This window comes from Streptomyces sp. Z423-1, from assembly GCF_013009255.1.
In the GTDB taxonomy this organism is placed as follows: domain Bacteria; phylum Actinomycetota; class Actinomycetes; order Streptomycetales; family Streptomycetaceae; genus Streptomyces; species Streptomyces gossypiisoli.
This window is the reverse complement of record NZ_CP053109.1, coordinates 8,870,297-8,983,357: the sequence shown is the minus strand read 5'-3', so window position 1 is coordinate 8,983,357 and position 113,061 is coordinate 8,870,297. Positions and strand designations below refer to the sequence as shown.

General features: G+C 71.2%; 104 protein-coding genes and 7 pseudogenes (2 of these 111 only partly in view). 59 read left to right on the top strand and 52 right to left on the bottom strand.

The genetic code is table 11. The features are described from left to right. Positions 1–289, bottom strand: the start of a protein-coding gene (locus HJD23_RS40935; RefSeq protein ID WP_171113602.1) for an aldo/keto reductase. Its footprint begins 578 nt before the window's first position; the window shows 289 of its 867 coding nt (coding positions 1–289); the start codon lies at positions 287–289; the stop codon falls past the left edge of the window. A 108-nt stretch (positions 290–397) separates the two neighbouring features. On the opposite strand from HJD23_RS40935, the gene HJD23_RS44835 reads away from it, so the two are divergent. The 3 genes from HJD23_RS44835 to HJD23_RS40925 all read left to right on the top strand — a co-directional run bounded on the left by HJD23_RS44835 (position 398) and on the right by HJD23_RS40925 (position 3,230). Beyond that, complete coding sequence (locus HJD23_RS44835) at positions 398–523, top strand: hypothetical protein (protein ID WP_260463243.1); 126 nt, start codon at positions 398–400, stop codon at positions 521–523. Between the two features lie 241 nt (positions 524–764). Then, the gene (locus HJD23_RS40930) at positions 765–2,003 is read left to right on the top strand and encodes a chloride channel protein (protein WP_240980937.1); all 1,239 of its coding nucleotides are present in this window, start codon (positions 765–767) and stop codon (positions 2,001–2,003) included. A gap of 12 nt (positions 2,004–2,015) precedes the next feature. Beyond that, positions 2,016–3,230, top strand: a complete 1,215-nt coding sequence (locus HJD23_RS40925; protein ID WP_171113604.1) for a cation:proton antiporter — start codon at positions 2,016–2,018, stop codon at positions 3,228–3,230. A 58-nt stretch (positions 3,231–3,288) separates the two neighbouring features. On the opposite strand, the gene HJD23_RS40920 is transcribed toward HJD23_RS40925, so the two are convergent. The 4 genes from HJD23_RS40920 to HJD23_RS40905 all read right to left on the bottom strand — a co-directional run bounded on the left by HJD23_RS40920 (position 3,289) and on the right by HJD23_RS40905 (position 8,445). Continuing rightward, positions 3,289–5,934: an immunoglobulin domain-containing protein gene (locus HJD23_RS40920; RefSeq protein ID WP_171113605.1), complete on the bottom strand. Its 2,646-nt coding sequence runs from the start codon at positions 5,932–5,934 to the stop codon at positions 3,289–3,291. An 85-nt stretch (positions 5,935–6,019) separates the two neighbouring features. Continuing rightward, entirely contained in the window at positions 6,020–6,559 is a 540-nt protein-coding gene (locus HJD23_RS40915; protein ID WP_171113606.1) for a hypothetical protein, read from the bottom strand. A gap of 190 nt (positions 6,560–6,749) precedes the next feature. Continuing rightward, positions 6,750–7,682 (bottom strand): HtaA domain-containing protein, encoded by a 933-nt coding sequence (locus HJD23_RS40910; RefSeq protein WP_171113607.1) that lies wholly within the window; start codon positions 7,680–7,682, stop codon positions 6,750–6,752. Beyond that, the gene (locus HJD23_RS40905; RefSeq protein ID WP_240980936.1) at positions 7,603–8,445 is read right to left on the bottom strand and encodes a hypothetical protein; all 843 of its coding nucleotides are present in this window, start codon (positions 8,443–8,445) and stop codon (positions 7,603–7,605) included. Before HJD23_RS40905 ends, HJD23_RS40910 begins: the two co-directional genes overlap by 80 nt. 84 nt (positions 8,446–8,529) lie before the next feature. On the opposite strand from HJD23_RS40905, the gene HJD23_RS40900 reads away from it, so the two are divergent. Continuing rightward, the gene (locus HJD23_RS40900) at positions 8,530–9,582 is read left to right on the top strand and encodes an ABC transporter substrate-binding protein (RefSeq protein WP_171113937.1); all 1,053 of its coding nucleotides are present in this window, start codon (positions 8,530–8,532) and stop codon (positions 9,580–9,582) included. Between the two features lie 331 nt (positions 9,583–9,913). Here the strand turns inward: HJD23_RS40900 and HJD23_RS40895 are convergent, their stop codons facing one another. Next, complete coding sequence (locus tag HJD23_RS40895) at positions 9,914–10,477, bottom strand: PadR family transcriptional regulator (RefSeq protein WP_171113936.1); 564 nt, start codon at positions 10,475–10,477, stop codon at positions 9,914–9,916. 131 nt (positions 10,478–10,608) lie between these two features. On the opposite strand from HJD23_RS40895, the gene HJD23_RS40890 reads away from it, so the two are divergent. Further along, positions 10,609–11,001: a nuclear transport factor 2 family protein gene (locus tag HJD23_RS40890; RefSeq protein ID WP_171113935.1), complete on the top strand. Its 393-nt coding sequence runs from the start codon at positions 10,609–10,611 to the stop codon at positions 10,999–11,001. A 41-nt stretch (positions 11,002–11,042) separates the two neighbouring features. On the opposite strand, the gene HJD23_RS40885 is transcribed toward HJD23_RS40890, so the two are convergent. After that, positions 11,043–11,333: a zinc-ribbon domain-containing protein gene (locus HJD23_RS40885; RefSeq protein WP_171113934.1), complete on the bottom strand. Its 291-nt coding sequence runs from the start codon at positions 11,331–11,333 to the stop codon at positions 11,043–11,045. A gap of 278 nt (positions 11,334–11,611) precedes the next feature. Here HJD23_RS40885 and HJD23_RS40880 point away from each other — a divergent pair, with 278 nt between their 5' ends. Both HJD23_RS40880 and HJD23_RS40875 read left to right on the top strand, forming a co-directional pair. Next, on the top strand, positions 11,612–12,076 hold the full coding sequence (locus tag HJD23_RS40880) for an SRPBCC family protein (protein ID WP_171113933.1): 465 nt from the start codon (positions 11,612–11,614) through the stop codon (positions 12,074–12,076). 162 nt (positions 12,077–12,238) lie between these two features. Then, positions 12,239–12,859, top strand: coding sequence for a hypothetical protein (locus tag HJD23_RS40875; protein ID WP_171113932.1), 621 nt, complete (start codon positions 12,239–12,241; stop codon positions 12,857–12,859). 27 nt (positions 12,860–12,886) lie between these two features. Here the strand turns inward: HJD23_RS40875 and HJD23_RS40870 are convergent. Further along, positions 12,887–13,036, bottom strand: a pseudogene (locus HJD23_RS40870) (polyketide cyclase); the annotation flags it as partial. Between the two features lie 260 nt (positions 13,037–13,296). Between HJD23_RS40870 and HJD23_RS40865 the strand changes: the two are divergent. From HJD23_RS40865 to HJD23_RS40845, 5 genes are all read left to right on the top strand, one after another. Continuing rightward, positions 13,297–13,791, top strand: a complete 495-nt coding sequence (locus tag HJD23_RS40865; protein ID WP_171113931.1) for a DUF2617 family protein — start codon at positions 13,297–13,299, stop codon at positions 13,789–13,791. Beyond that, positions 13,788–14,186: a DUF4247 domain-containing protein gene (locus HJD23_RS40860; protein ID WP_171113930.1), complete on the top strand. Its 399-nt coding sequence runs from the start codon at positions 13,788–13,790 to the stop codon at positions 14,184–14,186. Before HJD23_RS40865 ends, HJD23_RS40860 begins: the two co-directional genes overlap by 4 nt. A gap of 61 nt (positions 14,187–14,247) precedes the next feature. Then, a complete protein-coding gene (locus tag HJD23_RS40855; RefSeq protein WP_171113929.1) occupies positions 14,248–14,685 on the top strand; it encodes a DUF350 domain-containing protein in 438 nt (145 codons plus the stop codon). Positions 14,686–14,695: 10 nt separating this feature from the next. Then, a complete protein-coding gene (locus tag HJD23_RS40850) occupies positions 14,696–16,294 on the top strand; it encodes a polyamine aminopropyltransferase (RefSeq protein ID WP_171113928.1) in 1,599 nt (532 codons plus the stop codon). Between the two features lie 99 nt (positions 16,295–16,393). Then, positions 16,394–16,558, top strand: coding sequence for a hypothetical protein (locus tag HJD23_RS40845; RefSeq protein ID WP_180687422.1), 165 nt, complete (start codon positions 16,394–16,396; stop codon positions 16,556–16,558). Between the two features lie 13 nt (positions 16,559–16,571). On the opposite strand, the gene HJD23_RS40840 is transcribed toward HJD23_RS40845, so the two are convergent. The 5 genes from HJD23_RS40840 to HJD23_RS40820 all read right to left on the bottom strand — a co-directional run bounded on the left by HJD23_RS40840 (position 16,572) and on the right by HJD23_RS40820 (position 22,818). Further along, positions 16,572–18,326, bottom strand: a complete 1,755-nt coding sequence (locus HJD23_RS40840) for a trehalase family glycosidase (RefSeq protein WP_171113927.1) — start codon at positions 18,324–18,326, stop codon at positions 16,572–16,574. A gap of 63 nt (positions 18,327–18,389) precedes the next feature. Next, on the bottom strand, positions 18,390–19,220 hold the full coding sequence (locus HJD23_RS40835) for a carbohydrate ABC transporter permease (RefSeq protein ID WP_171113926.1): 831 nt from the start codon (positions 19,218–19,220) through the stop codon (positions 18,390–18,392). Further along, entirely contained in the window at positions 19,217–20,200 is a 984-nt protein-coding gene (locus tag HJD23_RS40830) for a sugar ABC transporter permease (RefSeq protein ID WP_171113925.1), read from the bottom strand. Before HJD23_RS40830 ends, HJD23_RS40835 begins: the two co-directional genes overlap by 4 nt. Positions 20,201–20,220: 20 nt before the next feature. Next, complete coding sequence (locus HJD23_RS40825) at positions 20,221–21,468, bottom strand: sugar ABC transporter substrate-binding protein (protein WP_171113924.1); 1,248 nt, start codon at positions 21,466–21,468, stop codon at positions 20,221–20,223. Between the two features lie 309 nt (positions 21,469–21,777). After that, complete coding sequence (locus tag HJD23_RS40820; RefSeq protein WP_171113923.1) at positions 21,778–22,818, bottom strand: LacI family DNA-binding transcriptional regulator; 1,041 nt, start codon at positions 22,816–22,818, stop codon at positions 21,778–21,780. Positions 22,819–23,292: 474 nt separating this feature from the next. On the opposite strand from HJD23_RS40820, the gene HJD23_RS40815 reads away from it, so the two are divergent. Beyond that, on the top strand, positions 23,293–25,974 hold the full coding sequence (locus HJD23_RS40815) for a cellulosome protein (RefSeq protein ID WP_240980935.1): 2,682 nt from the start codon (positions 23,293–23,295) through the stop codon (positions 25,972–25,974). Here the strand turns inward: HJD23_RS40815 and HJD23_RS40810 are convergent. From HJD23_RS40810 to HJD23_RS40795, 4 genes are all read right to left on the bottom strand, one after another. Further along, positions 25,952–26,281, bottom strand: coding sequence for an alpha-L-rhamnosidase C-terminal domain-containing protein (locus HJD23_RS40810; protein WP_171113922.1), 330 nt, complete (start codon positions 26,279–26,281; stop codon positions 25,952–25,954). The genes HJD23_RS40815 and HJD23_RS40810 overlap by 23 nt on opposite strands. 67 nt (positions 26,282–26,348) lie before the next feature. Then, positions 26,349–27,380 (bottom strand): NAD(P)/FAD-dependent oxidoreductase, encoded by a 1,032-nt coding sequence (locus HJD23_RS40805; protein WP_171113921.1) that lies wholly within the window; start codon positions 27,378–27,380, stop codon positions 26,349–26,351. Beyond that, positions 27,377–27,892: an isoprenylcysteine carboxylmethyltransferase family protein gene (locus HJD23_RS40800; protein WP_171113920.1), complete on the bottom strand. Its 516-nt coding sequence runs from the start codon at positions 27,890–27,892 to the stop codon at positions 27,377–27,379. Before HJD23_RS40800 ends, HJD23_RS40805 begins: the two co-directional genes overlap by 4 nt. Before the next feature lie 9 nt (positions 27,893–27,901). Beyond that, entirely contained in the window at positions 27,902–29,053 is a 1,152-nt protein-coding gene (locus tag HJD23_RS40795) for a 3-oxoacyl-[acyl-carrier-protein] synthase III C-terminal domain-containing protein (RefSeq protein WP_171113919.1), read from the bottom strand. 46 nt (positions 29,054–29,099) lie between these two features. On the opposite strand from HJD23_RS40795, the gene HJD23_RS40790 reads away from it, so the two are divergent. Beyond that, positions 29,100–29,963, top strand: a complete 864-nt coding sequence (locus HJD23_RS40790; protein ID WP_240980934.1) for a UbiA family prenyltransferase — start codon at positions 29,100–29,102, stop codon at positions 29,961–29,963. A 162-nt stretch (positions 29,964–30,125) separates the two neighbouring features. Here HJD23_RS40790 and HJD23_RS40785 read toward each other — a convergent pair whose 3' ends face one another. Further along, on the bottom strand, positions 30,126–30,617 hold the full coding sequence (locus tag HJD23_RS40785; RefSeq protein ID WP_171113918.1) for a hypothetical protein: 492 nt from the start codon (positions 30,615–30,617) through the stop codon (positions 30,126–30,128). 208 nt (positions 30,618–30,825) lie between these two features. Between HJD23_RS40785 and HJD23_RS40780 the strand changes: the two genes are divergently transcribed. The 9 genes from HJD23_RS40780 (at position 30,826) to hypA (ending at position 38,022) form a co-directional block, all read left to right on the top strand. Further along, the gene (locus HJD23_RS40780; RefSeq protein WP_232108238.1) at positions 30,826–32,547 is read left to right on the top strand and encodes a hypothetical protein; all 1,722 of its coding nucleotides are present in this window, start codon (positions 30,826–30,828) and stop codon (positions 32,545–32,547) included. Beyond that, positions 32,534–33,079, top strand: a complete 546-nt coding sequence (locus HJD23_RS40775) for a hemerythrin domain-containing protein (RefSeq protein ID WP_171113917.1) — start codon at positions 32,534–32,536, stop codon at positions 33,077–33,079. The genes HJD23_RS40780 and HJD23_RS40775 overlap by 14 nt, the downstream gene beginning before the upstream one ends. After that, positions 33,076–34,164: a hydrogenase expression protein HypE gene (locus HJD23_RS40770; RefSeq protein ID WP_171113916.1), complete on the top strand. Its 1,089-nt coding sequence runs from the start codon at positions 33,076–33,078 to the stop codon at positions 34,162–34,164. The genes HJD23_RS40775 and HJD23_RS40770 overlap by 4 nt, the downstream gene beginning before the upstream one ends. 73 nt (positions 34,165–34,237) lie before the next feature. Beyond that, positions 34,238–36,037, top strand: a complete 1,800-nt coding sequence (locus HJD23_RS40765; protein ID WP_171113915.1) for a nickel-dependent hydrogenase large subunit — start codon at positions 34,238–34,240, stop codon at positions 36,035–36,037. Further along, a complete protein-coding gene (locus HJD23_RS40760; RefSeq protein ID WP_232108237.1) occupies positions 36,030–36,638 on the top strand; it encodes a NifU family protein in 609 nt (202 codons plus the stop codon). Before HJD23_RS40765 ends, HJD23_RS40760 begins: the two co-directional genes overlap by 8 nt. Next, a complete protein-coding gene (locus HJD23_RS40755; protein ID WP_171113913.1) occupies positions 36,635–37,231 on the top strand; it encodes a DUF5947 family protein in 597 nt (198 codons plus the stop codon). Before HJD23_RS40760 ends, HJD23_RS40755 begins: the two co-directional genes overlap by 4 nt. A gap of 22 nt (positions 37,232–37,253) precedes the next feature. Then, positions 37,254–37,460, top strand: a complete 207-nt coding sequence (locus HJD23_RS40750) for a hypothetical protein (RefSeq protein ID WP_171113912.1) — start codon at positions 37,254–37,256, stop codon at positions 37,458–37,460. A 57-nt stretch (positions 37,461–37,517) separates the two neighbouring features. Further along, positions 37,518–37,667, top strand: a complete 150-nt coding sequence (locus tag HJD23_RS40745) for a hypothetical protein (RefSeq protein ID WP_171111899.1) — start codon at positions 37,518–37,520, stop codon at positions 37,665–37,667. A gap of 7 nt (positions 37,668–37,674) precedes the next feature. Beyond that, positions 37,675–38,022, top strand: coding sequence for a hydrogenase maturation nickel metallochaperone HypA (gene hypA, locus HJD23_RS40740; RefSeq protein WP_171113911.1), 348 nt, complete (start codon positions 37,675–37,677; stop codon positions 38,020–38,022). Positions 38,023–38,112: 90 nt separating this feature from the next. Here the strand turns inward: hypA and HJD23_RS40735 are convergent, their stop codons facing one another. Next, positions 38,113–38,541 carry a phage holin family protein gene (locus HJD23_RS40735; protein ID WP_171113910.1) on the bottom strand — a complete coding sequence of 143 codons (429 nt, stop codon included), beginning with the start codon at positions 38,539–38,541 and terminating at the stop codon, positions 38,113–38,115. A 107-nt stretch (positions 38,542–38,648) separates the two neighbouring features. Next, positions 38,649–40,421 carry a thiamine pyrophosphate-binding protein gene (locus HJD23_RS40730; protein WP_171113909.1) on the bottom strand — a complete coding sequence of 591 codons (1,773 nt, stop codon included), beginning with the start codon at positions 40,419–40,421 and terminating at the stop codon, positions 38,649–38,651. Positions 40,422–40,809: 388 nt separating this feature from the next. Here HJD23_RS40730 and HJD23_RS40725 point away from each other — a divergent pair, with 388 nt between their 5' ends. From HJD23_RS40725 to fdh, 4 genes are all read left to right on the top strand, one after another. After that, positions 40,810–42,372, top strand: coding sequence for a cytochrome b (locus HJD23_RS40725; protein WP_171118732.1), 1,563 nt, complete (start codon positions 40,810–40,812; stop codon positions 42,370–42,372). 16 nt (positions 42,373–42,388) lie between these two features. Then, a complete protein-coding gene (locus tag HJD23_RS40720) occupies positions 42,389–43,441 on the top strand; it encodes a 4Fe-4S dicluster domain-containing protein (RefSeq protein ID WP_240980933.1) in 1,053 nt (350 codons plus the stop codon). Continuing rightward, complete coding sequence (nrfD, locus tag HJD23_RS40715) at positions 43,438–44,490, top strand: NrfD/PsrC family molybdoenzyme membrane anchor subunit (RefSeq protein ID WP_171113908.1); 1,053 nt, start codon at positions 43,438–43,440, stop codon at positions 44,488–44,490. Before HJD23_RS40720 ends, nrfD begins: the two co-directional genes overlap by 4 nt. Positions 44,491–44,651: 161 nt before the next feature. Continuing rightward, positions 44,652–47,912, top strand: coding sequence for a formate dehydrogenase (gene fdh, locus HJD23_RS40710; protein ID WP_171113907.1), 3,261 nt, complete (start codon positions 44,652–44,654; stop codon positions 47,910–47,912). A gap of 13 nt (positions 47,913–47,925) precedes the next feature. Here fdh and selD read toward each other — a convergent pair. The 3 genes and pseudogenes from selD to HJD23_RS40695 all read right to left on the bottom strand — a co-directional run. Further along, a pseudogene (selD, locus tag HJD23_RS40705) lies at positions 47,926–48,585 on the bottom strand (selenide, water dikinase SelD); the annotation flags it as partial. 1 nt (position 48,586) lies between these two features. After that, positions 48,587–48,886, bottom strand: a pseudogene (locus HJD23_RS40700) (L-seryl-tRNA(Sec) selenium transferase); the annotation flags it as partial. A 221-nt stretch (positions 48,887–49,107) separates the two neighbouring features. Then, on the bottom strand, positions 49,108–50,127 hold the full coding sequence (locus HJD23_RS40695; protein ID WP_171113906.1) for a TerC/Alx family metal homeostasis membrane protein: 1,020 nt from the start codon (positions 50,125–50,127) through the stop codon (positions 49,108–49,110). 244 nt (positions 50,128–50,371) lie between these two features. Between HJD23_RS40695 and HJD23_RS40690 the strand changes: the two genes are divergently transcribed. Both HJD23_RS40690 and HJD23_RS40685 read left to right on the top strand, forming a co-directional pair. Next, positions 50,372–51,253 (top strand): universal stress protein, encoded by an 882-nt coding sequence (locus HJD23_RS40690; RefSeq protein ID WP_171118730.1) that lies wholly within the window; start codon positions 50,372–50,374, stop codon positions 51,251–51,253. A gap of 147 nt (positions 51,254–51,400) precedes the next feature. Beyond that, positions 51,401–51,580: a hypothetical protein gene (locus tag HJD23_RS40685; RefSeq protein WP_171113905.1), complete on the top strand. Its 180-nt coding sequence runs from the start codon at positions 51,401–51,403 to the stop codon at positions 51,578–51,580. A gap of 98 nt (positions 51,581–51,678) precedes the next feature. Here the strand turns inward: HJD23_RS40685 and HJD23_RS40680 are convergent, their stop codons facing one another. Both HJD23_RS40680 and HJD23_RS40675 read right to left on the bottom strand, forming a co-directional pair. After that, the gene (locus tag HJD23_RS40680; protein ID WP_171113904.1) at positions 51,679–54,768 is read right to left on the bottom strand and encodes an FAD-binding and (Fe-S)-binding domain-containing protein; all 3,090 of its coding nucleotides are present in this window, start codon (positions 54,766–54,768) and stop codon (positions 51,679–51,681) included. 195 nt (positions 54,769–54,963) lie between these two features. Then, complete coding sequence (locus HJD23_RS40675; RefSeq protein WP_171134126.1) at positions 54,964–56,079, bottom strand: helix-turn-helix domain-containing protein; 1,116 nt, start codon at positions 56,077–56,079, stop codon at positions 54,964–54,966. A 182-nt stretch (positions 56,080–56,261) separates the two neighbouring features. Between HJD23_RS40675 and HJD23_RS40670 the strand changes: the two genes are divergently transcribed. The 7 genes from HJD23_RS40670 (at position 56,262) to HJD23_RS40640 (ending at position 61,678) form a co-directional block, all read left to right on the top strand. Further along, positions 56,262–56,432 (top strand): hypothetical protein, encoded by a 171-nt coding sequence (locus HJD23_RS40670; RefSeq protein ID WP_171117222.1) that lies wholly within the window; start codon positions 56,262–56,264, stop codon positions 56,430–56,432. 57 nt (positions 56,433–56,489) lie between these two features. Next, positions 56,490–56,942, top strand: coding sequence for a DUF3040 domain-containing protein (locus HJD23_RS40665; protein WP_171117220.1), 453 nt, complete (start codon positions 56,490–56,492; stop codon positions 56,940–56,942). A 61-nt stretch (positions 56,943–57,003) separates the two neighbouring features. Next, the gene (gene nhaA / locus HJD23_RS40660) at positions 57,004–58,389 is read left to right on the top strand and encodes a Na+/H+ antiporter NhaA (protein ID WP_171117218.1); all 1,386 of its coding nucleotides are present in this window, start codon (positions 57,004–57,006) and stop codon (positions 58,387–58,389) included. A 19-nt stretch (positions 58,390–58,408) separates the two neighbouring features. After that, on the top strand, positions 58,409–59,539 hold the full coding sequence (locus HJD23_RS40655) for a site-2 protease family protein (RefSeq protein ID WP_171117216.1): 1,131 nt from the start codon (positions 58,409–58,411) through the stop codon (positions 59,537–59,539). An 83-nt stretch (positions 59,540–59,622) separates the two neighbouring features. Continuing rightward, a complete protein-coding gene (dhaK, locus tag HJD23_RS40650; RefSeq protein ID WP_171117214.1) occupies positions 59,623–60,615 on the top strand; it encodes a dihydroxyacetone kinase subunit DhaK in 993 nt (330 codons plus the stop codon). A 45-nt stretch (positions 60,616–60,660) separates the two neighbouring features. Beyond that, positions 60,661–61,260, top strand: coding sequence for a dihydroxyacetone kinase subunit DhaL (gene dhaL / locus HJD23_RS40645; protein WP_171117213.1), 600 nt, complete (start codon positions 60,661–60,663; stop codon positions 61,258–61,260). Between the two features lie 7 nt (positions 61,261–61,267). Beyond that, complete coding sequence (locus HJD23_RS40640) at positions 61,268–61,678, top strand: PTS fructose transporter subunit IIA (protein ID WP_171119094.1); 411 nt, start codon at positions 61,268–61,270, stop codon at positions 61,676–61,678. An 88-nt stretch (positions 61,679–61,766) separates the two neighbouring features. Here HJD23_RS40640 and HJD23_RS40635 read toward each other — a convergent pair. Further along, positions 61,767–61,985 (bottom strand): annotated as a pseudogene (locus HJD23_RS40635) (TetR family transcriptional regulator); the annotation flags it as partial. Between the two features lie 6 nt (positions 61,986–61,991). On the opposite strand from HJD23_RS40635, the pseudogene HJD23_RS40630 reads away from it, so the two are divergent. After that, positions 61,992–62,379, top strand: a pseudogene (locus HJD23_RS40630) (SDR family NAD(P)-dependent oxidoreductase); the annotation flags it as partial. 37 nt (positions 62,380–62,416) lie between these two features. Here HJD23_RS40630 and HJD23_RS40625 read toward each other — a convergent pair. Then, complete coding sequence (locus HJD23_RS40625; protein WP_171117211.1) at positions 62,417–63,118, bottom strand: glycoside hydrolase family 75 protein; 702 nt, start codon at positions 63,116–63,118, stop codon at positions 62,417–62,419. 362 nt (positions 63,119–63,480) lie between these two features. Here HJD23_RS40625 and HJD23_RS40620 point away from each other — a divergent pair, with 362 nt between their 5' ends. Then, positions 63,481–64,461, top strand: coding sequence for a fibronectin type III domain-containing protein (locus HJD23_RS40620; RefSeq protein WP_171117209.1), 981 nt, complete (start codon positions 63,481–63,483; stop codon positions 64,459–64,461). 165 nt (positions 64,462–64,626) lie between these two features. Next, positions 64,627–65,160 carry a hypothetical protein gene (locus HJD23_RS40615; protein ID WP_171117207.1) on the top strand — a complete coding sequence of 178 codons (534 nt, stop codon included), beginning with the start codon at positions 64,627–64,629 and terminating at the stop codon, positions 65,158–65,160. A gap of 24 nt (positions 65,161–65,184) precedes the next feature. Here the strand turns inward: HJD23_RS40615 and HJD23_RS40610 are convergent, their stop codons facing one another. The 4 genes from HJD23_RS40610 to HJD23_RS40595 all read right to left on the bottom strand — a co-directional run bounded on the left by HJD23_RS40610 (position 65,185) and on the right by HJD23_RS40595 (position 69,247). Then, entirely contained in the window at positions 65,185–65,736 is a 552-nt protein-coding gene (locus HJD23_RS40610) for a PadR family transcriptional regulator (RefSeq protein WP_171117205.1), read from the bottom strand. Between the two features lie 29 nt (positions 65,737–65,765). Further along, positions 65,766–67,781 carry an NADPH-dependent 2,4-dienoyl-CoA reductase gene (locus HJD23_RS40605; RefSeq protein ID WP_171117203.1) on the bottom strand — a complete coding sequence of 672 codons (2,016 nt, stop codon included), beginning with the start codon at positions 67,779–67,781 and terminating at the stop codon, positions 65,766–65,768. A gap of 79 nt (positions 67,782–67,860) precedes the next feature. Then, positions 67,861–68,235, bottom strand: coding sequence for a hypothetical protein (locus tag HJD23_RS40600; RefSeq protein WP_171117201.1), 375 nt, complete (start codon positions 68,233–68,235; stop codon positions 67,861–67,863). 139 nt (positions 68,236–68,374) lie between these two features. Continuing rightward, entirely contained in the window at positions 68,375–69,247 is an 873-nt protein-coding gene (locus HJD23_RS40595; protein ID WP_171117199.1) for a hypothetical protein, read from the bottom strand. A 349-nt stretch (positions 69,248–69,596) separates the two neighbouring features. On the opposite strand from HJD23_RS40595, the gene HJD23_RS40590 reads away from it, so the two are divergent. Next, positions 69,597–71,675 carry a SpoIIE family protein phosphatase gene (locus HJD23_RS40590; protein WP_171117197.1) on the top strand — a complete coding sequence of 693 codons (2,079 nt, stop codon included), beginning with the start codon at positions 69,597–69,599 and terminating at the stop codon, positions 71,673–71,675. Between the two features lie 7 nt (positions 71,676–71,682). Here the strand turns inward: HJD23_RS40590 and HJD23_RS40585 are convergent, their stop codons facing one another. Beyond that, positions 71,683–72,465, bottom strand: a complete 783-nt coding sequence (locus tag HJD23_RS40585; RefSeq protein WP_171117195.1) for a putative protein N(5)-glutamine methyltransferase — start codon at positions 72,463–72,465, stop codon at positions 71,683–71,685. 238 nt (positions 72,466–72,703) lie between these two features. Here HJD23_RS40585 and HJD23_RS44525 point away from each other — a divergent pair. The 6 genes and pseudogenes from HJD23_RS44525 to HJD23_RS40560 all read left to right on the top strand — a co-directional run. Beyond that, positions 72,704–72,830, top strand: a pseudogene (locus tag HJD23_RS44525) (oxidoreductase); the annotation flags it as partial. A gap of 152 nt (positions 72,831–72,982) precedes the next feature. Further along, positions 72,983–73,567 carry a hypothetical protein gene (locus HJD23_RS40580; RefSeq protein WP_171117194.1) on the top strand — a complete coding sequence of 195 codons (585 nt, stop codon included), beginning with the start codon at positions 72,983–72,985 and terminating at the stop codon, positions 73,565–73,567. Between the two features lie 139 nt (positions 73,568–73,706). Then, entirely contained in the window at positions 73,707–74,675 is a 969-nt protein-coding gene (locus HJD23_RS40575; protein ID WP_171117192.1) for an acetylxylan esterase, read from the top strand. Positions 74,676–74,697: 22 nt separating this feature from the next. After that, the gene (locus HJD23_RS40570) at positions 74,698–75,114 is read left to right on the top strand and encodes a nuclear transport factor 2 family protein (RefSeq protein WP_171117190.1); all 417 of its coding nucleotides are present in this window, start codon (positions 74,698–74,700) and stop codon (positions 75,112–75,114) included. Between the two features lie 100 nt (positions 75,115–75,214). After that, on the top strand, positions 75,215–76,381 hold the full coding sequence (locus tag HJD23_RS40565) for a serine hydrolase domain-containing protein (protein ID WP_171117188.1): 1,167 nt from the start codon (positions 75,215–75,217) through the stop codon (positions 76,379–76,381). Positions 76,382–76,533: 152 nt separating this feature from the next. Beyond that, positions 76,534–77,280, top strand: a complete 747-nt coding sequence (locus tag HJD23_RS40560; protein ID WP_171117186.1) for a GntR family transcriptional regulator — start codon at positions 76,534–76,536, stop codon at positions 77,278–77,280. Positions 77,281–77,405: 125 nt separating this feature from the next. Here the strand turns inward: HJD23_RS40560 and HJD23_RS40555 are convergent, their stop codons facing one another. Further along, complete coding sequence (locus HJD23_RS40555) at positions 77,406–78,131, bottom strand: class I SAM-dependent methyltransferase (RefSeq protein WP_171117184.1); 726 nt, start codon at positions 78,129–78,131, stop codon at positions 77,406–77,408. Between the two features lie 10 nt (positions 78,132–78,141). Beyond that, positions 78,142–79,350: an MFS transporter gene (locus HJD23_RS40550; RefSeq protein WP_171117182.1), complete on the bottom strand. Its 1,209-nt coding sequence runs from the start codon at positions 79,348–79,350 to the stop codon at positions 78,142–78,144. A gap of 382 nt (positions 79,351–79,732) precedes the next feature. Here HJD23_RS40550 and rho point away from each other — a divergent pair, with 382 nt between their 5' ends. Both rho and HJD23_RS40540 read left to right on the top strand, forming a co-directional pair. Next, the gene (rho, locus tag HJD23_RS40545; RefSeq protein WP_171117180.1) at positions 79,733–80,878 is read left to right on the top strand and encodes a transcription termination factor Rho; all 1,146 of its coding nucleotides are present in this window, start codon (positions 79,733–79,735) and stop codon (positions 80,876–80,878) included. 126 nt (positions 80,879–81,004) lie between these two features. Next, a pseudogene (locus HJD23_RS40540) lies at positions 81,005–81,838 on the top strand (serine hydrolase); the annotation flags it as partial. Positions 81,839–81,921: 83 nt separating this feature from the next. Here the strand turns inward: HJD23_RS40540 and HJD23_RS44520 are convergent. The 7 genes from HJD23_RS44520 to HJD23_RS40510 form a co-directional block, all read right to left on the bottom strand. Continuing rightward, positions 81,922–83,277 carry a glycosyltransferase 87 family protein gene (locus HJD23_RS44520; RefSeq protein WP_232108310.1) on the bottom strand — a complete coding sequence of 452 codons (1,356 nt, stop codon included), beginning with the start codon at positions 83,275–83,277 and terminating at the stop codon, positions 81,922–81,924. Continuing rightward, positions 83,274–84,668 carry a polyprenol phosphomannose-dependent alpha 1,6 mannosyltransferase MptB gene (gene mptB, locus HJD23_RS40535; RefSeq protein ID WP_171117176.1) on the bottom strand — a complete coding sequence of 465 codons (1,395 nt, stop codon included), beginning with the start codon at positions 84,666–84,668 and terminating at the stop codon, positions 83,274–83,276. The genes HJD23_RS44520 and mptB overlap by 4 nt, the downstream gene beginning before the upstream one ends. Positions 84,669–84,758: 90 nt before the next feature. Next, positions 84,759–85,682, bottom strand: a complete 924-nt coding sequence (locus HJD23_RS40530; RefSeq protein WP_171117173.1) for a glutaminase — start codon at positions 85,680–85,682, stop codon at positions 84,759–84,761. A gap of 45 nt (positions 85,683–85,727) precedes the next feature. After that, positions 85,728–87,137, bottom strand: coding sequence for an aspartate ammonia-lyase (aspA, locus tag HJD23_RS40525; protein WP_171117171.1), 1,410 nt, complete (start codon positions 87,135–87,137; stop codon positions 85,728–85,730). A 157-nt stretch (positions 87,138–87,294) separates the two neighbouring features. After that, positions 87,295–88,311, bottom strand: coding sequence for an asparaginase (locus HJD23_RS40520; RefSeq protein ID WP_171117169.1), 1,017 nt, complete (start codon positions 88,309–88,311; stop codon positions 87,295–87,297). Positions 88,312–88,355: 44 nt separating this feature from the next. Next, a complete protein-coding gene (locus HJD23_RS40515; RefSeq protein WP_171117167.1) occupies positions 88,356–89,816 on the bottom strand; it encodes an amino acid permease in 1,461 nt (486 codons plus the stop codon). Next, positions 89,813–90,490: a FadR/GntR family transcriptional regulator gene (locus tag HJD23_RS40510; RefSeq protein WP_171117165.1), complete on the bottom strand. Its 678-nt coding sequence runs from the start codon at positions 90,488–90,490 to the stop codon at positions 89,813–89,815. The genes HJD23_RS40515 and HJD23_RS40510 overlap by 4 nt, the downstream gene beginning before the upstream one ends. Positions 90,491–90,720: 230 nt before the next feature. Between HJD23_RS40510 and HJD23_RS40505 the strand changes: the two genes are divergently transcribed. Continuing rightward, positions 90,721–91,770, top strand: coding sequence for an acyl-CoA desaturase (locus HJD23_RS40505; protein WP_240980932.1), 1,050 nt, complete (start codon positions 90,721–90,723; stop codon positions 91,768–91,770). A gap of 105 nt (positions 91,771–91,875) precedes the next feature. On the opposite strand, the gene HJD23_RS40500 is transcribed toward HJD23_RS40505, so the two are convergent. The 3 genes from HJD23_RS40500 to HJD23_RS40490 form a co-directional block, all read right to left on the bottom strand. After that, entirely contained in the window at positions 91,876–92,163 is a 288-nt protein-coding gene (locus HJD23_RS40500; RefSeq protein WP_171117161.1) for an ArsR family transcriptional regulator, read from the bottom strand. 265 nt (positions 92,164–92,428) lie between these two features. Then, positions 92,429–93,991 (bottom strand): arabinogalactan endo-1,4-beta-galactosidase, encoded by a 1,563-nt coding sequence (locus HJD23_RS40495; protein WP_171117159.1) that lies wholly within the window; start codon positions 93,989–93,991, stop codon positions 92,429–92,431. Positions 93,992–94,102: 111 nt separating this feature from the next. Further along, the gene (locus tag HJD23_RS40490) at positions 94,103–96,124 is read right to left on the bottom strand and encodes a beta-galactosidase (protein ID WP_171117157.1); all 2,022 of its coding nucleotides are present in this window, start codon (positions 96,122–96,124) and stop codon (positions 94,103–94,105) included. A 181-nt stretch (positions 96,125–96,305) separates the two neighbouring features. On the opposite strand from HJD23_RS40490, the gene HJD23_RS40485 reads away from it, so the two are divergent. The 7 genes from HJD23_RS40485 to HJD23_RS40455 all read left to right on the top strand — a co-directional run bounded on the left by HJD23_RS40485 (position 96,306) and on the right by HJD23_RS40455 (position 101,821). Further along, on the top strand, positions 96,306–97,622 hold the full coding sequence (locus tag HJD23_RS40485) for an extracellular solute-binding protein (RefSeq protein WP_171117155.1): 1,317 nt from the start codon (positions 96,306–96,308) through the stop codon (positions 97,620–97,622). Beyond that, on the top strand, positions 97,619–98,557 hold the full coding sequence (locus tag HJD23_RS40480; protein ID WP_171117153.1) for a sugar ABC transporter permease: 939 nt from the start codon (positions 97,619–97,621) through the stop codon (positions 98,555–98,557). Before HJD23_RS40485 ends, HJD23_RS40480 begins: the two co-directional genes overlap by 4 nt. After that, on the top strand, positions 98,554–99,459 hold the full coding sequence (locus HJD23_RS40475) for a carbohydrate ABC transporter permease (RefSeq protein ID WP_171117151.1): 906 nt from the start codon (positions 98,554–98,556) through the stop codon (positions 99,457–99,459). The genes HJD23_RS40480 and HJD23_RS40475 overlap by 4 nt, the downstream gene beginning before the upstream one ends. Further along, entirely contained in the window at positions 99,456–100,487 is a 1,032-nt protein-coding gene (locus HJD23_RS40470; RefSeq protein ID WP_171117149.1) for a LacI family DNA-binding transcriptional regulator, read from the top strand. The genes HJD23_RS40475 and HJD23_RS40470 overlap by 4 nt, the downstream gene beginning before the upstream one ends. Before the next feature lie 129 nt (positions 100,488–100,616). Next, positions 100,617–100,973, top strand: coding sequence for a VOC family protein (locus HJD23_RS40465; protein WP_171117148.1), 357 nt, complete (start codon positions 100,617–100,619; stop codon positions 100,971–100,973). A 78-nt stretch (positions 100,974–101,051) separates the two neighbouring features. Further along, positions 101,052–101,441, top strand: a complete 390-nt coding sequence (locus HJD23_RS40460; RefSeq protein WP_171117146.1) for a MarR family transcriptional regulator — start codon at positions 101,052–101,054, stop codon at positions 101,439–101,441. A 110-nt stretch (positions 101,442–101,551) separates the two neighbouring features. Further along, entirely contained in the window at positions 101,552–101,821 is a 270-nt protein-coding gene (locus tag HJD23_RS40455; protein ID WP_171117144.1) for a hypothetical protein, read from the top strand. A gap of 12 nt (positions 101,822–101,833) precedes the next feature. Here the strand turns inward: HJD23_RS40455 and HJD23_RS40450 are convergent, their stop codons facing one another. The 8 genes from HJD23_RS40450 to HJD23_RS40415 all read right to left on the bottom strand — a co-directional run bounded on the left by HJD23_RS40450 (position 101,834) and on the right by HJD23_RS40415 (position 109,459). Further along, complete coding sequence (locus HJD23_RS40450; protein WP_171117142.1) at positions 101,834–102,640, bottom strand: MBL fold metallo-hydrolase; 807 nt, start codon at positions 102,638–102,640, stop codon at positions 101,834–101,836. A 164-nt stretch (positions 102,641–102,804) separates the two neighbouring features. Further along, positions 102,805–103,212, bottom strand: a complete 408-nt coding sequence (locus HJD23_RS40445) for an SseB family protein (protein WP_171117140.1) — start codon at positions 103,210–103,212, stop codon at positions 102,805–102,807. A gap of 170 nt (positions 103,213–103,382) precedes the next feature. Further along, positions 103,383–103,586 (bottom strand): hypothetical protein, encoded by a 204-nt coding sequence (locus HJD23_RS40440; protein ID WP_171111911.1) that lies wholly within the window; start codon positions 103,584–103,586, stop codon positions 103,383–103,385. Between the two features lie 4 nt (positions 103,587–103,590). Then, entirely contained in the window at positions 103,591–103,743 is a 153-nt protein-coding gene (locus HJD23_RS40435) for a hypothetical protein (protein ID WP_171117138.1), read from the bottom strand. A gap of 487 nt (positions 103,744–104,230) precedes the next feature. Beyond that, complete coding sequence (locus tag HJD23_RS40430; RefSeq protein WP_171117136.1) at positions 104,231–106,291, bottom strand: discoidin domain-containing protein; 2,061 nt, start codon at positions 106,289–106,291, stop codon at positions 104,231–104,233. Positions 106,292–106,514: 223 nt separating this feature from the next. After that, positions 106,515–107,165, bottom strand: coding sequence for a DUF4360 domain-containing protein (locus HJD23_RS40425; RefSeq protein WP_171117134.1), 651 nt, complete (start codon positions 107,163–107,165; stop codon positions 106,515–106,517). A gap of 253 nt (positions 107,166–107,418) precedes the next feature. Further along, a complete protein-coding gene (locus tag HJD23_RS40420) occupies positions 107,419–108,345 on the bottom strand; it encodes an SMP-30/gluconolactonase/LRE family protein (RefSeq protein WP_171117132.1) in 927 nt (308 codons plus the stop codon). Positions 108,346–108,385: 40 nt separating this feature from the next. After that, positions 108,386–109,459 carry a methyltransferase domain-containing protein gene (locus HJD23_RS40415; RefSeq protein WP_171117130.1) on the bottom strand — a complete coding sequence of 358 codons (1,074 nt, stop codon included), beginning with the start codon at positions 109,457–109,459 and terminating at the stop codon, positions 108,386–108,388. Positions 109,460–109,934: 475 nt separating this feature from the next. Between HJD23_RS40415 and HJD23_RS40410 the strand changes: the two genes are divergently transcribed. The 3 genes in view from HJD23_RS40410 to HJD23_RS40400 are tightly spaced (at most 20 nt apart) and all read left to right on the top strand, a layout consistent with a single transcriptional unit that may run on beyond the window. After that, complete coding sequence (locus HJD23_RS40410) at positions 109,935–111,524, top strand: ABC transporter substrate-binding protein (protein ID WP_171117128.1); 1,590 nt, start codon at positions 109,935–109,937, stop codon at positions 111,522–111,524. A 20-nt stretch (positions 111,525–111,544) separates the two neighbouring features. Then, the gene (locus tag HJD23_RS40405) at positions 111,545–112,513 is read left to right on the top strand and encodes an ABC transporter permease (protein ID WP_171117126.1); all 969 of its coding nucleotides are present in this window, start codon (positions 111,545–111,547) and stop codon (positions 112,511–112,513) included. A 14-nt stretch (positions 112,514–112,527) separates the two neighbouring features. Beyond that, positions 112,528–113,061, top strand: the 5' portion of a protein-coding gene (locus HJD23_RS40400) for an ABC transporter permease (protein ID WP_171117124.1). The gene runs 363 nt beyond the window's last position; the window shows 534 of its 897 coding nt (coding positions 1–534); it begins with the start codon at positions 112,528–112,530; its stop codon lies beyond the right edge, outside the window.

The window sequence follows — 113,061 nt, the reverse complement described above, 5'->3', positions numbered from 1 at the left end:
CGTCGAGGCGCCAGTCGCCGTCGGGGCCGGTGCGGGCGACGCCGACCTTGGTGGTGATCAGCAGGTCGGCCGGGTAGGGGTGGAGCGCTTCGGCGAGGAGTTCCTCGTTGGCGCCGCCGCCGTAGAGGTGGGCGGTGTCGATCAGGGTGATGCCCAGTTCGACCGCCCGGCGGGCGACGGCGAGGCCGGTCTGCCGCTCGGGGGCCGGGTCGGTCGGCAGCCGCATCGCTCCGAAGCCCAGCCGTCCCACGGCCAGGTCCCCGCCGATGTGAAACACGTCCGCTGTCATGCGCCGCCCACTCCCCCTCGTCCAAGCGCGCACGGTACCAACCCGGTTGTGGCCGCAGTGCCCCGAACGGGCCAGTGCGCGCGGCGGCGCAGCCGTCGAGGGGTACGGATGGCGCAGCAGCCCAGCACCGAGGAGGCGAACGTGCAGCCCCCGAACCAGCCATCCGGCCCCGAGCAGACGCCGTACGGGACCGCAGCCGATCCGGCCCCGGTCGCCGCACGTCGTGGCGTCTGACGGCATGGCCCCCGAACCGGCACCCGAACCTGACGCGGCTTCGGCGGCTTCGGATTCTTCTGGGGCTTCTGGGGCTTCGGCATCTTCGCGGGCTTCGGCATCTTCGGCGGCTTCGGCGTCTTCGCGGGCTTCGGGGTCTTCGCGGGCTTCGGAGGCTTCGGCATCGTCCCCTTCGTCCGAGCCGGACCTTCGGCGCATCCTGCTGAGCCGCGGCTATCTACGTCTGCTGCTGATCAGCGCGGTGCTCGGCGTTCCGGTCTGCGTCGCCTGCTTCTTCTTCGTCGCCGCACAGCACGAACTCCAGCACTGGGTGTGGAACGCGCTGCCCGAGGCGGCCGGGTACGACCGTCCGCCGTGGTGGTGGCCGTTGCCCGCGCTGCTGCTCGCGGGGCTGATCCTTGGGCCGATCGTGACCCGGATGCCGGGCGGGGGCGGGCACATCCCGGTGCACGGATTCGGCGGCGGTCCGCCGATCGGTCCGCGCGCGGTGCCCGGCGTGGTGCTGGCGGCGCTCACGACGCTTCCGCTCGGTGTGGTCCTCGGCCCGGAGGCACCGCTGATGGCCGTCGGCAGCGGACTCGCCCTGCTCACCCTGCGCTGGGCGGGGCCGGTCACGGATCCCAGGATGACGGCGGTGTGCGCCACCGCGGGTTCCACGGCGGGGATCTCCACGATCCTGGGCGGGCCGGTGGTGGCCGCCGTACTGGTGATCGAGGCGGCCGGGTTCGGCGGCGCCCGGCTGGTGGCCGTACTGCTGCCCTGCCTGGTCGCGAGTGCGGCGGGTGCGCTGGTCTTCACCGGTTTCGGCCGCTGGACCGGCCTGGAGATCGGTGCGCTCTCCCTGCCCACCGTGCCGGCGGACGTCAACCCGGACGCGGGCGACTTCCTGTGGGGCCTCCCGGCGGCGGCGCTGGTCGCCCTGGTCGTCGCGGTGGCGCGCGGACTCGGTTACCGGACCCTGCGCTGGACCGGGCGGCACACCGCCGGGCGCACCGTCGTCTGCGCCACCGCGGTCGGCGTGTTTCTGGCCGCGTATGCCCTGATCACCGGCCGCTCGCCCGAGGAGGCGGCCCTGTCCGGCCAGGCCGCGCTCGGTCAGCTGGCCGCGCATCCGCAGGACTGGTCCGTGGCCGCCCTCGTCGTGCTCGTGCTGTGCAAGGGGCTGGCCTGGGGCATCGCGTTGGGCAGCCTGCGCGGCGGTCCGGTCTTCCCGGCGGTGCTGCTGGGCGCCGCCACGGCCCTGGCCTGCGCCGGGCTGCCGGGGCTGGGTGCGACCCCGGCCCTGGCGCTCGGCATGGCGGCCGCGGCGGCCGCCATCACGGGCCTGCCACTGTCCAGCGCGGTCCTCACCGTCCTGCTGATGGGCGACGACGCGTACAACCAGATGCCGCTGATCATCGCCGCGGCGGTCGTGTCCTTCGTCGTCACCCACCTCGTGCGCGGACGCGAGTCGCCACGGAAGGACAACGGCACGTCATAAAGAATGCCCGTTATGTCACACCCGGGGACTCTGGTCCTGATCATGGCCGTCGCCGTGCTCGCTCCGCTGCTCGCCTACGGTCTGGGCCGCTGGATCCGCGTTCCCCTGGTCATCTTCGAGATCGTGCTCGGCGTCCTCATCGGGCCCGACGTGCTCGGCTGGGTCCATGAGGAGCGGGTGATCGACACGCTCGCGGACCTCGGTCTGTGCATGCTGATCTTTCTGGCGGGCTATGAGGTCCAGTTCGCGACGGTACGCGGTGACACGCTGCGGCGCTCGGTGTGGGCCTGGGTGGTCTCGCTGGCGCTGGGGCTCGGCCTGGCGTTCGCCGTCAGCGGCGCCGACGTCGACAAGAGCTTCGTCATCGGTACCGCACTGACCAGCACCGCGCTCGGCACGATCCTGCCGATCCTGCGCGACAGCGGCGATCTGCGCGGCCGGTTCGGCACGGTGGTGATGGCGTTCGGGGCGGTCGGCGAGTTCGGCCCCGTCATCGCCATGGCGCTGCTGCTCAGCGGACGTGGGCCCGGTGAGTCCGCGGTGCTGCTCGTGGCGTTCGCCGCCGTCACGGCCGCCGCGGTGTTCTGGGCGCTGCGGCCACGGCCGCCGTGGTTTTCGCGCGTCATCTCGGCGACCCTGCACAGCAGCGGGCAGTTCGCGGTCCGCTTCGTGATGCTGCTGCTGACCGCGATGCTCGCTCTGGCGTACGTGTTCGGGCTGGACAGCCTGCTCGGGGCCTTCGCGGCGGGGATGCTCACCCGGCTGGTCCTGCAAGGCGCGGCGCCCGGCAACGGCGAGGAGATCCTCGGGAGGATCGAGGCGATGGGGTTCGGCTTCCTGGTACCGCTCTTCTTCGTCGTCACCGGTGTCGAGTTCGACCTCGCCTCGCTGCTGGACGGCGGGCGGGCGCTGGCACTGCTGCCGGTCTTCCTGCTGCTCTTCCTCGTCGTGCGCGGGCTGCCGGTGTATCTGCTCGCGCCGCGCGACCAGGGGCGGAGTGAGCGGGCCGCGCTGTCGTTGTACGCGTCGACGTGCCTGCCCCTCGTTGTCGCCATCACCACCATCGGGCTGGAGGAGCGGGTCGTGGGGGCGGGCGAGGCGGCGGCGCTCGTCGGGGCGGCGATGATCTCCGTCCTGGTCTTTCCGCTGCTGGCGCTCCGGTTGCGCACGGCGCGTGGCGAGGCGCGGATGCCGGAAGGAGCTTCGCCGGGTTTCGAGAGCTGGTGACGGCGGTGGCGCCCCGCGGGGAGCGGAGTGCGGGGCGCCATCTCGTTGTGCCGTGTGGTCAGTCGGCCTGCGGCTCGGTGGTGGTGACCGCTTCCCTCCCGCGGGCGCGCCGGTGGACGTACCAGCCGGTTGCCGTGAGCAGCGCGGCGAGGGCGGTCGCGGTGCCGACCGTCGCGCCGGTGGAGGCGAGGCTGCCGCCGCCGGAGGTGGTGGTCGTGCCGGTGCCGCCGGTGCTGCTGCCGGTGCCCGTCCCGCCGGTCGTACCGCCACCGGACGTCCCACCGCTGGACGCTCCGCCGCCGGAGCCGTTGCCGCCCGTGCCGCCGGTGTCGTCGTCGGTGTCCACCGGGTCCTGGCCGACGAAGCCGACCGGGACCTTGACGTCCTGGGAGCGGTCGCCGGACAGGGTGTGGTCGGCGCGGGTGGCGAGCACGCACTTGGCCTTGAAGCAGTCGGTGAACTCGTCCTTCGCGTCGACGGTCAGCTCCACCTCGAAGGTGCCACCCGCGCCGTACGGGATCGCCAGGTCGGCGCCGTAGTCCGGCGGGTTGGAGGAGATCCACGCCGAGGAGTGGGAGGTGCCGGTCATGTCGACACCGCCGATGCACGGCGTGGGCAGTTCGCCTGCGCCGTTGTCGACGCACAGGGCGACGTAGATGCCCTTGTCGACGTTGTATCCGGAGCCGGTGACTGTGAGGGTCTGGTCCTCGGTGGCCAGGTTGTTCACCGGGGTGACGGTGAGCTTCTGGCCCTCGGGGCCGGTGACGGTCTTGGAGCCGGACGGCTCGGTGTTCTCGTCGTCGCCGCCGTCACCCCCGTCGTCGCCGCCGTCGTCGGGCTCCGTGACCGTCAGGGTGATGGGTGTCGTACGCGTCGTGCCGACCGGGTTGGTGAACTCCGCGCGGTACTCGTAGCCGTCGTGCGAGGCCTTCGCCGTGAAGGAGTACGCGTTCTGTGTCGCCCCCTCGATCGTGGACCAGGTCTGGCCACCGTCGGCGCTGACCTGCCAGCGCACGGTCGGCTCCGGAGTGCCCTCGGCCGCCGCCACGAACGTGACCTCGTCGCCGGGGCTGACGGACTGGTCGGTGGGGGTCTGGGTGACCTTGGGGGACATGCGGAGGTCGACCTTGACGACCTTGCTCTCCGCCTGGTGGGTGAGGTAGACGGAGGTGGCGCCGGGGGCGACGGCGACCCCCGCGTAGGCGCCCGCGCGGCTGCCGGGCAGCTCGACCGGAGCGGCCGCCTGCTCGAAGGTCGCGCTGTCGAACACCTGCAGGGAGCCGTTGTTGTCGGCGCCGTTGTCGGCGTTGCCGTAGTCCTCGCGAAGGACGAAGGCCCGCCCCGAGGTCTTGTCGAAGGCCATCGCCGTGGGACGGTCCCGGCCCGTCAGGGTGGTCAGGAGCTCGGCGTCCTTGTCGAAGACGAGCACGGAGTCCCCGACGCTCACCCAGACGTTGCCGGTCGCCGGGTCCGGCTCGACGAAGAAGACGGATCCGTCGGGGAGCTGGGCGGTGGCGGTGACCGTGAAGGAAGCCGTGTCGACCCGGCGCAGCACCGGCTGCCCCTCGGCGGTGCCGACGGACCAGGCGGCGCCGTGGGCGGTGTCCACGCCGAGTTCGTTGCCGCCCTCCAGGTTCACAGTGCGCTTGGTGGTGCCGGTGGCGGTCTCGATTTCCGAGAGGCTCGCGCCCTGGGCGACGAAGACGGTGGAGGCCTCGGTGCCCGGACCGACGCCGGTGACCGTGGAGCCGGTGAGCCAGACGCCCCGCGCGGCCGTGTCGCCGTCCTTGGCGGTGCCTATGCCGCGCAGCGGGTAGTGGAAGGCGACGCCGTCGCCGGGCAGCGGTGCGGCGATCCAGCGGACCACGCGGGCGGCCGGTGCGCCGGTGGATCCCGGGGCCTGCGCGACATGGCTGAGGAGCTTGCCGTCGGAGGCGTCGAGGACGTACAGGCCCTGCTCGGCGACGTCCGCGGTGTCGGGGATGTTCTCCGAACCGACGTACAGCTTTCCCGAGTCGGGGTGCAGCAGGAGGTCCAGGGGGCGGCCGGCGGTGGTGAACTCGGCCGCCTTCACATAGCTGACGGTGCCCGCGGGGACGTCCACGCCGTCACCGTCGCCGTCACCGGGATGCTGGCCCTCGAAGGCGACGGGGATGCGGACGTCCTGGGAGCGGTCACCGGCGGCGCGGTGATCCACGCGGGTGACGACGGAGCAGGCGACCTGGGTGCAGTCGAGGCCGCCGTCCTCGGCCTCGACCTCGATCTCGACGTCGAAGGTGCCGCCCTCGCCGTAGGTCTCGGTGAGTTCGCCCTCGTTGGGGTCGCCCTCGGGCACGATCCACTTCGAGGCGCCGCTGCCTCCGGTCTGGTCGGCGCCGCCGAGGCAGGGGGTGGGGATGCGGTTGTCGCCGTTGTCCTTGCACAGGGCGACGTAGATGCCCTTGGTCTCGTCGTAGCCCTCGCCGGTGATGCGCAGCGTCTCGCCGTCCGGGTCGAGGTTCGCGGAGGCGGAGACCGTGAGCTTCTGGCCGTCCTTGCCGAGGGCGGTCTTCGGCGTGTCGGCGGCCTGCGCCGGGGAGCCGGCCGTCATGGCCGTCGCACCGGCGGCCACCAGGGCGGCGGCGCCGAGCAGCGCGGCGGGGCGTCTGAGCCGGGGTCTGGCCGGTCCGTCCGGCCGGTCGCGGTCCGTCGTGTCGTCAGTCATGGGAATTCCTCGCGTGTGGGGCGTGATCGGCACCCCCGGGGACGCCGAGCGCCGGGCCCTTGGAGGTGGGCCCGGCCGGTGGCGGTTACTGGAAGGTGATGGGGACGTGGACGTCGTACTCGCGGTCGCCGCTGTCGAAGTGGTCGGCGCGGGTGACCACGGCGCAGGTGACGTCCTCGCCGCAGACGCTGCCGTCGTCGAGGGTGGCCTGGACGTAGATCTGGACGCTGAAGGTGCCGCCGGTGCCGAAATTGGAGCTGTTGGCGAACATGCCGCCGAAGATGTTGTGCACCCAGTGCGAGGCACCGGTCGAGCCGTTCTCGTCCTGGCCGCCCAGGCACGGCGTCGGCTTGTTCACGCCGGGGGCGCCGTCGACCACGCACAGGCCGACGTAGACGCCCTGGCCGGTGTTGTAGCCGGAGCCGGAGACGGTGATGACCTGACCGGCGGCCGCGGCCGTGTCGGGGCTGGTCAACGACAGGTTGTAGGTGGTGCCGCCGTCGACGACGGTCCGGGTGGCGGTGGCGGCGGAGGCCGAGGTGGCCAGGCCCAGGGTGAGGGCGGCGGAGGCGGCGACGGCGAGACCGGCACGGGCGGTGTTACGGGCGGAGGGAACAGATCTCATGGGGTGCGAGCACCTTTCTCGATGCGGCAGCTAACTTAGGTAAGGCAAACCTAAGTAGACGCTCCAGTCTTCTGTCAATGGGGAAGCAAAGGTTCCCCAACTCCACGCCTTTCCAAGGGATTTGGGCATGCCGATGAGCGGGCCGCAGGTCGGCCCGCTCCTGTCCGGGACAAGTCCGGTAACACGCCGGTCAGTCCGCGCTCCGCACCCCGAACCGGACGACGGCGCTGCCGTGTTCGCCGGTCACGGTGTACAGCTCGGCGATGTGCTCGCCCTCGGCGGCGCCCGCGTACACGGGGAAGGTCCGGGCGACCCGGCCCTGCTCGTCGGCGACCACCTGGTACCGGGTGTCGCCGTCGATCGCGACGAGGACCACCGCGCCGGGCGCGAAGCCCTCACCGGTGACCTCCTGTTCACCACCGGCGGTCAGGACCGGGTGCGCCACAGCCGCAGTGGGCCCTTCGTCCGGGGCGGCGGGCGCAGCGGTGGCCGCCGGGGAAAGCTGCGGCGCGGGGGTCTGCGCCGGGCTCTCCGGCCGCTCGGGCGACGGCGAGGCCCCGCCGCCCGTACCCACCGTCAGGTCCAGCAGGCCCAAGGCGTCCCCCGCCGCGAACTCCCGCCCGCTCCAGGCGGCCAGCAGCCGGGCGCCCTCGTCCGTGAGGGCGGCCCGCAGGCCGGTCCACGTCACCCCGCCGTCGCGTACGGCCGGTGCTGTGCCGCCCGACTCCACGTCCGCCAGGGCGACTTCACGTTTCTCGCCGTCGAGCTCCGTACGGGCGTACAGCGCGCCGCCCCCGTCGGCCAGCCGCAGCCGCAGGGCGCCGAGGAGCAACTGGTCGGCGGGCTCCGCCGATCGCGCGAGCCTGGCAGTGCCGCCGAACTCGACGTCCGCGTCGCCGGATTCGGGATTAGTGCCACCGCCGGTGGCCGGGAACCAGGTCCGGTTCGCGGACCCCTGGGTTCCCTCGCCTGCGGTCAGGGACACACCATGATCCGTGAGCGCGGTGGCGGTCGTCGCCCAGCTCGCGTAGCCGCCGGACACCTCACGCGGGAACGCCTCCCCGTCCTGTGCGGCCGCCACGCCCGGACCCAGCAGCCCGAGCAGGGCGGCGCCCGCCCGCATGTCCCGTGCGCCGCCGGCGCGCCCAGAACCACGTGCCGGTCCCGGCGGCGACCAGCCCGGCGGCGGTGAGCCCGAGCGGCACCGCGAGGTCCGAGCCAGTGCCGGCCAACGGGCCGCCCGAAGACTTGCTGTCGGCGCCGGTGTCCTGCACGCCACCGCCGGTCGTGGCTGACGCGCTCGGTGTGGCCGACGGCGAGTCATCGGCCGTCGCGCCCCCGCCGCTTCCGCCGAACGTGACCGGAATCCGTACCGTCTGGCTCTGGTCACCGCCCCGCGTGTGGTCGTTGCGTGTGATGACCGCACAAGTGATGCCGGACTTGGTGCAGTCGGTGTTCGCGTCCTTCGCCCGCACCTTGATCTCCACGGAGAACGAGCCCTTGTGCCCGCTGCCGTCGTACGGCTTGGCGAGTCCCTCCCCGTACGACGGCGGATTGGAGGCGACCCACACGGATGCCCCGGACTCGCCGGACATGTCCACTCCGCCCACGCAGGGCGTGGGGGTCTTGCCGGGGCCGTTGTCCACGCAGAAGGCGACGTAGATGCCCTTCTCGGTGTTGTAGCCGGAGCCGGACACGGTCACCGTCTCGCCCGCCGGATCGAGGCCGGACGCCTTGGAGACGGTGAGTTTCTGCCCCTCGGGACCGGTGGCCGGCGTCCCCGCGGCGACCGCCGGAGACGTCGTCGTCAGCGCCAGCGCGAGCGATGCGGCGGCCACACCGAACCGCCCGACTCGCTTGACGCGCAGGTCACTTACCCATGTCATGCACACCCCCACCACGCGATAACTTAGGGGAGGCTAACCTAAACTATCGCTCATGAGAGCCCGCCTACAGGAAAGGCCGATTCCATGCCCACTTCCGCGAGACTCCGTCAGCGCCGGTGGCACGGGCGGGGCGTCGCCGTCGTCGCCCTGGCCCTTGCGCTGCTGACCTCGGCCTGTGGAGGCGGCTCCGGTTCCACGGCGGCGGACGCGTCACCGGCCTCGGCGAGTGAGCGTGCCGTGGCGGCGCAGAAGCAGCTCGCGAAGAACTCCCTCGTGCCGCTCCAAGGTGAGCCGCCGGAACCGGAGTTGCCCGTCACGGTCGACTCGTCCGACGGACGCGAGGTCACCGTCGAGGACGCCTCCCGGATTCTGCCGCTCAACGGCGGTGTGGCGGAGATCGTCTTCACCCTCGGGCTGGGCGACCGGGTCGTGGGCCGCGACATCACGGCGACGTTCGAGGAGGCGAAGGATCTCCCCCTGGTCACCAAGGCGCACGACGTGAGCGCGGAGAGCGTGCTGTCCCTGCGCCCCACCGTCGTCCTCGCCGACACGGACACCGGGCCCAGCGAGGCGATCGGCCAGATCCGCGACGCCGGTGTCCCGGTCGTCGTACTCGATCCGGCCACCGAACTGGCCGACGTCTCGACCCGCACCACCCGTGTCGCCGAGGCTCTCGGCGTCCCCGATGCGGGCAAGGCCCTCAACTCCCGTATCGACAAGGACCTCGCCGCGGCCCGCGCGGCGGTCCCCGAGGGCAGCCGTCCGAAGGTGGCCTTCCTCTACATGCGCGGCAGTGCGGCGGTGTACCTCATGGGTGGCAAGGGCTCCGGGGCCGACTCGCTGATCGACGCCGCGGGCGCGGTGGACGCGGGCGTCGAGTCCGGCCTGGACAAGCCGTTCACCCCGCTGACCAGCGAGGCCCTCATCAAGGCCCAGCCGGATGTGATCCTGATGATGAGCAAGGGCCTGGAGTCGGTCGGCGGCATCGACGGCCTGCTCGACGTACCGGGCATCCGTGAGACACCGGCCGGCCAGAACCGCCGCGTCGTCACCCTCGAAGACGGCGTCCTGCTCAGCTTCGGCCCGCGCACTCCCCTGGTCATCGACATCCTGGTGGACCGGGTGCACCAGGCGTGAGTGCAGCAGCAGGCCCTCGTCCGGCTCGGCGTCCTCGGCGTGCCGCGGATGTGTGGTGGTCCGCCGTACGCAGCAGGGTGCGCACCGGCTCCACCTCGCCTCCGGCGCGACGCCCCGGGCCAGCCGGCGCGTCCACGCGTACCGGCCAGTCGCCGCCCGCCCGTACGGGGTACGGCTGCCCCAGGGCTCGGCGATCCGGTCCACGCGCCGTCCCATCGCTTTCCCTCACCGTCCCGGCCGAACCCCCCGAAGGGGCGCGAGGAACTGCGCGACCGGCCACGATGGTGCCGCAGGCGATCGACGGCACATCACGGCACTGCCGGCGGAGCGCTCAGCGCGCCGCCGCCCGCTCCTCCAGCCGCCGCAGCGCCAGTTCGCACCAGCGCAGGTTCTCCTGCTCGAAGGACATCCCGCGCAGCAGCGTGAGACAGGGCCCGATCCGCTCGGCCTGCGCGAAGTACTCGTCCTCCGTGCGCCCGCCCAGCATCCGCTCCCGCAACCGCTCATAGCGGGCCAGCTTTGCGGTGGCCCACTCCTTGCGCTCGCCGATCGCCGCCCGCACGGCCTCCATGTCGCCGACGTCGGCGCACTGGACCTTGACCATCAGCTCGTCCCGGATCGCGGTCGGCCGGGCGGGCGGTTCGGCGACGTAGGCCCGTACGGCCGCGAGGCCGGCCTCGGTGAGGGAGAACAGCCGCTTGTTGGGCCGCCGCTCCTGCTCGACGACGCGGGCGGCGACGAGACCCTCGCGCTCCATGCGCTCCAGCTCCCGGTAGAGCTGCTGAGGAGTGGCCATCCAGAAGTTGGCGACGGAGGCGTCGAACCCCTTCGCGAGGTCGTACCCGGACGCCTCGCCCTCCAGCAGTGCGGCCATCACCGCGTTACGCAATGCCATCACGCCACGTTAGCACCGCGTTGACTAGTCAACGAGTTGACCACCAAACCCTGGACAAGCCGGACGCCCACCCCTAGCCTCACTGTCACCTACTCAATTCGTTGACTATCCGAGTGCCCGAGGTGAGCCAGATGCACCCCTTCCGCCAGGCGGTCGAACACAAGAACATCGACGCCGTGGAGGCCCTGCTGGCCGACGACGTCGTCTTCACCAGCCCCGTCGTCTTCAAGCCGTACACCGGCAAGGCCATCACGACCGCGATCCTGCGCGCCGTCAGCGAGGTCTTCCAGGACTTCTCCTACGAGCGGGAGATCGGCGCCCCCGACGCCCGCGACCACGCCCTCATCTTCACCGCGACGGTCGCCGGAAAGCAGCTCCAGGGCTGCGACTTCCTGCGCATGAACGAGGACGGGAAGATCGCGGAACTGATGGTCATGGTCCGCCCGCTGTCGGCCGCCAAGGCCCTGGCGGAGGAGATGGGAGCCCGCTTCGACGCCATCGCACGGGAGGCGGCCGGGACCTGACCCACCGTCCGGACGCCGCTGTTCGTGATCAGCTTCCGGCTTCAGGACTGGTACGGCTGCTGCTGCGGTTGCCCGTACGGCTGACCGCCCGGCCCGCCCGCAGCCTGGGCCTGCAGTTGCTCCGCCTGCTCCTTGGTCACCCTCTGTTCCGCACCGCAGAACGTGCACTGGGTCGTGTACTTCGTCGAGAACGGGAACAGCGGCACGAAGAACAGCGTGAACTTCGTGACGCGCTTCTTGAGCGTGTGGGCGGCGGGATTGCCGCAGTGGCCGCACACCAGCGTCAGTATCGCGAGCTGGTACAGGTATCCCTTGGTGCCGAAGATGATCATACGGACGTTCCTTCCGGGGTGGCGTCCGCCGGCGGAGGGCCGGCGAGCGGCGCAGGGCGCTCACGGGACACAGCCTCGTACACACCGACGCACTGGGCCAAATGGCATCGCACCCATGGCAGGACGGGGCGCAACCGCCAGTGCAGCGTTCACCACGCACAGCGACTCGCCCAGGTCCCCTGCTGTGAACCCGCTCTGCCCGGGTACTCGCTGCACTGTTCCGAGATCCGCACGGCGGGCCAACGGCCTGCCGCACACGATCGCCAAGGAGGTCGGACATGAGCACGGTCAAGGAAGCAGTGGAGGTCGAGGTCCCCCTGCACACCGCCTACAACCAGTGGACCCAGTTCGAGGAGTTCCCCAACTTCATGGAGGGCGTCGAGGAGGTCAGGCAGCTCGACGACCGCCACAACCACTGGACCACCAAGATCGGCGGAGTACGCCGGGAGTTCGACACCGAGATCGTCGACCAGCTCCCCGACGAGCGGATCACCTGGCGCACCACCTCGGGTGAGACCCAGCAGAAGGGCACTGTCCGCTTCCAGCGCCTGGACGACACGCACACCCGCGTGGAACTGGTCATGGACGTCGAACCCACGGGCGTCGCGGAGAAGGCCGCGGACATGACGCGGACCATCGACCGGCGCGTCAAGGGAGACATGCACCGCTTCAAGGACTACATCGAGCGGCGCGGAGGCGAAACCGGAGGCTGGCGAGGGCGCATCAAGCCCGGGCCGTCCTGACGCCGACCGGCGCAGCCCCCGAGAGCCGTGCCCCTCGGCACGAGCATCCTCGGGGGTTGCGCCTGCCCCGAGCCATGACAGTGCGTGATCCCCGGGTGCAACCTTTCGGCCATCCCGGTTGTCCTGGTAGGTATCACCGACATGCACACCTTGGGGGATGCAATGGCGCGAAAAAGGACAGTGAAGGGGCCGGTGTGGGTAGCGCTCACGCTCATCGGCGCCACGTCGGCAGTGGCGGCCGCTCCGGCCCAAGCCACCTCCACCCAGGCCGCCTCGGCCCGCACCTCGGTCGCCACCGCGCCGGCCACGGCGTGTCCGACCGGCTGGGGCAGCACGGCCAAGACCCGTACCGCCACCACGACAGCGCCGGTCACGAACATCAGGACCGGCCGCCAGGCCTGCTACGACCGGATGGTCGTCGACGTCCCCGGCGCGGGCACCAGTGGGCTCGGCTACTCGGTCAGGTACGTCGACCAGCTCCACCAGGACGGATCAGGCCGCCCCATTCCGGTCGGCGGCGGAGCCGTCCTTGAGGTACGGGTGACCGCACCCGCCTACGACCCCGAAACCGGCGCGCCGACATACCCCGCGCGGGCGGGCAGCCCGCTGCCGGGCGTCGACCTCACGGGATACCGCACCTTCCGGGACGCACGCTTCGCAGGCAGCTTCGAGGGCGAGACGCAGATCGGACTCGGAGTGCGGGCCCGGCTGCCCTTCCGGGTACTGGTGCTGACGGACCGCGTCGTGGTGGACGTGGCGCACAACTGGAACGGGACCCGCTGAGGACCGACGGATCGCCGGACCCGTCCCTCAACACGAACGAAGCTCGCCCGACTCCACCAGCCGGGCGAGCTTCGCCGGCGCCATGCGCGTCCCCGTCTCGTTGTCCGCGGCGGGCACGGCGTCGGGGATCCCCTCGTGCACCACGAGGACGTCCGTGCCGCCGTCCGCGTCGGTCAGCCCCCTCCCCCACGTGACGCGTGCGGCGACCTGCACCCCGCGGACAAGCACCGCCTGACGGCCTCCGTGCCGCATCGGCTGCCTGCCCGTACCGCCTTGCTCTCAACGCGATAACGTCGATCCGCCCCCGCCCCGCAGCGCATCGCGCGTGTGCCATACTCTGCGGCGTTCTGCATGGTCCAACTCGGGGGATCTTCGTTGAAGCTGCGGTGTGCGCGGTCCGTCATGGGCACGCGGGTGACGTGCTGGGGCCGTACCGGATGAGCGGTATAGCGCTCGCCGCGCCGTATCTCGACACCGACGCCGACCAGCTGTCGTTCGCCCTCGGTCATCCCCCGCACACCGCGCTGGCCGTGCGGGACCTGACTGTCGGGGGACTCGACGTGCAGCTCAGGCTCCTGGGCGCCTCCCATCAGGTCTTCGCGGGGCCGGTCCGGGAGACCGTGGCCTGTCTGCCCGGCGTCGAGGGAGGCCTGCCGGACTCGGCGGAGCGCGAGGTCGACGGCTGGCACTACCGCTTCGGCGCCGGCGTCCGGCGTTTCCCCGCAGGCGAGTTCAGCACGCGGGTGGCGGTGATCCGCGATCGAGCGGAGGCACATCCCCGGGCGCTGTACGGCATCTTCCCCGGCTCCCCGGAAGCAGTCACCGCACTGACCGTCGAGTGGCGCGACACAGGACCGAGCTGGCGCACCTGGCACACGTATCCGCAGAGCCGCACGATCGTGGCGACGCACACCCGGCTGGAGGTCCGTTGAAGACCGCCCGACGCATCAGCGTCCTGTTCCTCGCCACGGCAGCGCTCGCCGCCTGCTCCGGTGGCTCCGGCGACAACGCCGTACCGTCGAGCTGGATCCGCAAGGAATACCGTGCCGGCGGCGGGGGCTACGTCGACAGGACCGACCCGGTGTCCACGGTCGCGGACGAGATCGACAAGCACACCTCGGCTCAGGACCGCACCAGCAGCAGCTCCATGGTCTTCCTCCGCTACCGGGACGACATCGTCGCGATCAGCCCCTACCAGGGCGGCAGCCGGATCGAGATCGACGACTACCGCAACGGCTACCGCCGTTGGAAGCCGCACCTGAGCTCGGTGTGGCCGGATCCCGACAGCGACTCGTTCCGTGGCGGCGGCCCCGGCTCCGGCAAGTGACCCACCGCAACACACCACAGCCACCGCAGTACACCTATCCGAAGTCCTCGAAAGGCACCCCGTGGCAGAGATCTTCGAGTCCGCAGGCACTGCCCTGCTCTACGGCCTGGTCGGCTTCGTGGTGATGGCGGTCGGGTTCATCGCCCTCGACCTCGTCACCCCCGGCAAGCTGGTCCATGTGGTGTGGACGGAGCGCAACCGGGGCGCGGCCGTCCTCCTCGCCGGCCAGACGGTCGCGATCGGCCTCGTCATCGACCAGTCCATCCGGGCCAGCGAGTCCGAACAGGGCCTGGGGTACGGCCTGTTCAGCACCCTGCTGTACGGCCTGGCCGGGGTCGTCGTGATGACCCTGATCGCCTGCGTCATCGGGCTGCTGACCCCCGGCCGCCTCGGCCACGCCGTCCTCGACGACCAGGACGGCCGTCCCCACCCCGCCGCCTGGGTCCAGGCGGCCATCTACATCGGTACGGCCTTCATGGTCGGCGCTGCGGTTTCCTGAGCCTCCCGCCGTGAGTACCACCGCCCTGGATCGCACCGATCCGGCCGTCGCACCGCCGCCCGCGAGGTACTCGCGGGCGGCGCGTTTCCTGCTCCTGCTCGCGGTGTTCGTCTGTGCGGCCTGCGGTCTGGTCTACGAGCTGGCGTTGACCGCGCTGGGCAGTTACCTCATCGGCAACTCCGTGACGCAGACCTCCGTGGTCATCTCCGTCATGGTCTTCGCCATGGGCATCGGTTCCCTGGCCGCGAAGCCGCTGCAGCGGCGCGCGGTCGGGGCCTTCGCCCTGCTGGAGGGGGCGCTGGCACTCGTCGGCGGTCTGTCGGTGCTCGTCCTGTACATCACGTTCGCCTGGCTGCGGATCTATATGCCGGCCATGGTGGCGATGTCGTTCGTCGTCGGCCTCCTCATCGGGGCGGAAATTCCACTGCTGATGACGCTGCTGCAGCGGATCAGGCGGCAGGAGGCGGGCAGCGCGGTCGCCGACATGTTCGCCGCGGACTACGTCGGGGCGCTGGTCGGCGGGCTGTGCTTTCCGCTGCTGCTCCTGCCTACCTTCGGGCAGCTCAAGGGCGCGCTGGTGGTGGGCGCGGTCAATGCCGTGGCCGGTGTCTTCGTCGTTCTGTGGATCTTCCGCCGGGAGACGCGGCGTGCCGTGCGCGTGGCGCTCCTGGCCGGTTCCGCCGTCGTACTCGCCGTTCTCGGCACGGTCTATGTCCTGGCCGACGACATCGAGGTGACGGCACGTCAGAAGCTGTACCGGGACCCGATCATCCACGCCGAGACGACGCCGTACCAGGACATCGTCGTCACCCGGTCCACCGCGTTCACGGGCACTGCCGACACGCGGCTGTTCCTCAACGGGGACCTGCAGTTCTCGTCCGTCGACGAGTACCGCTACCACGAGGCCCTGGTGCATCCGGCGCTGTCGGGGAAGCGTTCCTCCGTCCTGATCCTGGGCGGCGGGGACGGGCTGGCCCTGCGGGAGGTGCTGCGCTACGACGACGTCGACAAGGTCACGCTGGTGGATCTCGACCCGGCGATGACACGGCTCGCCCGGACCTTCGGGCCGTTGGCCGACCTCAACGACGACGCGTTCGACGACCCCCGGGTCAACGTCGTCCACGCCGACGCCTTCAACTGGCTGCGGGACGCGGGCCGGCGCCATGACGCGGTCGTCATCGACTTTCCGGACCCGGACACCGCCGCGCTGGCCAAGCTCTACAGCGTCGAGTTCTACCATCTGCTCCGGCACGTCCTGAACCCGGAGAGCCGGGTCGTGGTGCAGGGCGGGTCTCCGTTCTTCGCCCCCAAGTCGTACTGGTCCATCGCCACCACGATCGAGCAGGCCGGTTACCGCACCACCGAGTACCAGGTGGATGTCCCCAGCTTCGGCAACTGGGGGTACGTCCTCGCCGCCCCCGGCGCCGACGGCCCGCCGCCGGCACTGCGCCTGGGCGAGGATGCCCCACCGCTGCGCTTCCTGGACGACGCCGTACTCGAGGCCGCGTCCGTCTTCCCGGTCGACCGCCGCCCCCAGAACGTCCGGGCGAGCACCCTGATGGATCCGGCGGTACTCGAATACACGCGGCACGAGTGGCAGAACTACTGATCCGCAGGGCGATCGCCCAGGCCAGAACCTGTCCGGGCCCGGCCCGGGCATGCCGAACCAGGCCTGACCGGCGCCGAGTTGGCCCGCCGCCTCAATGACGTGCGGGAGCTGCACCTCACCGACGCCGGGTGGGAGGCGTTGCGTGCGGCCGACGCCGTGATCGTCGACATCGAGCGGCAGATCACGGATGAGCTCGGTCCGAAGGAGACCGCACTGCTACGGGCCCTGCTCGACCGGGTGGCCGACACGGTGCGCGACACTTGAGCAACGGACGTCATCACCTCGTGTGTACGGCTGACTTCGCACGCCCGAGTTCATGGGCTTCGGCGAGGAGCAGGTAGGCCGCGGCGGTCCAGGTGTAGGCGCGGTCGCGCAGGCCCGCGCCGGTGAGGGCGTCGAAGTTCTCGGCGAAGCCATGGGTTTCGCACAGGGCGCGGAACCGGGCGCCGATGTCGTCGGCGAGGCGGTGGTGTCCGCTGCGGCGCAGGCCGTCCTCGATGAGGATCGTGGCGGGCGCCCAGATGGGTCCGCGCCAGTACCCGTCGGGCCGGTAGTGCGAGGAGGTCGGCAGTTCGGTGGCCAGGCCGTGCACGGTGAGATGCGCCTCGATCCGGATGGCGAGGGTCTTTGCGACCTCGTCGGGCAGGTGCTCGCCGAGGACGATGGGCATGAGGTCGAGGAGGCTTGCGCTGGTCCAGGTGTCCCCGGTGTCGGCCCCCCGGGCGACAAACGCCTCCCCCGTCCACAGCTGGTCGAGCATCGCCGCCTGAGTTGTCTCAGCGGTACGCCGCCAGGACCGAGCCTCGTCATCGAGGCCCAACTCCGCTGCGAGACAGGAGAGTTCGTGCAGTTGGAGAACGAGGAACGCGGCCAGGTCGGCGGTGACCACCACCCGTTCGGGGTCGAACGTGGTGGCGTTGTCCCAGCCGCTGTCGTTGCCGTGCTGGTAGTGCGGCAGGGCGCTTCCGGGAGCGCGCCGGGCAGTGAGCCAGAAGTCCGTCCAGGTGCTCAGCCTCCGGTATGTCTCGGTGAGTTCCGCCCGTCCGAGCGGGACGGCGAGCCGTCGGCGCAGGTGACCCAGGGTCCAGCCGTGGATGGGTGGCTTGACGAAGTTGTAGAGGACCTCGGAGTGGGTGACCGAGTCGGGAAGGGCGCCCGTCTCGTCCTGGTGGTCGAAGGGGAGCGCGAACTGGTCCCAGGCCAGGTCCGGAACTCCCGGTGCCAGGGCCAGGGCGTTGAAGCAGTGGTCCCAGCTCCAGACCTTGTCCATCCAGTGCTTGGACATGAGCACCGCGGGGCGGGTGACGAGTCCGGTGGCGTCGACCGTGGCCGACCACACCACGTACGCGGCGATCTCGGCGGCCGGTGTGGCGGGTGAACGCCAGGGCGCCACGGCGTCGCAGAAGTCGCTGAAGGCACGCCCGGCCGCCGCGACGACCTCGTGGAACGCTGCTGAGGGCGTGTAGGGGCGGCGGGCACTGTCGAGTTCCTCGACGGCGATCTCCCAGACTCCGCCGGGTTCCGCGGTGACGGCGACACCGCGGTCGGCGGTGCCCAGAGCCTGGCTGCCGGACTCCTCGCCGACCGCGCCCGCCAGCAGGGTGGTGCGGTAGCGGCGTCCCGTCTCGTACGAGGTGAAGACGTGCGCGCCGTCCACGGGGTCGCGGAAGAAGTAGGTGCCCGTGAAGGGCGTGAGACGCTGCGCGGCGGAGGCGACCCGCAGCCCGATCCCTTCGCCGCGCAAGCGGATGGTGTGCGGCGTTTCGTAGGCGAGGTCGATGCGTCCGCGCTCGCCGATCCAGCTGAGCATGCCGGGGGTCGTCTCGACGCAGGTGTCGGCGCGGCCGCCCGTGGTGCTGTCGAGGGGGACGAAGCGCAGAACGGGGTGCATGCCGTTCTGATGGGAGACCAGGTGCAGGTCTTCTGCATACGACTGCTGGGCCAGCACCGGAGAGATGTCGAACCAGGATCCCCGCGTGCTGAAGGGGACATCGTGGATGGAGAAGGCCGGGCCGGTTCGGGCGGCGGTCATGAACGGATACTCGTTTCTTTCGTGGCGGTGACCGACGGTACGTGGGGGCGCTGGGGACAACGCTCAGTCCTTCACGGCTCCGGCGGTCACGCCGGCGGCGACGTAGCGCTGGGCGAGGACGAGGATGACGGCGGCGGGCACCGAGGCCACGACGGCGGTGGCCATGATGGCGTTCCACTGCTGGTTGTTGTTGCCGATGTAGTGGTAGATGCCGAGGGTGATGGGCTCGTGGGCGCCGCCGTTCGCGAGGGTGCTGGCGAAGATGAAGTCGGACCACGACCACAGGAAGGCGAACAGCGACACCGTGACGACGGCGTTGCGGCTCATGGGCAGGACGATGGACCAGAAGGTGCGCAGGGTCCCGGCGCCGTCCGTCTTGGCGGCTTGCAGCAGTTCGCTCGGGATGCCGGACATGAACGCGGTGAAGATCAGCACGGCGAAGGGGACGGCCAGCGTGGAGTCGGCGACGATGAGGCCGGGCACGGACTGCAGCAGCCCGAGGCTGAGGTAGATGGCGTAGAAGCCCATCGCCATGATGATGCCGGGGATCATCTGGGCCACCAGGAAGAGGAAGCTGAGCACACCGCCGCCGCGCGGACGCAGCTTCGCCAGTGCGTAGCCGGCCGGTGCGGCCAGCGCCACGGTCAGCGCGACCGTGCCCAGTCCGATGACCAGGCTGGTGGCGAGGTAGGGAAGCTGCTCGCCGAGGACGGCACGGTAGCCCTCCAGAGTGCCGTGCACGGGGAAGAGGTCCGGCGGGCTCTTGCGCATGTCCTGGTCGCGGGTGAAGGACACGTTCAGCATCCAGTAGACCGGGAAGAGCATGATCGCCGTCAGCGCCACTCCGAGGGCGGTCTTCCACCCCGTACGGCCGCGCGGGTTGAGGGAGCTCATGACAGTGCCTGCTTTCGCTGGACCCTCAGGTACACCAGCCCGAAGACCAGGGCGGCGACGACGAGCAGGTTGCCGACGGCCGCACCGGGTCCGAAGGCGGGCAGCAGGCTGCCGAAGCCGAGCTGGTAGGACCAGGTGGCGAAGGTGGTGGAGGAATCCGCCGGACCGCCCTTGGTCATGATCCAGATGATGTCGAAGACCTTGAGCGTGTAGACCAGGCCCAGCAGCAGCGTGATCGCGGACACCGGGCGCAACAGCGGGAACGTGATGCGCCAGAACCGCTGCCAGGCGCTCGCGCCGTCGAGAGCGGCCGCCTCGTAGAGGGTCGGAGGGATGGACTGCAGGCCGCTGTAGAGCACGACCAGGTTGAAGGGCACGCCGATCCAGATGTTCGCGACGATCACCGAGGTCAGCGACCACGACGGCGAGGTCAGCCAGTTCACCGGCCCGATACCGACGGCGTGCAACGCGGCATTGACGACACCGGAGTCGCTGTTGAGCATCCACGACCAGGTGGAGGCCGACACGATCAGCGGCAGCAGCCAGGGCACCAGGAACAGGGCCCGCAGGGTCGCCGACAGCCGGAAGTGCTGGTTGAAGAAGACCGCGAGGGCCAGGCCGATGGCGTACTGGAAGACCAGGCACACGGCGGTGAAGACCACGGTGTGGGTGAGCGCCGGGCCGAAGGCCGGGTCACGGAAGACGGTCAGGTAGTTCTGCAGGCCGGTGAACGGGGCGTCGCCCTGGACGAAGGAGCGGACGGTGTAGTTGCGCAGGCTCAGGTCGACGTTGCGGTAGAGCGGATAGGCGTAGAAGAGGACGAGGTAGAGGGTGACGGGCGTGAGGAAGGCCCAGGCGGCCCACTGCGGGGAGGTGGGACGGAGCCGTGGCCCGCTGCGGGCCGGAGGTGGCGCGGCGGTGGCCGCCCCGGTCCGGTCGCGCACGGGCCGACGGTCCGTCAGGTACGTCGTGCGGTTCATCAACGGCCCCGGTCTCTGCGCTACTCGACGGCGTCCTGAGCAGCGCCGAGCGCGTCCTTGGGCGACTGCGATCCGCTGAGGGCGCTCTGGACGGCCTTCCACATCTGCTCGGAGATCTTGGGGTACTTGGTGCCGAGGTCGTCGCTGGTGCGTCCCTTGGCCGCCTTGACGGCCTGGACCCAGGGCTCCAACTTGGCGTCGGCCGCCACCTGCTTGTCCTGCACCTCGCTGGTGGGCGCGACGTAGGACAGGGTGGTGTCGGTGTCGTACAGGTTCTCGGTGCTGGTCAGGCAGGAGACCAGCTGCTGCGAGGTGGCGTAGCGGCCGGTGTCGCCCTGGACGGGGATGGAGACGAACTCGCCGCCGGTCGGGGCCGCGGCGTTGCCCCCGTCGGCGCCGGGGATGGGCAGGACGCCGTAGTCGAAGCCGGCCTTCTTCGCGTTGGCCAGCTGCCAGGTGCCGTTCTCGGCGAAGGCGTAGTCGCCGCTCGCGAACTCCTGCCAGCTGGTGGTCTGGGTGTTGTTGATGACCGAGTTGGGGGCGTAGCCCTTCTTCAGCCAGTCGGTCCACAGGGACAGCGCCGACACGCCCTCGGCGGAGTCGAGTTCACTGAGCTTCGCGCCCGCCCCCCAGAACCAGGGCAGGAACTGGAAGCTGCCCTCCTCCGTACCGATCGCCGAGAACGTGATGCCCTTCTTGCCGGCCGCCTTCACCTTGGCCAGCGCCGCCGTCAGCGACGTCCAGTCCTTGACCGAGGCGATGTCCACCCCCGCGTCCTTGAGGACGTCCTTGTTGTAGTAGAGGGCGAGGGTGTTCGCGCCGATCGGCGTTCCGTACGTCTTCCCGCCCGACTCTCCGGCGGCCAGCAGGTTGGGGTCGACCTTCGAGGTGTCCAGCTTGTTGTCCTCGGTGGAGGTGAGGACGCCGGCCTCCGCCAGGGTCGACACCACAGGGTTGTCGACGATGAGCACGTCTGCGGAGTTGCCCTGCTGCGCGGCCAGCAGCGCCTTGTTCGTCAGGTCGCTGGTGTCGAACGCGGTCCGCTTGATCTGCACGCCCGCCCTGCTGCCGCAGTCGTCCAGCAGCTTCGCCCACGCCGAGTCCTTGGCGAACTGCGGGTACGGGTCCCAGACGGTGTAGGTACCAGGGTCCCCGCCCTGCGCGGACGTTGTGGTCCCCCCGCCGGAGGAGCAGGCGGTGGCGCCGGTGGCGACAGCGACGACGGTTACGGCTGCGGCGGTGATGCGCCGCCTGGTGGATCTCTTCATGGCGTGTTCCTTGGTGGTGTCGTGCGCGGGCATACCGACGGAGCCGCCCGCGGGGGGATCGGAGGAGCGCGGCCGGTGGAGGGGGAGCTGAGACGAGGACGGGGTTGGATCAGGCGGTGGATTCGGGTCCGGCGATCGTTTTCGGGCCCGGTGATGGTTTCGGGTCCGGTGATGGTTTTGGGTCCGGCAGTGGCTTCGGCGTCCGGCGACGGTTTCGGATCCGGCGGTGGCTTCGCATCAGCGGTGGCTTCAGATCGGGCGACGGTTTCGGGTCCAGCGATGGCTTCGGCGTCCGGCGACGGTTTCGGATCAGGCGGTGGCTTCGGGTCCGCCTTGTGGAGAGGGCGCGGCGGGGCCGGTACTGGCGCGGAGCGAGATCGGCGGCGCGAGCAGGTGGTGGCGAGGCGGCGCCTCGGGGTGGTCGAGGCGCTCGACGAGGAGTTCGACGGCGAGGCGTCCCATCCGCTCCGCCGGCACATCGGCCGCGGTCAGCTGAGGGGTCACCGTCTCCGCCCACCGTCCGGCCACGACACCGGTGACGGAGAAGTCGCGCGGCACATGGCGGCCCGATGCGGCCAGACCCCGGTAAATCCCGCCCAGCGCCGCTTCGTTCAGGGTGACCAGTGCGGTGGTGGCCGGGTCGTCGTGCAGGATCTGTTCCAGACACGCCTGGCCCGACGGGGCGTCGTCCCCGCAGCAGTACGTGCGGACGATCAGCCCACGCTCCGCCGCTGCCTTCGTGAAGCCGTCCAGCCCCCGGTGGGCGGACTCGTATCCCGCGCGCACCATGCGCTCGGGTCTGTTCACGAAGGCGATCCGGCGGTGGCCCAGGTCGGCGAGGTGGTGGACGCACGCCGCCGCCAGCGCGGTGTGATCCAGGCCGACCCACCACTCGTCCTCGGCGTGCGCGGTACGGCCGATGCACACGGCGGGGAAGCCCGCTTGCCGAAGGTGGTCGACGCGGTCGTCCGCAAGCCTGATCTCCATCAGGATCGCGCCGTCGACCCGTCGCTCGCCCAGCAGCCGCTGGAAGGAGCGGTCACTGTCCACGCCGCTCGGGGAGAGCAGTACGTCATAGTCGAAAGCCGCGGCGGCCTCCACCACGCTGCCGATGAAGTCCAGCTGCATGCCGGTGTAGTGGTTTCCGGCGGGCGGGAAGACCAGGCCGATGGTGTTGGTGCGGCCGTTGGCCAGGGCGCGGGCGCTGGCGTTGGGGCGGTAGCCCAGCTCGTCGATGACCCGCTGGATCTTCTGCCGGGTGTCGTCCGAGACCGGGCGCTTGCCGCTCAGCGCGTACGACACGGTGCTCCGCGAGACACCGGCCCGCCGGGCAATCTCACCGATGTTCACGGGACTCCTTCGTCGAACTCGTCGAACCGGTTCCGCCGTTTCCCCGCCCTGGCTGTCGCCGGTCAGGGAGGTCACGGGTGGGCAGGGAGAGGCGTACCGGCTGTCGAACCGGTTCGCGTAGAGGGAAGGTAGGAGCGCGCCGGAGCGCCTGTCAATGCTCCGGACACGCTTCGCGAAACCCGAACGAAACGCGATCCGCACCGCACAGGCACGAAGAGTCGCGGAAGCCACCTGTGTCACGGGTATTGCTGGCCCGTTTCCGGCGGTGCTAGCTTCCGCATCCGGCGAACCGGTTCGACTTCTCTGCTGCACTCCCCTCGCCTCGCCGTCAAGGCCCACTTCATCCTCGCCATCTCGATGCAACGCCAGGCGAATCGGTTCGAAGAGAGCGACGGGGCACCGAGCGACCGCCGCACGAATCACCCGTCCTTCCGCCCCACCGGACACCGAACACCGGACACCACGGAGGCTCCCTTGCGACGCAGAAGAAAGATCAGCGCCGGCGGCACGGCCGCGGCGGCCCTCGCGGCCCTGCTCGCCGTGCCGGCCACCGGCACGGCCCGCGCGGCAGAGCCGGAGCGCCTCACGATCGACCTCGCCACGAACACCGGCGCCTTCCACGGCGGCGCCTCCGGCACCCTCTACGGCGTCTACGGCGACGGTGTGCCGAGCCGCAACATCCTGGAGGGCATGCACGTCCGCACCGTGTCGACCAAGGCGCAGGACGGTCCCCAGCATCCGGGAGCGGACGCCCTGGAGATACTGCCGCCGTTCGTGGACTCCGGCGGCCAGGACGTCTACATCTACATGACCGACATCTACCGCGGCTTCCCCTACCAGTGGCCGGGCGCGGACGGCCCGGCACGGCTCGCCGACTTCAAGGAGAAGATCAGGAAGCAGGTCCAGCAGGTCCTGACCATGGGCGACTACAAGGACCACGTCGTCTACGTGCCCTTCAACGAACCCGAAGGGAACATGTTCGGCACCGGCGCGTGGAGCTACAACAAGGTCTCCTGGCTCAACGACCCGCAGTACTACTTCGCAGCCTGGAAAGAGGTCTACCGGCTCATCAAGAGCATGGATCCCGAGGCGCGGATCGCGGGCCCCAACACCAGCGTGCTCTACGACCAGGTCAAAGGCTTCCTGGAGTATGCCAAGGCCAACGACGTGGTGCCGGACGTGATGACCTGGCACGAACTGTCCAGCCCCGCCGCGGTCCGCACGAGCGTGGCCCGCTACCGGCAGATGGAGAGGGAGGTCGGGGTCGGGCCGCTGCCGATCAATGTCAACGAGTACGGCCACAACTACCACCTGTCCGTGCCCGGTCAGGTCGTCCAGTGGGTCTCCGCCATCGAGGAGTCCAAGATCGACGCCGACCTGGCGTACTGGAACATCGACGGCAACCTCAACGACTCGGCCGTCGAGGCCAACAAGGGCAACGGCCAGTGGTGGCTGTTCAACGCCTACGGCCAGATGTCCGGCCACACGGTGAAGGTCACCGCCCCGCACCCCAACGTCCAGTACACCCTCCAGGGCGTCGCCACCCTCGACGAGGACAAGAAGCAGTCCAGGGCGATCTTCGGGGGCAAGAGCGGCGATGCCGACATCGTCTTCCAGCACATCGACCCGGAGGTGTTCGGCACGACGGTGCACGCCACGGTGCAGGAGATCCCGTGGACCGGGCAGGTCGGTGACTCGGCCCAGCCGCTGCGCCTCGCGGACCAGGAAGTCGCGGTCGGCGCGGACGGCGCCGTCACCCTGCCCCTGAGGGACATGAACGAGATGTCCGCCTACCAGGTCATCCTCTCCCCCGGCGGCAACGGCGGAGTCCCGGCCGACCCCTCGGTCAGCTGGCGCAAGACGTACGAGGCGGAGAACGCGACCTACACCGGCAGCGGCTACTCCAGGAACGGCCCCGAGGGCACGCCCGCCAACGTCGGCAAGTTCGCCACGTCGGGCGCCTACAACGTGGGCGGCCTGCGCACCGGCTCCGACGGGGTGTTGGCCTTCGACGTGGAGGTCCCGCAGGACGGCACGTACGACCTGAGCGTCTTCGCCAACTCCTACAACCTGTACGACCTGGTGAAGGAACAGGGCCCCACCAACGTCTTCCTGCGAGTCGACGGCAAGGACCCGCAGGAACTGCGGCTGCCGCTGGGCTACAAGTGGGTGGTCTGGGGCCATACCGACACCACCGTGAAGCTGACCGCGGGCAAGCACAGGATCACGCTGGCCGCGACGGACCCGGACCTGGGCGTCACCAAGGGCGACGCCATCATCGACAAGATCGACCTGGCGCTGCGGGACCAGCACGTGACCGCACCCGCGATCTACGAGGCCGAGTACGCCACCCTCGCCGGAGCCCGGCCCGGCTACACCTACCCCGGTGCCTCAGGCCCCGGCGCCGTCCCCCTGCCCACGGGCGGCTCCGCGACATTCTGGGTCCACGCGCCCGCCGACGGAGAGGCGACCGTGTCCGTGGACCATCTCGGCGGAGGCAAGGCCGCGCTCTCCCTCAACGGCGAGAGACTCGACGTGCCCGAGGTCGGCGGCGGCAAGAGGGGAACGGACCGGGTCCGCATGTTCCTGTCCGGCGGCGTCAACAAGATCACCGTCACCGGCATCTCGCGTGAACTGCGCCTCGACCGGCTTCGGGTCGCCCCGTCCAGCGGCACACTCGTACCGGCGGTGTACCAGGCGGAGCACGCCACACCGACAGGGGCCGCCAAGGTCACCGACGCCTACACCTTCGCCGACGGCGGCAAGGCCGTCACCGACATCGGCGCCGGCACAGCCAACGCGCTCACCTTCGACGTCGTCGCCGAGCGCCCCGGTCGGCACGCGCTGACGATCCGCTACTCGAACGCCGAGCAGGCCCCCGCCACGCACTACAACCCCGACCCGATCGCACGCCATGCCGACCTGTCGGTCAACGGCGGCCCGGCGCGCAGGATTCTGTTCCCCACCACCTTCCACTTCAACAACTTCCGGGAGTTGACCGTCCCGGTCACCCTGAAGAAGGGCACGAACCGGCTCGCCTTCACCGCCGACGAACTGCCCGACTTCAGCGGCGACACCTACAACCAGTACGACCAGCGGTCCCCGTACGCACCGGTCATCGACCGGATCGCCGTCACACGGCTGGCCGAGAAGTAGCCTCCCGCCGGGCTCCCTGCTTCCCGAGGCTCAGGTGAGCAGGGAGCCCGGCATGGCCGACGGCGGCCGGTCGCCTGCCCTCGGTCACCGCCCAGCGGGTCGTCGCCGGCACGTGAACCTCGGCCACGGTGTTGACCGGCACCGTCACCTTCAGGTCGAAAGCGCCGGCGCCTTCCGTCGGGTTTCCGCCGGGCACCGGCGCGATCCGGGAGCGCTTGTAGCCGGGCTCGATCGCGGAGAGGCCGCCGATGTTCTGGAACATCCAGTCACCCACGGCGCCGTAGGCGTAGTGGTTGAAGGAGTTCATCTGACCCGCCGGGTCGACGCCAACTGCCAGCCGAAGGCGGGGGCTTCACCGCCGATGCCCAGCGGGATCATGCCAGTGCGTTCACGGCTGCCGCGAAGAGGCGGGGCAAGCGTGCGGCCGTGGGCACGATGTGCGGGGAGAGGGTTGGCTGCTGACGGGCCCTCACCAGGAGTTCCGTCAGAAGCCGGTGGTGGCGGGTCGCTCGGCTCCAGTCGGTCTCGTAGCGGCTCGGTGTGCCGCGGCGCACGTTGGAGATCAGGGCTTGGGCGCCGGTGAGGGCGAGGGAGATGCCCTCGCCGGTCAGGGCGTCGATGTATCCGGCTGCGTCGCCGACGAGCAGGACACGCCCGTGAGCGCGGGTACGGGCTCCCTGGCGCAGCGGCCCGGCGCCTCGCACCGGGGTGACGGCCGCTTCCTGGGGCAGGCGGGCGGCCAGCTGGGGGAAACTCTGGAGTTGGGTGGCGTAGGGGGCTCGCCGGGTCGTCAGCAGGGCGACGCCGACGAGCGCGGGGCCGAGCGGGGTGACGTACGCCTCCGCGTGGGCTCCCCAGTGCACCTCGACGTAGGGCGACCAGGGGGGCACCGCGTAGTGCCGGCGCAGCCCGTATCGAGGCGTCCCCCGGGTCGTCGTCCCCAGGCCGAGGGAGCGGCGTACGGGTGAATGCAGGCCGTCCGCGGCGACCAGCCACCGGGCGCGCAGCCCGGTGCCGGGGACGGTCACGCCGGTGGTGTCCTGCCGTACGTCCTCCACTCGCAGGGGCAGTACGGGCACCCCGGCGTCCAGGACGGCCTGGTGCAGGGCGTTGTGCAGGCCGGTGCGGCGTACGCCGAGGCCGGGACCGTGCCGGAACGCGGCTTGGACCTGACGGGATCCCTGGACGTAGCGGATGCCGGTGATGGGGTGGCCGGGGACCTCCAGGCCGAGGGCGGTGAGGGCGCGGACGGCGCCGGGCATCAGGCCCTCACCGCATGCCTTGTCGACCGGCGCCGGGCGGGGTTCGGCGATGACGGCGTCGAGGCCGGCGCGGGCGGCGTGCAGGGCGGTCGCGAGGCCGGCGGGTCCGCCTCCGGCGATGAGCAGGTCGTGGCCGCCGTTCACGCGGGCACCGCGTGGGTGAGGGCCGCGTTCTCGCAGCGGACGCGGACCGTGAGCAGGATCGCGTTGGCGACGGTGAACGCTGTCGCGGTCAGCCAGGCGGAGTGCACGAGGGGCAGGGCGGCGATCTCGACGACGACCGCGAGGTAGTTGGGGTGGCGCAGGAAGCGGTAGGGGCCGGCGCCGACCAGACGGGCTCCGGGGACGACGATGACCCGGGTGTTCCAGTACGGCCCGAGGGTGGTGATGCACCACCAGCGAAGGGCCTGGGCCAGTACGGCGAGCGCCAGCATGGGCCAGCCCAGCGCGGGCAGGAAGGGCCGGTCGGCGAGCGCGGGTTCGAGCAGACAGCACGCGAGCAGGCCGGTGTGCAGGGCGACCATGACCGGGTAGTGGCCACGGCCGTGCTCCACACCGGCGCGGGCAAGAGTCCAGGCGGCGTTGCGGCGAGCTACGACGAGTTCGGCCACGCGTTCGGCGGCGACGGCGAGAACGAGGAGGACGTACCACGGCATGAGGACCACTCACCAGCGCAGCAGGACGAGTTCGGAACAGAATCCCGGGCCCATCGCCATCAGCAGCCCCCAGGTGCCGGGTTCGGGCCGACGGCATTCCCAGGTGTTCTGCAGGATGTGCAGGACGGAGACGGAGGACATGTTCCCCACCGTCGCCAGTGCCCGCCGCGTGGAGTCCAGCGCGTCGCCGGGCAGGCCTAGGGAGTCGGTCACGGCGGAGAGGATCCTGGGGCCTCCCGGGTGGCACACCCAGGTCCCGATGTCGTCGGTGGTGAGGCCGTGCGCGGCCAGGAAGGCGCGCACGTGTCGGCCGAAGTGGTCCCGCACGACGCCGGGAACACCGGCATCGATCACGACCCGGAATCCGCCGGCGCCGATGTCCCACCCGAGGAGCCTTTCGGTGTCCGGGTACAGGTGACTGCGGGTGGCGACCACCGAGGGCCCGGCCGCGTCCGGTCCCGCGCTGCCGCTGCCGCCGCCGCTGCCACCGCCGTGTGCGACGAGCGCTGCCGCACCGTCACTGAACAGGGCACCGGCGACGAGGTTGGCACGGGAGTCGTCGCGCTGCTGGAGCGTCAGCGAGCACAGTTCGACGGTGAGCAGCACCGCGGTATCGTCGGGGTGCCCCCGTAGGTAGTCGTGCACGCGGGCCAGTCCGGCGGCGCCCGCCACGCAGCCCAGGCCGAACACCGGAAGTCTCTTGACGTCGGGCCGCAGTCCCATGCGTCCGGCCAGCCGGGCGTCGAGCGACGGGGTGGCGACGCCGGTGATGGATGCGCACACGAGCAGGTCGACGTCGGACGGTCCCAGCCCCGCCTTCTTCAGCGCGCCGGTGAGGGCTTCCTCGCCCAGTTCGAGGCCCGCCGCCAGCCACGCGTCGTTGCTCTGCCCGAAGTCGCCGAGAGCGGCGTACCGCTCGATGGGCAGGGCGAGATGGCGCGTGCGCACACCGGCGGACCTGTGCAGGCGGCGCAGCACGGCCCGGTCGGCGCCCGGGGGCAGACACAGGTCGCCGATCGGCTCGGTGAGGTCGTCCTGGGCGTAGCGGTGCGGCGGCAGCGCGGTGTGGACGGCGGCGATCGTCGTCGCCGCGGAGGGCACGGTCGTCCGGGACGCGGTGGGCGGGTGGGGGACCTGATTGACGATCACAGGGACACGCATGTCCGTAATGCCTTCCTTGCCCTGGCTGCTGGACTACCTTGCCCAGGTGTCTCTCCACCCGTCTGGGGTCCTCTCGCGGACGACGCACTGGGTCCCCGTGTTGTTGCGGTCCTGCCATCTGGAGCCGGCGCTCGCCGTGACGGTGTTCGTGACCGCCCTGGCCGTGGCGGCGGGTTGCGGGCCGGCGGGGTCGGCGGCGGTGGCCGCGGCCGTGCTGGCCGGTCAGCTCTCGATCGGCTGGTGCAACGACGCGGCCGACGCGCAGCGCGACGCGACCTGTGGGCGCGCCGACAAGCCGGTGGCCACCGGTGAACTCCCGCCCCGCGCTGCGGCCGTCGCGGCCGGGACGGCGCTGGGACTGTGCGTGCCGCTGTCACTGCTGAGCGGCGCCGCCGCGGGAGCGGCGCACCTGGGAGGCATGGTGGCCGCGGGCTGGACCTACAACCTGCGGTTGAAGCACACGGTGCTCTCACCGCTGCCCTACGCCGTGGGCTTCGGCTCGCTGCCGGCCTTCGTCACCCTCGGTCTGCCGTCACCGTCCTGGCCGGCCTGGTGGGCGGTGACGGCGGGGGCGCTGCTGGGCGTCGGAGCACACCTGGTGAACGTCCTTCCGGACATCGAGAACGATCTCGCGACCGGTGTGCGCGGGCTGCCGCAGCGGCTGGGCGGTCCGGCCTGCCGGTGGCTGGCCCCGATGGTGATGCTGACGGCCGTGGGCGTGCTCGTCGCAGGGCCGCCCGGCGCGGCGAAGACCTCGGACTGGGTGCTGGCGGCCGCGGCAGGGATCGTCGCGGCCGCGGGCACGGCCGTCCCGTCGAAGGGCCGCGGCCGGTGGCCGTTCCGGGCGGCGATCGTGGTCGCCGGTATGGCTGTGGCACAACTCCTGGTGCGGGGATCGGACATGGCCTGACCAGGGGACGAGACCGGCCCGTCCCCGGCCCGCACGGCTCCGTGCTGCGCACCGTCCAGGTGTATTGGTCCGCAGGACGTCGAAGGTCCCTTTCCGGACCGCTGCCGGCAGTGGCGTCACGGCTGATTCCGGAACAGCGCCGCGAGCCGCCCTGTCCTTCGGTCAGCCGTCGTCCTCGCCGTCCGAGCGGTCTACGTCGATCGCCGGTTCCGGGGCCAGTCGGCCGGCCACTACCACCCCGTACAACACATGGTCGAGTGCGATCTCGACACGCCACAGCACCTTCCGGCGCTTCGCCTGTTCGATGCCGAGAAGGGGAGCGATTCCCATCTCGAAGCCCAGCCAGACGGCCAAACCGTAGACCGCGCCCGTCCCGGGGGTTCGACGGATCCGTGCGGGCAGCAGGCCGAAAACCACGCCTCCGCCGGCGCCGTACGCCCAGTGGAGCAGTTCGGTCACGGCCTCGCGGCGGTGCTCGTCCAGGCGCGAGAACAGCGCCGGCGCATACCTCTCCACGATCGCCGCCGGTGGCGTCCTCTCCTCGGGAGCGACACCGGCCGCCACCGTGCGGCTGCCCGTCATCGCCATGGCCGCCACCAGGCCCCGTGCCCCGGCGCGGCTGATCGACGACCACGTCCTGTCCGATCTGGCCACGGCTTTCACCTTCTTTTCCGGCGATATGCCGGAAGTACCCCATATCGAGGAGCCGAACCCGCTCTTCATCCGCCGGGAGCCGCTCCCCCGCACCGCATCACCCGCTCCCCCGGACGGCGCAAGGGGGGTGGACCGCAGGGGGCGGGGATGCGTGATCGCTGCGACGGTGGTGGAAGGGATGACCCGCGTACGGATCCGAGGAGGCGGTATGACGGAGGCTCTCGCGGGGAGCGGCATGCCACGCGCTGCTGCCGAGATCGGCGTGAGAGAGCCGTCCGACGACTCCGCAAACGCCCTGGCGCAACTCCGTGCCGTCGCCGACGCCGTCCTGTACGAGGGCTATCTGCTCTACCCCTACCGACGCTCCTCTCCCAAGAACCGCGTCCGGTGGCAGTTCGGCGTGCTGTTCCCGAGAAACTGGGTGGAGCAGGACGGCCCCGTCCCTCCCGGCATCTCCGGTTCCGCCGACTCCTGGTACCAGCGGACCGAGTGCCTGCTGCTCAGCCGGCGGCCCGACGCGCTCGTGCGGGTGGGCGTGCGGTACCTGCAGATGCAGCACAAGCAGGTGCAGGAGGCCGATCGGCACGGTCGGTACCGGCCCGTCGAGTCGCTGCGTACGGACGACGGAACCATCCACCTGACGTTCGCCGAGGCCGTACCGCACGAACAGGACGTCGTCGTTCCGCTGGAGGAACTGGTACGGGAGGAGCACACCGTCCCCGTGGGCTCGTCCGACGGAGAGGACATCGAGCCCCTCCCCGGGGGCACCGGGCGGTTGGTACGGCGGCGGGCGGCCGTCGGCGCGACCAGCACCGTCCGGGCCGAGCGGGTCGAGAAGGACGTCTACCAGCTCCGGATCCGCACCGAGAACACGGGGTCCGCACCGGATCCGCGCGCCGCTCGCGACGAGGCGCTGCGCCACGCGCTGATCGCCACACACACGCTCATCGGCGGGGAAGGCGTGGAGTTCGTCTCCCTCATCGATCCGCCTCCGGGCCTTGAGGGACATGCCCGCGACTGCCGCAACGCCTTCACGTTCCCCGTCCTCGGCGGCGTATCGGCCTCAGCCGGGCTCCGCCCCCGCGACGCCGAGACCCAGCCGACCACGCGCGAAGCCACGACCACACGTGAAGGGACCCAGCACACCGGGAGGACCGTGCTCTCCGCACCGATCATCCTTCCCGACCACCCGCAGGTGGCACCGGAGAGCCCGGGGGACCTCCACGACGCTGCGGAGATCGACGAGATCCTGACCCTGCGCACCCTGCTCCTCACCGATGAGGAGAAGCGCGAGGCGCGCGCCACCGACCGCCGCGCCGCCGAGATCCTCGACCGGGTCGAGACCATGCCCCCGGAGGTCCTCTCCCGGCTGCACGGCGTCATCCGCTCCCTTGTGCCCGCCCCGCCCGCCGTCCCCACTGCGGCTGCACATCCGGCCGTATCCCCTTGTCCCGAAGGCACGGATCCATCCACCGCACCGAGAGACCCGGCGGCGGGTGCCACCGCCCACGCCGACCGGCCGACGTGGTGGCAGGAGGGCGCCGACGACGGTCCGTCTCCGGTCACCGACACGGTCCTTGTCGACGGCGTGCCGGTGGGGAGCGGTCACCGGGTGCGGCTCCGGCCACGCATCCGGGGGGCCGACGCCCAGGACATGTTCCTGGCCGGGCGGACCGCCCGGGTCGCGGCGGTGTTCCACGACGTGGACGGCGGCGTGTACCTCGCCGTCACGATCGACGACGATCCCGCGGCGGAGCTGCACGACTGGTACGGCCGCTACCACTACTTCCGGCCCGATGAACTCGAGCCGCTCGACCCCCTCGACGTCACGGGTCGGCCCACGACGCCCGACCCGCCCCGGCGGCCGCACGAGCGGCCCCGACACCTGGCCGACGGGCCGGAGAAGGGACGGTCCGATGGACGGTCTTGAGGTGCTGGTGCACGACCATCGCATGGTGGAGCAGCTCTTCCGCGACTACTACTCGGCCGCCTCCCCCACGCAGCGGCGCGCCGTGGTGGAGCTGCTGATCCGTGAGCTGTCCAAGCACGCGGCGCTGGAGGAGCTCATGGTCTACCCCCTCGCCAGGAAGTCCCTGCCGGACGGCGAGCGGCTGGTCGACGAACATCTCGGCGAGCACATGGCCGTCAAGGAGACCCTCGCGGATCTGGACCGGCTCGGCGAGGACGACGAGCGCACCGACGAGCTGATCGCGCGGCTTCGGCGCGACGTCGAGGAGCACGTGCGTGAGGAGGAGGGCGAGTTCATGCCGAGACTGCGCGAGGCCGTCGACCAGCAGCGGCTCGACGAGCTGGGGCGGATGCTCAGGAGGGCCAAGCAGACGGCGCCGACCCGCCCGCACCCGCACGCCCCGGACCGGCCGCCCATGCTCGCCTTCGCCGGGCCGGTGGCCGCGGCGTACGACCGATTCAGGGACCGACTGCAGCGGAGGCCCAGGACATGACGACCGCGAGCGGCACCCATGAGGTCGCCACCGAACCGAGCCGGGCCGAAGCGCGCAACGGCTTCGACGAGATCACCATCCTGTGGATCTCCGAGGGCATGAGCTGCGACGGCGACTCCGTGTCCCTCACCGCGGCCGGCCAGCCGGCGATCGAGGACCTCGTCCAGGGCCTCGTCCCCGGGCTGCCGAAGGTGAACCTGCACAACAAGGTGCTCTCCCCCAGCCTCGGCGGCGAGGACTTCCTGGCCCCGTACCGCGCGGCGATCCGCGGCGAGCTCTCGCCGTTCATCCTCGTCATCGAGGGCTCGATCCCGAACCAGAACATCATCCAGGGAGAGGGCTACTGGACGTCGTTCGGCAACGACCCGGACACCGGCCAACCGCTCACCCTCAACTGGTGGATCGACCGGCTGGCCCCGAAGGCGTGGGCGGTGGTCGCCGCCGGCACCTGTGCCACGTACGGCGGCATCCACGCGATGGCGGGCAACCCGACGGGCTGCATGGGGCTGGCCGACTACCTCGGCTGGGACTTCAAGTCGGAGGGTGCCCTGCCCATCGTCAACGTCCCCGGCTGCCCCATCCAGCCGGAGAACTTCATGGAGACCCTGATCTGGGTCCTGTACCACGCGGCCGGGGCCGCCCCGGCACCGCCGCTCGACCACACGCTGCGCCCGCAGTGGCTGTTCGGCAAGACCGTGCACGAGGGCTGCGACCGGGCCGCGTACTACGAGCAGGCCGACTTCTCCAAGGACTACAACTCCCCCAAGTGCCAGGTGAAGGTGGGCTGCTGGGGTCCCGTGGTGAACTGCAACGTGCCCAAGCGCGGCTGGATGGCCGGCATCGGCGGCTGTCCCAACGTCGGCGGCATCTGCATCGGCTGCACGATGCCCGGTTTTCCCGACGCGTTCATGCCGTTCATGGACGAGCCGGCCGGCGGGAGCCTGTCGTCGATCCTCATCAAGCCCTACGGGGCGGTCATCCGCCGCCTGCGCGGCATCACCAACATCGCGGTCAACCGCGAGCCCAAGTGGCACCACAACAAGCCGGTCCTCACCTCCGGCTACGACCCGCACTGGCGTCCGTGACCGTGGCCCCGTGCCCCACGGACCCCGCACCACCGACCGTCGAACACAGCGAGCAGCGAGGGCAGGAACGCACATGACCACAACCGAGGACCGGGCCCGGGCGGGCGAGCGGAGACCTCCGCAGCTCGTCGACATGTCCTGGGACCCCATCACCCGGATCATCGGGAACCTCGGCATCTACACGAAGATCGACTTCGCCAACCGGGAAGTCGTGGAGTGCCACAGCACCTCGTCCCTGTTCCGCGGCTACTCCGTCTTCATGAAGGGCAAGGACCCACGCGACGCGGGCTTCATCACCTCGCGCATCTGCGGCATCTGCGGCGACAACCACACCACCTGCTCCAACTACGCGCAGCAGATGGCCTACGGCATCAAGCCGCCGCCGCTGGCGGAGCACATCACCAACCTGGGCGAGGCCGCCGAGTACATGTTCGACCACACGATCTTCCAGGACAACCTGGTGTTCGTGGACTTCTGCGAGGCGATGGTCAAGGCCACCAACCCGAGTGTGCTGGCGCGGGCCGAGCAGTCCGAGGCGCCCCGCGGGAACATCCACGGCTACCGGACCATCGCCGACATCATGCGGGCCTTCAACCCCTTCGAGGGCGAGGTGTACAAGGAGGCCCTCAAGGTCAGCCGGGTCACACGCGAGATGTTCTGCCTCATGGAGGGGCGCCACGTCCACCCGTCGACGATGTACCCGGGCGGCGTCGGCACGATGCCGCAGCCGACGACGTTCACCGACTACCTGTCCCGGCTGATGAAGGTCCTCGACTTCATCAAGCAGGCCGTGGCGATGAACGACGACGTGTTCGACTTCTTCTACGAGGCCCTGCCCGGCTACGAGGAGGTCGGCCGCCGCCGGATCATGCTCGGCTGCTGGGGCTCCTTCCAGAACCCGGACGTGGTCGACTACCGCTACGAGACCATGAACGACTGGGGCAAGGCGATGTACGTCACTCCCGGCATCGTCCTCGACGGCGAACTGGTCACCAACAACCTGGTCGACATCAACCTGGGGATGCGCATCCTGCTGGGCAGCTCCTACTACGAGGACTGGGTCAACGAGGAGCCGTTCGTCACTCACGACCCGCTCGGCAACCCGGTCGACATGCGGCACCCCTGGAACCAGACGACAGTACCGGTGCCGCAGAAGCGGGAGTTCGACGCCAAGTACAGCTGGGTCATGAGTCCGCGCTGGTACCACAAGGAGAGCGGTGAGCACCTCGCCCTGGACACCGGCGGCGGTCCGCTCGCCCGCATGTGGTCCACGGCGCTGAACGGCCTGGTCGACACCCCGTACATCAAGGCCACCGGGCACAGCGTGCGCATCTCGCTGCCCAAGAGCGAGAAGCTGCCGGAGACCGTTCTGGAGTGGCACATCCCCAAGTGGAGCAACACCATCGAGCGGAACCGCGCCCGGCCCTATTTCGTCGCCTACGCGGCCGCGATGGCCTTCCAGTTCCTGGAGGAGGCCATGCAGCTGGTGCGGGCCGGGAAGACCAAGGTCTACGAGGACTTCGAGGTGCCCGAGGAGGCCATCGGCTGCGGCTTCCACGAGGCGGTGCGCGGGGTCCTCTCCCACCATCTGGTGATCAAGAACAAGAAGATCGCCAACTATCACCCGTACCCGCCGACCCCGTGGAACGCCAGCCCCCGCGACAGCTACGGCACCCCCGGTCCGTACGAGGACGCCGTCCAGGGCCAGCCCATCTTCGAGGAGAACGGGCCGGAGGACTTCAAGGGCGTCGACATCATGCGCACCGTCCGCAGCTTCGACCCGTGCCTGCCCTGCGGAGTCCACATGTACCTGGGCAAGGGCAAGACGCTCACCACGCTGCACTCCCCCACCTATGGGGCGTCCCATGGCTGAGCCGGTTCACCCGGCCGGCGGGGAACCGGCCGAGGGGACCGGTCTGCCCTCGCGGCTGGACGACGGCGCGGTGATGGCGCGTCTCGCCCGCATCGACGAGGTGCTGGAGAAGGTCGAAACCGCCCCCGGTCCCATGGCTCAGGCGGCCCTCGACGCGATCCGCGCGCTGACCGAGGTCTACGGCGAGGCGCTGGCCCGGGTGATGGACCATGCGGACCCCGCGCTGAGCGCACGCCTGGCCGACGACGAGTTGCTGGATCACCTGCTGGTGCTGCACGACATCCACCCCGAGCCGCCCGAACTCCGGGCCTCCCGGGCCGTCGAGCGGCTCCGGCCCGCCCTCCAGGAGCGCGGCGGTGATGCGGAACTGGCAGGCGTGGAGGGCCCGGTCGCCCGGGTCCGCCTTCGCACCCCCGGGTGCGGGTCCGGGTGCGGGTCGGCGTCCGCCGGGTTCGAGGAGGCCGTTCGGGAGGCGGTCCTCGCCGCGGCGCCCGAGCTGACCGCCGTCGAGCCGGTGCCGGAGCCGGAGTCCGCGAAGGCCGCGTTCGTCCCCCTGGACACGGTGCTGCGCCGACCTGCCCAGCCGCAGGGGGCACCGTGACCGTCGGCGGCGCTCTGAGCCGGATGATCCGCGCGTCCGCCGACCGGCGCACCGGCGACGCCGAGGAACGCTGCGACCTGTGCGGCGCGCCGATCGCCGCCGGCCACCGGCATCTGTACGACACGAACCGCGCGGAGGCGCTCTGCGCCTGCCGTGCGTGCTCGGTGCTCTTCGTGGAGGACAGGGCGGGCGACGGCCACTACCGGCTGATTCCGCAGCGGCGTGTGAGGCTGCCGGAGATCGAGACGGGACCGCTCGGGGTCCCCGTCGGTCTCGCGTTCTTCGTGCCCCGGACGGATGGCACCGTGACGGCGCACTACCCGAGCCCGGCCGGTGCCACCCGCTGGGAGGTGGACGCGGACGCCTGGCAGCAGACGGTGACGAAGTGTCGAGAGCTGGCCGGCGTGGAACCCGAGGTGGAAGCACTGCTGGTGAACACCGCGTGGTCCCAGCGCCAGCACTGGATCGTGCCGCTCGACGACTGCTTCCGGCTGGTCGCCCTCGTACGCCGGGAGTGGCGGGGGCTGTCCGGCGGGGGCCGGGTCTGGCCCGCCGTCGAGCAGTTCTTCGCCGAACTGACCGAGCGGCCGTAGCGCCGCGGGAGAGGAGAACGGCATGGGCAGCATCAAGGTCGGCAAACCCCAGGTGAAACCGGACACGCCCACCCACGTCCACGGCATCCACCAGGGCAACAAGGGCCCGTACCACCACCAGCCCGGACACCACAAGGACGGCACCGCCGACGCGCGCCGGTCCACCGGGATCCACTGGAAGCGACACAACGCGATCATGAAGATCATGCCGAGCATCTCCCCCGGATGAGGAACCGGTCGAGCGTCGGCAGAAATGGCACAGGTTACGAGCGAGCAGGGAGCGGCGATGACGGCCAGACGGATCCTGATGGCGGAGGCGGTGCTGGTGGGCGGAGCGCTCCTGGCACTGCTGGTCAAGGAGTTCCCGGGAGCGGTACGCGAGGTGCGGATCTGGCGGATGGCCGGTTTCCACGCCGGTTCCCGGCACCCGCGCTGAGCCGACGGTGCACGAGCTGTCGATCGCGACCGCGATCGTTGACCGGGCCGCCGAGCTGGCGCGTGCGGACGGGACGGACGCCGTCGCGGCGGTGACCGTCCGAGTGGGCGAACTGTCGGGTGTGGTCCCCGATGCCCTCGACTTCGCCTTCGAGGTGGCCCGCGACGGCACCGCCCTGTCCGACGCGCGGCTGGTCGTCGAGGCGGTGCCCGCGCGCGCCTGGTGCGAGCCGTGCGCGGCGGAGTTCCCGGTGGGCATGCCCCCGTTCTTCTGGTGCCCGGCCTGCGACCGCCCCTCGACGACGCTGCGAAGTGGGCGGGAACTGGAGATCTGCCGCATCGAACCGAGTGCCTGAGGGCCCGAGGGGAGCGGTTGCGCCGACGTGGGGCGACCGCGTCGCCGTCAGCAGTGGTCGGTTCCTCCCCTCAGGAAGCCTCAGGAAGCCTCAGGAACCGGCGTCCTCCCCGCCTCGCATCGGCGCGTGCTCCTGCTCCAGCTGCCCTGCCTCTTTCTCCATGGCCCCGGCGGTGGCCTGCGCCCCGGCGCGGATCCGGTTGCGGGCCGCCATGCCGAGGGCCGCGGCGCCACCGGCGTACGCGCACGTCAGCGCCACCGCCGCCTTCTCCCTCGGCAGTACGGACTCGACAGCCCGCAGCAGCGTCTCGTGCGCCGCCCACAGGGCGAGCACACCGCAGGTGCCCGCGCCCGCGAGCAACAGTCCGCCCGCGCCGAACCGCCTGAGCGCGGTCACGGCCTCGTCCTGGATCGCCCTGACCTCCCGCCGGGCCAGTTCAGCGGTGTCCTCCGCCAGCCGGGCCGCGGCATCGCCCATGCGGCCCCCTGCCGACTCGGACTCGTCACCTCGGGTGTGCATCGCCGTCTCCTGCCTGCCGTTGTCAAAACCCACCGCCGGCCTCGCGATGACCGACTCCGGACCACACGCAGTACCCAGGCAGCGGGCTCCTTATCACCCGGTGGAGATCACCGGCTCAGGCCGAACACGCCACCGATCGCCGCGCTGATCCTCCGCCGCAAGGAACCACCGGCACGAAGCCTGAGCGACGGCCCCCGGGCGCCCACCGAGCCGTCGGGCTCCGCCCAGTCCGGTGGCGTGTCCCCGTCCACCATGAACTCCAGCAGCATCGGCCCGCGCCCGGCCAGCGCGTCCTCCCAGGCGGCAGCCACCTGCGCCGGCCGGTCGCAGCGGACACCGGGCAGGCCGAGCAGCCGGGCGTACTCCGTGTACGACACGGCGGGGACCTCGCCGGTCTCCGGGATGCGCGGGTCCCCGGCCGCTTTCCGGCGCTCCCAGGTGAGCCGGCTGAGGTCCTCGTTGTTGAAGACGCAGAAGATCGTCGGTGGCAGGGCGGCGAACCGTTCGAGGTGCCGCCGCACGGTGATCAGCTCGTTCATGCCGCCCGCTTGCAGGGCTCCGTCGCCGACCAGGGCGATCACCGGCCGTTCGGGGAAGGCCAGACGGGCGGCCACGGCGTAGGGAACGGCCGCTCCGGGTGTGGCCAGGTGTCCCGACAGGATCGAGCGCATTGCGTTGCGCAGTTCCAGGTGACGGCTCCACCAGTCGAGGGCGGAGCCGGAATCGGTGACGACGACGGAGCGGTCCGGCAGCCTGGCGGACAGCTCGGCGACCACGGAGCGGGGGTTGATCGCCATACCGAAGAACCGGTGGGCCTTCGCGTGGCCCTCGGCATGCCATGCCCGGATGGCGCGCTCGACGTTCGTGCGCCAGCCACGGCCGGACTTGCGGTGCAGCAGAGGGATGAGCATCTCCAGCGTCGTGGCGACGTCGCCGGTCAGCCGCACGTCGGGGGCCGCGTCACCGCCCTCCGGGGAGGACTCGGCGTCGGCGTCCACGGTGACGATCCGACGCGCACCGGACTCGGGCACCGGGCCGATGTCGAAGTCCTCGGCGCCGATCAGCAGCAAGGTGTCGCAGTCGCGAACCAGGGCGGCGGCGACCGCACTGCCGAAGGGGCCCGCCACGCCCGCGACGTAGGGCAGGTCGTCGGGGAGGACGTCCCGGGCCGGCGACGTCTTGGCGACGCCGGCGGCGAGAAGCTCGGCAACGCCCACGACGTGGCCGGATGCCCGCGCGGCGCCCGGGCCCACGACGACCGCGACCCTGCTGCCCGCGTTCAGGACGTCGGCCGCACGGCGTAGGTCCCGCTGCTCCGGCGATCGCGGCGGCGGGGAAGGGCGCACGGGAGCGACTTCGTCCGCGCCCAGGCCCCGAGGCGCACGAGCCTCAAGAACAGAGCTGGGAACGATCAGCGTGGCCACGCCCCGCTCGGACAGCGCGGCTTCAAAGGCACGGTCCAGCGCGCCCCCCACCACGGTCGGGTCGGAGACCGGCTCGCAGTACACGGACACCTCGGCGAAGTGGTGGTGCGTCCGGATGGCCGACCGCCGACCGCCCGCCGGGGGCGGCGATTCCTGGCCGACCACGGCCACCACCGGCCAGCGGTCCAGTGCCGCGTCGTACAGACCGCTGAGGAGATGCAGTGCGCCGGAGCCGGACGAAGCGAGGCAGCAGCCCACCCGTCCGGTCAGCTTGGCGTGGGCGCAGGCCATCAGGGCGGCCGACTCCTCGTGCCGCACGTGCACGAACTCCGGTGTCTCACTTCCCTCGGTCAGAGCGGTGACGAGGGCGTCCACGTCCCGCCCGGGGAGGCCGAACACCCGGTCCACATCCCAAGCCCGCAGACGTGCCGCAAGGAACTGAGAGACGCTGGCCACCTGGACCTCCCGCGCCGTGGGCCCGACAGTCGTACGACCGGGTAGCCCGCGGTCCGCGCCACAAACAGAGCGGTCCGCGCCACAAATAGAGCGGCCCGCGCCACAAACAGAAACGTGATCGCTGTCGCACGCGGCCGACGACCGGCGGCGCACACCCCGCCTCACCCGCCGCCCTCCGCCCCCGTCCGTCCCTCCGACGCCGTTTCAGCCGCGCATGACCGGGGCACCCGTGGCAGGCTCGAAAACGGACAGTCGGCGACTGGTCACGCGACGCAGTCGCCGCAACGGGCGGCAGGAGGGCGAACGCACCGTGGCGGTGGCTGACGAGGACGGACCGCGCCGGTCCACCGCGCGTGGTGAGCGGCTGGTGACCGCGCTCGACAAGCGCATGCCGGCCAGTCAGGCGGGCAAGGAGTTCCTGCGCAAGGCGTTCCCCGACCACTGGTCGTTCCTGCTGGGCGAGATCGCCCTGTACAGCCTGCTCGTCCTGGTGCTGACAGGCGTCTTCCTGGCCTTGTTCTTCCACCCCTCCATGGCGAAACAGCCGTACACCGGTTCGTACGAGCCCCTGCAGGGCGTGCTGATGTCGGAGGCCTACGCCTCGGTCATGCACATCAGCTTCGATGTGCGCGGCGGTCTGCTGATCCGGCAGATCCACCACTGGGGCGCCCTGGTGTTCGTCGCCGCGATCGGCGTGCACCTACTGCGGATCTTCTTCACCGGCGCCTTCCGGCGCCCCCGCGAAGTGAACTGGACGATCGGCGTGACGCTGTTCATGCTGGCCGTCCTGGAGGGCTTCTGCGGCTACTCGCTCCCCGACGACCTGCTCTCCGGGACCGGCTTGCGCACGGCCCAGGGCATCGTGCTGTCGATCCCCGTTGTCGGCACCTATCTGTCGTTCTTCGTCTTCGGCGGCGAATACCCCGGGCACGAGATCATCCCGCGCCTGTACGTGGCCCACATCCTGCTGGTGCCGGGACTGCTGCTGGCGCTCGTCGCCGTCCACCTGACGTTCGTCGTCTATCACAAGCACACCCAGTGGGCCCGGCCCGGCCGGACCAACCGCAACGTGATCGGCAAGCCCCTCTACCCGCAGTACACCACCAAGTCCATCGGCCTGTTCTTCACCGTGGCGGGCGTGCTGACCCTGCTTGCGGCCCTGCTGCAGATCAACCCGATCTGGGCGTTCGGCCCCTACCGCCCCGACCAGGTCTCCATCGACTCCCAGCCCGACTGGTACGTGGGCTTCCTGGAGGGCGCCCTGCGCCTGATGCCCGCCGCGGAGACCAGCGTCGCCGGGCACACCGTCGTGTGGGACGTCTTCCTGCCGGGCGTGGTGCTGCCCGTCACCTTGTTCCTGATCCTCTACAGCTATCCCTACTTCGAACGGTGGATCACCGGCCCCGCACCCGAACAGCACCTGTGCGACCGCCCCCGCAACCAGCCCACCCGCACCGCCCTGGGCGTCGCCGCCGTCGCCGCCTACGCCGTGCTGCTCATGGCCGGCGGACAGGACGTCATCGCGTACGTGTTCAAGATCCCGCTGGAACTGGTGACGTACACCTTCCGCACCGCCCTGTTCGTGCTGCCGTTCCTCGCCTACCACGCCACCAAACGGGCCTGCCTGGGGCTGCAGGCGGCCGACCGCCGACGCCTGCTGGAAGGTCAGGCGGCCGGAGAGGTACGGCAGACCGCGGACGGCGGCTACCAGCAGGCACGGACGCTGCTGCCGCCGGCCGAGGTCTACCGCATCCTCGTGCGTGACGAGCCACGGCCGCGGGCACACGGCACGGAGGTGTGGCGCTGGTTCCGCAAGCACCGCATCCGCAACGCGCTCAGCCGGTGGTACTTCGGCAAACGGGTGGAACTGCCGGCCACCGACTGGCAGCGGCACCGCGTCGAGCTGGTGCGGGCCGCCCCCGGTGCGGCGGAGGAGGCCGACGACACGTGACCGAGGAGGTCAGGGCATGACCGATGACACCGACGCGCCGACGGCAGCGGCCGGGCCGGGCGAGGATCCGGTCCGGGGCAGTGCGCTGTTCGGCCCGCAGCCCGACGTGGCAGGAGCGGCCGGGTACACCGACGCCCCGGCCCGCGTGGGCTTCTTCACGGACACCTCCGTGTGCATCGGCTGCAAGGCGTGCGAGGTGGCGTGCAAGGAGTGGAACGCGATCCCGGAGGACGGCCTGGAACTGACCGGCATGTCCTACGACAACACCCAGGGACTCGGCGCCAGCACCTGGCGGCACGTGGCCTTCATCGAACAGCGCAAGCCGCTGGGCGGTCAGGAACCCGGCGTCGGCCACGAGGACATCGACGTCTTCGCGGCCGCCGGGAACCTCGGCACCTCCCCCACCTCCCCCGGCCCGGGCGCCACGGCTCCCGAACCCGGCTCCGCTCCCGCGGGCGCGCCGGCCGGAGCGATCTCGCCCGTCGCGCCCGACGGACGCCCCGAGCTGCGCTGGCTGATGTCCTCCGACGTGTGCAAGCACTGCACACACGCGGGCTGCCTCGACGTGTGCCCGACCGGATCGTTGTTCCGCACCGAGTTCGGCACGGTCGTCGTCCAGGAGGACATCTGCAACGGCTGCGGCTACTGCGTGCCCGCCTGCCCGTACGGCGTGATCGACCAGCGCCGGGGCGACGGGCGCGCCTGGAAGTGCACCCTGTGCTACGACCGCCTCGGCGTCGGCATGGAACCGGCCTGCGCCAAGGCGTGCCCCACGGACTCGATCCAGTTCGGCCCGCTGGACGAGCTGCGGGAGCGGGCGGCGGCCCGGGTCGCGCAGCTGCACGCGGCCGGTGTCACGGACGCGCGCCTGTACGGCGAGGACCCTCAGGACGGCGTGGGCGGCGACGGCGCGTTCTTCCTGCTGCTGGACGAACCGGAGGTCTACGGCCTGCCGCCCGACCCGGTCGTCACCACGCGCGACCTGCCCGCCATGTGGCGGCACGCGGCGGCCGCCGCCGCGTCGCTCGCTGCGATGGCCGTCCTCAGTTTCGTCAGGAGGCCGCGATGACCGGGTCCGACGTCACCCGCGACGGGATGGAGGGCGCGCACCCCGGACGCGAGGCCCTCACCGGAGCCTCTGCCGGGCGCCGACGGCGGCGGCGCGGGCGCGGCGAGCGGGCGATGGTGCCCGACGCCGAGTTCTCCTCGTACTACGGCAAGCCGATCCTGAACAAGCCGACGTGGCGGCCGCTGGACATCGCGGGCTACCTCTACCTCGGCGGACTCGCCGGGGCGTCCTCACTCCTGGCCGCAGGTGGCCAGGTCACGGGCCGCCCGGGGCTGGCCCGCGTGGCGAAACTGGGCGCGTCCGGAGCGATCTCGGTGTCCCTGGCCGCGCTCGTGCACGACCTCGGACGGCCCGCCCGCTTCCTCAACATGCTCCGCATCTTCAAGCCCACCTCCCCCATGAACCTGGGATCGTGGCTGCTGGCGGGTTACGCGCCGCTCACGGTGGCCGCCGCTGCCGCCGACGTCGCGGGCCGCCACCGGATAGTCGGTGCCGCCGCCACGGCGGGCGCCGCGGCGCTCGGCCCGGCGGTCGCCACCTACACCGCCGTGCTGTTGGCCGACACCGCGGTGCCGTCGTGGCACGAGGGGCACCGCGAGATGCCGTTCGTCTTCGCGGGTTCGGGCGCCACCGCGGCCGCCGGGCTGGCCATGGCCTGCGCGCCGTTCCGGCAGACCGGACCGGCACGCCGTCTGGCGGTGCTCGGCGCGGGACTGGAGCTGGGCGCTTTCCAGCTGATGAAGCGGCGCATGGGCCTGGCTGCCGAGCCGTACGAGAAGGGCAAGCAGCACTGGCAGCTGCGGTCGGCGGAGGTGCTCACGGCGGGCGGTGCGGTGCTGGCGACGTACGCGGGCCGGCCGGGCCACACGGGCGGCCGCGCCCGACTGCTCGCCGCGACGGCCGGTGCGGCCCTGCTGGCCGGTTCGGCGGCCCTGCGTTTCGGCGTGTTCCACGCCGGTGTGGCCTCCGCGGAGGACCCCAAGTACACCGTCGTACCGCAGCGGGAGCGCCTTGAGGACCGGGCCCGGGTCCGGTCCGACGGTGACTGAACGCACTGACCGGTTGAGTGCGTGCGTTCGAAGATGCCGTGTTCGCCCGGCTGCGGGAGAATCTGCGGCAGGAGAGCGTCGATCCGAATGGACAGCGGCAGACAGGGCACCCGCAACGGCACCGAGCGGCGAGCTCGGAGCACCTCGAAAGGGCAGACGTCATGGGCGTACGCACATGGATCGACTCCTGGCCGGTCTACCGCCAGCTCAAGGGAACCGACCCCCTGGGCCGCGGGGCCGCCGCCAAGAGCGGGCCCAGCGCGCGGCTCACTCCCCGGGTCGCCTCGGCGGACCGCGTGGTGAAGTCGGTCTGCCCGTACTGCGCCGTGGGCTGCGGCCAGAACGTCTACGTCCAGGACGAGCGGGTCACCCAGATCGAGGGCGACCCCGACTCCCCGATCTCCCGCGGACGGCTGTGCCCCAAGGGCTCGGCAAGCCTCCAGCTGACCACGGGAAGTGCCCGCGAGCACCACGTCCTCTACCGGCGCCCGCACGGCACCGCGTGGGAGCGTCTCGACCTGGACACGGCCATGGACATGATCGCCGACCGGGTCATCGAGGCGCGCCGGGCGGGCTGGCAGTGGGAGGTCGACGAGACCCGCACCCGGCGCACCCTCGGCATCGCCAGCCTGGGCGGGGCCACGCTCGACAACGAAGAGAACTACCTGATCAAGAAGCTGTTCACCGCCCTGGGAGCCGTGCAGATCGAGAACCAGGCGCGGGTTTGACACTCCTCCACCGTTCCCAGTCTGGGAACCTCGTTCGGCCGCGGCGGCGCGACCACCTTCCAGCAGGATCTGCAGAACTCGGACTGCATCGTCATCCAGGGCTCGAACATGGCCGAGTGCCATCCGGTCGGGTTCCAGTGGGTGATGGAGGCGAAGGCCCGGGGCGCGAAGGTGATCCACGTCGACCCGCGGTTCACCCGCACCAGTGCGCTGGCCGATGTGCACGTGCCGCTGCGCGCGGGCTCGGACATCGCCTTCCTCGGCGGGATCGTCAACTACGTGCTGCGGCACGACCGGTACTTCCGCGACTACGTGGTGGCGTACACCAACGGCCCGGTCGTCCTGCGCGAGGACTTCCGTGACACGGAGGATCTCGACGGCGTCTTCTCCGGCCTCGACCCCGACACCCGCAGTTACGACAACAGCAGCTGGCAGTACGCCGGTAGGGAGGTCCAGGCGGCCTCCGGCCAACGGGACCAGGAGTACGACAAGCGCACCCGCCGCGGCAGTTCGGTGACGCAGGCGGCGCGCGGCGAGGCCCACGGGGCGGGCGGCGCCGACGCGGGAGAGGGTGAACCCGAACGGGACGAGACGCTCACCCATCCGCGCTGCGTCTTCCAGGTGCTCAAGCGGCACTACGCCCGCTACACCCCCGAGATGGTCGAGAGGATCTGCGGTGTCCCGCAGGACCTCTTCCGCCAGGTGTGCGAACTCGTCACGGAGAACTCCGGACGGGACCGCACCACCGCCTTCGCCTACGCGGTCGGGTGGACGCAGCACACCGTGGGCGTCCAGTACATCCGCACGGCCTGCGTCCTGCAGAGCCTGCTCGGCAACATCGGCCGTCCCGGAGGCGGCATCCTCGCCCTGCGCGGGCACGCCTCCATCCAGGGCTCCACGGACATCCCCACTCTGTTCAACCTGCTGCCCGGCTACATCCCGATGCCGCACGCCCACCAGAAGCAGGACCTGGACACCTTCGTGCGGGCCGACGCGGCCCGCAAGGGCTACTGGGGCAACATGCGGTCCTATCTCGTCAGCCTGCTCAAGGCCTACTGGGGGGATGCCGCGACCGCCGAGAACGACTTCTGCTTCGACTACCTGCCGCGCCTGACCGGCTCCCACTCCACCTACGAGACGGTCATGGCCCAGCTGGAGGGGACCTGCAAGGGCTACTTCCTCATGGGCGAGAACCCGGCGGTCGGGTCCGCCAACGCCAAGATGCAGCGCCTGGGCATGGCCAACCTGGACTGGCTCGTCGTACGGGACTTCTCCCTCATCGAGTCGGCCACCTGGTGGAAGGACGGCCCGGAGATCGAGACGGGTGAGCTGCGCACCGAGGACATCGGCACCGAGGTGTTCTTCCTACCGGCGGCCGCGCACACGGAGAAGGACGGCACCTTCACCAACACCCAGCGGCTGCTCCAGTGGCACCACCAGGCCGTCGAGCCGCCCGGCGAGGCGCGCAGCGACCTGTGGTTCACGTACCACCTCGGGCGGATCATCCGGCAGAAGCTCGCCGCGTCCACCGACCCCGTGGACCGGCCCGTGCTGGACCTCACCTGGGACTACCCCACCAAGGGCGAGCTCGCCGAGCCGGACGCCGTGGCCGTCCTCGCCGAGATCAACGGCCACGACGCCGAGGGCAACCCGCTGGCCTCCTACGAGCAGCTGAACGACGACGGCTCCACCGCCTGCGGCTGCTGGATCTACTGCGGTGTCTACGCCGACGGCGTCAACCAGGCCGCCCGCCGCAAGCCGGGCGAGCAGCAGAACTGGGTGGCCAACGCATGGGGCTGGGCCTGGCCCGCCAACCGGCGCATTCTGTACAACCGCGCCTCGGCCGACCCGGACGGCAGGCCGTGGAGCGAACGCAAGGCGCTGGTGTGGTGGGACGCGGAACGGGGCGAGTGGACCGGCCACGACATCGCCGACTTCAAGAAGGACAAGGCCCCCGATTACCGGCCACCGGAGGACGCGACCGGGCCGGAGGCCCTGTCGGGCGTCGACCCGTTCGTCATGCAGGCCGACGGAAAGGCCTGGCTGTACGTGCCGTCCGGCCTCACCGACGGCCCGCTGCCCACGCACTACGAGCCGCAGGACTCGCCCTTCCCGAACCTGCTCTACGGCCAACAGCGCAATCCGGTACGGCAATTGCTGCCGCCGCACCCGGACAACCGCTACCAGCCGAGCGGCGACGATCCCGGCTCGGAGGTCTTCCCGTACGTGGCCACCACCTACCGGCTCACCGAACACCACACCGCGGGCGGCATGTCCCGCTGGCAGCCCTACCTGGCGGAGCTGCAACCGGAGTTCTTCTGCGAGGTCTCCCCCGAACTCGCCGCCGAGCGCGGCCTGGAGCACACCGGCTGGGCGACGATCGTCAGCGCCCGTGGGGTGATCGAGGCCCGGGTGCTGGTCACCGACCGCGTGCCTGCCCTGACCGTGCACGGGCGCACCCTGCACCAGGTGGGCCTGCCCTACCACTGGGGGCCGAACGGCTACAGCACCGGGGACGCCGCCAACGAGCTGCTGCACATGTCCCTCGACCCCAACACCCACATCCAGGAGAGCAAGGCGTTCGCCGTCGACATCCGGCCGGGTCGCCGGCCGAGGGGCCCCGGCGCCGTGGAGCTGGTGCGCGCCTACCGGGCGCGGGCGGGCATCGACGACCGGACGGGCACGGAGCCCTGACCGGCGTCGGCGCTCACCTGAGGACGACGGAGTGCTCCCGGCGCGGGACGAGTTCCCCCACCACCGGCGCTCCCGGCACCTCCCCCGCCACCAGCAGCCCGCCCGAGGTCTGGGCGTCGGCCAGGAGCAGCCTTGTGCCGGCGTCGGTGTCCCCGAAGTCCGTGAACGGCGCCACCCACTCCAGGTTCCGCCGGGTGCCACCGCTGACGTACCCGTCCCGGACCGCCTCTCGCGCCCCGTCGAGATACGGCACGGCGGCGGTGTCGACCACCGCGGTCACGCCCGAGGCCCGGACCAGCTTGTGCAGGTGGCCGAGGAAGCCGAAGCCGGTGATGTCGGTGGCGCACGTCGCGCCGCCCGCCACAGCAGCGGCCGACGCGTCCCGGTTGAGCGCCACCATCGTGGCCACCGCCTGCTCGAACCGTTCGCCGGTGGCCTTGTGCCGGTTGTTCAGCACGCCCAGTCCGAGGGGCTTGGTCAGCGACAGCGGCACGCCCGGCCGGCCCGCGTCGTTGCGCAGCAGGCGGGCCGGATCGGCCAGACCGGTGACGGCCATGCCGTACTTGGGTTCGGGATCGTCCACGCTGTGCCCGCCGCCGACGTGGCAGCCCGCCTCGGTGGCGATGTCGAGCCCGCCGCGCAGCACCTCGCGGGCCAGGTCGAAGGGCAGCACATGCGGCCTCCTGCACCGCCTGGCGGGCCGCCGTGGACAACGACGCCCGGCCGAGGTTGGTGTGCAGCACCACGCCGGTGGCATTGATCACCGACCGCAGCCCACCGATGGTGCGTGGCAGCAGGGCGACCGCCGAGTCCGCCACGTCCTCCGGCGCGATGGAACCGTCCCGCGCCCGTTCTTGGGCCTGCCGGACGGCCGCCTTCACCACTCCGGATCCCAGTCGGTGTGCCGCCTCTGCCAGGCGCACGTCTCGCAGGAGCGCATCGGTGCGGGGAATCCGCCGCCGCATGTCCGTCACGCCATGCCCGTGGTCCGGGCCGATCGGGTCGGACCGAGTCGCGTCCGCGCCGTTCGCGGTGCCGTCTGTGGTGATCCGCTGGTCCACGCAGCCCCTGCCTCTCTGCCCGATCTCGTGGCTGCCCGAGGAACGCCCATCGTCTCCCAGTGCCCCGCTCCGACGTCACGACACGCCCGGCTGTGGTCCTGCCGGGCAGGGTCGGCTTGCGGAGGAGGTGCAGCTCATTCGCGGTCGGCTTCCTGGGCGGAGTCCGCTGGTCTGGGGTGTGCCCGCAGGGAGCCGGCGTGGGCCTTGGCGGTCGGGTCGTGCTTGGTCTTGATCAGGCTTGCCACGGTGACGACCGTGAGGACGACGGCGATCACGGCGAGGCTGACCGGCGTGGAGATCTCGGGGACCCGATGGTCCACGTCGACATGGGCCCAGTGCAGGATGAGCTTGACGCCGATGAACGCGAGGATCAGCGAGAGCCCGGTGGACAGGTACACCAGCCGGTCCAGCAGGCCGCTCACGAGGAAGAACAGTGCGCGCAGGCCGAGCAGAGCGAAGGCGTTGGCGGTGAAGACGATGTAGGGCTCTTCGGTGACCCCGAACACCGCGGGGATGGAGTCGAGCGCGAAGAGCAGGTCGATGCTGCCGATGGCGAGCAGGACGATGAACAGCGGGGTGACCATCCGGCGCCCGTCGACGCGGGTGGTGAGTTTGCCTCCGATGTAGTGGTCGGTGATCGGCAGGAGCCGGCGGGCGGCTTTGACCATGACGTTGTCCTCGATGTCGGGGTCCTCGTCGCGGTGCCGGAACAACTGCACGGCCGTGTAGATCAGCAGCAGGCCGAACAGCAGGAACATGAACGAGAACAGCGCCAGTAGGGTGGCGCCGAGCGCGATGAAGATCGCGCGCATGGCCAGGGCGAGCACGATGCCGAAGGTGAGCACCTTGTGCTGGTGTTCCGCCGGCACGGCGAAGGTGGTCATGATGATGACGAAGACGAACAGGTTGTCGACCGAGAGGCTCTTCTCGACGACGTAGCCGGCGAAGTACTCGGTGCCGAACTCGCCGCCGTATCGCAGGGCGAACCAGGCGCCGAAGCCGACCGCGACGAGGATGTAGAACACCGACCATGCGGTGGCCTCGCCGAAGCCGACCCGGTGCGGGCGCAAGGCGCCCAGGATCAGGTCGACGGCCAGCAGGGCGAGGATCAGGCCGATGGTGACGGCCCAGGTGAGTAGGCTGATGTCCAGCACCGGTCCTCCATTCAGTAGCGGCGCTGCGGCGGTCGTCTCCACGCCCAGCGATGCAGCAGGACCAGGGTTCCCACCCCGGCGACGATCCACAACATGACGATCCACAACATCGACAGCGAATGGGTCCACACATGAGCGAGGCCGCCGTCCGTGGTGGCGCCGGTGTGGGCCTCGGGAGAGGCTGGAAGAGCAGGGCGCTGGGTCGCTGCCCGCGTCGACGCCGGGACGAGGAGAGCGCGGCATGATGTCCGGGCCGGTCGTGGTGGGAGTGGACGGCTCCCCCTCCGCTCTGGCCGCTGTGGAGGCCGCGGCACAAGAGGCGCTGCTGAGGGGAGCCAGGCTGCGCGTCGTGCATGCCTTCATCTGGCCCGCCATGCATGTTCCGCCCGGCGGGTCGCCGCTGGGCCCGCCGACAGGGGGCGTACGGGAATCCATCGAGCACGTGCTCACCGAAGCCCTCGAACGCGCCCTGGCTGCCGCGCCCGGGGTGGTGGCCGACCACGCGGTCGTCGCAGGCGAGGCGGTCACAGCCCTGGAGGCGGAGTCGAGGACGGCGCAACTGATGGTGGTGGGCCATCGTGGCTCGGGCGGTTTCGCAGGGCTGCGGCTGGGCTCGACGTCGGTCCACCTGGCCGCTCACAGCCACTGTCCGGTGATGGTGGTGCGGGACCGGCCGGTGAAGGACGGACCGGTGCTGGTGGCGGTGGACGGTCCTCGTCACAGCCGTGAGGCGATCGCGTTCGCATTCCAGGAGGCCTCGCTGCGCGGCGCGGACCTGGTGGCGCTGCACGTATGGGGGACGTGGAGCGACCACGGTGACACCCGCCCGGTGGACGTGGTGGACCTGATCGGTGACGTCGAGACGCTTCAGGCACACGAGGAGCAACTCCTGGACGAGACCCTGTCCGGACACCGGAGGGAACACCCTGAGGTGCCCGTACGTGCCCGTGTCGTGCGGGGCCGTACGCGGCCTGCGCTGATCGAGGCCAGTCGTGGCGCTCAGCTGATGGTGGTGGGTGCTCGCGGACGCGGCGGATTCACCGGACTGCTCCTGGGCTCGGTCAGCCAGGCGGTACTCCATCACGCGGACTGCCCGGTCACCGTGGTGCGTTCCGGCCTGACATGACGCCTGCATGTTGCCGACGGTCGGCAAGGTGCACCCGCCGGAGACGGCCGTCTGCGTGCGCCATGGGCAGGCGTGCGGCCGAACCGCAGGGGTAGCCCGTGAATAGCCGCCCCGGTGGACGGCACCATCGCAGAGCAGGAGGTCGCCGTGACAGCCGACGCACCCCTGCCCCTCCCCGTGACGCTCACGGCTGACGGGCAGCACGCCACTCTCGTGTTCGGCGGCGTTCTGGACACACGCCGGACGCGTGAACTGGAGGAACAGCTCACCGACCCCCGCCTGCGCCAGGCCCGCACACTCGACGCGGTCGCGGCCATCGAGGCATGAGACGCGCGGAAGGTTGGTGCGCGCAGGACGGTTGCCACCGCTTTCCAGGATGGGCACACCCGCGCCGACGGCTCGCGGCACGCCTTCCGTGACGCCGTTCAGTGGCGCGTCCGGATCACTGACGGTACGAGGGACGCGCCCGTTCGGCGCAGGCGGCCGGAGCGCCATGCGTGGACCAGTGCGGCCAGCGCCGTGGTGACCGCGCCCGTGGCAGCCAGCGGCAGCAGGGCGCGTCGCCCGGGCGGCGCGGGACGCTCGGGCTCGGCGTCCCGCCCTCGCAGCGCGGCCGCCAGCACCTCTGCCAGGTGCAACGGGATCCGCCCCGTATCGGCCTGTTCGACCTGTGTACGGCAGCTGAAACCGTCCGCGAGAACCAGCGTCGCCTCGTCCGCCTGCCGCACGGCGGGCAGCAGCCCGGCCTCGGCGCAGGCCATGGACACCGCGTAGTGGCCCTTCTCGAAGCCGAAGTTCCCGGCCAGCCCACAGCAGCCTGCGTCCAGGATGTCGGCGTCCACCGCTGCCCGTTCGAGCACCTTGCGTTCCGCGTCGAAGCCCATGACGGCGTACTGGTGGCAGTGCTGCTGGACCACGGCCCGCGCGTCGACGGCCGGCGGCTGCCAGTCGTCGGCGCGTTCGACGAGCAGTTCGGCCAGGGTGCGGGTCTGCTTTCGCAGCCGTTCCACGTCCGGGTCCTTGGGCAGCAACTCGGCCGCGTCCGAGCGGAACACAGCGGTGCAGCTCGGTTCGAGGCCCACCACGGGCGTGCCGCGGCGCAGGTCCGCGCGCAGCACGTCGATCGTGTGGCCCAGGACCCGCTTGGCGACGTTCAGCTGCCCGGTGGAGATCCACGTCAAGGCGCAGCACACCGCCGACTCGGGCACCTTGACCCGAAAGCCCGCCGCCTCCAGGACCTCGACTGCGGCCCTGCCGATCGCGGGATGGAAGTGGTCGGTGAAGGTGTCGGGCCACAGCACCACCTCGCCCCGGTGCCCGTCACCGCGTGGTCCGTCCCGCTCGCGCCACCAGTCGGTGAAGCGCTGCTCGGCGAAGAGAGGCACGTCCCGTTCGGGCGCGATCCCGCCGAGCGCCTTGGCCACGCGGGCCACGAGTGGAATCGCGGCCAGCGCGTTGACGGTGCGAGGTGCGAGCGCGACCGCCCGGGCCACCGCCGGCAGCCAGCCCATCGAGTAGTGCGCGAGCGGCCGCAACCGGCCGGCGTAGTGGTGGTGCAGGAACTCCGCCTTGTAGGTGGCCATGTCGACGTTGACCGGGCAGTCCGTCTTACAGCCTTTGCAGGCCAGGCACAGGTCGAGGGCGTCGTGCACCTCGCGGGAGCGCCAGTCCGGCGGTACCGGTGAGTCGTTGCGGACCATCTCGAACAGCAGCCGGGCGCGGCCCCTGGTGGAGTGCTCCTCCTCGCGGGTGGCGCGGTAGCTGGGACACATCACCCCACCCTCCAGGGACCGGCACTTCCCGACGCCCACGCACCTGGCGGCTGCCCGGCTGAACTTGCCGTCGTCGTGCGGGAAGGCGAAGACGGTCTCCGGCTCCCAGGGCACGTAGTCCGCGCCCAGACGCAGGTTCTGATCCAGGCGGTACGGCAGGACGACCTTGCCGGGGTTCATCCGGTTGCCCGCGTCGAACAGGCCCTTGAGCCGTTCGAACGCCTCGATCAGCTCCGGCCCGTACATCTTCACCAGCAGCTCGCCCCGCGACTGACCGTCCCCGTGTTCGCCGGACAGCGAGCCGCCGTACGCCACCACCAGGTCGGCGGCCTTCTCCACGAACGCCCGCATCCGGGCGACACCGTCTTCGGACTCCAGGTCGAAGGGGATACGGGTGTGGACGCAGCCATGTCCGAAGTGCCCGTACACCGAAGGGTGCCCGTAGTCGAACTCCTCGAACAGCCTCTTCAGGTCGCGCAGATAGTCGCCGAGGCGGTCGACCGGCACCGCGGAGTCCTCCCAGCCCTCCCAGGTATCGGGCTGCCCCGGTACGTGGGCGGTCGCGCCCAGGCCGGACTCGCGGACCAACCACAATTCGTGCACGTGTTGGTCGTCGTCGTACCAGGTGTGGTCGACAGCGTCCGGCTCGGCGTCGATCAGGGCTTTCGCCCGGGCCCCGACCTCCTCGCGGGTATCTCCCGCGAACTGCACGAACAGATAGGCCCGGCCACCGGGCAGAATCCGCAACGCCTCCGGATTGAGATCCTTCTCCTGCTGGAAGTGGATCAACTGGCGGTCCACGCCTTCCAGCGCCTGCGGCTCGTGCTCCAGGACGGCCGGTACGTGGTCGGCGGCCTCGCAGATGTCCCGGTAACCGAGGACGACCAGAGCCGTATGCGCTCGCACGGGCACGAGCTCCAGCTCCGCGCGCAGGACGGTGACCAGTGTGGACTCCGAACCGGTCAGAAGCCCGGCGACGTCGAAGCCCTGCTCGGGCAGGAGAGAGTCGAGGTTGTAGCCGGAGACCCGGCGCGGGATGTCGGGATAGCGCTCACGCACCAGAGCGGCGTACCGGTCGCGCAGCGCCGCCATCCCGCGGTACAGCTCCGCTTCCCGTCCCTCACCGGACATCAGCCGCTCCAACTCGGCGTCAGCAGTCCGGCCGACCCACATGCGGGTTCCGTCATAGGTCAGCACTTCCAGGCGGTGCAGGTTGTCGACGACCTTCCCGTACGCCTGGGCCGTCGACCCGCACGAGTTGTTGCCGATCATCCCGCCGATGGTGCAGTTCGGGTGAGTGGCCGGCCTCGGCCCGTACTGCAGGCCGTACTCGGCCAGCTGCCGGTTCAGGTCGTCGAGCACGATGCCCGGTTCGACGACACACCGCCGGCTTTCCGGGTCCACCGACAGCAGCCGGTTGCAGTACTTGCTCCAGTCCAGCACCACCGCGAAGTTGCAGCATTCCCCCGCCAGGCTGGTGCCACCGCCGCGGGAGAGCAGCGGCGCGCCGTACTCCCGGCACACCGCGACCGCCTCCTCGGCAGCCTCGACGGTACGGGGGATCACCACGCCGATGGGGATCTGCCGGTAGTTGGAACCGTCCGTCGAGTACGCCGCACGCGTACCCGAATCGAAGCGGACCTCGCCGTCGACCCGGTCACGCAGATCCCGTTCGAGAGCACCGGCGTCGACGTGTTCCGACGAGCGACGGACGACGGGCAGGGGGAGATCCACCTCGTTCATGCGAAGCCTTCCACTCAGCTTCCTCTGCGACGACCCGGACTCTGCGATGCCCCGGAATGACTGCACGTGTATCCCACGGCCTTCGGCGACAAACCGGAATACCGGGCATGGGCCATGGCCGCCGCGGACATCGCTCCGCCGGAGACCGGTCCGCAAGGTGTGCTGACGTGCCCCCGTCTGCAAGCAGCAGGCGCCTCAGTCGGAGGGTTGCAAGGGGAGTGCGGGCCAGTTGAGCAGGCGTGCTCCGAGGGTGGCGGTCTGCAGGGTGTAGCGCTGGTCGGGGTTGGTGGGGTCGTACCCGGTGAGGGTGCGCACGCGGGCCATGCGGTAGGCCACGGTCCGCACGCTGAGGCCGAGGCGTCGTGCGGTCACGGTGTTGGTGCAGCCGCTGTCGAAGTACGCGGTCAGGGTGTGCAGCAGCGGGCCCGGCCCGCCGCGGGCCCGCTCCAGGCCGCCCAGCACCGTGGCCACCAGGTCGGTGATCGCCGCTCTGTCCCGGCCCAGGACCTGGAACACCAGCAGGTCCGACGCGTGGATCACCGCGCCGGAGACGGCAAGACGGTGGGCGAGGTCGAGGGTCTCGCGGGCCTCGCGGTAGCAGCGCACGACACCGTTCGCCCCCGGCCGCGGCCGGCTGACGGCGATCCGAGGATGCCGGGCGAGCGAACGCCGGACATGCTCGGCGAAGTGCTCGGCGGCACTCGCGCCGCTTCCGGCACAGATGCACACCAGCATCCCGTCCTTCGCGGCAACCAGGCTCTCCCCGGCACCATAGCCCGAGGCCATGGCCTCTTCGACGTACCGGGTGGCCGGGTCCGCCGCGCTGAAGGGCGCCTCGGCCCGGGCCACCGCCACGCGGTGCGGGCCGGCGAACCGGAAACCGATACGGTGGGCCTGCTCCGCCATCCGGCCGAGATCACCGGCACCGTGCAGCAACTCGTCCAGGAACGCCTGCCGGATCTCCTCCTCCCGCCGGATGGCCGCCCGGTGAGCGGCCTCATAGCCCTCGGTGAGCGTGACCGCCACGTCCCGGACAGGCCCCAGCACCTGCGCCGGGACCGGCACCGAAACAGCACAACCCCCGCCCGCCCCGCCCGCGGACGGTGCGCAGGTACGGCACAAAGCACCCAGGTAGGCGTCGATGAGCTCGCGCAGCGGGGTGCCGTTGCCGGCGGCGTGAGCTGCCGCTTCCCGCAGCCGGGCACGATCCTGCGCGTCGATACCACCGGTGCGCACCACGGCCCGGGCCAGCAGCTCCTCATGAGGCGGACCGCCCCATGACCCTGCGCCAGCACCGCTCCTGCCACCCATCAGCGGCCACCCCATTTGTCCGCATTGGCGAGCTTCGAGTCTACCGCCACTTTGCCGACCCCCGGCAAGGTCGCGCACCCCCAGATGTCCGCCGATGCCTCCCCCCGGCCCGTATCCGCCCAGCCAGCCGGGTAACCCGCAACACAGGGTCCCAGCGCCAGGAACCAGGGGGTAACACACCCGTGCCCCGAACCAACCCCACCAGCCTCGCCAGCCCCACCGGCCTCGCCCGGAGGCTCGCCCGGAGGCTCGCCGCAGTCCTCCTGACAGCGCTCGGCTGCCTGCTCGCCGCCCCGGCGATGAGCGCGGCACAGAAGACGGGCGCGGAGGGGTTCGCCATGGACAAGTCGTAGCCCTCGACCCGCGTCGCCCGTTTCGGCGCGCTCCCCCAAGGCTTCGAGGAGGTTGGCATGAATCCCGAGATGGACGAGGAACGCGTCCTCGCACAGCTCGAACGACGCCTTGCCCAGGACGATCCCGGCCTGGCCGCGACCATGGACGCGCTCAACGAGCAGTTCCCCGACGAGCCCGGAGCACAGCCCGCCGGCAGCGATGAGAAGCAGCGCAATTGGCGGCGAACCGCCGCCATAGTCTTCGCCATCGTCGCCTTCCTGGGCCTCTTCCTCACCGCGGTGTTCAACAACAATCCGCAGCAGGCCGACAAAGACCCGCCCCCTCCGAACGGCCTGGTGCCGGGCGTCTCGCAACAGACCCAACGCCGCTCCCCGCCAAGGTCAGAGCCACGCCACCGCCTCCGGGAACCGGGCAGCGGACCACTGCCCACCGACCTACCGACGGCATACCCAGGGGACCCGTGCGCGCCCGTGATCTCGCAGAGCCGTACGTCTCGGTCACCGGCGTGATCAACGAGCCGCACGCCGAGACCAGCCGGCCACAAGCACCACCCGAAAGGCATCCGACCGCATGCCCCACCGCAACGGCAGGCCCCGCACGTTTCTCGGCCGTCTTCCCCTGCCGGAGCGCATCTTCGTGGCCGACGCGCTCCGCACGGAGACGGTCGGCGGCATCGTGCTGCTCACCGCGGCAGCGGCGGCGCTGGTCTGGGCGAACACGCCGCTGAGGAACGCCTACGAGGCGGTGCGGGACTTCCACTTCGGCATCGGGGCCCTGGGCCTTGACCTCTCCGTGGCCCACTGGACGGCGGAAGGGCTCCTGGCGATCTTCTTCTTCGTCGCCGGGGCCGAACTCAAACGCGAGCTGGTCGTCGGGGAACTGCGCGACCCCAAGACGGCGACCGTGCCGGTGGTCGCGGCACTCAGCGGCATGGCCATACCCGCCCTCGTCTACGGAATCGTCGCCACGGCCGGAGGAGGAACCTGGAACGGCTGGGCCGTGCCCATGGCCACGGACATCGCCTTCGCCCTCGGCGTGCTCGCCGTGATCGACACCCACCTGCCCTCCGCGCTGCGCGCCTTCCTGCTGACCCTCGCGATCGTCGACGACCTGGGCGCCATCATCGTCATCGCCCTCTTCTACACGTCAACCATCCACCTCCCGGCCCTCCTCGGCGCCGCCCTCGGGCTCGGCCTGTTCTATGTCCTGCACACGCGAAAACACGTACACGGCTGGTACTGGTACGTCCCCCTGGCTCTGGTCATCTGGGGCCTGACCCACGCCGGCGGCGTCCACGCCACAGTGGCCGGAGTCGCGATGGGACTGCTGCTGCGCGCGGCCGAGGACGGAACGGTGGGACACCGCCCGGCCGAACACATCGCCCACCTGGTCCGGCCGATCTCCGCGGGAGTGGCCGTGCCGCTCTTCGCCCTGTTCGCGGCCGGCGTGAGCGTCTCCGGCGACACACTCGGAGCCGTGATCACGAACCCGGAGCCACTGGGCGTGGCGCTGGGGCTGGCGGCGGGGAAGATCCTGGGAGTCTTCGGCGGAACGTATCTCGCCATCCGCTTCACCCGTGCCCGGCTCGGCCCCGGCCTCGCGTTGGCGGACGTACTCGCCCTGGCCATGCTGGCCGGAATCGGCTTCACCGTCTCGCTGCTGATCGGCGAACTCGCCTACCCGGACCCGGCGCAACAGGAACACATCAAAGCCGCGGTCCTGGTCGGATCACTGACCGCCGCGCTCGTGGCATGCGTCCTGCTGAGACTGCGGAACAACAAGTACAGGCGGCTGTACGAGGCGGAGACCGTCGACACGAACGCCGACGGCGTACCCGACATCTACCAGGCCGACGACGCCACCGCACCGCACGGCGACCTCGCTCCCGAACACCCCTACGCGGACCGCCCCCGCCGAAGCCGCAGACCCGCCAGCCCGTCCGAGACCGACGGATGACGGTCGGCAGGAGAGAGCCATGAAGAACTCGCTACCCATCGGACGGGTCTCCGGGGTCCCGCTGCGGATCCACTGGACGGTACCGCTGCTGGTGTTCCTGTTCGGCTACGGCCTGGCCGGCGGCACGCTGCCCGCCTGGCTCCCGGGACGGTCCACGACCGCCTACACGGTCGCCGGGCTCGTCGGCGCCCTGTTGCTTCTGCTGAGCCTGCTGGCACACGAGTCCGCGCACGCCGTCACGGCCCGGCGCAAAGGCATCACCGTCCACAGCGTCACCCTCTGGGCGCTCGGCGGCATGACCGAGATGGAGAAACCCGCCGCCCCGGGTGCGGCCTTCCTCGTCGCCGTGAGCGGGCCGCTCACCAGCCTGATCGCCGGTGGAGCGGCGCTCGGCGCGGGAGCGGGACTGAGCGCGGGACCGGGCTGGCAGCTGCCCGCGGCCGTGCTGGTGTGGCTGGGCTGGGCGAACCTTCTGCTGGGCGTCTTCAACCTCCTGCCCGCCGCCCCGCTCGACGGCGGACGGGTCGTGCAGGCCGTGATGTGGTGGCGCACCGGTGACCGCGAGCGGGCCGACCGGACGGCCGGCCGCAGCGGACAGATCCTCGGCATCCTGCTCATCGTCCTCGGCTGGCTGCTGTTCTTGCGCGGTGCCTGGAGCGGACTGTGGCTGGCCCTCATCGGCTTCTTCGTCATGATCGCCGCCAAGGCCGAAGTACAGCAGGCGTCCCTGACCTCGGCGCTGAGGGGGCTACGCGCCGCCGACGCCATGTCCAGCCCCGTCGAGACCGCCCACGACTGGATGACCGTGCAGCGTTTCATCGACGGCCCCGCGATCGAGGCCCGCCACTCGGCGCTGCCCCTGCTGGACTTCGACGGCAGCCCCAGCGGCCTGCTCCGGCTGCCGCAGCTGACACGTGTCCCGGCGCTGCAGCGGGAGACACTGCGCCTGCGCGACGTGGCAACTCCCCTGTCCCAGTGCACCACCTGCGCACCGGACGACCTCCTGGAGGACACCCTCAAACAGCTCCGCCCGGCGGGCGGGCTGCCGATCCTCGTCCTGGACGGCCGGCACCTCACGGGCATCATCACCGCACACGACATCATCCGCCTCACCCAGCGCCACCGACTGCGCAGGAACGGGGCCGGATGACCGTCCACGTGACCTTCGGCGCCGCAAGGCCGATACTGCCGACAGCAGCCCTCCCCCTATCAGGACCGCGCCAGGAGGCACCCATGAAGATCCTCATGAACGTACCGGAGACCGTCGTCGCGGACGCCCTGCGCGGTATGGCGGCGGCCCATCCGGAGTTGACCGTCGATGTGGAGAACCGGGTGATCGTACGGCGGGACGCGCCCGTCGAGGGCAAGGTCGCGCTCGTCTCCGGTGGGGGCTCGGGGCACGAGCCGTTGCATGGCGGGTTCGTGGGGCCCGGGATGCTGTCGGCCGCCTGTCCCGGGGAGGTATTCACGTCCCCCGTACCGGACCAGATGGTGCGGGCGGCGGCGGCCGTGGACAGCGGGGCCGGGGTGTTGTTCGTCGTGAAGAACTACACCGGTGACGTGCTCAACTTCGACATGGCCGCCGAGCTCGCCGAGGACGAGGGCATCCAGATCGCCAAGGTGCTGGTCAACGACGACGTCGCCGTCACCGACAGCCTCTACACCGCCGGTCGGCGGGGCACCGGCGCCACGCTGTTCGTCGAGAAGATCGCCGGGGCCGCCGCCGACGAGGGGCAGCCGCTGGAGCGGGTCGAGGCGATCGCGCGGCAGGTCAACGAGAGCTCGCGCAGCTTCGGCGTGGCACTGAGCGCCTGCACCACGCCCGCCAAGGGCACCCCCACCTTCGATCTGCCGCCCGGTGAGCTGGAGTTGGGTATCGGCATCCACGGCGAGCCCGGCCGGGAGCGGCGGGCGATGATGACCTCGCGTGAGATCGCCGACTTCGCGGTGAACGCCGTACTGGAGGACCTGAGCCCGCGCAATCCCGTCCTGGTCCTGGTCAACGGCATGGGGGCGACCCCGCTGCTGGAGCTGTACGGCTTCAACGCCGAGGTGCAGCGCGTGCTCGCCGAGCGCGGCGTCGCCGTCGCCCGCACCCTCGTCGGCAACTACGTGACCTCCCTCGACATGGCCGGCGCCTCGGTCACCCTGTGCCAGGTCGACGAGGAGTTGCTGCGGCTGTGGGACGCGCCGGTGCGGACGCCGGGGCTGCGCTGGGGTATGTGACACGGCGACGGGACGATCAAGGCACCTACCACGCAAGGAGACCCAGTGCTCGATGCCGACTTCTTCCGCCGCTGGATGGCGGCGACCGCCGCGTCCGTGGACCGCGAGGCGGAACGGCTCACGGCCCTCGACTCCCCCATCGGGGACGCCGACCACGGCAGCAATCTGCAACGCGGGTTCACCGCCGTGACGGCGGCGCTGGAGAAGGAGGCCCCGGACACGCCGGGCGCCGTCCTGATCCTGGCGGGGCGGCAGCTGATCTCGACGGTCGGCGGGGCCTCCGGGCCGCTGTACGGCACGCTGCTGCGCCGCACCGGCAAGGCGCTCGGGGACGCCGCCGAGGTCGACCGGGCACAGCTCGCCGACGCGCTGCGGGCAGGCGTGGACGCCGTGATGACGCTCGGCGGGGCCGCGCCGGGCGACAAGACGATGATCGACGCCCTGGTGCCGGGGGTGGACGCGCTCGGTGACTCCTTCGGCGCGGCGCGGAACGCCGCCGAGCAGGGCGCGCTGGCGACGATCCCGTTGCAGGCCCGCAAGGGCCGGGCCAGTTATCTGGGCGAGCGGAGCATCGGGCACCAGGACCCGGGCGCCACGTCGTCGGCGCTGCTCATCGCGGGACTCGCGGAGGCCGCCGATGAGTGACGAGAAGATGAGTGCCAAGAAGCTGGTCGGGATCGTGCTGGTGTCGCACAGCGCGCAGGTGGCCGCGTCCGTGGCCGAGCTGGCGAAGGCGCTCGCGGGCGGCGCTACGGCGGTGCCCGTCGCCCCGGCGGGCGGCACCGAGGGCGGCGAGCTGGGTACGAGCGCGGAGCTGATCGCCGCCGCGGCCGCGTCCGTGGACCGGGGCGCCGGGGTCGCCGTCCTCACCGACCTCGGCAGCGCCGTCCTCACCGTGAAGGCGCTGCTGGCCGAGGGCGACGAACTCCCCGCCCAGTCGCGCCTGGTGGACTGCCCGTTCGTCGAGGGCGCCGTCGCCGCGGTCGTCACGGCGGCCACGGGAGCCGACCTGGACGCGGTGGTGGCGGCGGCCTCGGAGGCGTACAGCTACCGCAAGGTCTGACACCCGGGCCGGCCCCGCGTTCAACCGACGGCGGCGGAGGGCACACGGGCGTTCATCTCCCGCCCGCCCCCTCCGCCGCCGTACCGGCTCACCTCAACCCCTCCGCGACCACGGCCAACGCCGACCGCACCGTCGCCTCCAGTTCATCCCCCTGTGCCCCGCGCCCGGCGTCCCGCCATGCGTAGGGCTCCACCGCCGCCCGCAGCGCCGCGTTGCACATCGCCGCCTGGATGGCCGCCCGCGGATCGTCGGCCGGCGGCCCGGCCCGCTCGGCGAGGGCACGGGCGAACGCCGGTTCGGCCTCGTCGTCAGCGACGCGGAGTGGGAGCGGGTCATCCGGGTCGACCTCACCGCGCCGTTCCTGCTCACCCGGGCGGTGCTGCCGCACATGCCGGCCGTCGGCCGGGGCGCGATCGTCAGCACCGCCTCCGAGGCGTCCCTGCGCGGCGCCAGCCGCGCTGCCGCGCAGGGACGCCTCGAAGCACGGGGTGGCGGGGCTGACGAAGTCCCTCGCGGTGATGTACCGGAAGCAGGGCATCCGCACGAACGCCATCGCCCGGGCGGCACCAGCACCGGCATCGCCGTCGACGCCGAGCAGGGCGCGCACGGGCCCTCGACCCTCGCCCGAGGAGCAGGCGGACGCGGCGAGCAACATCAACGGCGTGATCCTGCCCGTCGACGACGGCTGGTCGGCCGTCTGACGGTCACTCAACCACCGCGGGCGGATGTGTCGGTCACTCACCCACCGTCCACGAATCGCCGCGCCAGCCGCTCCCCCTCCGCCACGGCGGCAGCATGGCTCCCCAAGGGCGAGACCCGCGAGCCCTTGAAGACGATGTAGGTGACACCGGAGTCCGTTCCCCCACTCAGCGGGTCGGGCGGGATCCCGAGGGCCCGGGCGGCGGCGTACGACGCCTCGCCGATGACCTCGCGCGGCCCGGTGTCGCCGACGACCGCGTACTGCACCCGGCCACGATGGATGACGACGGCCACCGATCCGCCGCGCACGCCGTGCTCGCGGTAGTCCCAGATGCGGCTGGGGACGGGCACGACGACGTACGGGAGGCGTTCGGCGTTCAGGTGGCGGCCGTCGGGGGTCTGGAAGGCCGTGCTGGCGGCGAAGTACGGGTCGGCGCGGCGGTTGCAGCGGCGGCCGGGGCGGCCGTCGCAGTCGATGTCCATGTCGGCCGTCCAGAAGACGGCGTCGCGGGTGCCGCAGACGGGGATGGTCGCGGGCCGGCCGGCGTCGGTGCGGTAGCGGCCGCTGGAGACGGGGGTGCAGTCCCGCACCTTGGCCAGCAGGTCGGCCGCCCGGACGGCATCCTCGACCGGTCTTTCCCCCCGGGAGCGGGGTTCCTCGGGCGGGTGGGCGGTCGAGGGGGTCGCCGGGGCGAGCAGGGCGGCACTTGCCGCGGCCAGCGCGAGCAACTGGACACGCACGATAAGAAACTCTCTGATGGGGGACACTGACGGTCACTCAGCACCATCCGATGCTGTCCATGATCATGGGGCCACCCAAGGGGTTTGGACGGTGCACGCCACGCTGTCCACCAGGGGCCGGGAGGCCGAGCCCATGTCGGCTCGGCCTCCCGGCCGCCCCGGCCGGCGCGGGATCAGCGACGACAGCGGTCCGCACCATCAGCACGAACTTCCCCTCCCTCAGGGAGAGTTCGGCCGTGCTCGCTTCAGCATACGGAACCGCGCGGGGCGCTCCGGAACCCACCGCCCTCTTGATGTGATCGCGTCAGTCACGTCATATTGGTCCGGACCAATTCCGACGTGCTGTCCCGGGAGGCCGAGTCGTGCGACGCGTTCCCGTCCCCGCTGCCCTGGCCCTCGGCGTGCTGCTGCTCGTCCCGTCCTGCGGCCGGGGCGGTACGGCGGACGGCGACGAGGGACGGCTGCCCGCCGCGCCGGCGGGCGTCACCGCGGCGGCGGGCAGCGCCACCAGCGTCCATGTGATGTGGAACGCGGTGGCCTCGGGCGACATCAGCGGCTACGAGGTGTACCGCGACGCCACGAAGGTCGAGGAGGTCCCCGGCTCCGAGCACATGGTGGACGTCACCCGGCTCAGGCCGTCGACGACGTACGTCTTCACCGTGCGGGCCCGGGACACCGAGGGGCGGCTCGGGCCGCGCAGCCGTGCGGTGCGGGCGCGGACACCCGCCGCCGTCGCGGCCGACACCTCGGCCCCCTCGCGGCCGGGCGAGACCCGGGGGCGGGCCGCCGGAAGCCGGGCGGTGCAGTTGTCGTGGGCCGCGTCGACGGACGACCGGGGCGTGACGTCGTACGACGTCTACCAGGGCGGTACGAAGGTCCACAGCGTGGGCGGGGGACAGACCGCGACCGTGGTGACGGGGCTGCGGCCGGGCACCCGCTACTCGTTCACGGTCCGGGCGCGAGACGCGGCGGACAACGTCTCCGCCGCCGGTGCCGCCGTCCGGCTCACCACCGCGCCGGGCACGGACGACGGGCGGGACACCGCGCCGACCGACTTCCGTGCGACGACCCGGCGCGCCGACGGGGCGTACCACCTCGACCTGTCGTGGGTGCCGCCCGAGGTGGACGGGGTGATCACCGAGTACCAGGTCCACCTCGACGGCCGTCCGGCCACCTCCCTCGTCTGGGGCGGGACCGCACCCCGGGGCAGGGCGACGTACAGCTTCTACGTCGGGCGGGAGGCCGGGGTGAGCCATCGGGTGCGGCTGCGCGCCCGGCTGCCGGACGGCACCTGGGGCGGCTTCTCGGCGGAGCGGACGGTCACGACCGGCGAGGGGCGCTGAGGGCCCGGGCATCCCCCGGGCGGCGGAATCAGTCACCTGTGCGGGTGCGGTCCGCATGCGGGACGGGCCGGGGGCGCGTTGGCTGCCCATGAGGCAGCACGGGCGTTCCCCGACCTCGGCGGCGCAAGGGATGTACCGCCAACCGTGCCGCCGGAGGGCAGTCCCATGCGTACTTCTCAGCCTCTGCTCGGGGCGGCCGTGGCGGCCGCCGCGCTGCCGCTGGCCCTGGTCGCCGGACCGGCCGCCGCGCAGTCCGGGATCTCGGTGAGCACCCGCGGCTCCACGGTCTCGGTGACGACCAGCGCCTGCACCCTGATGAACGGCAGGTGGGGCACCGCCTCGCTGCTCACCAGCGGCCAGGCGACCTTCGCCCAGGGCCGCCAGGTGCAGTTGTCCGGCACGACCGCCCTGCAGAGCTCGGTCTGGTCGAACGTCAGCCCGGGCACGTACACGGTGGTCGTCATGTGTTCCAACGGCAACACCGCCGGCACCCAGTCCGTCATCGTCTCCTCCGGGTCCACGCCGACCATCTCGGCGACGACCACGGCCTCACCCACACGAGGCGTGGTCGGCGGTGTCGGCGGCGCCAGCCGGGACTACGGCACGCTGACCCTGGTGGGGGGCGGGGCGCTGGTGGGGACCGGGGTGATCGCCACGGTCTGGTTCCTGCGCCGCCGCTCGAAGCCGTACCGGCTCTGAGCCCGTCCAGCAGCACTGTGCCCGCTACTGCCCCTGTTCCGCGGGCAGTTCGGCGAACTCCGCCAGGGCGTGCTCCAGCCAGCCCGTCCAGAAGGTCTCCAGGTCGATGCCGGCCCGCAGCACCAGATGCTGGAGTCGGTCCTGGGGGCTGTCCTTGTCCGGCGGGAAGTCGCGCCGCTCGATCTCCTCGTACTCCGCCAATTGCCGCCGGTGCAGGTCGAGATGGCGGCGCAGATCGGCGACGATGCCCTCGGTGCCGACCACGGCCGCGGCGCGCAGCCGCAGCAGCAGCGGGTCGCGGTGCGGCCTGGGGTCCTGTGCGGCGGCGGTCCAGCGGGCCAGTTCGGCGCGACCCGCGGGCAGCACCTCGTAGCTCTTCTTCTGCCCGCGCACCGGCTGCTCGGCCGGCAGGGCCCGGATCAGCCCCTCGGCCTCCAGTTTTCCCAGCTCGCGATAGATCTGCTGATGCGTCGCCGACCAGAAGTAGCCGATCGACCGGTCGAAGCGGCGGGTCAGCTCCAGCCCCGAGGACGGCTTTTCGAGCAGGGCGGTGAGGATCGCGTGCGGGAGTGACATGGCGCCATCCTAGGGACGGCCCCTTGACGTCAGAGGGCGGCCGCCAGTTCGGTGCCCTGCTTGATGGCGCGCTTGGCGTCCAGTTCGGCGGCCACGTCGGCACCGCCGATGAGGTGCACGCTGCGGCCCGCGGCGAGCAGTTCCTCGTACAGATCCCGGCGCGGCTCCTGCCCGGTGCACAGCACGATGGTGTCGACCTCCAGGACCGTGCTGGTGTCGCCGACGGTGACGTGCAGTCCGGCGTCGTCGATGCGGTCGTAGCGCACGCCCGGGACCATGGTGACGCCGCGGTGCTTCAGCTCGGTGCGGTGGATCCAGCCGGTGGTCTTGCCGAGGCCCGCGCCGACCTTGCTGGTCTTGCGCTGGAGCAGGTGCACGGTGCGCGGCGGGGCGGGCCGCTCGGGGGCGGCGAGTCCGCCGGGGCCTTCGTAGGTCATGTCGACGCCCCAGTGGCGGAAGTACGTCGCCGGGTCCTCGTGCGCCTTGTCGCCGCCGTCGGTGAGGTACTCGGCGACGTCGAAGCCGATGCCGCCGGCGCCGAGGATGGCGACGCGGTCACCGACGGGGGCGCCGTCGCGCAGGACGTCGAGGTAGCCGAGGACCTTCGGGTGGTCGACGCCGGGGATGTCCGGGGTGCGCGGGGTGACGCCGGTGGCGACGACGACCTCGTCGTAGCCGGACACGTCGGCGGAGGTCACGCGCGTGTTGAGGCGTACGTCGACGCCGTGCGCGTCGAGCTGGTGGCGGAAGTAGCGCAGCGTCTCGTCGAACTCCTGTTTGCCGGGAACCCTGCGGGCGACGTTGAGCTGCCCGCCGATCTCGCTCGCGGCGTCGAACAACGTGACCTGGTGGCCGCGTTCGGCGGCGCTCACGGCACACGCGAGACCTGCCGGGCCCGCGCCGACGACCGCGACCCGCTTACGCAGCCGCGTCGGGGAGAGCACCAGCTCGGTCTCGTGGCAGGCGCGCGGGTTGACCAGGCAGGAGGTGATCTGCCCGCTGAAGGTGTGGTCGAGGCAGGCCTGGTTGCAGCCGATGCAGGTGTTGATCGCTTCCGGCTTGCCCGCGGCGGCCTTGGCGACGAAGTCGGGATCGGCGAGCATCGGGCGGGCCATCGACACCATGTCCGCGCAGCCGTCCGCCAGCAACTCCTCGGCCAGCTCGGGGGTGTTGATGCGGTTGGTGGTGACGAGCGGGATCGACACCTCACCCATGAGCCGCTTGGTGACCCAGGTGTAGGCGCCGCGCGGCACGGAGGTGGCGATGGTGGGGATACGGGCCTCGTGCCAGCCGATGCCGGTGTTGATGAGGGTCGCCCCGGCGGCCTCGACCGCCTTGGCGAGCGTGATCACCTCGTCGAGGGTGGAGCCGCCGGGCACGAGGTCCAGCATCGACAGCCGGTAGATGACGATGAAGTCCTCACCGACCGCCGCACGCACGCGCCGGACGATCTCGACCGGGAAGCGCATGCGGTTCTCGTAGGAGCCGCCCCAGCGGTCGGTGCGGTGGTTGGTCTGCGCGGCGATGAACTCGTTGATCAGATAGCCCTCGGAGCCCATGATCTCCACGCCGTCGTACCCGGCCCGGCGGGCGAGGCGGGCGGCGCGGGCGTAGTCGTCGATGGTCCGCTCGACCTCGGCGTCCGTGAGCTCCCGGGGCGGGAAGGGGCTGATCGGGGCCTGAAGGGGGCTGGGGGCGACCAGGTCCTGGTGGTAGGCGTACCGGCCGAAGTGCAGGATCTGCATCGCGATCCTGCCGCCCTCGCGGTGCACCGCCTCGGTGATCTGCCGGTGCTGTGCGGCCTCCGCCTCGGCGGTGAGCTTGGCGCCGCCCTCGTACGGCCGCCCCTCGTCGTTGGGCGCGATGCCGCCGGTGACGATCAGGCCCACTCCCCCGCGCGCCCGGGCGGCGTAGAACTCCGCCATGCGTGCGAAGCCACGCTCGGCCTCCTCCAGGCCGACGTGCATGGAGCCCATCAGGACCCGGTTGGGCAGGGTGGTGAAGCCCAGGTCGAGCGGGCTCAGCAGGTGCGGGTAACGGCTCATGGCCCCTCCGTGCGCGGTGACGTCCCTCTGTTGTAGAGGACCGCGCACGGTTTATGCAACTAGTTGCACAACGGGCCGGTCAGCGGCTCTCCAGCCGTACGTGCAGCTCTCGCTCCTGGTCACCGGAGGCCGTGGCGAGGTCGTGCACCCTGAACAGGTCGTGCAGGGTGGTGCGGAAGCGGTCGATCGCCCAGTAGCCGCCGTGTGCGTCGGCCTCGACGGAGGCCGAGAGCCGGGGGTTGGTGGTGTGCGGGCCCGTGTGCGGTGCGGAGACCTCGAAGGTGCCCAGCCACACCGTCGGCCGGACCTCGTGCCAGTCGCGCGGTACGTCGTCGGAGCACCGGTCCGAGTCGAAGTACTCGCACAGGGTGTCGAACACGATCCGGGCGTCCTCCTTGCTGCATCCGCTGATCTCCACGGAGACGGATTCCGGGTGCGGTCGCTCACTGTCCATCGTGGTGACTCCTCTCGTGGCCGCGCTGCGGTACGGCAGCGGATTCCCGCACGGCGCCGTGCCGCACTCCCAGAAAACCACCACATTCCGGGATGTACAGCCCCGAGAGGAGCACCGGCTCAGCTTCTTGTGAACCGGCTCAGCTTCTTGTGAAGCGGTACGTCTTGCTGTCGGTCAGGATGCAGAAGCCGGGCGACAGGACGATCACGCGCAGGGTGCCGGTGCGGCGGTCGTAGTCGATGCCCTCCGCCTCGTAGGTGCCGGAGCAGCCGCTGCGCAGCGGGAGCTGCCGCAGGGCCGTGACGTGGCCGGACACGTCGGAGGCGCCGTTGGGCGGGGCGGACAGGTCGACCTGGAGCAGCGGCTTGGCGATGCCGAAGAGCGTGCCGGCCGGGTCGTCGGAGGAGCACAGCAGGGTGGTCGGGCCGGTGAAGTCGCAGCCCTGTACGTCGCGGACGGCGTGGTCGAGGTGGACGGTGGCGACCTGCGGGAGGTTGGCCGAGGGCGAGGTGCTCGGGTTGGCTCCCGGCGTCGGGAAGACGAGCAGGCGGTTCATGGTGCCGTACTCGCCCGCGAGCATCCACTGGCCGTCGGGGGAGATCGCGACCCAGGAGTTGTTCAGGGCCTCTCCCGCGCCGAGCGTGTGGACGTACTCCGACCAGGTGCCGCCGGGCGACTGCACCCGGAACATCTTGGTGCTGCCCGAGTCCCGCTGGTACGGCTCGATGTAGTGGCCGTCGTAGGAGGCGTCGGGGTCGCCGACGTGGTTCCAGCCGCGGCTGCTGACGGAGGAGGGGATGGTGCCGACGCCGGTGTACCGGTTGGGGCTGCCGGCCGGGACCTCGACCGAGGTCAGGCCCTGGCTCTCGGTGAGCGGATCGGCCCGGTCGGAGCCGACCTCGGCCCAGGTGTCGGCGGCGGTGGCGGAGGGGGCGGCCAGCAGGGTGAGGGCGCAGGCGGCGAGGGCGGCCGGCAGGGTGCGACCACGTTGCCGCAGGCGGCGTGAGGGCATAGGGGCTCCTCGGTCGGGGGGTGGGTGCGCTTGGCGGAAGAGTGTGGCGAGAGGAGATGGTCATGTACAGACCAACGGCGGAACGGGAGTTGTCGTACAGGCGACCGCTGCTCCCGAGCCCCCACCCGCCCGATCGGCCGCTCGGCACCTTTCCGACCCCTCCCCGGCCCTCACCGGGCTCCCCTCGGATGGGCCACGGCCACCCCACCCCATCGCCAGACACCCCCAGTCATGTTGAGGGATGGTGGAGTAGGGCGGTCGTGGCGTAAGAGAGATGGTTGAGCGCGAAACGCAAGGGGAGTCGGCACGAGGACGACGTGCCGTGTGGAAGGCGAAGGCGGTGCGTGGGATGGGTGCAACCGGGCCACCGGTGGCCGACGGGACCGAGCCGGGCAGCGGGACAGCCCGGCCCAGCGGCCTGCTCGACGTGCTGGGCGTGGCCTCGGTGGTGCTGGACGCCAACGGCCGCATCGTCCTGTGGAGCCCGCAGGCCGAGGAGCTGTTCGGCTACTCGGCGTCCGAGGCGCTGGGCCGTTACGCCGCCCGGGTGATGGTGCACGAGGAGCACTTCGACCTGGTCAAGAAGCTGTTCGCCGACGTCATGGCCACCGGCCGGGGCTGGGCGGGTGCCTTCCCGGTGCTCCGCAAGGACGGCACCACGCGCCTGGTGGAGTTCCGCAACATGCGGCTGATGGACGACCGGGGCGACGTCTACGCCCTGGGCCTCGCCGCCGACCAGCCGACCGTGCGCCGGCTGGAGCAGGACGTCGCGCTGTCCACGCGGGTGATCGCACAGTCACCGATCGGGCTGGCCGTCCTGGACACCCGGCTGCGCTACGTGTCCGTGAACGCGGCGCTGGAGCGGATGCACGGCGTCCCGGCCGAGGAACACATCGGCCGGACCATCGGCGATGTGCTGCCGATGCTGGAGCTGGCGCCCCTGGAGGCCGCGCTGCAGCACGTCCTGGACACCGGGCAGCCGCTGATCGACCACCCCGCCGCCGGCCGGACCCCCGCCGACCCGCACGAGGACCACGCCTGGTCGGTCTCGCTGTACCGGCTGGAGGACGCCCGCGGCACGGTACTGGGCGTCGCCCTGTCGGTCCTGGACGTCACGGAGCAGCACCGGGCGGCCGTCGAGACGGAGGCCGCGCGGCGGCGGCTGGCGCTGATCGCGGACGCGTCGGCCCGCATCGGCACCACACTGGACCTGGACCGCACCGCCAGCGAACTGGCCGACGTCACGGTGCCGGAGCTGGCGGACGTGGCCGCCGTGGACCTGCTGGACTCGGTGGTGGGCGGCCGCCGCAGCAGCTCCGACCCGTCCCAGCCGACGGTGATCCGGGCCCTGGCCGTACGGGCGGACGACGCGCCGGAGGCCCTGCGGGCGGCCGACACGCCGGGACAGGTGGCCCGCTACGGCCCCGACCGTCTGGTCACCGAGTGTGTGCGCACCGGTCGGCCCGTGATGGTTCCGCAGGTCAAGGACGAGGACCTGCCGCGCATCGCCCGCTCCCCGGAGGCGGCCGCTCTGCTGGCCCGCGCGGGCGTCCACTCGTATCTCGCCGTGCCGCTCATCGCGCGCGGCGAGGTGCTCGGCGCCCTCGACCTCAAACGCATCCACAACCCGCTGCCGTTCGGCGAGGACGACCTCCTGCTCGCCCGTGAACTGGCCTCCCGTGCGGCGGTGCAGATCGACAACGCCCGCTGGTACCAGAACGCCCGCGACACCGCCCTGACCCTCCAGCGCAGCCTGCTGCCCAGCCATCCGTCCGTCACGGGCGGCCTCGAAGTCGCCTCCCGCTACCAGCCGGCCGGCGCCGCCACCGAGGTCGGCGGCGACTGGTTCGACGTCATTCCCCTGGACGGCGGCAAGACCGCGCTCGTCGTGGGCGATGTGATGGGCAGCGGCATCACCGCCGCGGCGACCATGGGCCGGCTGCGCACCGCCACCAACACCCTGGCGTCCCTCGACCTCGACCCCGCGGTGCTCCTCGAACACCTCGACCGGATCACCGAGGGTCTGGACCACTCGATCGCCACCTGCCTGTACGCCATTCACGACCCCCGACAGCGGTGCTGCCGGATCGCCAACGCGGGCCATCTGCCGCCCGTGCACGTCCGCCGCGACGGGACGCGGGCGCTGCTCGACCTGCCGACCGGCGCGCCACTGGGCGTGGGCGGCGTCGAGTTCACCACCACCGTCTTCGACCTCGCCCCCGGCGACGAACTCGTCCTCTACACCGACGGCCTGGTGGAGACCCGGAGTCACTCCCTCGACGAACGCCTGGACACCCTGCTGGACCTCCTCGACGACCCGGCCCGCCCCCTGGAAGACGTCTGCGACCTCCTCGTCCGCACCCTGCACCACCCCGACAACCACGACGACGTGGCCGTCCTCATCGCCCGCGCCCAGACGGGAGACTGACCCGGGCTCAGCGGGTGCCGATCACCACATGGGCGTACAGCTCCTCCGACACCGCCAGACGGGTCGTCAGACCGGCCCGGACGAAGGCGTCGACGGCCTGAGGCGCCTGGCGTTCGCTGGTCTCGGTCAGCAGGCAGCCGCCGGGCGCGAGCCACTCGGCCGCCCCGGCGGCGACCCGGCGCAGCACGTCCAGTCCGTCGGCGCCGCCGTCGAGGGCAGCCGGTGGTTCGTGGTCACGTGCCTCGGCGGGCAGGAGGCCGACCTCGGCGGTGGGGACATAGGGGACGTTCGCGGCGAGGATGTCGACGCGGCCCCGCAGTTCGCCGGGGAGCGCCGCGTACAGGTCGCCTTCGTGGACCCGGCCGCCGTGTCCGGCGACATTGCGCCGGGCGCAGTCCACCGCGGCCGGATCGATGTCGGCGGCGTGCAGTTCGACCCGGCCCAGGGCCGCGGCCAGGGCGGCTCCCACCGCGCCGGAGCCGCAGCACAGGTCGACGACGACCGAGGCTTCGGGGGCGGCGGCGAGGGCCTGTTCGACCAGGAACTCGGTGCGGCGGCGGGGGACGAAGACGCCGGGTTCGACGGTGATGCGCAGCCCCCTGAACTCGGCCCAGCCGACGACGAGTTCAAGGGGCAGCCCGCCGGTGCGGCGGGCCACCATGGCGGCGAGTTCGTCCGGGGTGCGGGCGGCGCCGAGGAGCAGTTCCGCCTCGTCCTCGGCGAAGACACAGCCCGCGGTACGCAGCGCGGCGACCACGGAGGAACGGGAGGGAGAAAGCGGTACGGGCATGCAGGTGAGAGCCTTCCGGAAGCCGAAGGGCGCTCTCTCGGTCGCCTACTGCCGGTGATCCGAGCCGACCTGAGGGGAGAGCACCCGACCTGACACAGCGGTAATGGGTCTCACCTCCTCGGTCGCACACGGCTGGGACCGCCCTCAGCCGGACGGTCACCCTACCTCACGGGTCGGACGGCGACCGTCTCCGGGGCATGTCCTCGTACCACGTACGGGAGGTACGCGTACGCACTGATCTGCCACGCTCACCGAGATCCGCCGCGAGACGCCGCGCGCGGTCACCTTCCGGTTCGCGGTGCCCCGGCTGGGCGGGGCACCTGCCCGGCTGGCGCCTGATGCCCCGGCTGACCGCCGCCGACGGCCCGCCTCCCGGCCGCTCCGTCCCTGTCATCGGTCCGTCCCGGTGAACGAAGTCCGCCGGACGGGGTACCAGATTCATGTGGACTCGCACGCGTACGTGGGCCCAGGGGCACCGGTACGGCTCCCCGGCTCCGGTGACGGCGAGGAGGCGGACATGCGAACCCGGGTGCGCGGCTGGCGTTGGCGGCGCAATCCGCTGCGGCGCAGGTCGGACGTCGTCGAGGCGTGGACGGTGCTGGCCGTCGCCGTCCTGCTGTTCCTGGGCGCGCCGCTGGCCGGGGCGCTGGCGGGCTGGTGGGCCCACGGCGAGGCACGGCAGACCGCGGCGGCCCAGCGGGAGGACCGGCGGCACGTCCGTGCCGAGGTCGTCGGCAGGACCCCCGACACGCTGCCCGCGGTGCAGGGCGGCCGGGAGTACTCGTACCGCGCGACCGTGCGCTGGACGGAGCCCGGCGAGGGTCCCCGGGAGGGCACGGCGCGGGTCCCGGCGGGGACGCGGCCCGGGCAGACGGTCGACGTGTGGTTCGACGGGCGGGGCCGCAGCGTGCCGCCGCCCCCGAGCGCCGCGACGGTCTGGCAGCACAGCCTGACCATGGGCGTCTGCGCCACGGGCGGCACGGTCGCCGTGGTGCTGCTCGGCCAGGCGGCCGTCCGCCGGGTGGCGAACCGGCACCGGATGGCGGAGTGGGAGCGCGCGTGGGCGCGTACGGAACCGCAGTGGACCCGTCGGCGGGCCTGATGCGGGGGCGCCGGAGGCGGATCCGGCGTGTGATCCGTCGTGGACCTGGATCGGCGTCGGCCGGTGTATCTGGCGAGTGGTCCGACCACCCGCGTACGGTGTGATCACCAACGTCGTCTGCAGCTGAAGGCGGTCCTACATGGCCCTGTTCGACCTCCCCCTCGACGAGCTCCGCGCGTACCGGAGCTCCTCCGCCGAACCCGAGGACTTCGACGCCTTCTGGTCCAAGACCCTCCAGGAGGCCCGCGAGCACGACCTGGACGTCCGGTTCGAGCCGGTCGACACGGGGCTGACCACCGTGCAGGTGTTTGACGTGACGTTCGCCGGGTACGGCGGTCACCCGGTGAAGGGCTGGCTGACGCTGCCCGCCGCCGCCGAGGAACCGGTGCCGCTGGTCGTCGAGTTCATCGGCTACGGGGGCGGGCGCGGGCTGCCGCACGAGCATCTGCTGTGGGCGTCCACGGGTCGCGCGCACTTCGTGATGGACACCCGCGGCCAGGGCAGCGCCTGGGGCGCCGGCGGCGGCACCCCTGACCCGGTCGGCGGTGCTCCGGCGTACCCCGGTTTCATGACCCGCGGCATCGACGCGCCCGAGAACTACTACTACCGCCGGGTGTTCACGGACGCGGTCCGCGCCGTCGAGGCGGCCCGCTCGCATCCGCTCACCGACCCGGCCCGGACCGTAGCGCTCGGCGCCAGCCAGGGCGGCGGTATCGCCATCGCCGTCGGCGGCCTGGTCCCGGACCTGGTGGCGGTCGCGCCCGACGTGCCGTTCCTGTGCGACTACCCGCGTGCGGCGACCCTGACGGACCGTCACCCGTACCGGGAGATCGGCCTCTACCTCAAGACGCACCGCGGCCGCAGCGAGGACGCGCTGCGCACGCTCTCCTACTTCGACGGCGTGCACTTCGCCGCCCGCGGCAGCGCCCCCGCCCTGTTCTCGGCGGCGCTGGAGGACCAGACGTGCCCGCCGTCCACGGTGTTCGCCGCGTTCAACGCCTGGGCGCACGAGGAGAAGGCGATCGAGGTGTACGACTTCAACGACCACGAGGGCGGCGGCCCGTTCCAGGAGGTCGCCAGGATGCGCTGGCTGCGGTCGTACGCCTGAGCGGTCCGTGGAAAGGTCTGTCATGGAGACACGCGAGGCCGCCGAGCGGTTCGTCCGCGGGTGGGAGCGCGGCTGGGCCGCGCACGATGTGGACGCGCTGCTCGCGCTGTACGCCGAGGAGTGCGTCCACCGCTCCATGCCGTTCCGTGAACCGCACCGCGGGCGCGGTGAACTCGCCGCGTATCTGCGCTGGTCGTTCGCCGACGAGCGGGTGACCGACGTGCGCTTCTCGCCGCCGGTGGTGGGTCGGGACGGGGTGGCGGTGGCCGAGTTCCGGGTGCTGTCCGAGGAGGGCGGTAAGCCCGCCACCCTGGCGGGGTGCGTCTTCGTACGGTTCGACGCCGCCGGGCTGGCGGTCGAGACGCGGGACTACTGGCACAGCGTCGACGGCCACCAGGAGCCGACGGGGGCGCTGTTCTTCGGCCGACCTTCCCGCTGACCTTCCCGCTGACCTTCCGCGCCGTCCGACCAGTCGGTACGTTCATGAAGCCCGGTCCGCAGGGTCGCGGACCGGGCTTCCTACGGACGACGGAGGGTGCATGTCCGAGCGCGAGCCACAGATCCACGGCCACTGCGACGCCCGTTTCGCGGCGGTGCGTGCGGCGTTCCAGGAGAACTTCCGGGAGCGCCAGGAGCTGGGCGCGGCCGTCACCGTCGTGGTCGACGGCGTGACAGTCGTGGACCTGTGGGGCGGTTGGGCCGACCCGGCCCGTACCCGGCCGTGGGAGCGCGACACGCTGGTCAACGTGTGGTCGACGTCCAAGGGGCCGGTGGCGCTGTGCGCGCACATTCTCGCCGACCGCGGCCTGCTGGATCTCGACGCGCCGGTGGCCACGTACTGGCCGGAGTTCGCCGCGGCGGGCAAGGAGAGCGTCCTCGTACGGCATCTCCTCTCGCACCGCGCCGGTCTTTCCGGACTGCGCGAACCGCACTCGTTCGCCGACCTGTGCGACTGGGAGGTGACGACTCGTCGGCTCGCGGCAATGGAGCCCTGGTGGGAGCCGGGGACGCGGTCGGGATACCACGCGCTGACGTACGGCCACCTGGTCGGCGAGGTCGTCCGGCGGGTCTCGGGGCTGCTGCCCGGCGCGTTCCTGGAGCGGGAGGTGACCGGGCCGCTCGGCGTCGACTTCACCATCGGGCTGCCGGAGAAGGACGCCGTGCGGGCTGCGGAGCTGACGCACCGAAGGGTCTCGCCGAGCACCGAACAGGCGGCGATCTTCAGCCAGTTGGCGCCCGCCGCGGTCGCCGCGCTGACCAACCCCGCGGTGGGCGCGGCCGAGGCCAACACGCCCGAGTGGCGAGCCGCCGAGATCCCCGCCGCGAACGGTCACGGCACCGCGCGGGCGGTGGCCGCCCTGTACGGGATCCTCGCGGGCCGGGGATCGTACGGCGGCCGGCGGGTCCTCTCCCCGGAGGCGGCCGAGCGGGTGCGTGCGGGCCAGGGCAGCCGCCGGGATCTGGTGCTGGGCGTCGGCCTCGGCAGGGACACGGAGGCCGGCCTCGGCCTGTGGCTCAGCGGGCCGCACGGCTCGTACGGGCCCAACCCCCGCGCCTTCGGGCACGACGGGTTCGGCGGATCGTGCGGGCTCGCCGACCCGGAGGCGGGCGTGTCGCTCGGGTATGTGATGAACCGCATGGGGCCGCACATCGCCGACGATCCACGGAAGATGGCGTTGGTGAACGCCCTGTACGGCGCCCTGTGACGGCCTGCGCGCCCTCCTCGGGCGGGTTCCCGCCCCAGTCTGTTTCGGCCGAACCGCCGGGCCGGTCTTCCCCGCTGGTTTAGACCAATGCTAGATCTGGTGGCGCAATGAGCCCGCACGGCTACGGCATGTCACCAACAGGAGGGCGCGGCATGGCCCGCACCACCCCGCACGACCGCCCGCACACCGAAGAACGGCCCCTGTACTGGCGGATCGCGACGGAGCTGCTCGGCGAACTACGCGACGGCACGATCCCGCCCGGCGAACGGCTGCCGGGCGAGCGGCAGTTGGCCGAGCACTTCGGGGTCAGCAGGGAGACCGTACGGCAGGCGCTGGAGGTGTTGCGCCGGGACGGCCTGGTCGCCACCGACCGGCGCGGCAGCCACGCCACCCTGCCCGGCCCGCCGGTCGAGCACCTGACCTCGCTGGTCTTCCCGGTCGGCGCCCGGCGCGCCGCCGACCCGCGCGCCGTCGACCGGGCCACCGTCACCTGGGAGACACCCCCGCCCGAGCACGCGGCGGCCCTCGGGTTCGCTCCGCACCGGCCGACACTGATGCACCGCTACGAGTCCGCCTCCGCCGACGGCCGCGGCCTGCGCAGGGCCGTCACGTCCTTCTCGGCCGTGGCCCTGGCCGAGGTCGAGGAGCTGGCCCGCTACCGCGACCGCGCCGACGGCACCGCCTCGGCCCAGCTGCGCCGCGCCTACGACTGGATGCGCAAGGCAGGGCTGACCCTGCACCACCGCGACGCCATCACCCGCCTCCCCGACAGCCCCTCGGTCCGGGTGACGCGCCTGGTGCACGACCAGTACGAGCGGCCGCTGGAGGTCACCGACCTCGTCGTGGACGCCCAAGGGGACGCGCTGGTCTACGAGTTCACGCTCCCGGCGGCGGTCTGACCGGGGCCCGGGCCGGGCTGGGCCCGCCGCCGACCTCACCAAAAGGGCCTCGTCCAGCGCCGGGCGGGAGTAGGCGGACGACGTCCCTCCGGGCGCCCCGCTGAAATCATCCGGAGCTGAAGCGCCTACTGGAGGCGTCGGGCCACGACCATCCGCACTCGCGGGCTCCCGTCGCGCCGCTGCCCGAACTCGGGCAGCGGGTGCAGATCCACCCGGAACCCGGCGCCTTCCAGCTCCCTCAGGATGTCCCCGAACCGCACGGCCCGGTAGTACATGACGAACGGCGGCCGCCACACGGCGTTGCGCACCCGCATCACCAGGTCGAAGCCCAGCAGCATGCAGTACATCAGGGAGCCCGTCCGGGGCGGGGCCACGACCGGGAACGCGAAGCATCCGCCCGGCCGCAGCACGGAGTGCACCTGCGCGAACAGCCCCGGCAGCTCCCGCGGCAGGAAGTGCCCGAACGCCCCGAAGCTCACCGCCAGGTCGAACGCGGGGCGGAACGGCAGGGCCCGGGCATCGGCACGCACCCACGACACCCGGGGCGGGCCGGACGGGACACGCTCCCGCGCGACCGCGAGCATGCCCGCGCTGAAGTCGACCCCCGTGACGGTCCCCTCGCACACCTGCCGCAGCACGCCGACGCCCGCGCCGGTACCGCAGCACACGTCGAGCCCGTCCTGGAACGGCCCGATCCGGCGCAGGGCCGAGGTGACGGCGTCGAGCACCGAGTCGGGCGTGCGGAAGGGGGTGTGGTCGAACTTGGGGGCGAGCAGGTCGTAGCCCCGCTCGACCGACGACAGCGCCTGGACGGCGAGTTCACGCAGGCTGGGGCCTTGGGGACGGAACATCGACTTCAGCTTAGTCCCGCCTGGACAGCAGGAGCGGCGTGGCGAGGATCAGCAGCCCGGCGAGCGCGATCGCGGTGCGCGGGCTGGTGACGGTGGCCAGCACGCCCCACAGGGCGGTCAGGGCCGCGATGGTGAGCTTCGTCGAGACGGACCAGGCGGACAGGGTGCGCACGACCCGGTCCGCCGGGGTCCGCTCCAGCCGGCGGGTGGCGAGCACCGGGTTGTACACGCCCATGCAGGTGATCAGCCCGAACTCGACCACCCATACGAGCAGCAGCCCGGTCAGGCCGGGGTGGACGAAGGCCAGCCCGACCGGCCAGCACGCGCGCAGTGTCCCCACCGTGAGCAGGATCTTGCGCTGCCCGAACCGTGCGACGAGCCGTGGGGCCAGCCGGGAGCCGATCAGCCCGCCGATGCAGGGCACCGCGAACGCGAGGGCGTACTGCCAGGGCGGGAACCCGAGCGGACCGAGCATCAGGACGGCGAGCGGTGGCTGGGCCGCCATGATCAGGCCGTTGACCAGGACCGTGTTGCAGAACAGCGGGCGCAGCACCGGGTCGGTGAGGATGTGCCGCCAGCCGTCGAGCAGGTCGGCGGCCCGCAGCCGGGACGACGCCTGATTCCGCGCCGCCGGGCGCGGCTCGCCGGCGCCCATCGCGCGGATCCCCACCGCCGAGAGCAGAAAACTGACCGCGTTGGCCGCCACGGTCACGACCGGGCCGAACGTCCCGACGGCGAACCCGCCGAGGGGTGGACCGAGCACGGTGGCGGACCACATCGTGGCCTCGAACCGCCCGTTGGCGACGACTAGATCCCCGGGCGGCACCAGCGCCTTCAGGCAGGCCCCGCTCGCCGCGGTGAAGGTGATGTCCGCCGCCGCGACGACCACCGACACCACCAGGAGCTGGGCCAGGCTCAGCTCACCGAGCAGAAAGGCCGCGGGTACGGTCATCAGTGCCGCGAACCGGACCAGGTCCATCGCGATCATCACCGGCCGCTTGCGGCGGAACTCCATCCACGGCCCGAGCGGCACCGCGACCACGGCTCCCACCACCAGCCCGGCCGCGGCCAGCGCCGACACCTCGCCCGGCCCGGCGTGCAGCACCAGAACGGCGATCAGGGGAAACGCGTCGAAGGCGAGCCAGGTGCCCATCGTGCTGACCGCGTAGGCGCCCCACAGCCACCCGAACCGCCGCCCCAGCGACCGCCCCTCCCCCATCCCCGGCACACCCTCCACGGCCCACGTTGATCCACCCCATCCAACCGGGGTACGGCCGCCGCCCGCGAGCCGGTGAGACGTATGTCACAGCGGCAGTCGCAGGTGAGGGGGTACAGTGCGGAGAGCACTTGTGTACGCCCCGTTGTGGCGCCGGTGCCAGTTCCTTCCTCAGCCCGCGAGACACCCGCCGTTTTCTGGATGGCTGGTACAGCGGCTTCTCCCAGCACCACCTCACCACGTGCCTTCAGGCCGTCGCCGAGGTGCTGTTCCCGCCGCCCGGAGGCACGTACGTACGCCTCGTCTGCGGCACTTCCCCCTTCCCTTCCTCTCCTCCCGCTCGCCTGCGCAGCAGGCCTCCGAGTCCGTGAAAGGACCGACCACCATGACCACCACACTCGAACGCCCTCCCCTTCAGCAGCAGGCCCCGGCCACCCAGGCCGTCACCGGTGTCCTCGACATCGACGCGGGCGGCAAGGGACACCTGCGCGGCCTCGACTGCCTGCCCTCGCCCGCCGATCCGCAGCTCCCGGCCGCGCTGATCCGCCGGTACGGGCTGCGCAAGGGCGACCTCGTCGAAGCCGTGCGCGGCCCGCAGCGCGCCCTCACCGAGGTCGAGCACATCAACGGCCACGCTCCCGGACAGCTCCGGGGCCGCCGTCACTTCCATGACCTCACGCCCCTTCACCCCGGCGAGCGGCTCCGCCTCGAACACCCGGCGGCCGGGCTCACCGGACGCGTCGCCGACCTGATCTCCCCGGTCGGCAAGGGGCAGCGCGGGCTGATCGTGGCCCCGCCCAAGACCGGCAAGACCGTCCTGATCCAGCAGATCGCGGCCGCCGTCGCCGGCAACCACCCCGAGTGCCGGCTGATGGTCGTGCTGCTCGACGAGCGCCCCGAGGAGGTCACCGACATGCGGCGCTCGGTGCGCGGCGAGGTGTACGCCTCGACCTTCGACCGGACGCCCATGCAGCACATCGCGCTCGCCGAGCTGGTGATCGAGCGGGCCAAGCGGCTCGTCGAGGCCGGTGAGGACGTGGTGATCCTGCTCGACTCGCTGACCCGGCTGTGCCGGGCGCACAACAACGCCGCGGCCTCCGGCGGCCGTACTCTCTCCGGCGGTGTGGACGCGGCCGCGCTGCACGGGCCCAAGCGGTTCTTCGGAGCCGCGCGGCTGGCCGAGGAGGGCGGTTCGCTGACCATCCTGGCCACCGCCCTGGTCGAGACCGGCTCCCGGGCCGACGACTTCTTCTTCGAGGAGCTCAAGAGCACCGGCAACATGGAGCTCCGGCTGAGCCGCGAACTCGCCTCCCGCCGCGTCTTCCCGGCCGTCGACATCACCGGCTCCGGCACCCGCCGCGAGGAACTGCTGCTGTCCCCGGCCGAGTTGACCGCCGTACGGGGACTGCGGCGGGCGCTGCAGACCCGGGACGGCGAGGCCGGTCTGGAGACGCTGCTGGAGCGGATGCGGCAGACCCCCGACAACGCCACGTTCCTGCGCCGGATCCAGCCGACGCTGCCGGCGGGCTGAGCCAGGGGCACGCGGCGGTTCGTGAAAACGCGACACACCGGGCTCACGTGCGGCATCCGGGTGCACGCGGCCCCCGCTTGGCCCGGGCAGCGCGCATCGGGGCCGGTCCATTCCTAGGTTGATCATATGACAATCGGACTCTCTTCCCGGGTGGCCGTGGCGACCTGTGGCCTCTGCCTGACTGGTGCCCTCGCGTTCGCGCCCGTCGCGACGGCCGCCCCGACCGGGGCCGACCCCGGAAAGCCGGGCGGGACCCACGGAACGGCGCCGGTGCCGGCCGTGCTGTACCGCTCCGGCACACAGGTGCGGCCGCATCCCGGCGCGCCGGAGGTCCCGGACGTCTCCGCCCTGTCCTGGCTGGTGGCCGACGCCCGCACCGGCGAGGTGCTCGCCGCGCACGACGCGCACCGCAAACTGCCCCCCGCCAGCACCATCAAGGCCCTGTTCGCCCTCACCGTGCTGCCCAAGCTGCCCGGCGGCATCCGGCACCAGGTGACGTACGGCGAGTTGTCGGAGGTCGGTGAGGGCAGCAGCCTGGTCGGCGTCAACGAGGGGGACTCGTACCGCGTCGACGACCTGTGGCGCGGGGTCTTCCTCAGCTCGGGCAACGACGCCGTGCGCGTGCTGGCCCGGCTCAACGGCGGCTGGCGCGTCACGGCCCGGCAGATGGAGGCCAAGGCCCACGCCCTGGGCGCCCGCGACACCCGGGTCCGGTCGCCCGACGGATACGACGCGGAGGGCCAGGTGTCGTCGGCGTACGACCTGGCCCTCTTCGGCCGGGAGGGGCTGCGCAACGCGGACTTCGCCCGGTACTGCGCCACCCTGGAGGCCAAGTTCCCCGTCGGCGACCGGGCCTACGACATCCGCAACACCAACCGGCTGCTGACCGGCGACGACGGCGTGGCGCGCTACCCGGGCCTGATCGGCATCAAGAACGGCTACACCAGCGACGCCGGGCACACGCTCATCGCCGCGGCCCGACGCGACGGGCGCACCCTGGTCGTGTCGGTGATGAACCCCCAGTCGGGCGGCCCCTTCGACGTCTACGAGGAGGCCCGGTCGTTGCTCGACTGGGGCTTCGGCGCCGCCGGCCGGGTCGACCCGGTCGGCTCGCTGGACGCCCTGCGCAGCAGGCCCCGCCCCGGTCCCGAGACCGCGTCGGCGCCGGTGGCCGCCGCGGTCACGCCGGAGCCCGAGCCGGGCTGGCCGGAGACCGCGGCGATCGCGGTCGCCGCCTGTCTGGGCGCCGCGGCCGTCGCGCTGGTCCTGCGGCTCAAGGTCTTCCACATCGAGGACTGACCCACCGGCGTCCCCAGCAGCAGCCCGAGGGTGATCCAGGCGTACGTGTTGCTGCCGAGGAACCCGTCGACACCGGACGCGTCGTCGAACCACAGCCACACCACGCTGGTGCACAGCACGGCGTACAGCACGGCCGCGATCCGCGGCTGCCCGGCCCGGACCAGCACCACGAAGGCCGGCAGCAGCCAGACGAGGTGGTGCACCCAGGTGATCGGGCTGACCAGACAGGCCGTCAGACCGGTGAGCGCGAACGCGGCGTACCAGTCACCGGCCGCCACGGCTTTGCGGGCGCGCCACGCCCACACGCCCAGCACCAGCAGCACGGTGACCGCCCAGACCGCGCGGCTCTCGACGTCCAGCCGGGCCAGGATGCCCTGCAGGGACTGGTTCGAGACGTAGTCCAGCCGGCCCACGCGGGTGGTGTCCCACATGGCGTGCGTCCAGTAGAAACGCGACGCATCCGGCGCCACCACGGCCGCGAGCCCCGTCGCCCCGGCCGCCACGCCCGTCGCGACGGTCGCGGCCCGCCGGCGCCGGGCGAGCAGCAGCAGGCCGATGAAGAGGGCGGGTGTGAGCTTGATGGCCGCCGCGAGGCCGATGCCGACGCCGGCCCAGCGTCCCCGCCCGGTGGCGAGCAGCCAGGCGTCGACCAGGACGAGGGCCAGCAGAAGGACGTTGACCTGCCCGAAGCTGAAGGTGTCGCGCAACGGTTCGTACAGCGCGAGGGCGCAGGCGGCCAGGGCGCAGCCGTACCAGCCGTGGCGACGCCAGGCCCGTCCGGTCAGCACGCGCAACGACACGGCCAGGGCCGCCAGGTTGAGCAGCAGCGCGATCACGATCGCGGCCTGCATCCCGACCAGGGCCATGGGCAGCATGGCCACGGCGGCGAACGGCGGGTAGGTGAAGCCGTACATCGTGTCCGGCACGCGGTAGTCGTAGATCCGGCCGCCGTCGTGGATCCAGCTGTGGATGGTGCCGTGGTAGACACGCAGGTCGAACCAGTCGCGCAGGAGCGGCACGGTCGCGGTGAAGACGGTCACGGCGGCGGCGAGGACCAGCACGAGCAGCAGCCGCCCGCGGTCGGTCCGGGGTGTCCTCATGCCGTACGCCCCAGGACCGGGGCCTGCGCGGCCTGGTGGGCCTGCCACAGCACCACCACGGCGAGTACGCCGCCGGAGACGGCCAGCACCAGTTGCCCGAGGTCGGCCGGGCCGCCGCTGGGCAGGACACCGAGGGCGAGCACACAGGTGACCGCGGCGACCCGGTGCCGTACCGAGGTGTCGGGCGCGGCGGCGGCGATCAGGAACAGCCCCCACAGCGCGTACCAGGGCCGGATGGCCGGGCCGAAGGCGGCCACCGCCGCCAGGCTGAGGCCGAGCGCGTACACCGGGCGCGGGCGCAGCCGCACCCATATGACGAGCAGCGCGGCGGCGGTGATCACCAGGCCGATCATGTGCCAGACCGGGACGGCGAGCGGTGCGAGGTCGCTGCCGAGCCGCTCCAGCAGGGCGCCGGTGGCGCGGCCGAGCAGGCTGGTGAGCGCCCAGTTGTGCGGTGAGACGGGGGTGTTGAGGGCGGCGATCCACCCGTATCCGGTGCCGGCGACGGCCGTCGCGGCGACCGTCGTGGCGGCCGACGCGGCGGCGGTCGTCAGCACCGCCCGCGCCGCGCCGCGTCCCGCGCGCATCTGGAGGACGACGACCGCGGCGAGGCCGAGCACGGCGGGCGCCTTGACGAGCGCGGCGAGGGTGACGAGCACGGCGCCGAGGACGGGCCAGCGGCCCAGCGCCGCGACCAGGCCCACGCCGAGCAGGCCCAGCATCATCGCGTCGTTGTGGGCGCCCGCCACCAGGTGCAGCAGCACCAGCGGGTTGAGGGCACCCAGCCACAGGGCGGCGGCCGGGTCGGCGCCGCTGTGCCGGGCGAGGCGGGGCAGCGCGGCCGCCATCAGGGCCACGCCCAGCAGCGCCAGCAGGCGCATGCCCATGAGGCCGGCGGGGAGTTCGCCCCGGGTCAGGCCGGACAGCGCGGAGGCGGCGGCGAGGAACACCGGGCCGTACGGGGCGGCCGTGTGCTGCCACACCGGGGAGACCTCCTCGGCGAGCGGGCCGCCGAGCCGGGACGGGCCGTGCGTGTACACGTCGATCTGCGCGTCGACCATGGCGCCCTGGGCGAGGTAGCTGTAGACGTCGCGGCTGAACAGCGGCGGGGCCAGCAGCAGCGGGGCCGCCCAGACGGCGAGGACCAGCAACAGCGAGCGTGGCGTGGGTGGTTCGGGGCCGCGCAGCAGCCTGCCGAGCAGCGCCCAGGCCGCTATCAGCAGGACGACGCCGAAGTAGACGCCGACGAGTCCGAGCGCGGCGCCGGCCGAGGACGGCGACAGCAACTCGCGGACCGGGAGGGCTCCGGCCGTCTCACCACCCAACGCGAGAAAGGCGGTACCGGCCAGACCGAGCATCTGGCAGCGGCGGAGATCGACGGAGGAAGCCATGGCCAACACTCGGTCAGGGTGTCAACGCCGGGTGGCCGGAAAGCGACGCGCCGCCCTCCGGGGGTTAGCCTGCGCATGACTGCCATGTGATCAGAACACCGACAGTCCGGTGAGCGTCGTGAAACGGTCCAGGGCAGCGACCCCCGCCACCGAGTTGCCGCGGTCGTCGAGACCCGGGCTCCACACGCACAACGTGCAGCGGCCCGGCACCACGGCGACGATTCCTCCACCCACCCCGCTCTTGCCGGGCAGGCCCACCCGGTAGGCGAAATCACCCGCCGCGTCGTACGTGCCGCAGGTCAGCATCACCGCGTTGACCTGCTTGGCCTGGCTGCGGCTCAGCAGCCGCGAACCGTCGGCGCGCACCCCGTGCCGCGCCAGGAAGGCGGTGGCCAGGGCGAGGTCGGCGCAGGACGCGCGGATCGAGCACTGCCGGAAGTACTGGTCGAGCAGGAGCGGCACCGCATTGTCGATGTTGCCGTAGGAGGCCATGAAGTGGGCCAGTGCGGCGTTGCGGTCGCCGTGCGCGGCTTCGGACGCGGCGACCTCGGAGTCGAAGTCCACCTCGGGGTTGCCGCTCTCGTCCCGCAGGAACTCCAGGAGGGTGCCCGCCGCGTCGCCCGTACGGGTCTGGAGGCGGTCGGTGACGACCAGCGCGCCGGCGTTGATGAACGGATTGCGTGGAATGCCGTTCTCGTACTCCAACTGCACCAGGGAGTTGAAGGGATTGCCGGAGGGCTCGCGGCCGACGTGCTCCCAGAGTTCGTCGCCCTCGCGGGACAGGTCGAGGGCGAGGGTGAAGACCTTGGTGACGGACTGCGCGGAGAACGGCTCGCGCCACTCCCCCACGCCGTACACCGTGCCGTCCAGTTCCGCGACGGCCATGCCGAAGCGGCGCGGGTCGCAGGCGGCCAGTGCCGGGATGTAGTCGGCGGGCCGGCCACGGCCGGGGGTGTGCTCGATCTCCTCGGCGATGCGCTCCAGGACCGGTTGGAAGCTCAGCGACGACGTCATGATCACTAGTGTGCCTCCCGTCCGGTCCTGGCGCGCATCCACGGGTCAGACGACGGGTGAGCCGCTGCCCGCGAGGACCTCCGGCTTCAGCAGCGCGGCGAGCCGCTCGGCCGGCAGCAAGCCCTTCTCCAGGACGAGTTCGGCCACACCCCGGCCCGTGACCAGGGCCTCCTTGGCGATGTCGGTGGCCGCGGTGTACCCGATGTGCGGATTGAGGGCGGTGACCAGGCCGATGGAGTTCTCCACGCTCGCGCGCAGCACCTCGGTGTTGGCGGTGATGCCGTCGACGCAGCGCTCGGCGAGGGTGAGGCAGGCGCTGTGCAGATGCGTGATGCTCTCGGACAGGGAGTGCAGGATGATCGGCTCGAAGGCGTTGAGCTGGAGCTGTCCGGCCTCGGCGGCCATGGTGATGGTGACGTCGTTGCCGATCACCTCGAAGGCGACCTGGTTGACGACCTCGGGGATCACCGGATTGACCTTGCCCGGCATGATGGACGAACCCGCCTGCACCGGCGGCAGGTTGATCTCACCCAGGCCCGCGCGCGGGCCGGAGGACAGCAGGCGCAGGTCGTTGCAGCTCTTGGAGAGCTTGACCGCGATCCGCTTGAGCACGCCGGACATCTGGACGAACGCGCCGCAGTCCTGGGTGGCCTCGACGAGGTTCGCCGCGGTGACCAGTGGCAGGCCGGTGATGGCGGCGAGGTGGCGGCGAGCGGCTTCGGCGTACCCGGCGGGGGCGTTCAGTCCGGTGCCGATGGCGGTGGCGCCCAGGTTGATCTCATGGATCAGCTCGACGGCCTCGGCAAGACGGCTGCGGTCCTCGTCAATCATGACGGCATAGGCGGAGAACTCTTGACCGAGCGTCATCGGTACCGCGTCCTGCAACTGTGTACGGCCCATCTTGAGCACATCGCGGAACTCGACGGCCTTGCGGGCGAAGGCGTCCTGCAGTACAGCCATCGCCTTGAGCAGTCCACGTACCGCGAAGACCGTCGATATCTTGACGGCGGTCGGGTAGACGTCATTGGTTGACTGGCCGAGGTTGACGTCCTCATTGGGGTGCAGATATCCGTACTCGCCTTTGGCGTGGCCGAGCAGCTCCAGCGCCCGGTTGGCGACGACCTCGTTGGCGTTCATGTTGGTCGAGGTGCCGGCGCCGCCCTGGATGACGTCCACGACGAACTGGTCGTGCAGCCTGCCGTCCCGGATCTCCCGGCAGGCGGCGACGATGGCGGCGGCCTTGTCCGAGGAGAGCAGGCCGAGCTCCTCGTTGGCGAGGGCGGCGGCCTCCTTGACGGCGGCGAGGGCGTCGATGAGGTGCGGGTAGGCGGAGATCGGCGTGCCCGTGATGGGGAAGTTCTCCGTGGCGCGCAGGGTGTGGATGCCCCAGTACGCGTCGGCGGGGACGTCACGGTCTCCGAGCAGATCGTGCTCGCGGCGGGTGGCGGCGGTCATCAGGGGGTTCTTCTTTCTGAGGTGAGGGTGAGGTTCCCAGGGGCGCGGGGCGTTGTCGATGTGCGGCTACCGCCGCGCGGGCGCGACAAGCCACAAACGACCCGCAGACCGACGACGGCCCGCAGTCCCCTTTCGAATCGGCTTTCAGCGCCGGGCACTACACAAACGGCGTCACCGCAACCGGCTCCAAGGCCCGAACCACCCGCACACACCCCACCGGCCGCCCCCCACCGAGCAGCGGCTCCCCCGCGAACTCGCTGAGCACCGCTGGATCAACGCCCGCGCGCGCGAGCGCCGCCGCGGCGACCGGAATCCGCGCCCGGCTCGCCCCGTCGGCGATCTTCACGGCCACGGCCCGGCCGTCGGGCAGCGCGGCCACCTGAACGCCCTCGAACCCGTCCTTGGCGAGCAGCCCCGGCACGGCCCGCATCAGCGCGGCCACGTCCCGTCCGGAGCCGGAGGCCATCTCGGCGTGCTCGCGTATCGCGTCCGCGACGCGCGCCTCGGGCGTGCCGGGCTCGGCGGTGACGATCCGGGCGGCGGCGCGGGCGAGGCCGTGCAGGGAGACGGAGAACAGGGGCGCACCGCAGCCGTCGACGGTCACCTGGGCGGCGCGCTGCCCGGTGAGGTCCTCGACGATCTCCGCGATGGCCTGCTGGAGGGGGTGCGCCGGGTCGAGGTAGTCGCCGAGGGACCAGCCGTTGAGCTGGGCCGTGTACAGCATGGCGGCGTGCTTGCCGGAGCAGTTCTGGGCGAGGCGGGAGGGCATCCGGCCCTCGCGCACCCAGGCGTCCCGGACGACCGGGTCGAACGGCAGGTCGGGGACGTTGCGCAGGTCGCTCTCGGCGAGTCCGGCCATGTCGAGGATGCGGCGGGCGCCGGCGAGGTGGCGTTCCTCGCCGGAGTGGCTGGCGGCGGCGAGGGAGAGCAGCTCGCCGTCGAGCGGCAGCCCGGCGCGCACCATGGCCACGGCCTGGACGGGCTTGAGCGCCGAGCGCGGGTAGCACGCCGCCTCGATGTCGCCGAGCTGGAAGACGACCTCGCCGTCCGCACCGAGGACGACGACGGAGCCGTAGTGGACGCCCTCGACGATCCCGCCGCGTATGAGGTGGGCGACGGGGGCGTGGAGGGGCTCACGAACGGGGGGTGCGTCCGTGACGGAGCTGGTGTACATCACTGCCTGGTTCACTGAGGGGTCGGGGTGGGCCGGTGCGCGGGTCACGCGCCGGATCCGGGGTTGGTGGGGTTGGGGGTGATCCGGCCGCGGATGGCGTACCAGCCCGCGACCAGGGCTCCGGCGATCAGCGGCAGACACAGCACGGTGGTGCGTCCGGCGCCGCCGTCGGCGTACATGAGGACCAGGACGGAGGCGAGGAACGCCAGCGTCACGACTTCGGTCCAAGGGGAGCCCGGCAGCCGGTAGCCGGGGCGGGTGAGGTCGCCGCGCTGGGTCCGCTGCCAGAACCGCAGGTGGCAGATCATGATCATGCCCCAGGTGGCGAGGATGCCGATCGCGGCGAAGTTCAGCACGATCTCGAACGCCTCCGCGGGAACGACGAAGTTTAGGCCGACACCGAGGACACAGATACCGCTGGTGAGCAGGATGCCGCCGTACGGAACCTGGCTGCGGCTCATCCGCGCGGTGAACTTCGGGGCGGATCCGGCGACGGCCATGGAGCGCAGGATGCGGCCGGTGGAGTAGAGACCGGAGTTGAGGGAGGACATCGCCGCGGTCATCACGACGAGGTTCATGATGCCGCCGGCCGCCGGGACGCCGATGTTGGAGAGCACGGTGACGAAGGGGCTCTCCCCCGCCTTGTACGAGGACCAGGGCAGCAGCATCGAGAGCAGGACGACCGAGCCGACGTAGAACAGGCCCACTCGCCACATGATCGAGTTGATCGCCTTCGGCATGATCTTCTCGGGGTTCTCGGTCTCACCGGCGGCGACGCCGACCAGCTCGACGGATGCGTAGGCGAAGACGACGCCCTGGATGATCAGCAGCATGGGCAGCAGGCCGCTCGGGAAGAGGCCGCCGTTGTCGGTGATCAGGGACGGGCCGGGGGTGTGGCCGTCGACCGGGTGCTGCGTGACCAGCAGGAAGATGCCGATCAACATGAAGACGACGAGCGCGCCGACCTTGACGATGGCGAACCAGAATTCAAGTTCACCGAAGATCTTGACCGAGATCAGGTTGACGGCAAGGACCACAGTCAATGCGATCAATGCGATCACCCATTGCGGGATGTCGGAGAACATGCCCCAGTAGTGGGTGTAGGTGGCGACCGCGGTGATGTCGGCGATGCCGGTGGTGGCCCAGTTGAGGAAGTACATCCAGCCCGCGGTGTACGCGCCCTTCTCTCCGAGGAACTCCCGGGCGTACGACACGAAGGCGCCGGAGGACGGCCGGTACAGCACGAGTTCGCCGAGGGCGCGCACGACGAGGAAGGCGAAGGCGCCGCAGACGGCGTAGGCGATGAAGAGGGAGGGGCCCGCGTCGGCGAGGCGGCCGCCGGCGCCGAGGAAGAGGCCGGTGCCGATGGCGCCGCCGATGGCGATCATGTTGACGTGCCGGGACTTCAGGGACTTGCTGTAGCCCTCGTCTCCGGCGTCAACATGGCCGGAACGTTTCTGCATAAGCCCGGGCTGCACCTCGTCGTGCAGGGACTGCTCGCTCACGCCTCGGGTCCGCCTTCCGTGGGGGTGTCCGTGCGCGCGGAGCGCACGATGTCAGTGAGGGTGGTCTCGACCCGGTCGAGGTGGTGGGACATGGCCTCGACCGCGTCGTGCTCGGAACCGTCGACCAGCGCCTCGACGATCGCCCGGTGCTCCCGGTTGGACTGCTCACGCCGTCCGCCGAGCTCGTTCAGGAACGCCGACTGGCGGGCCAGAGCGTCCCGGATCTCCTCGATGACCCGGCGGAACACCGGGTTCTGGGCGGCCTCGGCCACGGCCAGGTGGAAGAGGGTGTCCATCGCGACCCACGCGGTGGTGTCCGTCTCCCGCTCCATGCGGTCCAGCAGGTGAGCGAGGAGGTCGAGGTTCTCCGGGGTGCGGCGCACCGCCGCGTACCCGGCGACCGGGATCTCGACGTGCCGGCGCACTTCCAGCAGGTCGCTGGCCGCGTAGTCGCCGAAGGTGGGGTCCTCGACACTGCTCGCGACGACGAAGGTGCCCTTGCCGGTCTTGGCCACGGTCAGCCCCATCGTCTGCAGGGCGCGCAGGGCCTCCCGCAGCACGGGCCGGGAGACCTCGAGTGTGCGGCAGAGCTCCGCCTCGGAGGGGAGCTTGTCGCCGATCGCGTACTCGCCGCGCTCGATGGCGCCGCGAAGGTGGGAGAGCACCGCTTCCATGGCACTGACGCGTCGCGGGCCCGTCCCACCTGTCTGGCTGTCTGACAGGTTCACGGAGGTGATACTCCGGGTGTCCGGCGGGCGGTGTCAAGCGGCCGAGGTGCCGGGAGCGCGCCGCAAACCGGTGGACCCCCCGTTTCGGCGGTGGGGCTACCCGCACCCCGCTTGGGGGGAAGACGTCATTCTGCCGCGGGAAAATCGTTCACATACTGAAGCCCATGGCCAATCCAATGGTGCTCACGGGGAACTTGTCCACGCGCGAAGAAGAAGGCGCCCAGCAAAAGGGAAGCGACTTTTCCGAACTGTCGCGTCGCATAGCCGAGGCTGGGCTGCTGCGGCGCCGTCCGTTGTATTACACCGTGCGTTTCGGGGCGGTGGCTCTCGCTCTCGCGGGAGGCATCGGGGCGTTTTTCGCGCTGGGGGACAGCTGGAGCCAGCTGATCGTCGCCGCTTTCCTGGCCGTGGTCTTCGGCCAGCTCGGGCTTGCGGCCCACGACCTCGCCCACCGGCAGGTTTTCTCCCGCCGACGCCCCAGCGAGGCCGGCGGTCTGCTGGTCGCCAATCTGCTGCTGGGCATGAGCTACGGCTGGTGGATGAACAAACACACCCGGCACCATGCGAATCCGAATCACGAGGGAAAGGATCCGGACGTCTCCCCCGACATTCTGGTGTGGTCACAGCGGCAGGCCCGCAAGGCAAAGGGGCTGCCCCGATTCGTCGGAAAGCACCAGGCCGCGCTCTTCTTTCCACTGCTCACCCTGGAAGGGCTGAATCTGAGCTTCGCCAGCTTCAAGGCGCTGAGGAAACCGTCGATGAAACGGCCGGTGCTGGAGGGGACGCTGCTCGTCGTCCATTTCGTCGTGTACTTCGGTGCCCTGTTCACCGTCCTCTCCCCCGCCAAGGCGCTCGCCTTCACCGCCGTCCACCAGGGCCTGTTCGGGATCTACCTCGGCTCGGTGTTCGCCCCCAACCACAAGGGGATGCCGATGATCGAGGAGGGGATGCGGCTGGACTTCCTGCGCCGCCAGGTCCTCACCTCGCGCAACGTCAGGGGCGGGGCGCTCATCGATGCCTTCATGGGCGGGCTCAACTACCAGATCGAACACCACCTCTTCCCCAGCATGCCGACGCCGGCGCTCGGCAGGGCCCAGGTCATCACCGAGCGGTACTGCGCCGAGCTGGGCATCCCGTATCACCAGACGGGGCTGCTCGCCTCGCACCGCGAGGCACTGCGCCACCTCAGGAGCGTGGGCAAGCCGCTGCGGGACGGCGAGAACTGACGCCGAAACCGCGGCTCCGGCGGGGATGGCGCGGCGGCGGTCTGCGAACGCCGCGCCGAACCGGCCGTCACGCGGCACGGAAACGCGGCCCGACGTTACGCCGGCCTACCAGCCCTTCTCGAACATCCGGGCCACCTCGGCGATCCGGACCTCGTCGCGGCGGTAGTAGGTGCGGCGCCGGACGCGCTTGGCGCGCAGCACGCCGAGGTCCACGAGGAGGGTGAGGTGGGTGTGGGCCACCGTGCGGCGGACGCCGAGCTTCGCGGCGACGGCGTCGGTCGAGCCCCCGTCCGCGACGAGGTCGGCGTGCCGCTGGCGTGGGAAGTGGGCGACCGGATCCTTCAGCCACTCCAGGATGCGCAGGCGGGTGTCGTTGGCGGGAGTCCTCAGCATCACGTCCCCCTTGGTCCGGGCCCTCTACGTGGGGCTTTCCCACTGTGACGCCGGGCAAGCCGCCCCGCCCGGCACACCACCGGACTTGACCGGGATCGAACGGGCCTTCGACTCAATGTCGCGGAACCGTGGAACAGGGAGCGAGGACCCGGCCGCGGAGGTGCCCACTCTCGCGGCCGGGTCCTGGGGTCCTGGGACCTGGGATCAACCCGGCGGGGTCCTCACCTCAGCCCCGCCGAACCTCTGGAGCCCCCGTCGAATCCCCTCAGCGGTGGCCGAACCACGCCATCGCCGGCAGTGCCCTGTCGTCGTAGCCGAACAGGGCCTGGTTCTCCCAGCCGTTGCCGGAGGACGCGTCGGTCGGGTCCCAGCCGTTGCCGGTGACGGCGGTCCAGGTCGCCTCCCAGTAGAAGACGCCGAGGCCGCGGCCGTTCGGGACGGCTTCCACGATGCTCGCGATGTCCTTCATCCACTGCGTCTGCCCGGCCGTCGAGGCCGCGTAGCCGGGGACGAGCTCGCCGGCGAGGTCGATGATGTTCTCGTGCGCGTCCTCGCTGTCGAGACGGAAGGGGTAGGCCGTCTCGGCGACGAAGACGGGCTTGCCGTAGCGGGCGGCCGCGTCGTCCAGCGTGGTCTGGAAGTCGTACAGCGTGCCGTGCCAGTAGCCGTAGTAGGACAGCCCGATCGCGTCGAACTTCACGCCGTTCGCGACGGCGCTGTCGAACCACCAGCGGGTGCCGGACAGGTCACCGCCCTTGGCGAGGTGCAGCGCGACGGTCGTGGACGAGTTGACCGCCTTGACGGCGTCGTATCCACTGTTGAGCAGTCCGGCGAGCTGAGTCCAGTTGTTGGTTGATCCCTCGTTCCACAGCATGCCACCGTTGATCTCATTGCCGACCTGGACCATGTCGGCGGTGGTGCCCTGTGCCTTCAACGCGTTCAACACGTCGTACGTGTGGTTGTACACGTCCGTCCTGAGTTGACTGTACGAGTGGCCCGCCCACGCCGCCGGCTTGCTCTGGGCGCCCGGGTCGGCCCAGGTGTCCGAGTAGTGGAAGTCGACCAGCAGCTTCATGCCCTGCGCCTTGACGCGCTTGGCCATCGCCAGCACGCGCGTCTTGTTGTTGTAGCCGTCGGCCGGGTTGACCCAGACCTTCAGGCGCGCGTAGTTCATGCCGGAGGACTTCATGATGGCGAGCGGGTCACTGGTGGCGCCGGAGCTGGTCCGGTAGACGCCGCCGAGCGCCTCGCTCTTGGCGAGGGACGAGATGTCGGCACCCTTGATCGACGTACCGGACGTGCCCGACGTGAAGGTCAGGTCGTCAACGTTGATCCAGTTGCCCGCGTTCGCGTCACTGTTGATGCTGATGGTGCACTGGTTGTTGGTCACATTGATCGGCACGACGATCCTGATCCACCCACTGGCGGACACCGGCAGATCCGTGCGCTGCTCCGCGCTGCCGCAGTTCTTCAGGGCTATGTACGCGGATTTCTGCCCGCCGCCGGAGCGGACCCAGGCGGTCAGCTTGTAGGTGCCGTTGGTCAGCCCGGACAGGTACTGGTACGTCTCCACCTTGTAGGCGGTGGACGCCCAGTGGCTCAGCCGGTGGCTCCCGCTGCGGCCACCGGCCTCGACGTACGAGGCGCCGGTCGAGCCGTACTCGGACCAGCCGCTCGGAGTGGCCGCGCCGGTGCCGTCGGCCTCGAATCCGCCGTTGGTGAGCGTGCCGGCCGCATTCGCGGTCCGGGCGGGCAGTGCGGTGAGGGCGAGCCCGGCCAGGAGCGGCAGCAGCAGGGCCCTGAGCGTGCGTCTGGGATGGAACCTCATCGTCCGTCGTCCCTTCGACGTGATGGTGATGGGGAGCCCCCTCCTGTGGGGATGAGGGGGCGCCCCTCCGCCCACGGCTCTCGTGGCACACGCGGGCGGAGGGGAGTCGGCTCAGCCGTCGAGTCGTACGACCCGTACGGCGCCCGCCGGGACCGCGAGGCGGCCGACGGCGCGTTCGCCGGTCAGCAGCTCGGTGCCGGGTGACTCCAGCGGCACCTTGGCGTCGGCGGCGGTGTGGTTGAGGGCGAACAAGAAGGTGCCGGACTCGCCGGTGCGGCGCACGACTTCGACGTCGTGGGGCAGGTCGGCGCGCGGGTCGAGCCGCGCGTCCTCGGCGGCCCAGCCCAGCAGGGCGTCCAGGCCGTCGTGGCCGAGGCGGGTGGAGACGTACCAGGCGGTGCCCTCGCCGAGGCGGTGCCGGGTGACGGCCGGGTGGCCGGCGGTGAGGCCGTCGGCGTACGTCCACACCGTCTCGGCGCCGCGCGGCACGACGAACTCCGTCCACACGTCGGCGCCGAGCTCGGAGCCGTCGGGGCCGGTGATGCGGACCTGCTCACCCTTCAGCAGCGGCGAGAACTCCTCGACGGTCAGGCCGAGGACGTCCCGCAGCGGGCCCGGGTAGGCGCCCTCGTGGACGGCGTCGTGCTCGTCGACGATGCCGGAGAAGTACGACACGACGAGGGTGCCGCCGTTCTCGACATACCGCTGAAGATTGAGTCCGGCGGCCTCCGTCATCAGGTACAGCGCGGGTACGACGACAAGGGGATACGCCGACAAGTCGGCTTCCGGGTGGGCGAAGTCGACGGTGAGGTGGCGGTCGTAGAGCACCTCGTAGAAGGCGTCGGCGCGTTCGCGGGCGTCGTGGTCCTCGCTCGGGCGCCAGTCGAGGTTCTGCGCCCACCAGGAGTGCCAGTCCCACAGGACGGCCACGTCGGCGACCGTGCGGGTGCCGCGGATCGGGCTCAGCGAGTCGAGTGAGGCGCCGAGTTCGACGACCTCGCGCCACACGCGCGTGTCGGTGCCGGCGTGCGGGAGCATCGCCGAGTGGAACTTCTCGGCGCCGCGCCGGGACTGGCGCCACTGGAAGAACATCGCGCCCTCGGAGCCGCGTGCCACGTGTGCGAGGGAGTTGCGGGCCATCTGCCCGGGTGCCTTGGCGGGGTTGCGGGCCTGCCAGTTGATGCCCGAGGTGGAGTGCTCAAGGAGCAGCCAGGGCGCGCCGCCCGCGACCGAGCGGGTCAGGTCGGCGGCCATCGCCAGGTTCACATGGGTGCGGCGGCCGTCGGTGATCAGGTAGTGGTCGTTGGTGACGAGGTCGACCTCGCGGCCCCAGGCCCAGTAGTCGAGGGAGTCGCACTGGCTGAGCGCGGTCATGAAGTTGGTGGTGACGGGGACGCCCGGCGAGAGGCGGTGCAGGATGTCCCGCTCCATGCGGAAGTTCTCGCGGATGGTGGCGTCGGCGAACCGCTTGTAGTCCAGGGCCTGTCCCGGGTTGCCGACGGTGGGCGTGCGGCGCGGCGGGTTGATCTGCGCGAAGTCGGTGTAGTTCTGGCCCCAGAAGGCCGTGCCCCAGGCCTCGTTGACGGCCTCGACCGTGCCGTACGTCGTCGCCAGCCAGCGGCGGAAGTGCGCGGCGCAGGAGTCGCAGTAGCAGGCGGAGACGGGGACGCCGTACTCGTTGTGCACGTGCCACATCGCGAGCGCGGGGTGGTCGCCGTAGCGCTCGGCGAGCCGCGTCGTGATGGTGGCCGCGGCCGCGCGGTAGTCGGCGTTGCTGTGGCAGATGGCGCCGCGCGAGCCGAACTCGTAGCGGGTGCCGTCGGCCGTGACCGGCAGCGCCTCGGGGTGGGCCCGGTAGAACCACACCGGCGGTGCCACGGTCGGCGTGCCGAGGTCGACGCTGATGCCGCCCTCGTGCAGCAGGTCGAGCAGACGGTCGAGCCAGCCGAAGTCGTACTGGCCCGGCACGGGTTCCAGCAGCGCCCAGGAGAAGATCCCCACGCTCACCATGGAGACGCCGGCCTCCCGCATCAGCCGGACGTCCTCGTGCCAGACGCTTTCCGGCCACTGCTCGGGGTTGTAGTCCCCACCGAAGGCGAGCCTGGTGAGGCCCTTGGGGGTGGTCTCCGGCATGGATCTCTCCGTTTAATCGATCATTTGGGAACGTGCACACACACTGTCGGCAGTGCGAGCCCAACATAACCGCACAGCAACAACCATTGACAAGTGTCCGGGATGTTTCTCTACTGTGAACGCTCACAGAAGCATGGCAGGTACTCGCAGCAGGCGAGGACCCAGGTCAGGGGAGAGATCCATGCCCAACACGAAGCGCCGCCGCCTCGTGGCATCCGCCGTCGCCGTCACGCTCGGCACCGCCGCCCTCGCCGCTTGCAGCTCGTCCGACGACGGCGACGCCCAGTCGGGCCCGGTCTCGCTGACGTACTGGACCTGGACGCCCGGCATGGACAAGGTCGTGGACCTGTGGAACAAGGGGCCGGGGAAGAAGGACCAGATCACGGTCACGGTGAAGAAGCAGGCGTCCGGCGACACGCTGGTCACCAAGATCCTCACCGCGCACAAGGCGGGCAAGGCCCCCGACCTGGTGCAGGCCGAGTACCAGGCGCTGCCGACGCTGGTCAGCAATGACGCGCTCGCCGACATATCCGGCGAAGTCGCCGACTCCAAGGGCAAGTTCGCCGAGGGCGTCTGGCAGCAGACCACGCTCGGCACGGACGCGGTCTACGCCGTCCCGCAGGACATCGGGCCGATGATGTTCTACTACCGCGAGGACCTGTTCAAGGAGTACGGCCTGACGGTCCCCACCACCTGGGACGAGTTCGCCGAGACGGCCCGCGCGCTGAAGAAGAAGGCCCCGGACAAGGACCTCACCACCTTCTCCGCCAACGACTCCGGCCTGTTCGCGGGCCTCGCCCAGCAGGCCGGCGCCAAGTGGTGGACGACCTCCGGCGACAAGTGGAAGGTCGGTATCGACGACGCGGCGACGCAGAAGGTCGCCACGTTCTGGGGCGGCCTCGTCGAGGAGGGCGCCATCGACAACCAGCCGATGTACACCCCGGCCTGGAACAAGGCGCTCAACACCGGCAAGCAGATCGCCTGGGTCAGCGCCGTGTGGGCGCCGGGCACGCTGACCACGGCCGCGCCGGACACCAAGGGCAAGTGGGCCATGGCCCCGCTCCCCCAGTGGTCCGCGAGCGAGAACGTCACCGGCAGCTGGGGCGGTTCCTCCACCGCCGTCACCACCGACTCCCGGCACAAGGAGGCCGCCGCGAAGTTCGCCGCCTGGCTGAACACCGACGGCGACGCCCTGAACGCGCTGGCCAAGGAGAGCGGCATCTACCCGGCGTCCACGTCCGCCCAGCTCAGCGGCGCGTTCACCACGCCGCCGGACTACTTCTCGAACCAGGCGGACTTCTACACCACGGCCGCCGAGATCGCGGAGACCACCGCGCCGTCCGCGTGGGGCCCGAACGTGAACGTCGCCTACACCTCCTTCAAGGACGCCTTCGGCGCCGCCGCCAAGAACAAGTCGGACTTCACCGCCGCCCTGAAGACCATGCAGGACGACACGGTCGCCGACATGAAGAAGCAGGGTTTCGAGGTCGCGGAGTGACGAGCACGGCACGCCGGAAGTCGTACGGGGTCAAGGGGGCCCCGTATGCCTTCCTCCTTCCCGCGACCATCCTCTTCGCCCTGTTCTTCGCGCTGCCCATCGGGTACGCGATCTGGCTCAGCTTCCGCAAGGTGCAGGTCTCCGGCCTCGGTCTGGGCTCCGGTGCGCGGAGGGAGGTCTGGGCCGGCCTGCAGAACTACACCGACGCCCTCTCCGACAGCGAGCTGCTGAACGGGGCGCTGCGCGTCCTCGGCTACGGCTGCATCGTCGTCCCGGTGATGCTGGGCCTCGCCCTGCTGTTCGCTCTGATGCTCGACTCGGAGAAGGTCCGGCTCGCCCCCTTCACCCGGCTCGCGATCTTCCTGCCGTACGCCATCCCCGGCGTCGTCGCGGCCCTGCTGTGGGGCTTTCTGTACCTGCCGGACGTCAGCCCCTTCTACTTCGTGCTGGACAAGCTGGGCCTGCCGCAGCCGGATCTGCTGGACGGCGGTCCGCTCTATCTCGCCCTGTCGAACATCGCGGTGTGGGGCGGCACCGGCTTCAACATGATCGTCATCTACACCTCGCTGCAGGCCATCCCGGCCGAGGTGTACGAGGCGGCGAAGCTGGACGGCGCGACCCCGATGCAGATCGCACTGAAGATCAAGATCCCGATGGTGGCGCCCTCGCTGGTGCTGACCTTCTTCTTCTCGATCATCGCGACGCTCCAGGTGTTCAACGAGCCGACCACCCTCAAACCGCTCACCAACTCCGTGTCGACGACCTGGAGTCCGCTGATGAAGGTGTACCGGGACGCCTTCGGCGAAGGCGACATCCACGCGGCGGCCGCCCAGGCCGTGATCATCGCGCTCGCCACGCTGGTGCTGTCCTTCGGCTTCCTGCGGGCCGCGAACCGTCGGAACAAGCGGGACGACAGTCAAGGAGCCGCACGATGAGTTCTCTTGCCGTCCGCAAGGCCGCCCCGGCGGCCGGTACGACCCCGGGCACCGCCCAGGGCCCGCCGCTGCGCCGCCGGATCGCGCTGGTCCCGACGGTGACGCTGCTGCTCGGCGCGCTGTACTGCCTGCTGCCGGTCGCCTGGGTGGTGATCGCGTCCACCAAGTCCGGCAGCGAGCTGTTCTCCACGTTCACGTTCCTGCCGGGCACGGGATTCACCGAGAACCTCTCGGATCTGAGCGCCTACCGCGACGGCGTGTACTGGCAGTGGATGGGCAACTCCGCCCTCTACGCCGGTCTCGGCGCCCTTCTGTCGACGGCGGTGTCGTCCGTGAGCGGCTACGCGCTCGCGACGTACCGCTTCCGGGGCCGCGAGGCCATCTTCAACGTGCTGCTCGCGGGCGTACTGATGCCGCCGGTGATCCTCGCCGTCCCGCAGTACCTGCTGCTGGCCCAGGCCGACCTCACGGACTCGTACCTGTCCGTGCTGCTGCCGCAGATCCTCTCGCCGTACGGCGTCTACCTCTCGCGGATCTACGCCGCTGCCGCCGTGCCCGCCGATGTGGTGGAGGCCGCCCGGATGGACGGGGCGAACGAGTGGCGGATCTTCACCCGGATCGCGCTGCCGATGATGATCCCGGGGCTGGTGACGGTGTTCCTGTTCCAGTTCGTGGCGATCTGGAACAACTTCCTGCTGCCGTTCATCATGCTCAGCGACGACGAGAAGTTCCCGATCACGCTCGGCCTGTACACGCTGCTGGAGCAGGGCGCCAACACACCGGCGCTGTACACGCTGGTGATCACGGGCGCGTTCCTCGCGGTGCTCCCGCTGGTCGCGCTGTTCCTGGTCATCCAGCGGTTCTGGAGTCTCGATCTGCTCTCCGGAGCCGTAAAGTCATGACCATGAGCAACACGGGGGGCCGGCGCAAGCCGCCGACGATTCACGACGTGGCGCGCGAGGCGGGCGTCTCGCGCGGCACCGTCTCACGCGTGCTCAACGGCGGCCACTACGTCAGCCCGTCCGCCCAGGAGGCGGTGAACGCCGCCATCCGCAGGACGGGTTACGTCGTGAACCGCCACGCCCGTTCGCTGATCACCGGGCGTTCGGACTCGGTCGGCTTTCTGCTGACCGAGCCGCAGGAGCGGTTCTTCGAGGACCCCAACTTCAACGTCCTGCTGCGCGGTTGCACCCAGGCGCTGGCCCAGCACGACATCCCGCTGCTGCTGATGCTGGCCGGGACGGAGGACGAACGGCGGCGCATCACGCGGTACATCACCGCCGGGCACGTCGACGGGGTGCTGCTGGTCTCCAGCCACTCCGGGGATCCGGTGGCGCAGGAGTTGCGTGAGGCCGGTGTGCCGCTGGTGGCGTGCGGCAAGCCGATCGGGCTGGGCTCGAAGGTGAGTTACGTGGCCGCCGACGACCGGGACGGCGCCCGGGACATGGTGCGCCATCTGCTGTCGCTCGGGCGGCGCCGGATCGGCGTCGTCACCGGTCCGCTGGACACGCCCGGCGGTGTGGAGCGGCTCGCCGGTTACCGAGAGGTGCTCACCGAGGCCGGTGTCGAGATCGACGACCGCCTCATCGTCTCCGGCGACTACAGCCGGGCCAGCGGCGAGGCGGGCGCCGAGCGGCTGCTCGCGCAGGCTCCCGACATGGACGCGGTGTTCGTCGCGTCCGACCTGATGGCGCAGGGCGTGCTCACGGCACTGCAACGGGCGGGGCGCCGGGTGCCGCAGGACGTGGCGGTCGGCGGCTTCGACGACTCCCCCGCCGCCCTCGCCGCCAGCCCGGAGCTGACGACCATACGGCAGCCGTGGGACCGGATCAGCGCCGAGATGGTGCGGGTGCTGCTCGCGCAGATCGGCGGCGAGGATCCGGCGGCGGTGATCCTGCCGACGGAGCTGGTGAAGCGGGAGTCGACGTGAGGACGCGGGGACGGCAGGGCCGCGTGAGCGACCGATCAGGATCGGAGAAGCCGTCCGCCACTCCCCCGGCCTAGCGTGAGACCACCGACGGAAACGACCGTCGGACCACGCCACACGGAGGAGTACGCCATGACCGCCGGCCTGCAAACGATCATCTACCCCGTCAAGGACCTCGACCGGGCGAAGTCCCTGTTCAGCGCGCTGCTGGGGGTGGAACCGCACACGGAGCAGCCGTATTACGTCGGGTTCCGGGCCGCCGAACAGGAGATCGGCCTCGACCCGAACGGCCACGCGCACGGCCTGACCGGTCCGGTGCCCTACTGGCACGTGGCCGACATCCGGGCCACGCTCGCGGCGCTGCTGGCCGCGGGCGCCGAGACGCTGCAGGACGTACGGAACGTCGGGGCCGGTCGGCTGATCGCCTCGGTGAAGGACCCGGACGGCAACCTCGTCGGCCTGCTCCAGGACGAGGACAAGACCGACTGAGCCCTGCTTCGAAGCGCTCCTTGCACACGCACTAGTTGCACACTCAACAAATGGCCGGATCGGTGTTACCGTGCGGATATGGCAGCGAACACGGCCGACACCGGCCTGGAACAGCGGTGGCGGGACATCCTGTCGGTGCACGCGCGCACGATCTGCGAGATCGACCGCGTGCTCCATCCGCACGGGCTCGGCGCGAGCGACTTCGAGGTGCTGGACATCCTGGCCACCGCGGCGCCCGAGGAGGGCGACCACTGCCGGGTGCAGAACCTGGTGGGACGGGTCCACCTCAGCCAGAGCGCCCTCTCCCGCCTGATCGGCCGGCTGGAGAAGGACGGCCTGGTCGAACGCTCCGTGTGCGCCGAGGATCGGCGGGGCGTGTGGGTCGCCCTGACCCGCAAGGGCCGCGCCCTGCACGCCGAGGTGCTGCCCCTGCAGCGGGCGGCACTGGCGCGGACCCTGGAAGGCTGAGCCGGTTCCCCCTGACGGCGGGCCGCCCGCCGGGGTACCTGGTCGTGACGGACATCGTGCCTCGGGAAAGGCTGCCCACACCGGGCCACCGAACACGAGAGGTGCCGAACATGACCGACTCCGACCCGACCGCGCTCATCCTGCTGAGGGAGCGGGCCGACAGCGGCGACCCCGACGCGATCGACGAGCTGGTCGAACTCGCCGCCGAACGGGGCGACCTGGCCGAGCTGCGCCGCCTCGCCGACCGGGGCAGCAGCACCGCGACCGACCAGCTCATCGAGGTCGCGACCGAGCAGGGCGACCTCGATGAGCTGCGCCGCCTGGCCGACGCGGGCAACACCACCGCCGCCGACCAGCTCCTGGACCTCACCACCGAGTGACACCCGAGGGGGTCACAGGACGAACTCGACCCCGTCCGGAAGCACTTCGATGCCCGCCTCGGCCGCCCGCGCCCGTGCCGCCGAGGCGGGGTCGAGAAGGGGGCTCGTCTCGTCGAGGCGGGTGTGGATGCGACGGAGCCCGGACCGCGGGGCGAGGGCGGCGTCGGCGGTCGCGAAGTACGTACCGTCCAGCACCGCGCAGTCGGCGCCCGCCAGCAGCTCGGCCGGCTCCGCGTCCCGTCCGGCCAGGCGTGGCGCGTAGACGAGCACACCGCCGGTGGCCAGATCCTCGATGCGGTACGCCGTCACCCAGCACTCGTCGGCGGTGCGCCGGGGCAGATACGCCGGCGCCGACACCCCGACGGGGTGGGCGGTGACGACCAGGCCGCCGGAGAGCACGAACCCGCCCGTGGTGAGGCTGTCGTGCCACTCCCACGACGCGTACCGGTCGATCATGGCGCGAGCGGGGGCGAGCGCGGCGAGGACCGGTGGCGCGGCGTACACCTTCAGGCCCGGTTCCCCGCGAAGCTCGGTCAGCCCGGATACGGGTTCTGGTTCGGCGTCCGTGAGCAGCACACCCCGCACCGGTGTGGGCCGGGGTCCGGGGCCCGGCCACAGCGCGGAGGTGGCGGTGAGCTGGGCGCGGATGTCCGGCGAGGCGTTGAGCAGCCACCAGTCCCGGGAGTTGCCGGTGACGGCGGCCGCCTCCTGCGTACGGGAGGGCAGCTTTCCGTCCCGGGCGGCGGCGCACGGCGTGCAGCCGCAGTTCCACCGCGGGAAGCCGCCACTGGCCGCGGTGCCGAGCAGGACGACCCTCAAGACGACCCCCGACGTTCCTTCGCTGCGGATCCTTTCGCTGGGGTCTTCCCGTCGCGCGGGGCGTGACCACCCCGGCGCGGGGGACATTTCCGGCCGACCTCGGCACACGTCGGCGCGGCGGATCCCGTGTGACGTGGGCGTTCACCCGAGGTGAACGCCCGGACTCAGGCCTGCCGACGGGCCAGCAGGGTGCGGACGCCGTCCGAGGTGAGCGTCAGGCCGTGCGACGAGCTGCCGTCGATGGTGAGGGACAGGTCGTCGGACGGCCACTGCGAGGCGAGGGCGCCGAGCGGTACGAGGCGGTAGCGGGACACGAACGGCAGCAGCTCGGCCATCTCGAGCTCGGAGGTGAACACGGGCACCACCGGGCGCCCGTCCGGTTCCTCCAGCACGGGCAGCGCCACCGCCGTGGGGTCGGCCGCCTCCTCGTCCATGGCGTCGTCCGGCACGGGGACCAGCACCTCGCTGCTCGCGAGCGTGTCCAGCGCCGACTCGTCCTCGGTGTTCACGACGAGCGCGTCCAGCGCCCGCTGGGCCGGTGTGGGTGTGGGGTCGTTGGCGGGTGTGTCCATGGCGGATTCCCTGGTCGTGGCGGTCGTGGGGGCCCGCCCGGGCCAAGATCGGACTCCGGTGCGGCCCTCGACGCGTACCCCGGCGGGCGGCGAACATTCCCGTTCCGCGTCGGGCAATCCTGTCCGCCCGCATCGCCCGTGGACCACGGGGCGCCGGCCTGGGCATTCCCTCAGTCGCCGCTGCCCTCCGGGCTCAGCCGCAGCACCGTGCCCTCCCCGTTGGCCGCGAGTCGCTTGTCGGCGAGCCCGGTCAGGCCGCCGTCGGCGTCGCCGCCGTGGCCCTGACACGTCTCGATGCCGGGGATGCTAGGGATGCCGGGAAGTTTGGGCTGGCCGGCAGCAGCACGTCCAGGATCACCAGGTCGAACCGGCACTCCCTCACCCGGCCGGCGCCTGGGCGCCGGTGCGGGCGGTCGTGGTCCGGTAGCCGGAGAGTCGCAGCAGCGTGGGGAGCGGCTCGGCGGCCGCCGGGTCGCCGACCGCGAGCCGCACGAGCGGCGCGACCGTCATCGCCGAGCGGGGCCTGGCCATTGCCTGAGTCAAGCAACACGGATTCCGGATCGCCGGGTCGGCCGGAAGGCCCCTGACCCGGCCTTGGCGGCGGCCGCGGCGGGCGGGCCTCGGGTGGCAGGCCCGACGCGCCCGCCGCCACCGCTCCTACCGCTTGCGGTCGCCCCCCACCGCCCCGCCGACGCGGCCCGCGCCGTAGTCGAGCTGCTGCGCTGTCCTCACCAACGCGGCGAGAGGGTCACTCGAAGGAGTGCGACGGACAACCCGGAAACCCGGGGCTTTCCGCACACGGAGCCGGTCCAGCCATCGTGCGACCGTGATTCCTGCCAACCGTCCTCCCCTTTCCAGCACTTCGGGGACACCTACGCCCGGCGGCGCTGTGCGCCAGGGTAATTCGCCATGCCCCGCCACCCCTTCCGACGCGTAGAAATATCCACAGCACGGGCATGCCGCATCAGATCAGACCAGAGGAAATTCGCACAAGATGCGCGTTATTCGTACATACGTGTCAGCTGCTGTGGACGCCCACCTCGTACAGCGAGTAGCCCCAGTCGGTGCCCCGGTCCAGGCCCTGGACGCGGACATACCGGGCGGGTTTCGGGGTGAACCGCGCGGTGTCCAGGCCGCCGTCGCCGGCGGTCGTGGACCAGGCGGTCTGCCAGGTCACGCCGTCGGTGGAGAGCTCGACGCGGTACGACGCCCCGTACGCCCGCTCCCAGTCCAGCGTGACGCGCCCGACCAGGTTCGTGGCGCCGAGGTCGATCCGCAGCCACTGGTCGTCGCTCCAGTCGCTGGCCCAGCGGGTGCTGCGCGCACCGTCCACGGCCCGGCCCGGCGCATAGCTGGTGAACGGGTTCCACTCCGTCGAACTGGCCGTGGCCGAGCCGCCCGTGGCGAGATTGACGCCGGCCTGGTGCCGCTCGGACGCGCCCCAGGTGTCGAGGTAGGACTCGGCACCGCGGAAGAGGTCGTCCACCACGCCCTGACCGCCGACGAGCCGGACGTCCTCGATCCAGTCCGGGACGAGGCCGTAGTGCGCGGCTCCGTCGGTGTTCAGGTCCCAGGTGCGTTCACCGGTGGTCTGCCGGTCGATGACGGAACCGCCGTCGACGCTGCGGAAGGGGTACGTCACGGGGTTGGGGGCATCCGCGCCGCGCGGGCCCGGCCAGCCGCCGACGCCGTTCATGTCGGTGCCGTAGCCGTAGCCCGCGTCGTACTTCTCGCGCAGTGCGTCCGTGCGCTTCGCCTCCGCGCTGAAGGCCTCGGAGCCGTGCATGTACTGGGCGATGAAGCCGCCGAGGGAATAGACCCGCTCCGTCCAGTTGAGGTCCATCCAACTGTGCGAGGACAGCACACCCGGGTACGACTCGGCCTCGAAGATGTCGAGCACCCGGCCGGTGGCCTTGACGCTCATGTGGTCGATCTCGAGCATCATCTTGCGTTTCATCATGCCGCGCACGGCGTACTCACCGAGCTCGGTGAGCCCGCGGACGTTGCACTGGGCGTCCGCGTTGTACGCGGGGACGTCCACGCCGTCCGGGAGTTTCTGCTCGGCCTCGGGCGCCGCCGCGCCGCCGATGGGGTTGTCGTGCTGGGGTCCGGTGCACTTCTCCGTCTTCCAGAAGGTGCCGGTCGACAGGAACTGCCCGACGTTGATCGCCGTCCCCAGCGCGCCCGAGTCGAAGCGGACCCCGCACAGCGCGTTGTCGAACTTGTGGCACAGGAACATGCTGCGTACGCCGAGGGCGTACAGCTCGTCCAGCCCCTTGTCGATGTCCTTCTTGCTGCACTGCGGGATGTCCAGGATCTGCTTGCAGCCGAACGGTTCGGAGGTCTCGACGCCGAGGACGACGGCCAGCTTGCCCTGTTCGATGACCTGGCGGGCCTGCGCGCTGTCGGTGACGATCCGGAACCAGCCCTTGCCGGGGCCGCCGTACATCTTGTCGACGTAGGCCTGGAGGTCGTATGTCAGCTTGGCCTGGAGCCGGATCGACGTCATCTCGTCGCAGCTGCGGTCCTTGAAGAAGTAGACCGAGCAGATCACGCCGTTGGTGACGAGGTCGTTGACGAGGACGCGCTGGCCGCCGCGCCAGGCCCGCTCGATCCAGGCGTAGTAGTTCTGCTGGTGGGTCAGCGAGTCGTGGGCGGGCCAGTCCTTGAACGTGGGCCAGCCGACCGGGTCGTGCCTGCCGTCGCCGCCGCCCGTGATGAAGTCGAAAATGGCGAGCGAGCCGTCCGGGTAGTGCTCGGGGCAGTCCTTGAGCGCGTCGGCGATACCGGCCTCGGAGAAGGGCTTGCCGCAGATGAGCCGCCCGCCGAACGCCTCGTTGGAGAACAGGTGGTTGTGCGCGTCGACGAAGCCGCGCACCTCGCCCTCGGGGGTGGTGCCGGTGAACGGTTCGCCGGTGACGTTGATCTGCGAGTCCGGGGCGGGCCGTGCGACCGGGTTCCACCAGTCGGCTCCGGCCGCCGAACTCGGCGCCGGGCCAAGGACTGTGGCCAGCACGAGGAGCAGCAGCGACACGACGGTGACGTGTCTGCGGCGGCGGTTCGGGCGTCGTGGAGCCATGGTCGTTACCCACGTCCCTCGGTCGGCGGGATGGCACGGTCGACGAGCCAGGCCCTGGCGGGGCCGCTACTGACGGGTTGTCATGAACGGCGCGGTATTGCGACGAGGATGGCCAGCGGCACATTCGACGTCAAGAGCTGTGCGCTGTCCAGCCGTTGAGCAGTCGTGGTACGCCTGTGCCCCGGTCGCCGGTCGCCCCCGGCAACCGGGGCACAGGCCGATGTCAGGTGCCGGGACACTCCTTCCACGCCAGGTGGTAGATGGTGCTGATGTCCCCGTCCGTCGAGTCCATCGTCATGAAGCTTGTCTTGGCCGGGTCGGAGCTGCCCGCATTGACCCGCAGCTCGGTGTTGATGTTGAAGTTGCGCTGGACGCCGCACGGCGCCCACACCAGCTGGGCCCAGTCGGTGGTGTCGGTGGCCTGCCAGTTGTCGTTGTAGGGCCCGCTGAAGGGGTGGCTCCTGTACGCCGTGTTCGGGGAGCCCTGGAAGTAGTACGAGGCCCGCTGGATACTGCTCGCGCCCGGCTGGAGGGCGGCGAAGCCGCGGTAGTCGGCGCTGGCGATGGCGTACGTGAAGCCCTGCGGCACATGCACGATCAGATTGAGCTGGCAGTTCTTGCGGAACGCCGTGGGGTCGGAGGTGCCGCCGACCTGGGCGAGGTAGTCGCTGTACGTGACCGTGAAGGCCGTGTTGTCCGCCGAGACGGCGACGGCGGCGGTGCCCTGCGGGCAGCCGGAGCCGTTCACCGTGGCGACCTTGATGACGATGCGGTCCGGGGGCGGGTCGACGAAACCGGACGACGGGTCCTGCGCGGGTACCGCGGTGGCGAGCAGCGCGCCGATCGCGCTGCTGAGGAGCAGGCCGGCAGCCATGGTTCTCCCATCTCTGCTTCGGTAGGGGGCTTCCGTTCGGGGTTTCCGTTCGGGCCCTCTGTTCGGGGGGTGGCAACCACGATGGTTCAGTCATGAACATGTCAACTTCCATGCCCATGTGGAGCCCAGCGCGCCCCGACCCGGGGGGAAGCTGTGAAGGCACGGTGAAGGTCGGGAGCGCTCGCATCGTAGGGGCGGGGCGATCGGGCGGACAGGACTGTATCCGGCCATCCCCGCTCGTCTTGTGCGCGCCTTACGGGCGGGCGGTCGGCAGCGGTGGGGTGCCGGTGACGGACAGGACGACGGAGTAGAGCGCGGTGTCGGCGGCGATGAACATGCGGTTCCGTTTGGCGCCGCCGAAGCGGATGTTGGCGACGATGTCGGGGACCAGGAGGCGACCGAGGAGGGTGCCGTCCGGGTCGTAGCAGTGGACGCCGCCGTCCAGGGCGGCGGCCCAGAGCCGGCCCTGGTCGTCGAAGCGGATGTTGTCGAAGTTGCCGATCTTGCACTCGGTGAAGACGCTGCCGCTGCCGAGGGTGCCGTCGTCCTGGACGTCGAAGACACGGATGTGGTTGGCCCGGCTGTCCGAGACGTACAACTGCCGCTCGTCGAGGGAGAAGACGAGGCCGTTGGGGCCGCTGAAGCCGTCGGCGACCAGCCGTACCTCGCCGGTGCCGGGGTCCACGCGGTACACGTTGCAGGCGCCGATCTCGCTCTCGGCGCGGTGCCCCTCGTAGTCGGTGCTGATCCCGAAGTCGGGGTCGGAGAACCAGATCGAACCGTCGGACTTCACGACGGCGTCGTTCGGGCTGTTGAACCGCTTGCCCTGGAAGCGGTCGGCGATCACGGTGACCGAGCCGTCGTGTTCGGTGCGGGTGACGCGGCGATTGCCCTGCTCGCAGGTGATGAGGCGGCCCTCGGTGTCCAGGGTGTTGCCGTTGGGGTGACCGGCGGGTGAGCGGAAGACGCCGACCGTGCCGGTGGTCTCGTCCCAGCGGAGCAGGCGGTCGTTGGGGACGTCGCTCCACACCAGGTACCGCCCGGCCGGAACGTAGACGGGGCCCTCGGCCCAGCGGCAGCCCTCGAAGAGGGTCTCCAGCTTCGAGTCGCCCGCGTGGCACCTGCCCGTGCGGAACCGGTCATCGAGGATCTCGTACAACTGCGGTCGCTCGCCGGGCATGTCGCGGTCCTCACCTGTGTGCTTAGGGTCTGATGTGTGCTTAGGGTCTGATGTCGTACAGGACGTTGAACGGGTCGTCCGCCGTGGAGCGGGTCACGTCGCTGAAGCCCGCCTCCGTGCAGAGACTGCGGACCACCGCCTCCGGCATGCCGCATGTGCCGAGGGCGGCGCCGTCGTTCGCGAGGGAGGTGGTCATGCAGTAGAACATGCTGAAACCGTAGAACATCGTCGCCACCGGGCCCACGTTGTCCTGAGGCCGGTCCTCGCAGTTGATCTCCAGCATCAGGTAGTCGCCGTCGTCCTGCACCGCGGCCCTGATGGCGGTGAGCAGCCGCTTCGGATCGGCGGAGTCGTGGATGACGTCGAAGGTGGTGACGAGGTCGTACCGACCGGGGAGCCCCTGGGCGGCATCGACCGTCTCGAAGGTCACGCGGTCGGTGACACCGGCCCGCTCCGCGTTCTGACGGGCACGTTCCACCTGGACCGGGAAGTTGTCGAAACCGGTGAAACGCGAGCGGGGAAACGCCTGGGCGAGCACGATCAGCGCGCGGCCGGCGCCGCATCCCACGTCCGCGACGTCGATGCCCCGTTCCAGCTTCTCGACGACGTGGGGGAAGGTGCTCAGCCAGTCGTCGACCATCACGCTCTCGAACCAGCTCCCCGTGAAACGGCTCATGCCGTCCCACAGGCTGTCCGGATAGTCGCTCTGCTGTACGCCACCCCCGCGCCGAAACGCCTCGCACAGTCGCTCGTACGGCGCCAGCGTGGCGGGCACCATCTGGTAGACGCCGCCGAGGAACATGGGCCCCGACTCGTCGGCCAGGGCCGGGGCGTGCTCCGCGGGCAGGGCGAAGCGTCCGGGCTCCGGTTCCTCCAGATAGCCCGCCGCGGTGAGGCCGCGCAGCCACTCGCGCACATAACGCTCATTCAGATCGAGACGGTCCGCGAGTTCCTGGCTGCCGGCGGGGCCACGGGCCGCGAGGTCCTTGAACAGACCCAGCCGGTCGCCCAGGTGGCACAGCCCGACCGTCATCGTCCCACTGAGGTCCCCGAGCGCCTTCTCCATGAAGGCCTCGACCTTCGCCTCGTCCACCTCGCGCGGTGCCGCCATCATGTTCCTCCTCGCCGTCGAGCACGGTCGTGGGGAACGACCGTTCGGCAAGCCAAACACCGGGCTGCCGCATCGTCCGTCAGCCACGGCGAGGGGGCGCGTGAAGTCCACTCCCCGGGATGCGTGGCGGCCGGACCGGAGGCACGGACGCCCGCTACGGCGGACTCGGGGCGGGACCCGTCCCCCGCAGGTGCTGGATGGTGCCTTGCATCCGGTCAGGCCGGCGATCACTTCGACCTTGGCCGGGGCGACGACTCCGGCCGCCGGGGCGGCGGACATCTGCGACGGCTTGGGGCTGTCGGCCGTCCGGTCCGCACCGCCGCCGCAGGCCGTGGCCAGCGGAAGCACCGCCAGGCTTCCGACGGTGACTGCGCGTCTCATGGACGCCGAGGACACGGGGCCTCGCGAATACCTGGGTATCCTGCTTGTCGCACATCATGTGCAAGTAAGGTATCCAGGCAATAAGGGTGTGGGGCTCATGACGTCGACCCGTCGAATACGAGGTGCCGCCATCGCGGTGGCAGTGGTGGCCGGGGTCGCCGCCTGTTCCGCGCCCAGCGAGGGTGGCAGTGGTGGCAGTTCCGCCGAATCCGTCGTGATCGGCGTGGGCTCCGAGCCGGACACGCTCAGCCCGCTGCTCGGCTACGGCAAGGACGGCAACTCCAAGATCTTCGATGGGCTGCTCGCCCGGGACGCCGACCTGAAGCTGAAGCCCGCCCTGGCGAAGTCGCTCCCCGAGGTCACCGACGACGGCCTCACCTACACGTACACCCTGCGCAAGGGCGTGCAGTTCAGCGACGGCGAGCCGCTGACGGCCGCCGACGTGGTCTTCACGTACCGGACCATCCTCGACGAGCAGACCAACAACACGTCCCGAAGCGAACTGGACGCCGTCAAGGACGTCCGGGCGAGCGGTGACGACAAGGTCGTCTTCACGCTGAAGTACCCGTACGCGCCCTTCGCCGGGCGCACGGTACTGCCCATCGTCCCCGAGCACATCGCGGGGCAGCAGGACCCCAACACCGGCTCCTTCAACACCGAGCCGGTCGGCACCGGACCGTACGTCCTCTCCGCCTGGAGCAAGGGCGAGAAGCTCACCTTCAAGGCCAACCCGGACTACTGGGGCGGCGCGCCGAAGGTGAAGACGTTCACCATGGCCGTCATCGCGGACGACAACGTACGCGCCACCCGGCTGCGCTCCGGCGACCTGGACGGCGCGGTCCTGCCGCCCAACCTCGCCGCCACCTTCAAGAGCGACGCGGGCATGAAGTCGTACGAGGCGAGGTCCTACGACTTCCGCGCCGTCACCCTCCCGACGGCCGGCAAGGTGACCGGCGACCGCGCGATCCGGCAGGCGCTCGATGCCGCCGTGGACCGGAAGGCCATGGTCGACAAGGTCCTCGACGGGGCGGGCACACCGGCGTACGGGCCGCTGCCCGTGGACGATCCGTCGTTCGCCAAGGGCATCGAGCGCACGCAGGACCTGGGCAAGGCCAGGCGGATTCTCGACGAGGCGGGGTGGAAGACCGGCAAGGACGGCATCCGCGCCAAGGACGGACAGCGGGCGGCGTTCACCCTGCTGTACCCCTCCGGTGACAAGGTCCGCCAGGACCACGCCCTCGCGTACGCCTCCGACGCCAAGAAGGCCGGGATCGACGTGACGGTGGAGAGCGCCACCTGGGAGGTCATCGAGCCGCGGATGAAGGACGACGCGGTCCTCGCGGGCTTCGGCAGCACCGGCGACCCGGACTTCGGCCTCTACACCCTGCTGCACTCCTCGCTCGCCGGAGACGGCTTCAACAACATGGCCCACTACGACAACCCGGCCGTGGACCAGGCCCTGGACACCGGCCGCCGCACCCAGGAACCGGCCGAGCGGAAGGCCGCGTACGACGCGCTCCAGCGCGAGCTCGTGAAGGACCCGGGCTACACGTTCCTCACCCACATCGACCACCTGTACGTGCTCGCGGACCGGTGGGACGGGCTGACCACGCAGCTCGAACCGCACGAGCACGGCTTCGCCAGCGGGCCGTGGTGGAACATCGAGGACTGGCAGCCCAAGAAGTGACGCCCCTGCCCTGGGGAGCGATGGCACGCCTGGCGGGACGGCGGGCCCTGTTCGCCGTCCCCGTCCTCCTCGTCGTGACCTTCGGCGTGTTCGCCATCGCCGCCGCCTCCCCGTTCGACCCCGTCAAGGCGTACGCCGGCACGGCCGCGCTCGGCGCCGACCAGGAGACCCTGGACCGGCTGCGCAACAACCTCGGTGTGGGCCAGCCCTTTCCCGCCCGCTGGTGGGAGTGGCTGACCTCGGCGCTCACCGGTGACCTGGGCCACTCCAGCGTGCTGCGGCAGCCGGTGGCGCAGGTGATCGGGGAACGTCTGGTGTGGTCATCGCTGCTCTGCGCGGTCGCGTTCGCGGTGGCCGTGCTCACCGGCACGCTGCTCGGTGTGCTCGCCGCGCGCCGTCCCGGGTCGATGCTCGACCGGGCCGTCACCTCGCTCGCGTACACCCTGGAGGCCGCACCGGTCTTCTGGATCGCCCTGCTCGCCGTCTGGCTGTTCGCGCTGCAACTCGATGTTCTCCCGGCGGGCGGACTGACGGACACCGGCAGCGAACAGGTCACCCCGGGGCAGGTCGCGAGCCACCTCGTGCTGCCCGCCGGTGTGCTCGCCGTCTCCCAGCTCCCCTGGTTCGCCCTCTACGTACGGCAGGGGGTCGGCGACGCCCTGGCGGAGGATCCCGTGCGTGGCGCCCGCGCCCGGGGGCTGAGCGAACGCACCGTCCTGCTCGGGCACGCCCTGCGCTCCGGGCTGCTGCCGGTCCTCACCCTGATCGGCTCCCGCGTTCCCGAACTCATCACCGGAGCACTGCTGGTGGAGAGTGTCTTCAGCTGGCCGGGCATCGCCGCGGCCACCGTCGAGGCGGCCACCGCCGTCGACTTCCCGCTGCTCGCCGCGCTGACCACCCTCGCCACCGCCGCGGTCCTCGTCGGCAACCTGCTCGCCGACCTGCTGTACGGCCTGTTCGACCCGAGGGTGAAGCTCAGTGAGATGTGACGTTGGTGACTTCCATGGCTGATACCGCAGTTGAGAACGGGACACGGCCCGGCACCGAATGGCGCTCCGCCGGTGCCGCGCGCCGCTCGACCCGCGCACTGCGCGTACGGGTCTCCGCCGCGCTGGTGACCCTGACCGTCCTCGCCGTGCTGCTCGTCCCGCCGCTGGTGCAGCTCGACCAGCAGGCCGTCGATCTGGCCGCCAAGCTGCAACCGCCGTCGTGGGCACATCCGTTCGGCACCGACGACGTCGGCCGGGACCTGCTGCTGCGCTGCGTGTACGGCCTGCGGGTCTCGCTGCTCGTCGGTGTCGCGGCGGCGCTGACGGCGACCGTGGTCGGCACCGCCGTCGGGGCCGCCGCCGGTGCCGTGGGCGGCTGGGTCGACCGGGGCATCATGCGCCTGGTCGACACCGTCTCGTCGGTACCCCACCTGTTGCTCGGCATCTTCATCGTCGCCATGTTCCGGCCGGGTGTCTGGCCGGTGGTCGTCTCGGTCGCGCTCACCCACTGGCTGTCGACCGCGCGCATCGTCCGCGCCGAGGTGCTC

Coding starts and splice junctions, on each gene's coding strand:
- HJD23_RS40500 (WP_171117161.1), bottom strand. CDS start 92,163: ATGCTGAGGACTCCCGCCAACGACACCCGCCTGCGCATCCTGGAGTGG.
- HJD23_RS44835 (WP_260463243.1), top strand. CDS start 398: ATGGCGCAGCAGCCCAGCACCGAGGAGGCGAACGTGCAGCCCCCGAAC.
- HJD23_RS40410 (WP_171117128.1), top strand. CDS start 109,935: ATGACGTCGACCCGTCGAATACGAGGTGCCGCCATCGCGGTGGCAGTG.
- aspA (WP_171117171.1), bottom strand. CDS start 87,137: ATGACCGCCGCCACCCGCCGCGAGCACGATCTGCTCGGAGACCGTGAC.
- HJD23_RS40865 (WP_171113931.1), top strand. CDS start 13,297: ATGAGCGGTATAGCGCTCGCCGCGCCGTATCTCGACACCGACGCCGAC.
- HJD23_RS40915 (WP_171113606.1), bottom strand. CDS start 6,559: ATGAGATCTGTTCCCTCCGCCCGTAACACCGCCCGTGCCGGTCTCGCC.
- HJD23_RS40520 (WP_171117169.1), bottom strand. CDS start 88,311: ATGTACACCAGCTCCGTCACGGACGCACCCCCCGTTCGTGAGCCCCTC.
- HJD23_RS40725 (WP_171118732.1), top strand. CDS start 40,810: ATGCCGGCCAGTCAGGCGGGCAAGGAGTTCCTGCGCAAGGCGTTCCCC.
- HJD23_RS40810 (WP_171113922.1), bottom strand. CDS start 26,281: ATGAACTCCTTCAACCACTACGCCTACGGCGCCGTGGGTGACTGGATG.
- HJD23_RS44520 (WP_232108310.1), bottom strand. CDS start 83,277: ATGAGGACACCCCGGACCGACCGCGGGCGGCTGCTGCTCGTGCTGGTC.
- HJD23_RS40460 (WP_171117146.1), top strand. CDS start 101,052: ATGGCAGCGAACACGGCCGACACCGGCCTGGAACAGCGGTGGCGGGAC.
- HJD23_RS40835 (WP_171113926.1), bottom strand. CDS start 19,220: ATGAGCTCCCTCAACCCGCGCGGCCGTACGGGGTGGAAGACCGCCCTC.
- HJD23_RS40680 (WP_171113904.1), bottom strand. CDS start 54,768: ATGAACGAGGTGGATCTCCCCCTGCCCGTCGTCCGTCGCTCGTCGGAA.
- HJD23_RS40530 (WP_171117173.1), bottom strand. CDS start 85,682: ATGACGTCGTCGCTGAGCTTCCAACCGGTCCTGGAGCGCATCGCCGAG.
- HJD23_RS40800 (WP_171113920.1), bottom strand. CDS start 27,892: ATGCCGTGGTACGTCCTCCTCGTTCTCGCCGTCGCCGCCGAACGCGTG.
- HJD23_RS40765 (WP_171113915.1), top strand. CDS start 34,238: ATGACCACAACCGAGGACCGGGCCCGGGCGGGCGAGCGGAGACCTCCG.
- HJD23_RS40470 (WP_171117149.1), top strand. CDS start 99,456: ATGACCATGAGCAACACGGGGGGCCGGCGCAAGCCGCCGACGATTCAC.
- mptB (WP_171117176.1), bottom strand. CDS start 84,668: ATGGCTTCCTCCGTCGATCTCCGCCGCTGCCAGATGCTCGGTCTGGCC.
- HJD23_RS40585 (WP_171117195.1), bottom strand. CDS start 72,465: ATGCCCGTACCGCTTTCTCCCTCCCGTTCCTCCGTGGTCGCCGCGCTG.
- HJD23_RS40885 (WP_171113934.1), bottom strand. CDS start 11,333: ATGATCATCTTCGGCACCAAGGGATACCTGTACCAGCTCGCGATACTG.
- HJD23_RS40720 (WP_240980933.1), top strand. CDS start 42,389: ATGACCGATGACACCGACGCGCCGACGGCAGCGGCCGGGCCGGGCGAG.
- nrfD (WP_171113908.1), top strand. CDS start 43,438: ATGACCGGGTCCGACGTCACCCGCGACGGGATGGAGGGCGCGCACCCC.
- HJD23_RS40760 (WP_232108237.1), top strand. CDS start 36,030: ATGGCTGAGCCGGTTCACCCGGCCGGCGGGGAACCGGCCGAGGGGACC.
- HJD23_RS40570 (WP_171117190.1), top strand. CDS start 74,698: ATGGAGACACGCGAGGCCGCCGAGCGGTTCGTCCGCGGGTGGGAGCGC.
- HJD23_RS40675 (WP_171134126.1), bottom strand. CDS start 56,079: ATGGGTGGCAGGAGCGGTGCTGGCGCAGGGTCATGGGGCGGTCCGCCT.
- HJD23_RS40750 (WP_171113912.1), top strand. CDS start 37,254: ATGGGCAGCATCAAGGTCGGCAAACCCCAGGTGAAACCGGACACGCCC.
- HJD23_RS40415 (WP_171117130.1), bottom strand. CDS start 109,459: ATGATGGCGGCACCGCGCGAGGTGGACGAGGCGAAGGTCGAGGCCTTC.
- HJD23_RS40690 (WP_171118730.1), top strand. CDS start 50,372: ATGTCCGGGCCGGTCGTGGTGGGAGTGGACGGCTCCCCCTCCGCTCTG.
- HJD23_RS40775 (WP_171113917.1), top strand. CDS start 32,534: ATGGACGGTCTTGAGGTGCTGGTGCACGACCATCGCATGGTGGAGCAG.
- HJD23_RS40590 (WP_171117197.1), top strand. CDS start 69,597: ATGGGTGCAACCGGGCCACCGGTGGCCGACGGGACCGAGCCGGGCAGC.
- dhaK (WP_171117214.1), top strand. CDS start 59,623: ATGAAGATCCTCATGAACGTACCGGAGACCGTCGTCGCGGACGCCCTG.
- HJD23_RS40425 (WP_171117134.1), bottom strand. CDS start 107,165: ATGGCTGCCGGCCTGCTCCTCAGCAGCGCGATCGGCGCGCTGCTCGCC.
- HJD23_RS40665 (WP_171117220.1), top strand. CDS start 56,490: ATGAATCCCGAGATGGACGAGGAACGCGTCCTCGCACAGCTCGAACGA.
- HJD23_RS40825 (WP_171113924.1), bottom strand. CDS start 21,468: ATGAAGAGATCCACCAGGCGGCGCATCACCGCCGCAGCCGTAACCGTC.
- HJD23_RS40605 (WP_171117203.1), bottom strand. CDS start 67,781: ATGAGCCGTTACCCGCACCTGCTGAGCCCGCTCGACCTGGGCTTCACC.
- HJD23_RS40880 (WP_171113933.1), top strand. CDS start 11,612: ATGAGCACGGTCAAGGAAGCAGTGGAGGTCGAGGTCCCCCTGCACACC.
- HJD23_RS40475 (WP_171117151.1), top strand. CDS start 98,554: ATGAGTTCTCTTGCCGTCCGCAAGGCCGCCCCGGCGGCCGGTACGACC.
- HJD23_RS40640 (WP_171119094.1), top strand. CDS start 61,268: ATGAGTGCCAAGAAGCTGGTCGGGATCGTGCTGGTGTCGCACAGCGCG.
- HJD23_RS40655 (WP_171117216.1), top strand. CDS start 58,409: ATGAAGAACTCGCTACCCATCGGACGGGTCTCCGGGGTCCCGCTGCGG.
- HJD23_RS40560 (WP_171117186.1), top strand. CDS start 76,534: ATGGCCCGCACCACCCCGCACGACCGCCCGCACACCGAAGAACGGCCC.
- HJD23_RS40770 (WP_171113916.1), top strand. CDS start 33,076: ATGACGACCGCGAGCGGCACCCATGAGGTCGCCACCGAACCGAGCCGG.
- HJD23_RS40495 (WP_171117159.1), bottom strand. CDS start 93,991: ATGAGGTTCCATCCCAGACGCACGCTCAGGGCCCTGCTGCTGCCGCTC.
- HJD23_RS40795 (WP_171113919.1), bottom strand. CDS start 29,053: ATGCGTGTCCCTGTGATCGTCAATCAGGTCCCCCACCCGCCCACCGCG.
- nhaA (WP_171117218.1), top strand. CDS start 57,004: ATGCCCCACCGCAACGGCAGGCCCCGCACGTTTCTCGGCCGTCTTCCC.
- HJD23_RS40420 (WP_171117132.1), bottom strand. CDS start 108,345: ATGCCCGGCGAGCGACCGCAGTTGTACGAGATCCTCGATGACCGGTTC.
- HJD23_RS40600 (WP_171117201.1), bottom strand. CDS start 68,235: ATGGACAGTGAGCGACCGCACCCGGAATCCGTCTCCGTGGAGATCAGC.
- HJD23_RS40445 (WP_171117140.1), bottom strand. CDS start 103,212: ATGGACACACCCGCCAACGACCCCACACCCACACCGGCCCAGCGGGCG.
- HJD23_RS40575 (WP_171117192.1), top strand. CDS start 73,707: ATGGCCCTGTTCGACCTCCCCCTCGACGAGCTCCGCGCGTACCGGAGC.
- HJD23_RS40910 (WP_171113607.1), bottom strand. CDS start 7,682: ATGCGGGCGGGCGCCGCCCTGCTCGGGCTGCTGGGTCCGGGCGTGGCG.
- HJD23_RS40550 (WP_171117182.1), bottom strand. CDS start 79,350: ATGGGGGAGGGGCGGTCGCTGGGGCGGCGGTTCGGGTGGCTGTGGGGC.
- HJD23_RS40875 (WP_171113932.1), top strand. CDS start 12,239: ATGGCGCGAAAAAGGACAGTGAAGGGGCCGGTGTGGGTAGCGCTCACG.
- HJD23_RS40900 (WP_171113937.1), top strand. CDS start 8,530: ATGCCCACTTCCGCGAGACTCCGTCAGCGCCGGTGGCACGGGCGGGGC.
- HJD23_RS40735 (WP_171113910.1), bottom strand. CDS start 38,541: ATGCACACCCGAGGTGACGAGTCCGAGTCGGCAGGGGGCCGCATGGGC.
- HJD23_RS40405 (WP_171117126.1), top strand. CDS start 111,545: ATGGCACGCCTGGCGGGACGGCGGGCCCTGTTCGCCGTCCCCGTCCTC.
- HJD23_RS40905 (WP_240980936.1), bottom strand. CDS start 8,445: ATGACATGGGTAAGTGACCTGCGCGTCAAGCGAGTCGGGCGGTTCGGT.
- HJD23_RS40745 (WP_171111899.1), top strand. CDS start 37,518: ATGACGGCCAGACGGATCCTGATGGCGGAGGCGGTGCTGGTGGGCGGA.
- HJD23_RS40435 (WP_171117138.1), bottom strand. CDS start 103,743: ATGGCCAGGCCCCGCTCGGCGATGACGGTCGCGCCGCTCGTGCGGCTC.
- rho (WP_171117180.1), top strand. CDS start 79,733: ATGACCACCACACTCGAACGCCCTCCCCTTCAGCAGCAGGCCCCGGCC.
- HJD23_RS40840 (WP_171113927.1), bottom strand. CDS start 18,326: ATGACCGCCGCCCGAACCGGCCCGGCCTTCTCCATCCACGATGTCCCC.
- HJD23_RS40485 (WP_171117155.1), top strand. CDS start 96,306: ATGCCCAACACGAAGCGCCGCCGCCTCGTGGCATCCGCCGTCGCCGTC.
- HJD23_RS40920 (WP_171113605.1), bottom strand. CDS start 5,934: ATGACTGACGACACGACGGACCGCGACCGGCCGGACGGACCGGCCAGA.
- HJD23_RS40895 (WP_171113936.1), bottom strand. CDS start 10,477: ATGGCATTGCGTAACGCGGTGATGGCCGCACTGCTGGAGGGCGAGGCG.
- HJD23_RS40455 (WP_171117144.1), top strand. CDS start 101,552: ATGACCGACTCCGACCCGACCGCGCTCATCCTGCTGAGGGAGCGGGCC.
- HJD23_RS40595 (WP_171117199.1), bottom strand. CDS start 69,247: ATGCCCTCACGCCGCCTGCGGCAACGTGGTCGCACCCTGCCGGCCGCC.
- HJD23_RS40615 (WP_171117207.1), top strand. CDS start 64,627: ATGCGTACTTCTCAGCCTCTGCTCGGGGCGGCCGTGGCGGCCGCCGCG.
- HJD23_RS40925 (WP_171113604.1), top strand. CDS start 2,016: ATGTCACACCCGGGGACTCTGGTCCTGATCATGGCCGTCGCCGTGCTC.
- HJD23_RS40830 (WP_171113925.1), bottom strand. CDS start 20,200: ATGAACCGCACGACGTACCTGACGGACCGTCGGCCCGTGCGCGACCGG.
- HJD23_RS40430 (WP_171117136.1), bottom strand. CDS start 106,291: ATGGCTCCACGACGCCCGAACCGCCGCCGCAGACACGTCACCGTCGTG.
- HJD23_RS40505 (WP_240980932.1), top strand. CDS start 90,721: ATGGTGCTCACGGGGAACTTGTCCACGCGCGAAGAAGAAGGCGCCCAG.
- HJD23_RS40890 (WP_171113935.1), top strand. CDS start 10,609: ATGCACCCCTTCCGCCAGGCGGTCGAACACAAGAACATCGACGCCGTG.
- HJD23_RS40490 (WP_171117157.1), bottom strand. CDS start 96,124: ATGCCGGAGACCACCCCCAAGGGCCTCACCAGGCTCGCCTTCGGTGGG.
- HJD23_RS40610 (WP_171117205.1), bottom strand. CDS start 65,736: ATGTCACTCCCGCACGCGATCCTCACCGCCCTGCTCGAAAAGCCGTCC.
- HJD23_RS40465 (WP_171117148.1), top strand. CDS start 100,617: ATGACCGCCGGCCTGCAAACGATCATCTACCCCGTCAAGGACCTCGAC.
- HJD23_RS40510 (WP_171117165.1), bottom strand. CDS start 90,490: ATGGAAGCGGTGCTCTCCCACCTTCGCGGCGCCATCGAGCGCGGCGAG.
- HJD23_RS40555 (WP_171117184.1), bottom strand. CDS start 78,131: ATGTTCCGTCCCCAAGGCCCCAGCCTGCGTGAACTCGCCGTCCAGGCG.
- HJD23_RS40565 (WP_171117188.1), top strand. CDS start 75,215: ATGTCCGAGCGCGAGCCACAGATCCACGGCCACTGCGACGCCCGTTTC.
- HJD23_RS40780 (WP_232108238.1), top strand. CDS start 30,826: ATGACGGAGGCTCTCGCGGGGAGCGGCATGCCACGCGCTGCTGCCGAG.
- HJD23_RS40580 (WP_171117194.1), top strand. CDS start 72,983: ATGCGAACCCGGGTGCGCGGCTGGCGTTGGCGGCGCAATCCGCTGCGG.